A 111,184-nucleotide genomic window follows, 5' to 3' on the forward strand; every position below is an offset into this window, starting at 1 on the left:
GCGCAGCGCCGCCGAGCGACGAGCGCCCGGTGTCTGCTTGTCGCCGTAGCCGTCGACCCGGGCCTTGGCGCCCTTGGTCGCATCCATGTAGGCGGCCAGCGCCTTGACCGCGGACCTGCCGGCTGCCGACAGCTCCGACTTGCCGCTGACGAAGACATCGGCGGGCAAGGTGAAGGCTTCGCTGCCATCGTCGGCGAAAGTGGACTTGGGCAGCTTCTCGCCGGACATCAGCTCGGCCTCCTGCCGGGCTAGGGCCGCGTCCTTCTTGCGGGCTGCGGTGAGCTTGGCCTGCTGGGCACCGGTCGCGTCGGTCAACGCTTGGTCGGCTTCGGCGGCTGCCTCCGCGTCGGCCTGCTGGCGCAGGCGCTCGGCCTCTTCGGCCTGGATCTGCTGCTGAACGCGCAAGCGCTCGGCCTCCTGGCGGGCACGTGCGGTCTCGCGGCGGCTGGCCTCGAGCAGCAGGCTGTTGCGAGTCTGGTCGAGATCGGCGATCTGCTGGGAGGTGCGCCCGGTCTGTGCTGCCAGTTCGGCGATCTCGACGCGGCGCTGGGCAACGTACAGCGCACTATCGCGCTCGCTACGGGACGCATCGGCATAACGCTGGATCGCCTGAACCGCCTGCAGGCGTTCGTAGGCGCCCTGCTCGCGCAGGTCCGGATTGGCGTCCAGCGCGCTCAGCCGCGCATTGAGCTGGGCGATCACCTCATCATCAGCGGCCAGGGCGACGCCCGTGCAACACAGCAACAGGGCGAGCATCAGGAGACGGGACAGGATCACGGCGTGCCCTCCGGGGTGGTGACAGGCAGGGCGGGAAGGGCGTCAGCGGGCGGCAGCGGCGCCGGCGGTGGTGGCGGCGGCTCCGGGGTGGCCAGCGCTCTGCGGAGCCGGTCGACCTCGGCCTGCTCCTGGGCCAGCTTGGCTTGCGTGGTCGCCTGTTCACTGCGCGCCCGGGCCAGATCCGCGTCGGCCTGGGCCGCCATTGCCAGCCCCGGCCCTTCGCGGCGCCCTTTGCGCGTATCCCCCAACGCTTGAGCTTGGGAGACCTTCTGCCGTGCCGACTGGATCAGATCCGGGGCGTACTGGTCGGCATCGGCCTGGGTGGCACGCTGGACAGCGGCCTGCGCAGCGGCGATCTCGGCCTGTTGCGCGGTGGCCGGTGCGGCGAACGAAAAGGCAAGGACGAGCGCACACAGCGCTCCAGGAATTTGTGCGAAGCTACGAATCATGAGGGTACGCGGCGTTCATGGGGAATCCGCGGCCATTGTCGTCAAGCCCGCGTCGAACATGCAACGCGTGGAAGCATCCGCCAGCAGGGGTTTTCACCATGGACATCGGCTATTTCCTCAAGCTGATGACGGAAAAGAACGCGTCGGACATGTTCCTGACCACCGGCGCGCCCGTCTACATCAAGATCGAAGGCAAGCTCTACCCGCTGGGCAATACTGGCCTGCCACCGGGCATGGTCAAGAAGATCGCCTACTCGCTGATGGACGAAGGCCAGGTGCCGCAGTTCGAGCGCGACCTGGAGCTGAACATGGCCGTGGCCCTGGCCGACGCCGGCCGCTTCCGCGTCAACGTGTTCAAGCAGCGCGGCGAGGTCGGCATGGTGATCCGCGCCATCCGCAGCAAGATCCCCTCCATCGAGGAACTGCAGCTGCCGGAGGTGCTCAAGGACATCATCATGACCCCGCGCGGCTTGGTCCTGCTGGTCGGCTCGACCGGTTCGGGCAAGTCGACCTCGCTGGCCTCGATGATCGACTACCGCAACTCCAGCACCACCGGACACATCCTCACCATCGAGGACCCGATCGAATACCTGCACCGGCACAAGCAGTCCATCGTCAACCAGCGTGAGGTCGGCCTGGATACCCACGCCTTTCACAACGCGCTGAAGAACGCCATGCGCGAGGCGCCGGACGTGATCCTGATCGGCGAGATCCTGGATGCGACCACGATGGAGGCGGCCATCGCCTTTGCCGAGACCGGCCATCTGTGCCTGGCCACGCTGCACTCCAACAACGCCGACCAGACCATCGAGCGCATCCTCAACTTCTTCCCGGAAACCGCCCACAAGAACGTCCTGATGAACCTGGCGCTGAACCTGCGCGCCGTGGTGTCCCAGCGCCTGGTGCGCGGCGTGGACGGTCGGCGTTTGCCGGCGGCCGAAGTGCTGATCAACACCCCGGTGATCCGAGACCTGCTGCGCCGTGGCCAGATCCACGAGATCAAGCAAGCCATGGAGGAGTCGCTGGAAGACGGCATGGAGTCCTTCGACCAGTGCCTGTTCCGCATGGTCAAGGAAGGCAAGATCGCCCAGGACGAGGCGCTGCGCGCGGCGGACTCGCGCGACGGACTGGCGCTGAAGTTCCGCCTCTCCGAAGGTGCTGCCGGCGAGCATGATCCCTATGCCGACCTCTACGAGCAGAGCGGCACCTCATCGATCACCCACGGCTTCAGCTGAGACGTCCGTGGGAGCCGCCATGGCGGCGATGGGACCTTACTGGGGAAAGGCCCGTCGCCGCCATGGCGGCTCCCACAGGAGGAGAGACCTCTCTCAAACCTCCAGCGGCGCCAGCCCTGGCGCGTCGGGCTGACACTCGGGACTGGCGTGCTGGAAGGCCGGCAATGCCAGGCAAGCCTGCTCGATCCGGCTCAGGGTCGGGAACGGCGTCATGTCCACACCAAAACGCCGCGCGTTGTAGACCTGCGGGACCAGGCAGCAATCGGCCATTCCCGGCGCCTCGCCATGGCAATAGGTCCCCGTGACCAGGTCGTCGGCCAGCAGGGCCTCCATCGCCTGGAAGCCTTCGACGATCCAGTGGCGCACCCAGGCATCGCGCTCGACCGGCGGCACCCGCCATTCGTGCTCGAAGTAGCGCAGCACCCGCAGATTGCCCAGCGGATGCACATCGGCGGCCACCAACTGGGAGAGGCCGCGCACACGCGCGCGATCGCGCGCGGCCGCCGGCAGCAGGGGCCGTTCCGGCCAGCTTTCGTCCAGGTATTCCAGGATCGCCAGCGACTGGCGCAGCACGCGCCCGCCATGCAGCAGCGTGGGCACCATGTGCTGGGGGTTCAGGCGCACATAGTCCGGGTGATGCTGCTGCCCGCCATCGCGCACCAGATGCACCGGCAGCAGCTCGTACGCCAGGCCCTTGAGGTTCAGGCCGATCCGCACGCGGTAGGCCGCGCTGGAACGCCAGTAGGAATGCAGCCGCAACCGCTCGGACATGCGTCAAGACACCTTCAACGGAAACAAGCGGTACCACCTGCGGCACCGGGCGCACATTGTGGAACCTGCTCCGACTAGGGCAAGGGCTGGCGTTCGATTCGCTGCTCGATCGCACCAAAAATGGGACTTCCGTCGCTTGCCCGCATCTCGATGCGCACCGTGTCGCCAAACTTGAGGAAGGGCGTCGCGGGTTTGCCGTCGCGCAGAGTCTCCACCGTGCGCTGCTCGGCCAGGCAGGACGCGCCCTTGCCCGTGTCGTGGTTGGCGATCGTCCCGGAACCAACCAGCGTCCCGGCCACCAGCGGACGGGTGCGGGCCACATGGGCGATGAGCTGGGCGAAGTCGAACTGCATGTCGACACCCGCCTCCGGCTCACCAAACCAGCCACCGTTGATCTGGGTCAGCATCGGCAGGTGCAGCTTGTTGTCCCGCCAGGCCTGGCCCAACTCGTCGGGGGTGACCAGGACCGGCGAGAGCGCCGAGCGCGGCTTGGACTGCAGGAAGCCGAAACCCTTGGCCAGCTCGCCGGGGATCAGGTGGCGCAGCGAAACATCGTTGACCAGGCCGATCAACTGGATGTGGTCGGCCGCCTGCGCCGCGTCGACGGCCATGGGGACGTCGTCGGTCACGACGAGTACTTCTGCTTCCAGGTCGATGCCGTAGTCCTCGCTGACCACGCGGATCGGTTCGCGCGGGCCCAGGAAACCCGCGCTGGTCGCCTGGTACATCAGCGGATCGGTATAGAAACTCTCCGGCACCTGCGCGCCGCGCGCCTGGCGCACGCGCTCGACATGCGGCAGGTAGGCGCTGCCGTCCACGAATTCATAGGCGCGCGGCAGCGGCGCGGCCAGTGCCGCCATCTCCAGATCGAACGCACCGTCGGCCTGATCCGCATTGAGCGACTCGGACAGCGCGTTCAGGCGAGGCGCCAGGTTGGACCAGTCCTCCAGCGCGCGCTGCAGGGTGGGCGCGATGCCGGTGGCGCGCACCGCGCGGCTGAGGTCGCGCGAGACCACGATCAGCGTGCCATCGCGGCCGCCTTCCTTCAGGGAACCCAGTTTCATCGATGTCCTCCGCGCCCCTCCGGCGCAATCGTTTCGATTGTAACGACTGCGCGCCCGACCGGAAGACCACTCCTCGACGCCCAGCCAGGCCGATGCGGACCGCGTCAGTCCTCGCCCTGGAATGCGCCGGCACGGTAGGTCAGCACGAGGGTATCGCGATGCCCCCCCTGCTCCAGCGGCTGGATCGGGGTGGACTCATGGATCACCCGGGCATCATCGAGCAACAGCGCCGACCAGGGCTGTTCCAGGGTGAAGCGCTGACCCTGCGTGCCCTGCGCCTCGAACACGCGGGTCTCGCCCCCCTTGATGCCCACCCGATCCACCAGCAGCACCACCACGAAATCGACGCCGTCGCGATGCGCACCCTCCGGCGTGGGCCGGCCGATGCCATCGGCCGTATCGATCCGGAACTGGTGCGCCTCCACGAACCAGCGCGGCTGATCACGCATTGCGAAAAAGAGCCGACCGAAACCCTCGATCAAGCCAGGCCATGCCACCTGCGCCAGGGTCTCGGCGGTGACCGGTTCGAACCAGCGGTGCATCCCGCCGTGCAGGGCGTTGTAATCCTCCGACTGCCAGTGCGCACGCGGCGGAGCCTGCAAGAGCCGGTCGCCCTCTTGCACGAAACAGGCATGGCGTCGCCTCCGATAGCGCCCGCCGTCGCGCAGATAGGTGTCCACGGCCAGGTCATCCCAGCCTGGTGTCAGGGCGTCGAAGGCATCGGCGGGACAGCCGGCGATCGCCGAGACCGCCGCGCGGTCGAGCACCGCGTAGCCATCCAGGCGCATGCGATCGACCACATCCGCGGCCGGCGTGAGGGGGGGAAGCGGGGAAACACGCATGACAGACTGTCTCGAGATGATGCGCGCGGCGTGGCCGCGGCGGGACAGCCACCGATTCTACAACCTGACCAAGCCAGACCCTGTTCCACCCATGCAACAGGAGCGGACACGCCGTGAACGCGAGCGCGGCCGTTTGGAGGGGCCAAGAAAAAACCCGCCACGAGGGCGGGCTTTCTTGAAGATGGCAGCCCCGGAAGGATTCGAACCTCCGAATGCCTGAGTCAGAGTCAGGTGCCTTACCGCTTGGCGACGGGGCTGTGGAACAACCAGGCGGCCATTGTAACGCCGCCCGGCGTAAAGCAGAAGATGATCAGCGCTTGGAGAACTGGGTCGCGCGACGGGCCTTGTGCAGACCGACCTTCTTGCGCTCGACTTCGCGCGCGTCACGGGTCATGAAGCCCGCCTTGCGCAGCTCGATCTTCAGGGTTTCGTCGTACTCGACCAGCGCGCGGGCGATGCCCAGGCGGATGGCGCCGGCCTGGCCGGTGGTACCACCGCCAGCAGCGGTCACGAAGATGTCGAAGCTTTCGGTGTTGTTGGTCAGCTCCAGCGGCTGGCGCACGATCATGCGCGCGGTCTCACGGCCGAAGAACTCGTCCAGCGGACGGTCGTTGACGGTGATCTTGCCCGAGCCCTTGCGCAGGAACACGCGGGCGGTGGAGGACTTGCGACGGCCGGTGCCGTAGTTCTGAGTGATAGCCATGATTAGATGTCCAGGACCTGCGGCTGCTGAGCGGCGTGCGGATGGGCGGAACCAGCGTAGACCTTCAGCTTGCGGTACATGGCCCGGCCCAGCGGGCCCTTCGGCAACATGCCCTTCACGGCGGTCTCGATCACGCGTTCCGGGTGACGCTCCAGCGCCTGCTGCAGGGTCTCGGTCTTCAGGTTACCGATGTAACCGGTGAAGCGGTGATACTTCTTGTCGGTGAGCTTCTTGCCGGTCACGGCAATCTTCTCGGCGTTGATGACGACCAGGTAGTCGCCGGTATCAACGTGGGGGGTGTAGACCGGCTTGTGCTTGCCGCGCAGACGGCGGGCCAGCTCGGTGGACAAACGACCCAGGGTCTTGCCCGAGGCGTCGACGAGATACCAGTCGCGCTGGACGGTCTCGGACTTGGCGGTGAAGGTGCTCATGAAAGAAGCTCTTTGTGTTTGGTCGGGCGGATTGCGCGCAGGCCTTGACCCGTGCGGAACTTTGCCACGCGTTGTGAAGGGTGAAACCGAAGGCGCGGAATCTTACGCGTCCTCGCCCGGCTTTGCAACCGCCGGGCCAGCGCGCCCGGCCTGCGCGGCGATCGCGACTTGGCAGCGCTCCCGTGCAGGGCGAACATGGCCGCATCCGCCGCTGCGCGGCGCCACCTCCCTGCCCCGACATGACCGCCGCCATCCGCCTGCATAGCCGCCTGGACCTGCTTCTGGCCGAGGCCCAGCACGCCCTGGAAACCACGCTCGGCAATCCGCCGGCCCAGCGCCCCTACCCGGCCAGCGCCACCCCCGATGTCGCCCTGGACAAGACCGAGCGCCGCCACGCCGCCGGCTTGATGCGCATCAACCACGTCGGCGAAGTCTGTGCCCAGGCGCTCTATTCCGGCCAGGCCGCCGTCGCCCGCGATGCACAGACCCGCGAACACCTGCGCGAGGCCGCCCAGGAGGAAACCGACCACCTGGCCTGGTGCGCCCGGCGGCTGCGCGAGCTGGACAGTCGCCCCAGCCTGTTCAACCCGCTGTGGTACGGGGGCAGTTATGCGATCGGTGTCGCGGCGGGGCTGCGCGGGGACGGCTGGAACCTGGGCTTCGTGGTCGAGACCGAACGCCAGGTCGAAGCCCACCTGGAGGAACACCTGGAGTCGCTGCCCCCCGCGGACCTGCGCAGCCGCGCCATCCTGCGAGTGATGAAGGAGGACGAGGCGCGCCATGCGGACCATGCCGAGCATGCCGGAGCGCGCGTCCTGCCCTTCCCGATCCCGGGCGTGATGCGACTCGCGTCGCGGGCGATGAAGACTGTGGCGTACCGGCTCTAGGCGGGTGCCGCCGGGCGCCAAACGCTCCCCGTCCTCGTCTCGGCACAGCCATTGTTTTTGAGGGAAGAGCTGGCAGCCAACCCGCCTAGCTGCCCCTCGCAGGCAACGAAGCAATTCCGTGGGAGCCGCCACGGCGGCGAGTGGCTTTACTGGTAAAGCCTCATCGCCGCCATGGCGGCTCCCACTCAGCGCTCTGCCTCACAGGCCCGGTTACCCCACCAGCTTCAATCCGATGACGCCGGCCACGATCAAGCCGATGCACGCCAGCCGCGCCGGCGAGGCCGACTCGGAAAACAGGAGCACGCCGACCACGGCCACGCCGGTGGCACCGATACCGGTCCACACCGCGTAGGCCGTCCCGACCGGAATCCCCTTCATCGCCTGGGTCATCAGCCACAGGCTGGCGCCGGCCGCGGCCATCGTGCCTACGCTCGGCCATAGCCGGGTGAAGCCTTCGGTGTACTTCAGCCCGATGGCGAAGCAGATTTCGAGCAGGCCTGCGGCCAGCAGATAAGCCCATGCCATTCCTTTCTCCTTGCAGCGTGCGTCACTTGCGACCCAAACCCGCCGGGGCGAAAAAAGCGAAACGGCCCGGGCGCGAACCCGGACCGTCGTCGGTCATCCAGCAGCGCGGACCTGTCGGGCCGCGGGCGGGTCGTCCCGCCTCAGATCCCAAGAGCATCGGGTAGCGCCATGCAACTTGCGCTGTCCCGTTGACCTTTACTCGGCCAGGTTGCGGCCGTGGAACAGCTCCTCGATCTCCCGCTTGAGCAGGCTCTCGATCTTCATGCGCTCCTTGAAGGACAGGTTGCGCGCCTTTTCCTCGAACAGATACTGATCCAGGTCGAAGTCGGTCAGGTGCATCTTGGTGTGGAAGATGTTTTCCTGATAGACGTTGACGTCGATCATCTCGTAGCGGGACTTGATGTTCTTGGCCATGAAGTCCTGGATCGAGTTGATCTTGTGATCGATGTAGTGCTTCTTGCCCTTGATGTCGCGGGTGAAGCCACGGACGCGGTAGTCCATGATCACGATGTCCGACTCGAAGGACTCGATCAGGTAATTGAGCGCCTTCAGCGGCGAGATGACGCCACAGGTGGCCACATCGATGTCCGCGCGGAAGGTCGCGATGCCCGCCTGGGGATGCGTTTCGGGATAGGTATGGACGGTGATGTGGCTCTTGTCCATGTGCGCGACCACCGCGTCGGAGATCACCTTGTTGCCGGCCTGCTTCTTGTCGATCACCGGCTCTTCGGAGATCAGGATCGTCACCGACGCACCCTGGGGGTCGTAGTCCTGACGCGCGACATTGAGGATATTGGCGCCAATGATCTCGGCCACATCCGTCAGGATCTGGGTCAGGCGATCGGCGTTGTATTCCTCGTCGATGTACTCGATGTACCGCTGGCGCTCGTCTTCGGAGACGGCGTAGCACACGTCGTAGATGTTGAAGCTCAGCGCCTTGGTGAGGTTGTTGAAGCCCTGCAGCCTCAGGCGCGGCAGTGGTTTGACCACGGCGGTGGACCTTCGCAGATGAAAAGGGTGAAGCGGAGAATTATGCGGCAATTGACCTGACCATGAAATGACACCGCGACGCACATTGCCGCCGCCGACCCATTCAGACTAAGCTCGGTCCTGTTCGTTTTACTTCATGAGCTGCCATGAAAGCAGGTCTGCCCCCGAGCTTGACCCGATCCCCGGCCAGTGCGCTGATCCCGGACCTGACGACCATCGAGTCGTTCCTGTCCAACAGCCATCGCCGCCGCTACCCCGCCCGCGCCGATGTTTTCCGACCCGGCGACCCGGCCGGAACCCTGTATTACGTGGTCAGCGGCTCGGTGAGCATCCTGGCCGAGGAAGATGACGATCGCGAGCTGGTGCTGGGTTATTTCGGTCCCGGCGAGTTCGTGGGCGAGATGGGGCTGTTCATCGAATCGGACCGCCGCGAGGTCGTCCTGCGCACCCGGACCCAGTGCGAACTGGCTGAAATCAGCTATGAACGCCTGCATCAGTTGTTCGGCGGGGCCCTGGCTTCTGACTCGGCCAAGCTGCTGTTCGCCATCGGCACCCAGCTCTCGCGGCGCCTGCTGGATACCAGCCGCAAGGCCAGCCGTCTGGCGTTCCTGGATGTGACCGACCGCATCATTCGCACCCTGCACGACCTGGCCCACGAGCCGGAAGCCATGAGCCATCCGCAGGGCACCCAGTTGCGGGTCTCGCGCCAGGAGTTGGCGCGCCTGGTCGGGTGCTCGCGCGAAATGGCCGGACGCGTCCTGAAGAAGCTTCAGGCCGATGGTCTGCTGCACGCACGCGGCAAGACGGTGGTGCTGTACGGAACACGCTGAGCGACGCTTCCGACGACTTCGTCACAAAGTGGCCGGGATTTCCCGGCCATTTTTTGTCTGATTCTACTGACGTCTTCCATGACCGAAGTCTTCCTGCCCGTTTCCAGGCGCATCTCGTCGGGACTTGCATAAAAGTGCGTCTCGAAAGCCGATCAGGTGTATGACCGGCATCCGCCTGTGAGCCTTCAGGTCACCGGACTGCCAGCACGGCTGGTGCATCCCCAGTTCAAGATGGGCGTTCCGGCGGGCAGCAGGCGGCGGAACGCCTCGACCTTGTCGACCTTGGGGTTGACCACGACCGGCCGCGCGGCGGCCAGCAGCAGCGGCAGGTCCGCGCTGCTGTCGCTATAGGCCACGGCGACTTGCCCGTAGCCCTGCTCGCGCAGCATCCGCATCTTTTCTTCGTGGTGGCAGTGCCGGCGGGCGATGACGGCCCCGAACTTTGGCCCGACCACGGTGCCAATCACCGGCACGTCCTGGTGGGCGACGAAGGACAGGATCGCCCGGGCCAGTTCCGGCGGGGCGCCGGTGGCCACCACGACGCGATCCCCGGCCGCGCGGTGGGCCGTGAAGATCTCCAGCGCCGCGTCCAGCAGGCGGCCTTCCATCTGAGGCCGGTTGCGCTCGACATAACGGTCGATCAGGTCGTCCAGGTCCCGGCGCCGGCGCAGGCCGACCGTGGCAATCCAGACATAGCCGGAAATCCCGCGCCGGCGCGTCGGTAGCCAGGCCACCATCGGCCCCAGGAGTGGGGTGACCAGCAAGGCGGCCGCAGTGCGCAGCCAGCTGCGCCGGATCAGCCAGGCGAACAGGTGGCTGCCCGAATCGCCGTCGTAGAGGGTGTGGTCGAAATCGAACACCACCACCGGCGCATCCGCGGCCGGCGTGGGATACGGGCCGGGCACGGTCATGCGAAGAACAGCTCCCGCAGGGCCTCGCCAGGCTCGGGCGCGCGCATGAAGGTCTCACCGACCAGGAAGCCGTGCACGCCTTGACCGCGCATCAAGGCCACGTCCGCCGGGGTCGCGATGCCGCTCTCGGTCACCAGCACGCGGTCGCGCGGCACCGCGTCCTTCATCTCCAGCGTGGTCTGCAGCGAGGTCTGGAAGGTGCGCAGGTTGCGGTTGTTGATGCCCAGCAGCGGCGCCGGCACCTGCAGCGCGCGCTCAAGTTCGTCGATGTCATGCACTTCGACCAGTACGTCCATGCCCAGCTGCATGGCCAGATCGGCCAGGCCGACCAGTTGCACATCGTCCAGCGCCGCCACGATGAGCAGGATGCAGTCGGCGCCCAGGGCGCGTGCCTCATAGACCTGGTAGGGGTCGATGGTGAAGTCCTTGCGCAGCACCGGCAGCGTGCAGGCCTCGCGCGCCTGTTGCAGATAGGCGTCTGCGCCTTGGAAGAAGTCCACGTCGGTGAGCACCGACAAACACGACGCGCCGCCAAACTCGTAGCTCACCGCGATCTCGGCCGGGTGGAAGTCCGGGCGTATGACGCCCTTGGACGGGCTGGCCTTCTTCACTTCGGCGATCACGGCGGCATCGCCGGCGGCGATGCTCCGGCGCAGCGCATCGGCGAAGCCGCGCACGGGCGAGGCTTCGGCCGCGCGGGCGATCAGCTCGGCCAGCGGAACCGCCGCACTGCGCGCGGCGATTTCCTCGCGCTTGCGAGCCAGGATGGTGTCGAGGATGTCGCTCATGGGTTCCGGGGCACTCTGGCGCCAACGCAGGGCCCGCATTGTCGCATTGTCACGCGCAGCGGCGCTGCCCTAGCCGGCATCGCCGCCGTAGGCGCGCTCGACGCGCGCCACCCGCACCTGGAAATGGGTGTACCAATCGCGCCGACCGGTCGCGCGCACCGCGGCGTGTTCGGCATGCGCGCGCCACGCGGCGATGGCGGCCTCACTGTCCCAATAGGAAACTGTGATCCCGAAGCCATCTGCGTCGCGGGCGGATTCGACCCCAAGGAACCCCACCTGCTGGCGGGCGAGCGCGACCATGTGCTCGGCCGCCTCGCCGTAGCCCGCCGCATCGCCGTCGCTGCGGCGCGAGGAGAACATCACCGCCCAGTACGGCGGAGGCGGCAAGGCGGCGAACGCGCCATCATTCACGGCAACGCGCGGGTGAAATCGACGTACTGGCGCAGCTTGGCCGCCGCGCACCCGTCGGCGATGGCCGCGCGCGCCGCGTCGATCCCGGCGGCGATCGAGTCGCTCACGCCCGCCACGTAAAGGGCCGCGCCGGCGTTGTAGGCCACGATGTCCAATGCAGGGCCTGGCTCACCGGCCAGCACGGCGTGCAGGATGGCGATGGACTGCTCCGGGCCGTCGACCTTGAGGTTGCGACTGGCCGACATGGCGATGCCGAAATCCTCCGGATGCAGCTCGTACTCGCGTACCTGGCCATCGCGCAGCTCGCCGACCAGCGTGCCGGCGCCCAGCGAAAGTTCATCCATACCGTCGCGCCCCCAGACCACCAACGCGCGCTCGGCACCCAGTTCCTGCAGCACACGCGCCTGGATGCCGACCAGGTCCGGATGGAACACGCCCATCAGGATGTTCGGCGAACCGGCCGGATTGGTCAGCGGCCCGAGGATGTTGAAGATGGTGCGCACGCCCATCTCCCGCCGCACGGGCGCCACGACCTTCATCGCAGGATGATGGATGGGCGCGAACATGAAGCCGATACCCGTCGCCTCGATGGCGGCGGAAACCTGCGCTGGCTGCAATTCGATCTTCGCGCCCAGCGCCTCGAGCGCATCGGCGCTGCCGGACTTGGAGGACACACTGCGATTACCGTGCTTGGCCACCTTCGCGCCCGCCGCGGCTGCCACGAACATCGAACAGGTCGAGATGTTGAAGGTGTGAGAACCATCGCCGCCGGTGCCGACGATGTCGACCATGTGGGTGTGATCGGCCACCTCCACCGTGCGCGAGAACTCGCGCATCACCGTGGCCGCACCGGCGATCTCGCCGATGGTCTCCTTCTTGACGCGCAGGCCGGTGAGGATGGCCGCGGTCATCATCGGCGAGATCTCGCCGCGCATGACCTGGCGCATCAGGTCGACCATCTCGTCGTGGAAGATCTCACGATGCTCGATGGTGCGCTGCAGGGCTTCCTGCGCAGTGATGGTCATCTTCAGCGCTCCAGGAAGTTCTTCAGCAGCGCATGGCCATGCTGGGTGAGGATGGACTCCGGATGGAACTGCACGCCCTCCACTGGAAACGCGCGATGGCGCAGGCCCATGATCTCTTCGACCGAACCATCGTCATTCTCGGTCCAGGCGGTGACTTCCAGGGCCTCGGGCAGCCGCGCCTTGTCCACCACCAGGGAGTGGTAGCGCGTGGCCTCGTAATGATCCGGCAAACCGGCAAAGACACCCCGGCCTTCGTGGCGGATCGGCGAGACCTTGCCGTGCATGATGCGACCGGCACGAATCACCTCGCCGCCATAGGCCTGGCCGATGCTCTGATGACCCAGGCAGACACCGAGGATGGGCGTGGTCGGTCCCAGCTGCTCGATCACCTTGAGCGATACGCCGGCCTCGTTCGGCGTGCATGGACCGGGCGAAATCACGATGCGCTGCGGTGCGAGCTTGGCGATCTCCTCCACGCTGAGCGCGTCATTGCGCACCACCTCGACCTCGGCACCCAGCGCCTGCAGGTACTGCACAAGGTTGTAGGTGAAGCTGTCGTAGTTGTCGATCATCAGCAGCATGGCGGGAATCTCATGGTGCGATCAGGAAGATCGCATAGACGTTTTCGGAGAGGGTGAGGCTGCCGGCTTCCAAAGCCTCGCCATCGGCCACCTCAACAAACTGGGGCGGCGGCGGAGGCACAGCGGAGGGCGCAGGCGGTACGGCGGTCCTGGCCTGCGGCCAGGTCCCGGCCTGGATGCCGTAGCTGAAAGCCGGCGCGACATCGGAGATGGTGTAAAGCCCGGCCAGCTTGACGCCGTAGGCGTCGGCCAGGCCTTCGGCTGTTTCGCGCGACTGCCTGGCGGCCTCGCCTTTCAGCGTCCTGCGAAGGCCAACTTCGTCGCTGTAGCTCGGCGTAATGCCGGACAGTTGCAGTGACTCGCTTGTCTTGAGCTCTGCCAGAAACGCACGCGTGTCGGCCAGCGTCTTGAAGGTCGCCCCCAAACGGCGTGTCACCTCGCTGCCCTTGAACACTTGGCGCCCGTCGACGTATTCGATTTTTGGCTGGATCGTCAGCGTCGCCGCATCGATCGAGTCGGGCAGCACGTGATGCCTGTGGAAAGCGGCCAACACGATCTTCGCATCGGCCTGTACCTGCGAGCGTGCAAGCTCGGGTGAAACATCGACGCGCTGCAGCGTCACCAGCACACCGAAACGATCCGGCTTCACCTCGCGGTGCGCCTCGCCCTTGACCAGCAGGTGCGGCTGCGAGGGCAGGCTGTTGACCTGCGCCGTGGCGACGACGGGAAGGAACAGCGACATCATGATCAGCAAACGCTTCATCTCAACGCTCCCTGTTGAAGGATCGATCGGAAAATCCCCAGACATCCGCACGCATGGCTATCGCACCAGACCGGCAACCGCGTGGATCAGTGCGTCCACCGATTCAGGGCGTGTCGCCCAGGAGGTGACGAAGCGGATCACGGCTTGGCTGTCGCTGTAGGGCGCCCAGTGTTCGAAGGAGGTCATGCGGGCCAGCGCTTCGATGTGCGCGTGCGCAAACACCGGGAAGATCTGGTTGCTGGGCGAATCGATCAGCATCGGCACGCCGGCGGCCTTGAGCCCGGACTGCAAACGTTGCGCCGTCGCATTGGCGTGCGCGCCGAGTTCGACGAATAGCCCGCCCTCGAACAGGGCCTCGAACTGACAGCCCACGACCATGCCCTTGGCCAGCATCGCGCCGCGCTGCTTGATCAGGTAGCGCAGGTCGGTCTGCAGCGCGGGCTCGACCACCACCAGCGCCTCGCCCAGCAGCGCACCGTTTTTGGTGCCGCCGATGTAGAAGGCGTGGGTGAGCGCGGCGATGTCGACCAGACTGAGGTCATCGCCCGCCGCGGCCAGCGCGCTGCCCAATCGCGCGCCGTCGAGGAAGAACAGCAGACCGTGCGCATCGCACAGCGCGCGCAGCGCCTGCAATTCGGCCCTGGTGTACAGCGTACCCAGCTCGGTGGTGTTGGACACGTACACCAGGCGTGGCTTGACCATGTGCTCGCTGGTGTTCTCGCGCAGCAACGCACGCACGCCATCGGGCGTGAGCTTGCCGTCCACGTGCGGGGCGACCAGCACCTTGTGGCCGGTCGCTTCGATCGCACCGGTCTCGTGCGTGGCCACGTGGCCGGTGTCCACCGCGATCACCGCCTCGTGCGGGCGCAGGAACGCGGAGATCGCCAGCAGGTTGGTCTGTGTGCCGCCTGCGAGGAAGTGCACCTGCGCCTGCGGCTGGCCACAACGCGCGACGATCAACTCGGCCGCGTGCAGACTGTGGCGATCCAGGCCATAGCCGATGTTCTGCTCGCCACTGGCCTGCGCGAGCGCCTCCAGCAGGCGCGGATGCGCGCCCTCGCTGTAGTCGTTGCGGAACGAAGCCAGCTGGGCCATGCCGTTGCCGTCCATCACAGCCCCTTGGCCGCCTGGGCGACGGCGCGGAACAGGGCGCGGCCCTTGTTCATGGTCTCCTTCCACTCCAGGTCCGGATCGGAGTCGTAGACCACCCCGCCGCCGGCCTGCACGTACAAGTGGCCGTCCTGGATGACGGCGGTGCGGATGGCGATGGCGGTGTCGGCATCGCCATGCCAACCGATGTAGCCGACCGCGCCGGAATACACGTTGCGCTTGACCGGTTCGAGTTCGGCGATGACTTCCAACGCGCGGATCTTCGGCGCGCCACTGACGGTGCCGGCCGGGAAGGTCGCGCGCAGCACATCGGCGTAGCTCAGGCCTTGCTTCAGCTTGCCGGTGACCTCGCTGACGATGTGCATGACGTGACTGTAGCGCTCGATCACGAACTGCTCGCCCACTTCCACCGTGCCGGGCTCGGCCACGCGGCCGACATCGTTGCGGCCCAGGTCGATCAGCATGACGTGCTCGGCGCGCTCCTTCGGATCGGCCAGCAGCTCGGCTTCCATGGCCGCGTCTTCTTCGGGCGTGTGGCCGCGCCGACGCGTGCCGGCGATCGGCCGCACGGTGACGGTGTCGCCCTGCAGGCGGGCCAGGATTTCCGGCGAGGAGCCGACCACCTGGGTGCCGCCGACATCGATGAAGTACATGTACGGCGACGGGTTGAGCGCGCGCAGCGCGCGGTACACGTCGACCGGGCGCGCGCGGAACGGCACGCGCAGGCGCTGGCTGGGCACGACCTGGAAGATGTCGCCGGCGCGCACATATTCCTGCGCGGTGCGCACCACGGCGTGGTACTCCTCACGGGTGAAGGAGGAGCGGAAATCGCCCTCGTCGATCGCGTCGGAAAGCTGCGCCTGCGGATAGCCTGCGCCGGCCTGACGCAGGCGATGGGCCAGTTCGTCCAGGCGGCGGTTGGCCTTTGCCCAGGCCTGTGGCTGGGTCGGATCGGCGTGCACGATCAGGTACAGCCGGCCCTTGAGATTGTCGAACACCGCCAGCTCTTCGGAGAGCATCAGCAGGATCTCGGGGGTGTTCAGCTCGTCCGGCTTGTCCACCGCCAGGCGCGGCTCGATGTAGCCGATGCATTCGAAGCCGAACCAGCCCACCAGCCCGCCGGTGAAGCCCGGCAGGCCTTCGAGTCTGGGCACCGAGTGGGCGGCGCGCAGCGCTTCGACCTCGGCCAGCGGATCGGCGACCTGCCGCGATTCGACCACCTCGCCGTAGTCGCGCGTCTCCAGCGTGTGGCCGCGCACCGCGTACACGCGCCGCGCCGGCAGGCCGATGATGGAATAGCGGCCGAAGCGCTCGCCGCCTTCGACCGATTCGAACAGGTAGGTATAGGGGCCGTCGGCGAGCTTCAGGTAGACCGAAAGCGGCGTGTCCAGGTCGGACAGCACTTCACGGACAACGGGGACGCGGGTATGGCCTTCAGCAGCGTGCTGTTGGAACTGCTCTGCGGTGATCAAGACGGCTTTCCTTCCAGGACTCGGTGGCGGGGCGGACGACGGCAACAGGCCACCATCGCCACGCGCGGCGAGCGGAAAGGGAGGAACGCTTGGTCGTCACGGCGGGCACGGGCGGTACTGTACCGCAATGCGGCAATCGTGCAATCAGGCCCGGGCATGACGCTGGGCGAGGGGCCGTCGGCCCGCATCGCGCCATGCGCGGTCCGCCGAAAACTGGCCCGCGCACAGGCGCCGCGCGACCGCTCAGGCAGCCCTTCTCAAGACGCGCTGGCGGCAACTGAAGTCGTTTGGGGCGTGTCGCGCGGGCTTCAGCCCAACAGCGGACAGCTATCTGGCAGATGCAGGCGCAAGCGGCCCGGCACGCAGTCGATGCGAAAGTGGCGCGAGGTTTCCGGCTCACCATCCAGGTTGAGGGTGATCGGCCGTTCGGCGTCAATCTCTACCCAGGCCAGCCGTCGGCGCACGGCCACCTGTTCCAGCGCCGCGCGCTTGCCGCCGGTGATCAGCGTGCCCAGCGTGGCGGCGAACGTGCCGCTCAATTCGGGAATGAGCGTCAGGTCCAGCAGACCGTCATCGATCAGCGCGTCCGGGCATAAGTCCTGTCCGCCGCCTGCCTGGCGGCCGTTGCCCAATCCCAGCGCGATGAAGTCGCCTTCCCAGGCGAAGTCGGGACCGCTGAAGCGCGCATGCAGCGGCTCGATCCTCCCCAGGCGAGCCAGCCCGGTGACCACATAGGCCAGCCCCCCGAGCACCCGCTTCATGGCCTCGTCGGTTTCCACCGTCACCTGGGTCCCAAAGCCGCCGGTGGCCACGTTGGCACACCAGTGCGGATCGCCGTCGGCGGTGACCCGAAGCAGGTCGATGGCCCGCGCCCGGCTGGACTGGACCAGCGCCAGGGCGGCCATCGGTTCAAGCGGCAGCTCGGCAGCGGTGGCGAAATCATTGGCCGTGCCCAAGGGCAACAGGGCCAGGCTGGGCAGCGCATCGGCAGCCTTGGCGTGATGGGCCAGGGTGGCGGCCACCTCGCTGAGCGTGCCGTCGCCGCCGCCGGCGATCACCGTGTCCACGCCATCTGCGAGGGCTTCGGCGACATAGCGCTCGGCGTCGCCGGACTCCCAGGTGACCCGCACATCGAGCCGCACGCCACGCGCCCGCAGGGCGGCGACCGCGCTGCGCACCTCGTCGTTCCCCGCGGACTTGCCGTTGAGGATCAGACACCAGCGGGTTTGCGACATGGTGAAGGCGCAGCAGCGGACAGAGCGCGCAGGCTAGCAGCCGGCCGGCGCGCGCGTTGTCATGCTCCCGTCAGAAATCCCCCGCAACATCGAAGGCCATAGCAGGGATGACGGGCGGAGGCAGGATCAGCCTCCAGTTCTTCCGGGGCCGCGTCGGGGCAACTCGACGCGGTTCTTTTTTGTAGAAACGCCAGCCGACGCCTCAACTCCGTCGAGCCGGCTCAGGGTCGCAGGAACTTCAGGTCCGAGGGTGCGACCACATCGACGGTCTGGAGCATCTTGCCGAGCCGGCCGGTCGCCGCGTCGCGCGCGATCACCACGATGCGGTCGTCGCCCTGCGCGGCGACCAGCAGGTAACGGCCACTGGGATCGATGGAAAATTCGCGAGGCTGGCGACCCTCGGTGGCGCGACGCTGGACCAGCGACAGGCCACCATCCGCCCCCACCGCGAACACGGCGATGTGGTTGTCGGTTCCGCGATTGACCACGTACAGGAACTTCCCATCGGCCGACAGGTGGATCGCGCCGGCGCCGTTGTCGCCCTGGAAGCCTGCGGGAAACAGGTCCAGCGTCGTGTGCAGGGTCAGCGCCCCGTCGGCGTGCACGTCCAGCACCGCCACCTGCCCGGCCATCTCCAGGGTGAGGTAGGCATGGCGGCCGCTGGCGTCGAACACCAGGTGGCGTGGCCCGCTGCCCGGCGGCAACGCCAGGAACGGCACCTTGGCCGCCTGCAGCGGACGCTCGGCGCTGGCCTGCGGTGCGTAACGGTAGGCGTAGAGACGGTCGCCCCCCAGGTCGACGACGTAGGCGGTCTTGCCATCGGGGGCGAAGTTCACCGAATGAATATGCGACGACAGCTGGCGGTCGGTGTCGACCTTGCTGGCCTGGTAGCTGGACAGCTGGGTCACCGGCAGCAGCTTGCCGCTGGCATCGACCGGCAGCACCGCCAGGGTGCCGCCGGGATCGGCGCCGACTGAATAGTTGGCCACCAGCAGATAGCGCCCGTCGGGGGTGAGCGTGGCGTGGGTGGGGTGGTCACCCAGCGTCGAGACCTGATTGACGACCTGCAGGCGATGCGTGCCATCCAGGGTGAGCGCGGTCGCGCGGCCGATCGGGTCGTGCGCGCCCGGGCCGTTTTCATCCACCACGTAGACATGGGACTGGTCCGGGGCGACCACCACCCAGGACGGGTTGTCCAGGCGCAGCGCCTGCCAGGGCGTGGCCGACAGCCTGCCGCTGGCCGTGTCGAACTTGTAGGCATACAGGCCGGGCGCATCGCCCCGGGTGTAGGAGCCGACCAGCAGGTCGACCGAAGCAGCTTGGGCGGCCAGTGGTGCGACGGCCATGGCCAGCGCGGCCAGTTTGAACAACGGGGACATCGGACCTCCCAATCAAAGAACGGCGCGCACGCCGGGACCCGCGGCCTCAGCCGCGTGCAAAATCTGCCAGCGTCTGGCCGTCCATCCGGTAGACGGTCCAGGCGTCCATCGGCCGCGCGCCGGCGGCGCGATAGAAGTCGATCGCTGGCTGGTTCCAGTCCAGCACCGACCACTCGAAGCGGCCGCAGCCCTTGTCCACCGCCAGCCCGGCCAGGTGTCGCAGCAGGGCCAGCCCGGCGCCCTGCCCGCGCGCCTCGGGGCGCACGAACAGGTCTTCCAGATACAGGCCGTTGCGGCCCAGCCAGGTCGAGTAGTTGAAGAAGTACACCGCAAAGCCGACCGCCACGCCGTCCTGCTCGCAGATCACGCAGTGCGCGGTGGCGCCGTCATCGAACAGCGTGCGCGCCAGGTCGGCTTCGCTGGCCTTGACCGCATCGGGCTCGCGCTCGTATTCGGCCAGCGCCTTGACCAGTTCGAAAATCAGCGGCACGTCGCCACGCGTGGCGGCGCGGATCTGCAGGCTCATCGGGCCGACTCCACGGCCGCGCGCATCTGCGCGATGACCTGGCTGTAGTCGGCCGCGCCGAAGATGGCCGAGCCGGCGACGAAGGTGTCGGCGCCGGCGGCGGCGATCTGGCCGATGTTGTCGGCCTTCACTCCGCCGTCGATCTCCAGGCGGATGTCGCGGCCGGAAGCGTCGATGCGCTCGCGCACCGCGCGCAGCTTGTCCAGGGCCGAAGGAATGAAGGCCTGCCCGCCGAAGCCTGGGTTGACCGACATCAGCAGCACCAGGTCGACCTCGTCCAGGACCCAGTCCAGCACGTCCAGCGACGTCCCCGGGTTGAGCACCACGCCGGCGGTGCAGCCGTGCGACTTGATCAGCTGGATCGTGCGGTGCACATGGCGGCTGGCCTCGGGGTGGAAGCTGATGTTGCTGGCCCCGGCCTTGGCGAAATCCGGCACCAGGCGATCCACCGGCTCGACCATCAGATGCACGTCGATCGGCGCGGTCACGCCGTACTTGCGCAGCGCCTCGCACACCATCGGCCCGATGGTCAGGTTGGGGACGTAGTGGTTGTCCATCACGTCGAAATGGACCCAGTCGGCGCCAGCGGCCAGCACGGCGTCGACTTCCGCGCCCAGGCGGGCGAAGTCGGCCGACAGGATGGAAGGGGCGATGATGCAGTTGGACATGGGATTTCCGGAACGAAGAGAAAGGGGTCAGGCCGCGCGCTTGCGGCGCTGGGCCTTGATGCGGTCGTAGGCGGCGTTGAGCTCGCGCGCCCGCGCCTCGGCCCGGGCCTTGGCCTCGGGCGCGGCGTTGTGCATGCGGTCCGGATGGACCTGGCGGATCAGGCGGCGGTAGGCCTGGTCCACCTCGGCGTCGGAGGCATCCTGGGTCAGGTCGAAGGCACGGTAGGGGTTGTGCGGCTTCATCTTGAACCAGCCCCGGTCGAAGGCATGGCCCAGCAGCAGCCCGGCCAGCGCACCGAACACCGGCGTGGGCCGGAACAGCAACGCGCCGACGATGCCGCCCAGCAGTTTTCCGTACCAGCGGGTCATGGGGCCTGGGGGTGCGCAGAAGGGGGTGGGCCGCGCAGTTTACGGCACCTTGGGCCAGCTTCCCCTCAAGCACGCGCAGGCGCGTACACTACGCGGCCCGCCGCCGCCAGACCGGCGTGCCGGTGTGCCATGCGGACGGGGCCTTGTCGCGTTGAAAGCGCCACCCCAGGAGTGCCGTGTGCCCACCACGCTGTTGCAAGCCGATCTACCCGGTCTGACCCTTCGCCACCGCGGCAAGGTCCGCGACGTCTTCGAGATCCCGCGCGAGCGCCTGCCCGCCGACGCCCCTGCCGGCGACTACCTGCTGATCGTGGCCACCGACCGCCTGAGCGCGTTCGACGTGGTGCTGCCCGATCCGATCCCGGGCAAGGGCGAGATGCTGTGCCAGGTGTCCAACTTCTGGTTCGCCAAGACAGAACACCTGATGCCCAACCACCTCACCGGCATCGAGGTGGCCAGCGTGCTGCCCGAGGGCGTGGACCCGGCCCTGTACGCCAAACGCGCGGTGGTCACGCGCAAGCTCAAGCCGGTGCCGGTGGAGGCCATCGCCCGCGGCTACTTGATCGGCAGCGGCTGGAAGGACTACCAGCGCACCGGTGCGGTCAGCGGCATCGCCCTGCCCGACGGCCTGCAGCAGGCCCAGCAGTTGCCCGAACCGATCTTCACCCCCTCCACCAAGGCGGCGGTGGGCGACCACGACGAGAACATCGACTTCGACGCGATGGTCCGCAGCGTCGGCGCCGAGCTGGCCGAGCGCGTGCGCGATGCCACCCTGCGCATCTATGCCTTCGCCGCCGAGTACGCCGCGGCGCACGGCATCCTGCTGGCCGACACCAAGTTCGAGTTCGGCACCGATGCCGACGGCCGCCTGTACATCATGGACGAGATGCTGACCCCGGACTCCTCGCGCTACTGGCCGGCCGACGAATACAGCGTCGGCACCAGCCCGCCCAGCTACGACAAGCAGATCGTGCGCGACTACCTGGAGACGCTGGACTGGGGCAAGACCGCGCCGGGCCCGGTGCTGCCGCCGGAGGTCATCGAGCGCACCCGCGCCCGCTACGCCGAGGTGCTGGAAAAGCTGGCCGACATCCGCCTGGACTGAACGGCGCTGCGCACCCCGCGCGCAACGCGGGGTGCGCTTCACAAACTTGGCCGATGACGCCGGGTATCCTCCGGGCCGATGACGCGCCCGCCGCGGCGCCTTGTATGCGATCAGGAGGATCCAGTGGCCTTTATCCGCACGCTCGTGCCCGCGTCCGCGCTGATCCTGGCGCTCGCCGCCTGCAAGCCGCAGGCGCCTGACGCCGCCGCCGCGCCCGTCCGCACTGCGCAGGCCTCGTCCGCCGCGGCCCCGGCCCAATGTCCCGATGCGGACTTCGAACACTTCGTGCAGCGCTTCAGCGCCGACATCGCCGTCCAGGAAAAGGCCACGGCCGACCCGTTGACGATGATCCAGCTCGATCCGAACGCCCAGCCCGAACCTGCGCCGGTGACGCGTCAGGTCCCGCTGGCCGAGGTCGAATGGCCGGTGATGCCCAACCTTGAAGCGGCCCGCAACGGCGGGCGCGAGGTCGTGGTGTCCAGCGACGCCGGCGGGCGCAAGGTGCTGGTGCGCACGCCGGATACCGGCGACCAGCAGGCTTACTCCTTCGCCCAGCGACCTTGCTGGACCCTGGTGAAGGTGGACGACCAGTCGCTTTGAGTCGATCCATCGCTCGGACGGGCCATGGACGAAGGTACTGCGGCCGCTGAGCTTCGAGGATTTCGATCCAACCGGTCTGGACAAGCTCGAGCCCTCCCAGGATCACGCGCATGCCGAACACCGATGTCCATCTGGCTTGTTTTTCCGTGACTTGCACTGTCAAGGAGCTGACCTGATGCGCCACGCCCGCTTCATCCTGCCCACTTTCGGTCTCACCCTGGTGCTGGCCGCCTGCGGCGGAAAAGCGCCTTCCACGGACCACACAGCCGATACGTCTGTGCCGGCGACCACCTCATCTCCCTCTCCCGCTTCGACCGAGGCGGCCGCACAAGGACAGAACGGCATGATCAAGGAATGCCCAGGCGCACGCCTGCATCTGGCGACGCTGCCTCGCCAGGACGGCGCAGCCTCCACCAAGACCCAGGTCGAACTGGAACGCGACGGGCAACGTCAGGCCCTGGCCGCCCCCCCGGAGATGGCCGATTACACCGCCGTTGGCCTGGGCTGCGCCGAGGACGGCAAGGGCAGCGCCTACTTCGTCGTGCAATACGGCGAGCTGCCTTATGGCTGCGAGTTCTGCGAGTGGTTCTTCCTCTACGACGCCCAGGGGCACCTGCTGAATCACGCGACCCCGCCGCTGCGCGAGGAAGACGGCCAGCAGAGCCCGAACAACGACGAATACCAGCACAAGCTCGAGGCGTTGGGGCTCAAGCACCCGGAGGTGGTGCCCTACCCGTCCTGAGTCAGGAATGCGCTCGCACCGCTACACGGCGGCGCGCGGCCAAAGCAGTACGTAGTACATGGAGCAGTACCCCCTCCCAAGGAAGAATCCGTCTCATAGAAAGGAACGCACGACATGACCGACGACACGATCTACACCGAGATGGTGCAGCCGCGCGGGGCCGCCTATCGAAGCGACAGGATCAAACCCTGGAGCCACTACCGCGAACCCATCGACGCCGGCGATGGCGGTCTGCATGGCGAGTCTCGCCGCTGGGGCGATGCCACCCCGCAGACCCAGTCCAGGGTGATCGATCACTTGATCGACGCATCACGCGACGCCGGGCTCTCATCGCGCGAGACGGCCTATGTGCTGGCCATCGCCCGGATCGAATCGGGCTTCAACCCGGATGCGGCCGCGGGGACCACCTCCGCTTCTGGGCTTGGCCAGTTCATCGATCGCACCGGTGGCCAATACGGCCTCGACAATGCCAACCGCTTCGATGTGCAGGCCCAGTCGCAGGCGCTGGTGCAGCACTTCATCGACAATCGGGATCTGGCGCGCAGCCGTGGTCACGGCGAGGATTACATCTACAAGTACCACCACGACGGTCCGAGCAAGGACTACGGTGGCCTGGGCCTGTCCCAGCGCGAGGTGGCGCCCTACCTGGACCGCTACGAGCGTTTCGTCGAGCAGCGCCTGTCGCAGACCCAGGGGCATGCACCGACGCATGCGACGTCCTCCCCCGCATCCCACGCCGAAGGCCGCGGCGGCTTCCAGCAGACGATGGAACGCATGCTGCCGGGCCAGGGTGGTCACGAGCCCCACATCACAGGCAACTTCGGCGAACACCGCGGCAGCCGCGGAGCGCATGGCGGGACCGACTTCAACTACGAGGGCGGCCAGGCCGCCCGCAACCTGCGGCATCCGACCGTGCATGCGCCGATCGCCGGCACGGTGACCTTCTCCGGCGGCCAGTACGGCACGGTGAAGATTCGCGACGCGCAGGGCAACTCGCACGAGATCCTGCATCTGGATTCGCGTTCGGTCAGGGAAGGCCAGGTCGTGCGCGCCGGCGATCCGATCGGCACGATGGGCGGGCGCGGCCCTGAGGGTGCAGGCCAATATGCCCAGCACGTGCACTACCAGCTACGCGACCCGCAGGGTCATCTGATCAGCCCGCAGACGTTCTGGGATCGCCAGGCGCCGACGCAGACCACGTCCACGCCAACCTTGACCGCCGCACCCCACGGTGGCGCTGACGCCCAGGTTCTTCAGCACGGTGACCACGGCGCGCAGGTGCGCGCCTTGCAGCAGCAGCTCAACGCGCTGGGGCTGCACGACGAACACGGTCGACGGCTGGCCGAGGACGGGAAGTTCGGCGGGCACACGCAGGCGGCGGTGGAGCGGCTGCAGCGCGCGCACGGGATCGCGGTGGATGGCGAGGTCGGGCCGGAGACGCGCCGAGCGATGGCGCGCCACGCGCAGTCTGCGTCCACGCCTGGGGTGACAGCGCCCGTGCCCACCACGCACGCCGCCACGTCTCCGGGGCTGGACCAGGCCTCGCACCCGGACCACGGTCTGTACACGGCCATCCGCGCCCGGCTGCCGGCGCCCTACGCCAATGAACTGGCCGCGCACATCACCGCCCAGGCCAAGCAGCACGGCATCGACACGCCGGAGAAAGTCGGCGGCGTGGCCGTGCAGGACGGCAGGGCGTTCGTGGTGGGCACCACGCCGGGCTTCCGCGCCACGATCGATCTGGCGCAGCCGCCGAGCTTCGAGCACAGCAGCCAGCAGTTGCTCACGCGGCAAAGCGCGGCTCAGGTCATCGAACCGACACCTGCGGTGGCGATGCAGCGATGAGGGTGTGAGACCGGATTGGGCCAGACCTGCAACGGTGCGCCCACCGGAGAGTGAGGTGCACGCCTGAGCTCCCCTCCTTGCTTCGCAAGGAGGGGATAGGCTCGGTGCTTTGGCCGGACGCACGGCCCTGCGAGCGGCGACCGTGCCGCTGCCGCATTGCAGCAGCGATGCGCCCCGGGTACATCGTCGGGCGGCGGGCTATGCTGTCGGCCTTCCTGGGAGGGACCCGATGCAGCACGTCCACGCAGAACGCCCGATCGACCAGTGGTTCGCGCACTACGCGCGCGATCATCGAAACCCGGTCAACCAGGCCATCCACGTGGTGGCCGTGCCGGCCATCCTGTGGTCGGTGATCGCGTTGCTGTGGTGCATCCCGGTGACGGCGGGCTGGTTCAGCGCCGGACTGTGGGCGGGCCTGGCGATGTTCTGCGCCTGGGCGTTCTACAACCGGCTCTCGCGGCGCATCGGCTACGGGATGTTCGTGGTGTTCTTCACCATGGGCTGCCTGTGCCGGCTGATCTGGCTGCGCCTGGGGCTGGACGTGCTGCTGTACAGCGCGATCGCGGTGTTCGTGCTGGCCTGGATCGCGCAGTTCATCGGCCACCGGATCGAAGGGCGCAAGCCCAGCTTCCTCACCGATCTGGTCTACCTGCTGATCGGCCCGATCTGGGTGCTGGCCAAGTTCTACGGGAAGATGGGCTGGCGTTACTGACCCAGCATCGCCGCGGTCGGTGCAAAGCCGCGCGGCGCATAGCCGAAGTCGCGCTGCGCCGGCGTCAGGTCGAACACCAGATCCTGGCGCATGCGCGAGACCGCCGCGCCGGTGAGCGCGCGCGCCACGCCCACTGACTGCGCGGCGCGCACGACCACGCCAAACAGCGGCGGCGGAAGCTCCAGCAGGCGGGCCGGCGGTGACATTGCCGCCAGGGTCCGCGTCACCATCTCCCGATACGTCAGGCGCTCCCCGCCGGGTAGGGCATAGGCCTGGTCGAAGGTGGCCGGCACATCGAGCACGGCCAGGGCGGCTTCGGCCAGGTCGTCCACATGGACGGGCGCGCGCAGCCCGTCGGTGGCGCCGCGCGGCAGCGGGAAACACCGCAGGCGCCGGGCCAGCGCCGCGATCCGGGTCAGCGAGGCATCGCGACCGGCGCCATAGACCAGCGTCGGCCGCAGCAGCGTGGCATGGGCGCCGGTGGCGGCGGCCCGCGCGAACACGGTCTGCTCGGCCTGGCGCAGACGCGCGGCCAGGTCGCGCTCCTGGGCGCTGTCCGAATCCTGCTTGGTCCCCAGGCTGGTCGAACCGAAGGCCACCACGCGCGCCGCGTCGATGCCGCTGCCGGCGTACCAGTGGGCGAAGGCATCCAGCGGACCGGTGCTGAAGATCGCCTCGACCGCCGAGGGCAGCGCCGGCATCTGCTGCAACGAACCGCGCAGCCAGGTCAGTCCGGGACGCGCGTGCTGCGGCTGGCGCGAGAGCGCCAGCACCGACCAGCGGCCGCCTTCGAGCAATCGCGCCAGCAGGGCCGCACCGATCTGCCCGCTTCCGCCCAGCAGCAGCGCGGTCCGCGGTGGGGTGGATCGTTCGGCATAGGCAATGGCGTGCGGGGATGGCATCCGCTCAGGATAGGCCAACGACGCGTGGAGCAGGCCTGACCCCTTGGTCACGGACCGGCCTGGTGCGCGGCTGGTATCCTCCTGCGTTGCCCGCGCAACACCGCAATTCACCGCATGCCCCACGCCCTCGACCTGCTGCTGGCGCTGCCGTTCCTGATGGCCGCTGCCGTGGCCGCCGCGCATCGCCTGCCCCGCACCGCCCTCGCCTGGATCGCCGGGCTGGCGCCGCTGGTGGGCCTGGGCCTGCTCGGTTCGATCGCGCCGGCGGTCTTGCGCGGCGAAGTCCTGCACAGCCGCCACGATTGGCTGCCGCGCATCGGGCTGGAATTCTCGCTGCGCGTGGACGGCTTTGCCTGGATGTTCGCTCTGCTGGTGCTGGCCATCGGCGCGCTGGTGATCATGTACGCGCGCTACTACCTGAGCGCGAAGGACTCGGTGCCACGCTTTCTGGCCTTCCTGCTGCTGTTCATGGGCGCGATGCTGGGCGTGGTGGTGTCGGGCAACCTGCTGCTGCTGTGCGTGTTCTGGGAGTTGACCAGCCTGACCTCGTTCCTGCTGATCGGCTTCTGGTCGCACCGCAAGGACGCGCGCGACGGCGCGCGCATGGCCCTGGTGATCACCGGCGGCGGCGGTCTGGCCCTGCTCGGCGGTGTGCTGCTGATCGGCCGGGTGGTGGGCAGCTTCGACCTGGATGCGGTCCTGGCCGCGGGCGACACCTTGCGCGCCAGCCCGCTGTATCCGTGGGCGCTGTGCCTGGTGCTGGGCGGGATCTTCACCAAGAGCGCGCAGTTCCCGTTCCACTTCTGGCTGCCGCAGGCGATGGCCGCGCCGACCCCGGTCTCGGCCTACCTGCACTCGGCCACAATGGTCAAAGCCGGCGTGTTCCTGCTGGCGCGCCTGCATCCGGCCCTGGCCGGCACGGACCTGTTCTTCTATCTGGTCACCACGATCGGGGCGATCACCCTGCTGGTGGGCGCGTGGAACGCAATCTTCGAACATGACATCAAGGGCCTGCTGGCGTATTCGACCATCTCCCATTTGGGCCTGATCACGATGCTGTTCGGCCTGTCCACGCCGCTGGCGGTGGTGGCCGGCGTGTTCCACATCCTCAACCACGCCATCTTCAAGGCCTCGCTGTTCATGGCTGCCGGCATCATCGACCACGAGTGCGGCAGCCGCGACATCCGTCGCCTCGGTGGCCTACGGCGACTGATGCCCTTCACCAGCGCGCTGGCGATCATCGCCTCGCTGTCGATGGCGGGTATTCCGCTGCTCAACGGGTTTTTGTCCAAGGAAATGTTCTTCGCCGTGGCGCTGGAGACCGAGGCGGCGCTGCCGATGCGCGTGTTCACCGGCATCGCCGCGCTGCTGGCCGGCGTATTGGGCGTGGCCTACAGCCTGCGCTTTGTCTACGAGACCTTCTTCGGCGACGGCCCGCGCGCGCTGGACACCACCCCGCACGAGCCGCCGCGCTGGATGAAGATCCCGGTCGAAGTGCTGGTGCTGCTGTGCGTGGCCGTGGGCATCGTCCCCGCGTTCACCGTCAGCTGGCTGCTGCGCGCCTCGGCCGGGGCGATCCTGGGCGATGCCCTGCCCGACTTCAGCCTGGCGATCTGGCACGGACTGAACTGGCCGCTGGCGATGAGCCTGGCCGGCGTCGTTGGCGGCATCGGCCTGTACCTGGGGTTGGCGCGCCTGCTGGACCTGCATGCCATCGTGACCCGCGCGATCGGCCGGGACATCTTCAAGCGCAACCTGGAATTCCTGTTCTTCGCCGGTAACCGCATCACCCATGCCCTGGCCAACGGCAGCCTGCAGCGCACCTTGATGTGGCTGGTGCTCAGCGCGCTGGTGGCCATGGCCGTGCCGCTGCTGGCCGACCCGGGCACGGCGCTGGCCTGGCGCGGCGGCTGGGACACGCCGATGACCTGGCCCGGCTGGGTGCTGTGGGTGCTGATGCTGGCCCCGGCCCTGGCGACCCTGCGCCTGCACCGCCATCGCCTGCTGGCGGTGGCCTGCATCGGCGGCACCGGCCTGGCGGTGAGCCTGAGCTTCGTGTTCCTGTCCGCGCCGGACCTGGCCCTGACCCAGCTGATGGTGGAGATGGTGACCCTGGTCCTGATGCTGCTGGCGATGAACTACCTGCCCGAACACTCGCCGCGCACCACGCACCTGCCACGGCGCCTGCGCGACGGCGCCATCGCCCTGGCCTGCGGCGCGGTGGTCGGCGCGCTGGCCTGGGCGATGATGCTGCGTCCGCGCGACACGGTGGCCACCGAAATCCTGCAGCGCTCGCTGCCCGAAGCCTGGGGTCACAACGTGGTCAACGTGATCCTGGTGGACTTCCGCGGGTTCGACACCTTCGGTGAGATCACCGTGTTCGCCATCGCCGCCCTGGTGGTCCATGCCCTGCTGCGCCGCGCGCGGCTGGCGCCGGAACGGCACATGTCCGGCGGGCCGGTGGACCTGTCCATCCCGGTCAGCCTGATGCAGGTGATCGCGCCGATGGTGGTGGCGATCTCCTTCTACCTGTACCTGCGCGGCCACAACGCGCCCGGCGGTGGCTTCATCGCCGGCCTGGTCCTGGCCGTGCCGCTGCTGATCCAGTACGTGCTGCAAGGCGCGCGCTCGGTGGAATCGCGCTTCGGCTTCGATTTCGTGCGCACGATCGCCATTGGCGTGGTGATCGCGCTGGCCAGTGGGGCGGCCTCGCTGGTGTTCGGCGTGCCGTTCCTGACCAGCGGACACCTTGAACTGCATCTGCCGCTGATCGGCGAGGTGGAGTTGGCCAGCGCGATGGCCTTCGACACCGGGGTGTACCTGGTGGTATTCGGCGGGGCGATGCTGATGCTCTCGATGATGGGCACGGTCAAGCCCTCGCGCTCGCGCAAGACCCAGCGCGGCATCGTCGATGCGCAAGGCCGCTCGGACTTCACCGGCGAGGAGGCCTCCTGATGGAACTGGCACTGGCCACGGCCATCGGCGTGCTGACCGCGGTGGCGGTCTACCTGATGCTGCGTGGGCGCACCTTCGACGTGATCCTGGGGCTGACCTTCCTGTCCTATGCGACCAACCTGTTGATCTTCGCCGGCGGCCGCCCGGTGGCCGGGCAGGCGCCGATCGTGCAAGGCGATGGCCCGGTCGACCTGGCCCACTACACCGACCCCCTGCCGCAGGCGCTGGTGCTCACCGCGATCGTGATTTCCTTTGCCATGACCGCGGTCAGCATCGTGCTGGCCATGCGCAGCCGCGCGGACAACCACAGCGATCACGTGGACGCGCAGGCGGTCGATCCCGAGCCCGAGGCCCGCACCGATCCACGCGGGAGCGGCCGCCGATGAGTCACCTGCCGATCCTGCCAGTGCTGATCCCCATGGCCGGCGCCGCCGTCTCGCTGATCGTCGAGCACCGCCGCTACGGCATGGGCGTGCGCCGCGCGGTGGCTTGGCTGTCGATGGCCGCCCTGGCGGTGGCCGTGGCGCTGTTGCTGGCCCGCACCGGCAGCGGTGAAGTGCAGGTCTACCTGCTGGGCGACTGGCCGGCGCGGCTGGGCATCGCGCTGATGGCCGACCGGCTCTCGGCCTGGATGCTGGGCACGACCTGGCTGCTGGCCGCGGCCTGCCTGCTGCATGCCTGCGCCGGCTGGGACCGGCGCGCGCCGCACTTCCACGCGCTGTTCCAGTTCCAGCTGGTGGGCTTGAACGGGGCGTTTTTGACCGGCGACATCTTCAACCTGTTCGTGTTCTTCGAGGTGATGCTGATCGCCAGCTACGGCCTGCTGCTGTCCGGCGGGCGCGGGCTGCGGCTGCGCAACGGTTTCCACTACGTGGTGTTCAACATCACCGCCTCCTCGCTGTTCCTGATCGCCCTGGGCCTGATCTACGGCCTGCTGGGCAGCCTGAACATGGCCGAGCTGTCCGCGCGCATCGCCCAGGTGCCGGCGGAGAACCTGCCGCTGGTCAAGGCCGCCTTCGGCCTGCTGCTGGTGGTGTTCTGCGCCAAGGCGGCGCTGCTGCCGCTGTACCTGTGGCTGCCGGAAACCTACGCCCGCGCGCCGGCGGCGATCTCGGCGCTGTTCGCGATCATGACCAAGGTCGGGCTGTACGCGGTGCTGCGCGTGTCCACGCTGCTGCTGGGCACCGGCGCCGGAGCCCTGGCCGGCTACGGGCAGCGCTGGCTGCTGGTGCTGGGCGCGGCCACCCTGGTGGTGGCGGCGCTGGGCGTGCTGGGCTCGGCGCGGCTACGGATGATGATCGGCTACCTGGTGGTGTGGTCGGCCGCCACGCTGTTCGTGTGCTTCTCGCTGGGCCAGGCCGGCACGATTGCCGCTGGCCTGTACTACCTGGCACACAGCTGCTTCACCGCCGCGGCGCTGTTCCTGATCGCCGACCTGATCCGGCGCCGCCGCGGCGCGGCCGATGACGACAAGTCGATCATCGCCCCGCTGCCGGGGCGGACCCTGCCGGGCGTGCTGTTCCTGATCGCGGCGGTGGCGGTGGCCGGCCTGCCGCCGCTGTCGGGCTTCCTGGGCAAGGTCGCACTGCTGGCCGCCACCCCGGCGCGCGACACCGGCCTGGTCTGGGCAACGGTGCTGCTCAGCAGCCTGCTGGTCATCGTCGGCATCAGCCGCGCCGGCGTGCGCCTGTTCTGGCGCATCCCGGCCAACCTGGAAGAGGCCGGCGTGCACACCGAGGCGCCCGCACGCCCGGCCGAGACCGCCGCGGCGGTGTTCCTGCTGGGCTGCGTGCTGGCCATGAGCTTCCTGGCCGAACCGCTGCTGTCCTTTGCCGATGCCGCCGCCGCGCAGCTGCTCGACGCCGGCGCCTACACCGACCAGGTGCGCGCGCACCTGCCGACGATGCGGAGGCCGTGATGTCGCGCTGGCTGCCTTCCTGGACGCTGAGCCTGGGGATCCTGGGGTTCTGGCTGCTGCTCAACAACAGCCTGTCCCTCGGCCACGTGTTGCTGGGCCTGGCGCTGGGGCTGGTGATCCCGCTGGCCTGGAAACGCATGGATGCCGAGGCCTGCCCGACCGGCTCGCTGCGTCCGGTGCCGCTGCTGGCGCTGCGCTTCGGCTGGGACATCCTCAAGTCCAACCTCACCGTCGCCGCGCAGGTGCTGGGGCGCGAGTCGCGCCTGCACCCGGATTTCGTCTGGGTGCCGCTGGACATCACCAACCTGCGCGGCATCTCGGTGCTGGCCAGCATGATCACCCTGACCCCGGGCACGTTATCGGCCTCGCTGACCGACGACCGGCGCTTCCTGCTGGTCCACGCGCTGCACGTGGACGATGCCGACGCGCTGGTGGCCGAGATCAAATCGCGCTACGAGACCCCGCTGAGGGAGGTGTTCCCATGAATCCTGCAGATCTGCTGGACGGCGCGATCCTGCTGTCGATGGGCGTGGTCGGCCTGGCCATGCTGCTGAGCCTGTGGCGGCTGGTGTTCGGCCCCACCGTGCCGGACCGCATCCTGGCCGCCGACACGCTGTCGGTGACGGCCATTGCCGAACTGATGCTGCTGGGCATGCGCCTGGACTCGACCGTGTACTTCGAGGCCGCGCTGGTCATCGCCATGCTTGGCTTCGGCAGCACGGTGGTGCTGAGCAAGTTCGTGCTGCGCCGGGACATCGTCGAATGAGCGCCGTGCTGGAGATCGCCCTGGCCGTGCTGCTGGTGGCCGGCAGCTTCTTCATCCTGGTCGGCGCGCTGGGACTGGTGAAGCTCTCGGACGTGTTCCGCCGCCTGCACGCGCCGACCAAGGCCAGCACCCTGGGCGTGGGCTGCGTGCTGCTGGCCTCGATGGGCGAGCACCTGCTGCGCGGCGAAGGCCTGCAGCCGCGCGAGCTGCTGATCACCGTGTTCCTGTTCATGACCGCGCCGATCAGCGCGCACCTGATCGCCAAGGCCGCGCTGGCGCTGATGCCGCGCTTCGCCCCGCCGCCTCCGCCGGCCGATCAGCCAGACCGTGCGCGGCTCACTGCAGCCAAGCCAGCTCCAGCACCAGCCAGCCGGCAAACGCCAGCAGCAGTACCGCGGCCTCGCCACGACTGACCCGCGCATCGCCGCGCAGCATCGGCACCAGCACGATGGCCAGGGCGATCGCCGCCGGCAGCTCCAGCTTCACGAACGAGGCCGGCAGCGCCAGCGGCGCGATGACGGCCATGCCGCCGACCACCACCAGCAGGTTGAACACGCTCGAGCCGATCACATGGCCCAGCACCATGTCGCCCTGCCCGCGCCGGGCGGCGACGATGGCCGCGGCGACCTCCGGCAGCGCGGTGCCGATGGCCACCGGCAGCAGGCCGGCCATCAGCGGCGTCAGCCCGAGCGAAGGCGCCAGCTGCAGCATCGCGGCGACCACGTCGCGTGCGCCGTAGCCCAGCAGCACCGCGCCGATCAACAGGCGCAGCAGGTTGAGCCAGGTCACCGTGCGAGTCGCCGCATAGGCGTCCACGCCGTCGCGCACGCCGGCGGCCTCGCCACGGCCCATCACCACCACGCGCACGACCACCACGACGAAGCCGACCAGCAGCAGGCCGCCTTCCAGGCGGTTGATGGTCCCGTCCAGGCCGAACACCATCAGCAACAGCGACCCGGCGATCAGGACCAGCAACAGGGGCAGCAACAGCCGCAGGCGCACGACCACCGCCCCGGCCATCGCCGCCAGCGGCAGGGTCAGGCCCAGGTTGACCAGGTTGGAACCGACTGCGTTGCCCAGCGCCAGTTCCGGCTGGCCGTGCAGCAGCGCCGCGGCGTTGACGAACAGTTCCGGCAGCGAGGTGCCGAAGGCCATCAGCAGCAGGCCGGCGGTGAACGGCGTCACGCCCAGCTTCTGCGCCAGGCCGGATACGCCCTTGACCAGCGTGTCCCCGCCCAGCGCCAGCAGCACCAGGCCCAGCACGAACAGTCCCCAGGCATCGAGCATCACACGCATCCCCTCGTCAGGCGTGGGCCGATTCTAGGGCGTGTCATCAATTCCCGGATAGGCCGCGTTGGGTCTGCAAGGCTGTCAGCTAAAGCCGCGTCACGACAGATGGCGGCTTTGCAGGCCCAACCCGAAGGGTCGCTCCTATGTGCAGAGCCTCAGCCGGCGCCGGCCATCGCGCGCAGGCCGATGCCGACCAGATAGGCCAGCAGTGTGCCGGTGGCGTAGCCCATCGTGCCCAGCAGCACGCCCACCGGCGCCAGGGCCGGGTGGAAGGCCGCGGCCACCACCGGTGCCGAGGCCGGGCCGCCGATGTTGGCCTGCGAGCCCAGCGCGAAGTAGAACAGCGGCGCCTTGAGCAGCTTGCCCAGCGCGAACAGCACCACGATGTGCACCGCGATCCAGATCACCGCCAGCACCAGCAGCCACGGCCGGTCCAGCAGCGCGCCGATCTCCATCTGCATGCCGATGCAGGCGATCAGCACGTACAGCAGCAGGGTGCCGATCTTGGATGCACCGACGCCATCGAGCCGGCGCGCCGGGGTGAAGCTCAAGGCCAGCCCGCCCACCGTGCACAGCAACACCACCCACACATAGGGCGAATCCAGGCTGGCCGCGTGCGCCCAGCGATACGGTGCGAACAGTCCGGCCAGCCACGGCGCCACGCCGTGGGCCAGGCCGACCGCGCCGAAGGCCACCCCGACGATCAGCATGTAGTCGGTCAGCGTGGGGATGCGCGCATGCTGGGCGCTGTAGTCGGCCAGGCGCCGCTGCAGGTCGTCGATGGCCGAGGTATCCGCGCCGGAGCGCGCGTCGATCTGCTTGGCGCGCCCGGCGATGAAGATCAGGAACGCCATCCACACATAGCCCACGCCCACGTCGAGCACCGCGAACTGGCCGAACACCGTGGCGTCGACGTCGAACATCTCCTTCATCGCCACCATGTTGGCGCCGCCGCCGATCCAACTGCCGGCCAGCGCGGCCATGCCGCCCCAGGTGTCGCCGGCCACGGTGGCCGCGTGCAACTTGCTCATCAGCCAGAACGAGAAGAACGCGCCGGCCATGATGCTGGCCGAGGCGCCGAAGTACATCGCCAGCATCCGCCAGCCCAGGCGCAGCACCGCCTTCAGGTCGATGGTCATGGTCAGCAGCACCAGCGAGGCCGGCAGCAGCACGCGGCTGGCGACCGGGTTGTAGAGCTGGCTGGACGCACCGTCGATCAGACCGATGGAATTGAAGATGCCGGGGATGAAGTAGCACAGCAGCAGCGGCGGCACGACGGCGTAGAACTTCTTCCACGGGCCCGACGGGCGCGCAGCGGTCCAGAACACGAACGCCAGCGTGGCGGCGATCAGGCCGAACAGGACGATGTCGTTCTGGATCAGGGCGGGGTGGTCGGTGGGCATGGCGGGGTCATGGTACGGAAGAAGGAAACGCACCACCTGTCGCGGTGGACAGGGGGCTCATGCGGCGGCCCGCTCCTGGGCGAAGCGCGACAAGGCGTACGGGGCCAGGTCGATGCCGGTCGGCTGGCCCAGCATCGCCCGGGCCATCAGCTGGCCGCTGATCGGCCCCTGGGTCAGGCCGAGGTGACCGTGGCCGGTGGCGATCCAGATGCGTTCGTCGGGCACGCGATCCAGCACCGGCAGCGAGTCCGGCGTGCACGGCCGGTGGCCGGCCCAGCGCCCCTGCGCGCGTCCGGCCAGGGTCGGGAACAGCTGCCGGGCCTGCGCATCGAGGCGCTCGATCAAGCCGTAGCGCGGCGGTCGGTCCAGGGCGGTCAGCTCCTTGATGCTGGTCATGCGCAGACCGGCCTGCATCGGCGAGATGACCAGGTAGCGCTCGGCCCACAGCGTTGGGCGATAGACGATATCGGGCTGCTGTGGGTACATCAGGTGGTAGCCGCGGGCCGGGATCATCGGCAGGCGCACGCCGAAGGGGCGCAGCAGCGCCGCGCTCCAGGCGCCCGCGGCGACCACCACGTCGGCCGCATGCACGGCGCCGCGCGCGGTCTCCACCCGGTAGTGCGCGCCATCGCGCGCGATGGCCCCGACCTGCGCGATGTGCGCGTGCGCGCCTTGGCTCAGTAGGTGTTGGAACAGGCGACGGCACAGTTCGCCCGGGTCGCGCAGCGCCAGCGCCTCGCGCTGGAACACGCCATGGACGAAGCGTCCTCCCAGCTTGGGTTCCAGCTGGCGCAGCTGGGGGCCGTCGAGTTCATCGAAGACCACCCCGCGCTCGCGCATCAGCGCCCGCGCCCAACGCGCCCCGGCATAGGTTCCCGGGTCGCTGTAGACGTGCAGATAGCCGCTGTGTCCGATCAGGGCCTGCGCCCCGATGGCCTCGGCCAATTCCAGCCAGGGTGCCCGCGCGGCGGCGTTGAGCGCATGCAGCGCGTCGGTCACCTCGCGCATGCGCCGCGCGTTGCCATCGCGCACGAAGCGCAGCAGCCAGCCGGCCCAGCTGGGGCAGGCGGCCCAGTCCAGCTTCAACGGTGCCAGCGGACTGGCGAGCATGCGCAGCGCCTTCCAGGCGATGCCCGGAGTGGACTGCGGCAAGACGTTGCCGACCGAGATCGAGCCGGCATTGCCGAACGAGGCCTGGGCGCCCGGACCGGCCGCATCGATGAGCACGCAGGACACCCCCTGACGCTGAAGCTGCCAGGCGGTGGACAAGCCGACGATGCCGCAGCCGATCACCGCGACATCGGCGGTCCGCAGATGGGCGAGCGGCGGACTCACCGGATCGGCACGTCGTAAGCCGTGCGCGGCGTCGGCTCCGGGCGCAATGTGTAGTGCCACCACTCGCTGGGATAGTTGGCGAATCCTTCGCTGCGCATGGCCTGCAGCAGCAGGCGCCGGTTCGCGCGCTGGTCCGCGTTCAACCCGGGCGCCTCGGTATGCGCGCGGGGATCGAAGAAGTCGAACGGCGTGCCCATGTCCAGCTCGGTGCAGCGCCCTTGCGCGCAACGCACCAGGGTCAGGTCGACGGTCGCGCCGCGGCTGTGGCCGGAGACTTCGGCCACGTAGCCGTCGGGGATGATCCGGGCCTTGTCCAGGCCAGGATAGAACTCGGCCTTCATCGCCTGGTCGTCCGGATCGCCAGCCCAGCGCACGAAGTCCTGCACTGCGCGGACGGGGCGGTAGCAGTCGAACACCTTCAGCCCCAGGCCCTGCCCGCGCAGCCCGGCCTGGACCCGGGCCAGCGCACGCGCCACCGGCGCCAGCAGCAGGCACTTGGGCGCCTGGTAGCCGGCCACCGGGCGTCCGGTGAAGTTGTGCGCGCCCGCATAGCGGATCTCCAGCTGGACATCGGGGGCCACCGTGGTGATGTCCACCAGCTCGGCCTGCGCGGCGGTGGTGGCCGGCGAGACCCGCACCCTATCGGCCGCCATCGCACCCGTGGCCGTCAGCAGCGCCGCCAGCCCCAGGACCGCACGTCCGAGGCGGCGGCCCCAATCCGCTGCCGGCCTGGATGGCCTGGCGGCCGCGCGCATCACATGCCGTCCTCGGGGGCGCCCGCATCCGGCGGTGGCCGGGTCAGGTCGTAGAGGATGCGCAGGTCCTCGGCATCCAGGCTCCTGCCCTCCATGCCGCGGAAGTGGTGGTGGAAGGACTGCACCGTGTCACCGCGATTGGTCAGCGGATAGCCCAGCTCGGCCAGCGCGCGCCATGGGTCGAAGTCGGCCGGCGCCGGCGGCGCATCCGGGTGCGGCCAGCGGCCGAAGCCCGCATCGGCCAATTGCTTCCACGGAAACAGCGGGCCCGGGTCGATCTTGCGGCCCGGCGCCAGGTCTTCGTGCCCGATGATCGCCGTGCGCGGGATGTGGTGGCGCTTGCACAGGTCGTCCAGCAGCACGATCAGGCTGTCGATCTGGGCCTGGGCGAACGGCGACTGACCATCGTTGTCCAGCTCGATGCCGATCGAGGCCGAGTTGACGTCGCTGATGGTGCCCCAGTGCCCGGCGCCCGCGTGCCAGGCACGACGATCGTCGCTGACCAGCTGGTAGCGCTTGCCGTCGCTGCCGATCAGGTAGTGCGCGCTCACCGGCCCCTTGCTGTTGGCGGTCTTGAGCGTCTTGAGGCTCTGCTGGACCGCGTCCTGGCTGGTGAAATGGATGACGATGAGCTGCGCCCCACGCTTGTTCTGGTTGGGAGAGGGCTCCCACTGCGCCAGGGGATTCCTGGCCGGCAGATTGGCGCAAGCACTGAGCATCAGCGTGGCCAACAGGGCGCCGCCCATGGCCAGGGCCCGGCGTGGCGACAGGCCGGTGCGGAGGGTCGAGGGTCTGGAAGTCATCGGCGTTGGGGCTCTTGCGGGACGGGAAAGACGATTCACGGCGCCGGGCATGGCCCGGTGCGGCGCAGGTGCAGGTCCGGGTAGTCGTAGCTGAAGTCGGCATCGGGATTGATCGCGGACATCGCCAGCGCGACGACCTGCCCGTTGCCTTCCACATCCAGCCACGGCTCGGCATCGACGCTGGGGTCGGTCCAGTCCACCATCAGGCGCTGGCCCACGCGCAGCACCGTGCCGTGCATGCGCGGCGACTTGGCCGAGCGCCACTGCACCTGGCCATCGACCGGGCACACGCTGACATCACCGAACCAGGCATCGTGATACAGGCCAAGCACGCGCCCGGCATCGTCCGGCGCCACCGGCTTGCGCGAGGACGTATCGGGCACCGGCGCCGGCGCGGCCGCCTTGGCCTCGGCGCGCGACTGCGCCAGCAGCCCCGCATAGTGGTCCACATCCAGCACCTGGCCCGGCTGGGTGTAGAGCTTGGTCAGGGCCTCGGTCAGCGTGGTGCGCGCCTCGCCGCCCTCGCCGTTGATCAGCACCACGAAGCCGGCATGCAGGTCCGGCAGCAGGGTCAGCGAGGAATACATCCCCATCAGCGTGCCGGTATGGGCCACGCGCCACTGGCCGTCCACGTCGGACAAACGCCAGGCATAGCCGTAGCCGTACAGATGGGTGCCATCCCAGTCGCGCATCTGGCGCGAGATCGGCATGGGCGTGTGCAGCGACCACAGCGCCTGACGCTGGGTGGCCGACACCCACGGATGCGGCGTGTCGGTGTCCAGCCACATGCGCGCCCAGATGGTCATGTCGTGCAGGCTGCAGCGGATGCCGCCGGCCGCCATGGACGGGGTATCGGGGATGGTCGCCGCGTCCTCGCGCACCACCACATTGTGGTTGTCCTGGCGCATATGCGGTTGGGCCACGTTGCCGACCGCGTCGCGGTCGAACGCGCCCACTTGGCAGCGGTCCATACCCAGCGGCCCGAACACCTGCTCGCGCACCAGCTGGTCGTAGGGCTTGCCGCCGGCCGCGGCGGCCACCTGCCCGGCCACCACGTACATCAGGTTGTCGTAGGCGTAATGCGCGCGGAAGCTGTGGGTCGGCTTGAGGTAGGCCAGCCCACGCACGATGTCCTCGCGGGTGAAGGCATTGGGCTCGGGCCAAAGCATCAGGTCGCCGGCGCCTAGGCCCAGGCCGCTGTTATGGATCAGCAGGTCGCGCACCTGGATGTTGCGCGTCACCCACGGGTCGAACATACGGAACTGCGGCAGGTACTTGGTCACCAGGTCGTCCCAGGCCAGCTTGCCTTCATCGACCAGCCGCGCCAGCAGCCCGGTGGTCATGGCCTTGGAGTTGGAGGCGATCTTGAACAGCGTGTCCGCGTCGATCCGTTCGCCACTGCCCGCGCGCGTTTCGCCTGCGGTGCGCTGGTAGATCACCTTGCCGTCCTGGACCACGCCCACCGCCAGTCCCGGCAGTTGGTAGCGCGCCATGGTCTGGTCGAACAAGGCATCCAACCGCGACTGCGCGGGCTGTGGCACCGCGGCGGCGGACGGGCCGGCCACGGCCATCAGGGTCAGCAGCCCTAGTGCGGCCAGGCGCCATCGGCTGGCGCGTGTCGGTACACGATGGCGGCGGTGCTGCGGGTGTGGATGCATGGGACAACCTCGTGGTCCGGCGCGCGGCCCTGTCGATTCACCACGCGCCAACTAAATTATTCCAAGAAGATATCGTTTATGGAATTTTTATTCCAACCCCTGCGCGATGGACATGGCAAGGCCCGCCGAAGCGGGCCTTGCGCGCGGGGGCGATGTTCGCGCCCTTCAGGCCGATCAGCGAGCGCTACAGGAACTTGTAACGCACGTTGAGGGTGTACGCACGGCCACGCGGGTCGGCCACGCGCGGCTCCCAGCCCGCGCCGGCGGCATAGTCGTTCATGTGCGCGGTGAACGGCGGGTCGGTATCGAACAGGTTCTTGATGCCGAAGGTCACATCGATGTTGTGGAAGCCCTTGTAGCTGACGCTGTAGTTGTAGGTGGTGTAGCTGGACACGTCCGGATCCCAGTTCGGCGGGATGTAGGTGCCGTTGCGCACGCTGATCGGCTCTTCGTCCTTGTACCCGTCACGGAAGATCTGGGTCAGCATGTGCGACCAGTCGCCGCGCTGGTAGGCCACGCTCAAGGTGTGCTTCCAGCGGATCGGCAGACTGTAGTAGCGCACGTACTCGCCGACCAGATTGTCGGTGTACGGCAGGGTCTCCAGGTCCTTGGTGCGATAGGTGTCCAGGTAGCTGCCGTTGAGGTGCACGCGCCAGTCACCGCCAAGCACGTCGTCGAAGGTCAGGTTGACGTCGGTCTCGATCCCGCGCATCAGGCTGCCGCCGGAGTTGATGTAGCGCTGATCGATGGCGGTGATGTTGCCGTTGGCGTCGCGGATGAAGTTGTCGGCGAAGGTGTCGTAGTTCTCCACCAGGGTGTCGATGGAGATGCCCGAGCGGATGGTCTTTTCGCGCTTGATCTCCCACCAGTCCACGCTCATGTTGAACCAGTCGACCGGGGCGATGACCACGCCCAGGCTCTTCTGCCGGGACTCTTCCGGATCCAGGTCCTTCTTGCCGCCGGTCAGCAGGTTGGGCTGGATCGCCTCGCAGCCCGGGGTGCTGGTATCGGCCACGCCGCCTGGGCAGGTCGCCGGGTCGGCCAGGTCCAGGCCGGTGTAGGGGCTCTCGGCCTCGCCGTAGAACATCTGGTTGAAGGTCGGCACCTTGAAGCCGGTGCTGTAGGCACCGCGGAAGGCCAGCGCATCGATCGGCTGCCACTTGAAGGAGAACTTGGGATTGGTGGTCCCGCCGAAGCCCTCGTAATGGTCGTAGCGACCGGCCAGGGTCACATCCAGGGTGTCGAGCACCGGCAGATACAGCTCGGCGAACACCGCCTTGGTATCGCGGCTGACCTTCTGCAGGACGTTGCCGTTGTCGAACGGCGCCAGGTAGATGCCTTCGTCCTCGCCGGTCTGGTTACCGCCGAACTCGTACTCCTCGCGGCGCAGATCAATGCCCGTCGCCAGCTGCGCCTCGCCGCCGTACAGGCTGAAACCCAGGCCGCCGGACACGCTGGCGTCCAGGCTGGTCATGGTCGAGGTGCCGCCGTAGAGCTCCACGCCGTTGGCCGAGGCGGCGGCCAGTGCGGCCATCGCCTCCTCGGACTGCGCCTGGCCCGGCATCAGGAACGGATTGAGCAAGCCACTACCCAGCACGTCCTTGAGCTTGCTGGTGTAGTAGTAACCGCCTTCAAGACGCGAGGTCGACTTGCTCGACGCGCGCGACAGGCCAGCGGTGTAGTCCCAGCTGCCCAGCGAACCATCGAAGCCCAGCAGCAGTCGGTAGGACTTGGTATTGGTGGAAATCTCGCGCGGTCCGCAGGCCATGCAGCGCCAGCGATAGGCGATCGGCGCGCCGTAGGACAGCTGGCCAGGCCCGAAATACGAGGCCAGCTGGTCGTAGATCGCGTCGTAGGCCTCGCCGGTGCTCGGGTACCAGGTGGTGGCATCGAAGGTGCTGCCGGGCGAGATCTGGTACGGCTCGAAGCGCTTCTGGGCATCGACTTCCGAGCCGGTGAACTCCACGTACATCTGGTGCTGGTCGCCGAGCTTGAAGGTCGCCCGGCCGATCACATCCTTGCTCTCCACCGGCTGCTGGATCACCGCGGCGGCCGGATAGTCGTAGGCGCAGGCATAGCGCGCCGAGGGCACGCCCCACAGCACGTTGTCGTAGGGCCCCATCAGGTCGCTGCCGGTCTCGCAGCCCGCGCTGCCGGGCAGGTCCAAGGGATTGATGTACTGCTGGGTCGAGCCATCGGCCGGATCGGTCAGGCCGTTGCCAATCAGCGAATCGGCCCGGTTGGCGACCGTCGCGTACGGGGTGCCGCGCGTATCCGGGGATAGACCGCGATCGGGCTGGAACCCGTTGGAGAAATCGCGGTCGGTGCCGCGCAGGAGCTCGTCCTTGCGGTAGCTGAAGCTGGCCCAGGCGTTCCAACCGTCGGTGTCCAGGTCGCCGTGGCCGACCAGCAGGCTGCCGCGGTAGATGTTGCCGCCACCGTCCTCGGTCGCATCGACCATGCCGTTGACTTCCGCCCCCTGGTAATCGGTGCGGGTAATGAAGTTGATCACGCCGCCGATGGCGTCGGTGCCGTAGATGGCCGAAGCGCCGTCGCGCAGCACTTCGACCCGCTCGATCGCGGCGAAGGGAATGGAATTGAGATCCACCACCCGGCCCTTGAGACCGTGGGCGGCCACGCGGCGTCCGTTGAGCAGCACCAGGGTCGCGTCAGCGCCCTGTCCGCGCAGGTTGGCTGCCGACACGCCATTGTTGCCGCGCTGGTCCACGCCCGAGACGATGCCCGCGTTGCTGGCCAGGTTGTCCGAGCCATTGCCGGAGATGTTGAGGTAGCTCATCAGCTGCTCGGCCGAGCTGATGCCCTGCGCGTCGATCTCCTCCTTCTTGATGATCGTCACCGGCAGCGCGGTCTCGATGTCGGTGCGCTTGATGCGCGAACCGGTGACCGTGACCTTGTCCAGGTTCTTGGCGTCGGTGTCCGACGATGCGGCGTCCTGTGCCGAGGCGATGCCCGGGAGAAGCAGGGCGGCGAGCAGGCCCACGGCCAGGCGGCTGGGGGCGGGCAAAACGGTAGGACGACGCATGTGCGGATCTCCTGCAAGGTTTGGATGGATGGCGCAAGCGCTTCCCAGGCGCCGCGCGTGGACGACCGCCGGTCCACTCCCCATGACAGTTCCGCGCTGCGGGCAGCGCCGTGTGCGCATCGGCGCCACGGCCCCTTGGGGCCCCTTACATCGCGTGTCATCACATGGCGCCGACGCCGCCATGTCATCGCTGTGTAGCACGCAAAAAAAACCCGTGTCAATAAATTATTCCTGTTGCACAGACATTGCGGCATAGATATTCCCCGTGATGCCTGTCACGTTGTCGGACGGGATCCGGTTCAGGTTCGATGCCAGGGATGGGCAACCGGGCGCAGGATGCGACTTCGGTATCGTGGCCAGACGCGCCCGGTGGCGGCCTGCTCGGCGCGCGGCAACCGATAATTTATTCTTGCTTTTCGATTTCATCGGAATAAGTATTCCTTTATGTCAGCCCTCCGGAGCCTCCCCGCCATGTCCGGCCGCCCCTGTGCGGGGCGCCGCGTCGCGGCCCTGTCCCGCCATGCCTTCACCCTGTCCCTGCCCCTGTGGTTGCTGCTGGCCGCCGTGCCGGCCGCCGCGCGCGTGCCGGTGCCCCAGGTCCCCATCAACCCGGTCACTGGCGTCGTCGGCGTGGACCCGCCCAAGCTGACCCCGGCCTACTGGATTGCGCAGCAGGCGCACCCGGATCACCCGCTGCTCGATCGCGCCGGCATCGCCGCGCAGAACGCGCGGATGCGTGCCCAGGACCCGGCCATCCAGGACCTGCGGGCCCTGCCGGCGACCCTGCCGCGCGCAACCGTGATCGCCGAGATCGACGCGCTGTCCGCCGTCCCGTCGCGCACACTCTACGACCTGCACGGCCAAGTCCTCGACGCGGCAGCCATCGCAGCCCTGCGCGCGCGCCTGGCCCTGGACGCGATCCCCGACCAGCAGCCGGTGCGCTACGGCTTGGTCACCCGGCGCGCGGACCTGCGCACTTTCCCCACCGAGCAGCGGGTCTTCAGCAGCACGCAGGACCACGATATCGACCGCTTCCAGGAGTCGGCGCTGTTCCCCGGCGACGCGGTGGCGGTGCTGCACGAGAGCCGCGACGGGCAGTGGCTGTTCGTGACCAGCCAGCGCTACAGCGCCTGGATGGAGAAGCGTTTCGTCGGCATCGGCACACCGCAACAGGTATTCGACTACGGCGCCCACGGCCCGTACCGGGTGATCACCGGCGCCACCGCCAGCACGGTGTTCACCCCCGAACAGCCGCAGGTCTCGGACCTGCAGCTGGACATGGGCGTGCGCGTGCCGGTGCTGGCCGACTGGGACCCGACCCAACCGGTGAACGGCCAGATGCCCTACACCGGCTGGGTGATCCAGCTACCCATCCGCGATGCGGACGGTGGCCTGCAGCTGGTGCCCGCGCTGCTGCCGCGCACGGCCGACACCGCGGCCGACTACCTGCCGCTGACCCCGCGCCACCTGATCGAGCAGGCGTTCAAGTTCCTGGGCGAACGCTATGGCTGGGGGCATTCCTACGACACCCGCGACTGCAGCGGCTTCACCTCGGAGATCTATCGCGCCTTCGGCGTGCTGCTGCCGCGCAACACGTCCCAGCAGGCGGTCAGCCCCGCGCTGGACCGCATCGCCTTTACCAAGGACGACCCGGACAGCAAGCGCATCGCCGCTGTGCGGCAGCTGTCGGTGGGCGACATGGTCTACATCCCCGGCCACGTGATGGTGGTGCTGGGCCAGGCCGACGGGTTGACCTATGTCATCCACGACACCGAGGGCGGTGGCTGGGCGGGGCCGGATGGCCAGCGCGTGGCCGGGCACCTCAACGGGGTGTCGGTCACCCCGCTCGAGCCGATGCTGGCCAGCGACACCGCCAGCTACGTTGACCGCATCACCAACATCCAACGCGTGCGCCCGCCGCACGCTTCGACCAAGCAGGCCGAATGAAGATCACCGACATCCAGCTGGGCATGCTCCGCGTGCCGCTGAAGACGCCATTCAAGACCGCGTTGCGCACCGTGGATACGGTGGAGGACGTGGTGGTGCTGATCCGCACCGACACCGGCCACACCGGCTATGGCGAGGCGGCCGCCACCGCGGTCATCACCGGCGACACGCACGGCTCGATCATCGCGGCGATCGACACCTTCATCAAACCGCGCCTGATCGGCCAGGACGTGGCCAACCTCAACCACCTCACCGCCCTGGTGCAGTCGGCCATGGAGCGCAACACCAGCGCCAAGGCCGCCGTGGAAATCGCCTTGTACGACCTGTGGGCGCAGCTCTACGACGCGCCGTTGTACAAGCTGCTGGGCGGTGGCGACCCGGTGATCACCAGCGACATCACTATCTCGGTGGACTACATCGACAAGATGGTGGCCGACTCGCTGGACGCGCTGGAGCGCGGCTTCGAGTCGCTCAAGATCAAGGTCGGCAAGGACCTGGGCCTGGATATCGAACGGGTCAAGGCGATCCATGCCGCGGTCGAAGGCCGCGCCCTGCTGCGCCTGGACGCCAACCAGGGCTGGACCGCCAAGCAGGCGGTCTACGCCATGCAGAAGCTCGAGGACGCCGGCGTGGTCCTGGAGCTGCTGGAGCAGCCGGTCAAGGCGGCCGACATCGACGGGCTCAAATACGTCACCGACCGGGTCAACACGCCGGTGATGGCCGATGAGAGCGTGTTCGGACCCAGCCAGGTCTTCGACCTGATCAAGCTGCGCGCGGCGGACATCATCAACATCAAGCTGATGAAGACCGGCGGCATTTCCAACGCCATCCGCATCGCCGACATCGCCTCGCTCTACGGCGTGGACTGCATGATCGGCTGCATGATCGAGTCCTCCATCAGCGTGGCCGCCGCGGTGCATGTGGCGGTGGCCAAGGCCGGGGCGATCAGCAAGATCGATCTGGACGGTCCTTCGCTGGGCGCGTTCAACCCGGTCGTCGGCGGAGTGCTGTTCAACGAATCGGAGATCAGCATTCCGGATGCGCCGGGGTTGGGGATCCGCGAGATCCAGGGCCTGGAGCTGCTCGCGCCGTGAGGCTGTTACGTCATTTTCGGAGCAACACGATGCTCCACGGCCGTCGTCCCCGCGCATGCGGGAGGACGACGGAAGCCATTGCTGGAGCAGCCTTGGCAGTTGCCTCAGGTTATGCGGTTGCTGTTGCTTTTGCTGCCCCGCTTTTCCCCCTCCCCTCCGCAGCGGCGATGCCGACGGGCCAAACCCCGCAGGGGCGGCGCGCATGGATGCGCGACGTTTTCGGCCGGGGCAGGATGCCCCGTCCGGAAATTCCCGGCGGCAGCGCGGACCCGACGCGCGACGCGCGTTGGGCGCGAGGCCGGGGTGTGCTTTCTTTTGGTTACTTTTCTTTGCACAAGCAAAGAAAAGTGACTCGCGCCCGACAGGGCGTGAAACGCTCGGGTTTCTGCCTTCGCGAGAGACCGACTTCTTCCATGTGCGCAGGTGCCGTTGGCTCAACAGCTCAAGGAAAGGCTTTCACTTCCCTTCGGGGAGCGAGTTACCTTTCTTTGCTCGTGCAAAGAAACGTAACCCAAAGAAAGCACGCCCCAGCCTCCGCGCCCTGCGCGCCTGCGGCGCTCCGGGTCCGCTCCGCCGATGGGAATTTCCGGAAGGGGCATCCTGCCCCTGCCGGAAACGCCGCGCATCCATGCGCGTCGCCCCTGCGGGGTTTTGCCCACCGGCTGCGCCGCTACGGACGGGGACCGGCGACAGCCAAAAGCAGAACCAACAGCAACAGCAACAGCAACGTCGGGCAGCGTCCCTGATGCCACGCGGAGACCACGACCCCTTGCCGCCCCTGGTCAAAATCCGGTCCGAGCGCGACAGCATGTCGGCCATCGAACGCCGCATCGCCGACTACATCCTGGACAACGCCCACCTGCTGCGCGATTACTCGTCCCAGCAGTTGGCCAGCGCGCTGGGCATCAGCCAGTCCAGCGTGGTCAAGTTCAGCCAGAAGCTGGGCTTCAAGGGCTATCCGGACCTGAAGTACTCGGTCGGCCAGGCCGTCGCCCGGGGCGGTGGCCCGGCCCCGGCCTCGCCCGACGAACCGGAAGCCGTGGGCGATGCCTACACCCGCCTGGAGGAAAGCCTGCGTCGCAGCAAGTCCGCCGCCGAGGAGGAGACGCGCCTGCTCAACCCGCGCGACCACATCGAGCGCATCGTCGAGCGCCTGGACCGCGCGCAGAAGGTCTTCGTCTGCGGGTTGGGCGATGACGGCCTGTTCGCGCGCGAATTCGCCATGCGCCTGTCGCTGCTGGGCGTGCTGACCATCCACCATGCCGATCCGATCCTGATGATGACCAACGTGTCCTCGGCGCGGCCGGACGACGTGCTGATCCTGCTGTCCGAGTTCGGCAAGCTGCCCCAGCTCTCGCAGATCTCTCGCCAGTTCCAGGACGCCGGCGGCACCGTGGTCTCCATCACCCGGCACACCGCCAACCCGCTGCGCGCGCATGCCGACGCGGCACTGGTGGTCTCCGCGCACGATGCCGCCCCGCACATCGAGCAGCTGCTGTACCGCTCCTCGCTGCAGTACCTGCTGGACTTCGTGTTCGTCCTGCTGTGCCAGGCCAATCCCGACCGTGACCGCCAGCTGGCGATCAACCTGGAGCGGGTCCAGCACCTGCTTGATTCCTGACCCCTGCCCCCCGGAGCGCCCATGTCCACGAACCGCCCCACGCCGCTGTCCACCCTGCGTTGGCTGACCGTGGCCGCCGCGCTCGCCGCCGTGCCGGCCCTGGCCAAGCGCGCGCCCGCCGGCATCCCGCAAATGCAGCAGGCCCAGCAGCTGGTGGTGGTCACCACCGATGGCTGGGACGACAACCAGGGCACGCTGCGCACCTATGTCCGCAAGGGAGCCAAGTGGACCCTCGCCACCGCGCCCATCGCCGTGGCCATTGGCAAACAGGGCAGTGCCTGGGGCGATGGACTTTCGCCAGCGCAGTCCGACGGTCCGCAAAAGCGTGAGGGCGATGGGCGCAGCCCGGCCGGCGTCTTCGGCATCGGGCAGGCCTTCGGCTATGCGCCCACGGCCGACACCGCGCTGGACTATCACCAGATGCAGGCCAGCAGCTGGTGCGTGGACGTGCCCGACTCGCCGCTCTACAACCAGATCGTCGACGAAAAAGACGTCGGCGCGCAGGCGGTGGCCGGGGCCAGCGAGCACATGCGTCTGGACCTGCACAACGATGGCGATGTGCGTTACCGCCAGGGCTTTGTGATCGAACACAACGCCCAGGCCGTCCCAGGCCACGGTAGCTGCATCTTCGCCCACATGTGGCGCACGCCCGGCGAGCCCACCGCCGGCTGCACGGCGATGGAGCCGGCCAACATGGTCAAGTTGCAGGCCTGGCTGGATCCCAAGCGGCATCCGCTGTTCGTGCTGCTGCCCAAGGCCGAGTACGTGCGCCTGCAGCACGCCTGGTCGCTGCCGACGCTGACCGCGCAGGCCACCCCGTGAACGCCGCGCCTGCGGGCGAAGGCCAACTGGTCCGCGCGGTCAGCCGCTGGCAGATCGTCGGGCTGTCCATCAACGATGTCATCGGCAGCGGCATCTACCTGCTGCCGGCCGCCACCGTGGCGCTGATGGGCCCGCTGAGCCTGTGGGCGGTGCTGCTGGCCGGCATCGCCGTGGCCCTGCTGGTGCTGTGCTACGCGCAGGCCGCCAGTTACTTCGACGAACCAGGCGGCAGCTACCTGTACGCCCGCGAGGCCTTCGGACGCTACGCGGGCTTCCAGGTGGGCTGGATGATCTGGCTGACCCGCATCAGCTCGGCCGCCGCCCTGGGCAATGGCCTGGCCGACGCGGTCTCGCGTTTCTGGGCGCCGGCCGGCACCGGCGCCGGGCGCCTGTCCGTGGTCATCGGTTCACTGGCGCTGCTGACCCTCATCAACGTGGTCGGGGTGCGCTCGGCCGCCCGCACCGGCGTGGCCCTGGTGATCGCCAAGCTCGTGCCGCTGCTGCTGTTCGTGGTGGTCGGCCTGTTCTTCATGGACTGGGGCATGGCCTTCGCCGGCACCGCGCCGGACCTGGGCGACCTGCCCAACCTGGGCCAGGCCGCGCTGCTGCTGCTGTTCGCCTATGCCGGCTTCGAGAACATCCCGGCCGCGGCCGGCGAGTTCCGAAACCCGCGCCGCGACGTGCCCTTCGCGCTGATCACCATGATCACCCTGGTGACCCTGATCTACGCCGCCGTGCAGGTGGTGGCCATGGGCACCCTGCCCGGCTTGGCGAATTCGGCCACGCCACTGGCCGATGCGGCCAGCCGCTTCGGTGGCGAGGGCCTGGCGCTGGTGCTGACCGTGGGCGCGGTGGTGTCGATCCTGGGCACGACCAGCAACACAGTGATGCTGGGGCCACGCTTCCTGTTCGCCCTGGCGGCCGATGGCTTCGGGCCGAAGTTCATCGCACGCGTGCATCCGCGCTTCCGCACCCCGGCCGCGGCGATCATCGTCCAGGGCGTGTTGTCGGTGGCGCTGGCGCTGTCCGGCTCGTTCGAACAGCTGGCGCTGCTGTCGATGGTGACCCGCCTGCTGGCCTACATCGGCACGGCCGCCGCGGTGCTGGTGCTGGCCCGCCGCCATCGCGACAACCCCAATGCGCTGCGCCTGCCTGGCGGTCCGCTGATTCCGATCCTGGCGCTGCTGCTGACCCTGGGCCTGCTGTGCAGCGCCAGCCTGGCCAATTTGCTGGCCGTCGGCGCCGCGGTGGTGGTGGGCACGGCGATCTATCTGTTCCCGCGCAAGGCCTGAGGGGAACCCCACCTGTAGAGCGGAGCTTGCTCCGCTGGAGCTTTCCCGATGACGTCGAGAGGCAGCGGAGCTCGCTCCGCCGGGCTTTCCCGATGATCCGGTCGAAAGGCAGCGGAGCAAGCTCCGCTCTACAAAGTGGGCGCGCCCCGAGCAGGAGAGACAATGGCCTTACAGACACACCCACCCACACTCCGCGCTACGCGCAGCCTTCCACGTAGTCGATCTGCGGTGGCAGGCCCACGCGCCAGCTGGTGACCTTGCCGTCGGCACCGGTCTCGAACACCAGCTTGTCTTTGCCCTGGCTGACGCTGAGGTACTTGCCGCCTTCCACGTACTTGTGCGGCATCGATGACAGCGCGTCGCCGTACAGCGCGCGCAGTTGGCCCTCGTCCATGCCGACCTTGCCGCCGCCGGGCGCGGTTTCCTTGCTGGTGGTGACGTCGTAGCGGACGAAGTGATCGTGTTCGATCATGAAGGCCACATCGGCCTTGTCGGTCGCCCACTTGGGCGTGAGCTGGTAGCAGGAACCACCTTCGGACGGGGTGCTGCTGTTGAGCTCTCCGCCCCAGGCCTGCCTGGCCTCCTCCACGGTGCTGCCCAGCTTGAGATCGCCATACCCCTGCCAGCCCGCCAGCTGGCTGGACGTCGGCTGGCCGCTGGCCTCACCCGGCTCGGGCAATGACGGCGGCAGCGAGGCCGGAGGGACGCTTGCGGCCGGCGCGGGCTCCTTGGAGGCGGCGGTGTCGGCCGGCGATGCATGGTCATCGGCCTTGCACGCGGACAGGGCCAGGACCAGGGCGGCGGTCAGGGGCAGCAGGGCTTTCATCAGGACACAGACTCCACGATCAGCAGAGCGTCCAGCCTAGTCACTGGCGGTGAATCGCGCGCGAACCGGGCCTTGCGCACACCTCGCACACCGCGCTGGTCGAGTGTCATGGCGGTTTCATCGGCACCGGCGAGCCTGCACCGGCCTCGACGCCGTGCCTCCCCATGCAGCCTCGCAAAACCGACCGGGCCCATGCCGCCCTGCAGACCCATCGCGCGGGCCTGGACATGCGCCAGCGCCGGATCCTGATCATGGCCGACGGCCGACGCACGCTGCCCGAGCTGGTGCAGTTGCTTGGGCCGCAGACCGAAGACCACATCGCCACCTTGATCCGGCAGGGCTATCTGGAGATCGCACAGGCGCACGCACCGCAGATCGCCAAGGCACTGGACCCTGCCCCGCGCGTCCATCGACGCTCCCTGATCGCCGCCCGCTTCTACCTGCAAGGCATCCTGGAGCTGCAGCGCGATCCGCGGGCCGAGGCACTCCACCGGCGGCTGCACGATGCGCCGGACGATGCGACGGTTCTGGAGGTGATGCGCGAAGCGGTATTACAGCTGCCAGCGATCACCTCGCCCGGCTACGCGCAGCGGGTACAGGCACGTCTGGCTGAGGCCGTCCCCGAACACTACGGCGACGCCTTGAAGGCTCCGCAGCCACCTGCAATCGCAGCCTCCGGATCGCTCAGCCAGGCGGCTGAAAGCGGCGGCTGAGCCCGGCCCAGCACTGCTGGTAGTCGCGTTGGCGGTGTGCGGCTTGCATCGCCTGGCGCGTCGGGCGCAGCACCGCGCGGGTCTCGAACATGAAGGCCATCGTGTCGCTGATCACGTCGGGCTTGGACAGGTCCGCATGTGAGGCCTTTTCGAACGTGGCCGCATCCGGCCCATGCCCGGTCATGCCGTTGTGCAACGACGCACCGCCCGGGGCGAAGCCCTCGGCCTTGGCGTCGTAGGCGCCGTGCACCAGGCCCATGAACTCGCTGGCCACGTTTCGGTGGAACCACGGCGGGCGGAAGGTGTCCTGCGCCACCAGCCAGCGCGGCGGAAAGATCACGAAGTCCAGGTTGGCCGTGCCCGGCGTGTCGCTGGGCGAGGTCAGCACGGTGAAGATCGACGGGTCGGGATGATCGAAGCTGATCGAGCCGATCGCATTGAAGCGGCGCAGGTCGTAGCGATACGGCGCCCCGTTGCCGTGCCAGGCCACGACATCCAGCGGACTGTGGCCGATGGACGCGCGCCACAGGTGGCCCTGGAACTTGGCGATCAACTCGAACTCGCCCTCGACGTCCTCGTAGGCGGCCACCGGCGTTTCGAAGTCACGCGGGTTGGCCAGGCCGTTGGAGCCGATCGGCCCCAGGTCGGGCAGGCGCAGTGGCGCGCCAAAGTTCTCGCAGACATAGCCGCGTGCCTGGCCGTCGGGCAGGGTCACCGCGAAACGCACGCCGCGCGGAATCACCGCGATCTGCTGCGGCTCGACCTCGATCACGCCGAACTCGGTGGCCAGCCGCAGCCGTCCTTGCTGCGGGACGATCAGCAGCTCGGCGTCGGCGTCGTAGAACCAGCGCCCGCGCATGTCGCGGTTGGCCGCGTACAAGTGAATGCCCACGCCGTGCTGCGCCTCGGCGGCGCCATTGCCGGCCATGGTCAGCAAGCCTTCGATGAAATCGGTGGGCGCCTCGGGCAGCGGCAGCGGCGACCAGCGCAACTGGTCCGGGCTGACCGGCCCCTGGCCGAAGCCGTTGTGGAAGTCCGGCGCTTGCTCGAACAGCGCGAAGCCGCCGTGCATCGCCGCCGGCCGGATCCGGTACAGCCAGCTGCGCCGGTTCTGCCCGCGCGGTGCGGTGAACGCGGTACCCGACAGCTGCTCGGCGTACAGCCCGAACGCCACCTGCTGCGGCGAATTCCGCCCCACCGGCAGCGCCCCGGCAATCGCCTCGCTGGCGAACTCGTTGCCGAAGCCGGTCATGTACTGCGTCGCACTCATGGACTCGCCTACCCTCTCGATCTCTCGCGACTCGCGAAAGCCCCTCTCATGCAGGGAGAGGGGCTCAAGCGCTACAGCACGCCGCGCCGCATCTGGTCGCGCTCGATGCTTTCGAACAGCGCCTTGAAGTTGCCTTCGCCGAAGCCGTCGTTGCCCTTGCGCTGGATGATCTCGAAAAAGATCGGACCGATTGCGTTCTGGGTGAAGATCTGCAGCAGCTTGCGCTTGCCGGTCTCCAGGTCGGCGTCGATCAGGATCTTGTTGCGCGCCAGGCGCTCGACGTCCTCGCCGTGTTCGGGGATGCGCTGGTCGATCACCTCGAAGTAGGTGTCCGGTGTGTCCAGGAAATCCACGCCCGCCGCGCGCATCTTCTCCACCGTGACATAGATGTCGTCGGTGAAGCAGGCGATGTGCTGGATGCCCTCGCCCCGGTAGGCGTCCAGGTATTCGTTGATCTGTGACTTGGGATCAGACGACTCGTTGAGCGGGATGCGCACCATGCCATCCGGCGCGGTCATCGCCTTGGACAGCAGGCCGGTCTTGGCGCCCTTGATGTCGAAGTAGCGGATCTCGCGGAAGTTGAACAGCCGCTCGTAGTAATCGGCCCACTGCGCCATGTTCCCCGGATAGAGGTTGTGGGTCAGGTGGTCGATGAAGGTCAGGCCGAAGCCGGTGGGCATGCGCTCCACCCCGGGCAGGAATTCATAGTCCGGATCATGGATGGTGCCGGTGCTGTCGTAGCGGTCGACGATGTACAGCATGCAGCCGCCGATGCCCTTGATCACCGGCGCGGCCACCGCCTTGGTCAGCTCGCGCGGGCCGATCTGCTCGGCACCGTTCTTCAGCGCCTGCACCCGCGCCCACTCGGCGAGCTTGTTGACCCGGATGGCGAAGCCGCAGGCGCTGGGCCCGTGCTCGGCGGCGAAATCGGCGGCAAACGAATCCGGATCCTCGTTGATCAGGAAGGTGCAGTCGTTCTGCCGGTAGGTGCTGATGGCGCGCGTCTTGTGCCGGGCCACCTGGGTGAACCCGAGCTTGCGGAAGTAATCGTGCAGCTGGCCACCCTGGCCGGCCGGGGCGGCGAACTCGACGAATTCGAAGCCGTCGATCCCCATTGGGTTGTCGAACGTGGCAACCTTCGCTTCCGTTCCGGGCGCGTGCGTGGAGGGCTGAGCGCTCATGGAATCTTCTCCCATCTTGCAAAGGAACTCGCGGCAGCATAGTTTCAATTGAAACAAGGCCGCACGCCGCAGCGCACCATGACCCAGCCAGACGCCTCCCTGCCCCCCGCCCAGCCGCTCACCCTGCAGCTGGAAACCTTCGTCCCCTACCAGCTGAGCGTGTTGTCCAACCGCGTCAGCCAGGCGATTTCCGCCGAGTACTACCGGCGCTTCGGCCTGGTGATGACCGAGTGGCGCACCATGTGCGTGCTGGCCCGCTATCCGGGCCTGTCGGCCGGCGAGGTGGCCGAGCAGACCGCCATGGACAAGGTGGCCGTCAGCCGCGCCGTGGCGCGCCTGCTGGAGCGCGAACTGGTCAGCCGCGACATCCACGGCGACGACCGCCGCCGCTCGGTGTTGGCCCTGTCGACCAAGGGCCAGGAACTGCACGACACCGTCGCTCCGCTGGTGCTGGAGTGCGAGCGTCGGCTGCTCTCGGTGCTCTCGCCCGAAGAGGTCGAGCAACTCCACGCCCTGATGGGACGCCTGGGCGGGGCAGGCATGGAACAGCTGTTGGACGGGCTGAAGGACACCCCGGTCAGCCCGGTGTCTTCGGCCGAGCGTCATCCGCCGCTTGGCTAAAGCCGCAGCGAATCCCACCACAACGCCGCGGTCTCCCGCGGCGTTGTCGTTCAGGGCCTCGCGCCGCCCGTCGTGGCAGGTGCAGGCCCGATCAAGGCGCGCAGCGGGTGTAGTCGAACGCGATGCGCATGGGCTTGCCCTCCTGGTCGGGCCCGGCGATCCAGGCGTGCAGGCGCTCGCCCTTGCTGCGGTACTCGATGGTGTTGGGGAAATCGTGCGCGGCATTGGCAAACCGGACCCAGCCCGGGCCGCTTGCCACCATGGGGAAGACGGTGGCCGCCTCGCCGTTGGGCAACACGTGCATGGCCGTGTGCGCACCGTCGCGCGCGATGCGCATGAACTCGAACGACTGCATCGCCTCGCCGCGGGTCGTGCGCGACATCCCGATCAACGCACCGCCCACCGGCGCCAGCCACGTCTCTTCGATGAGCTGCCCGGCGCGCGCCTCGCACCAGCGTCCGGCCAGCCAGCCCAGGTCGGGGGTGGCGCCCAGCGCCACGCCTGACCACATCGCCATCGCCGCACCCACCACCACCTTGGCCCTTCGCATCGTCGTCGCTCCATGTCAGGAGGCGCGACCATAGCGAGGTAACGGTCGTGGACGCTTGTAAAAACGCGCACGGCCCGGTTCGATGCAGGACCATGGACTACGCCGAATCCGCTCCGCCCCTCGCGCTGCGCCAGTACGTGCAATGCCTGTGGGAGCTCCGCGACGAATCGCCCGATCCGGCGATCCAGGCCGTCTATCCGGACGGGCGCTGCGAACTGCTGGCCGAACTCGGCGTGCCATTGCGCTTCCACGGGATGGACGGGCAGCTGCGCGCGGACCAGCCCTTCTGCTTCGCGGCCCAGCAACGCGGCCCCATCCGCCTGCAGGCGACCGGGCCCGTGCACTGCATCGGCGTGCGCCTGACGGCCTCCGCCAGCGGCCTGGTCGTGGGCAAGCGCCTGGGCGGCCTGCGTGACCAGGCGCCGGACCTGTACACGCTGGACGCCGTCTTCGCCACGCGCTTCGAATCCGCGATCCGCGCCGGCGTGCAGGCCGGTACGCAGCAGCCGCTCTGGGACCTGCTGCAGGTCCACTGCGCGGGCTTCACGGTGGATCCCCTGGCCGAGCGCGCCGCCGCGCTGCTGGATGCGGCCGAGGGCGATCTGCGCATGCGCGCGCTGGCCGATCAGCTGGGCGTGGCCATGCGCACCCTGCAGGGGCGCTTTCTCGCCGCCGTGGGACTGACGCCGAAGGAATACGCACGGGTGCGCCGCCTGCAGGGCCTGCTTCGCACGCTGGATGCCGCCGCCGCGCCCATCGCCGACGCGGCGGCGCGCCACGGCTACAGCGACCAGGCCCACGCCACCCACGATCTGGCGCGCCTGACCGGGATGACCCCGGCGCGGCTGGTCCGTGCGCTGACGGGCGACCGCAACGCGGCAGACGCGGCGCGGCTGGCGGCGGCCTTCGTGCGCGGACATGCCAGCACCTGAGCGCATCGGCCGCACCTGAAAACGCAAAACGGCGGCCGGAGCCGCCGCTGCGTGGACCGGATCCAGGTCCTACTTCACGCCATGCATCAGCTTGCTGACCAGCGGGGCGATCAGGAACAGCACCACGCCAAACGCGGTGAGGATCCAGAAGCCCATGGTGTAGGCGTGCTCGGCCGAGGCCACCGTCATGCCGCCCTCGCCGCTGACCAGGCCGGCGAAGATGCCCGACAGGTTGTTGCCGATGCCGGTGGACAGGAACCAGCCGCCCATGCCGAAGCCGACCAGGCGCACCGGGGCCAGCTTGGTCACCATCGACAGGCCGATCGGCGACAGGCACAGCTCGCCCACCGACTGCAGGACATAGACCATGAACAAGGTCCAGAACGGGATCTTGCCGGCATCGCTGACCAGCGTGGACAAGGCGAACATCAGCAGCAGGAAGGCCGAGCCGTTGAACAGCAGACCAAGGCCGAACTTGCGCGGGATCGAGGGGTTGATGCGCCCCATCTTGACCCACAGCCAGGCCAGCACCGGCGCCAGCACGATGATGGCCACCGAGTTGACCGACTGGAACCACGCCGTGGGGAAGGTCCAGCTGCCGAACTGGCGATTGACGATCTCGTCGGCCAGGAAGGTGAAGCTGCTGCCGGCCTGTTCGAAGAAGCACCAGAACAGCACGTTGAACAGGAAGATGATCAGCATCGCGATCACCCGGTCACGCTGCACCTTGCCCTCGCGGATGCCTTCCACCAGCAGCAGCACCGCCAACGCGATGAACATCACGCCCAGGATCCAGGCCAGAGCCTGCGCGCCGATGGCCAGCAGGAAATAGGCCACCGGGATTGCCACGATCGCGCCCAGGGCCACCAGCACGATGCGCATCGGGTTTTCAGCGCCCGGCGGCGGCGCGCCCACGCCATTGAGCGCCCCACGTCCGATCCAGAACCACGCCATGCTGATCAGCATGCCCACACCCGAGGCGATGAAGACCACCTTGTAAGCCGGGATCTCAGGGGTGCCGAAGACCTTGTCGGCCAGCCACCCGGTCAGCAGCGGGGCGACCATCGCGCCCAGGTTGATGCCCATATAGAAGATGGTGAAACCCGAGTCGCGACGTTCGTCGCGCTGGGTGTAGACCTTGCCCACCAGGGTGGAAATGATCGGCTTGAACAGGCCGTTGCCGATGATCACCGTGGCCAGGCCGATCTCGAACACGGTGTGATTGGGCACCGCCACCAGAAACAGGCCGGCGGCCATGACGGCCGCGCCCACCAGCACCGAGCGCTGGTAGCCCAGCAGCCGGTCGGCCACGTAGCCGCCAAAGATCGCCGCGGCGTACACCAGCGCCAGATAGGCACCGTAGGTGCGGCTGGCATCGCCCTGGCCCGAGGCTTCACCGCCGTAGAACTGGGCCACGATGTACAGGACCAGCGCCCAGCGCATGCCGTAAAAGGCAAAACGCTCCCAGAACTCGGTCATGAACAGCATCCACAGCGGACGCGGATGCCCCATCAGATCGCCGAAGGCGGGCGGATCGCCATTCATCGGTGGAACGGGTTCAAGCGTGGGCGACTTGGACTCGGCGGTCATGCGTCAGATTCCCCTTTGCAGCGTGCGTGGACAAAAAAACGTCCCGCCAAGGGGACGCGGCAGGATCACCGCTGCGGCCCCTTGGCGTCAAATGAAACCATTCCCGGCCGTGTTCAGCGCGCCGGTGGCGCCAGCCCCACCACCGTGCGCACTTGGAACAGCTCGGGGAAGAACTCCAGTTCCAGCGCCTGCTTGAGGAAGCCCACGCCCGACGAGCCGCCGGTGCCACGCTTGAAGCCGATCACCCGCATCACCGTGCGCATGTGGCGGAAGCGCCACAGCTGGAACTGGGTCTCCAGGTCCACCAGGTCCTCGCACAGCTGGTATTCGCGCCAGTAGCGGTCGGTGTCGGCATAGATGCGTTCGAACATCGGCAGCAGCGCTTCGTCGCGCACGTGCGCATGGCTGAAGTCGCGCTCCAGGTGCTCGCGCGGCACCGCATGGCCGAAGCGCGCCAGGTAGCGCAGGAATTCCTCGTACAGGCTGGGGGCCTCCAGCGCCCCGCGCAGGGCCTGCTGGCCGAACGGATCGTGGGCGAAGACCTTGAGCATGGCCGCGTTCTTGTTGCCCAGCATGAATTCGATCTGCCGGTACTGCAGCGACTGGAAGCCCGAGGACGGCCCCAGCACCTCGCGGAAGCCCATGTACTCCGACGGGGTCAGCGTCTCCAGCACCGACCACTGTTCGGTGAGCTGGCGCAGCACCTGCTTGGTCCGCGCCAGCACCTTTCGGGTCTGCCAGACCTCGTCGCGCTGCAGGTGGCCGATGGCGGCGCTGAGCTCGTGGATCATCAGCTTCATCCACAGCTCGGAGACCTGGTGCTGGACGATGAACAGCATCTCGTCGTGGTGCGCCGGTGAGGTCAGCGGCTGCTGCGCGGCCAGCAGCAGGTCCAGCCGCAGGTAGCCGCCATAGGTGGTGCGGCCGGCCAGGTCGGTGTGAATGCCGTCTTCCAGCGGCCGCTCGTTGTCTTGGATCTGCATCGAAACCGCCAGCTGCGGAGGGGTCCGGCATGGTAGCCGGTCGCGCGCGGACCCACGCCGCGGGATGGCGCACACGCCATCTGTGACCTGTCATGCAATTTACTCAGGATTCGTTCATAGTCGAAAATCGCGCTGCGGACAGTGGCGCATCCCCCGGAAAACGCGATGGAGAAGCTTCGATGACGTCACGGTTGGCGCGCCTGGCGGCGCTAGCGGTATTGGGAATGGCCGGCGCGAGCGGCGCGCAGGCACAGGTGGTGATCAGTCAGGTCTACGGCGGCGGCGGCAACAGCGGCGCGAGCTGGACCAACGACTTCATCGAACTGCACAACACCGGCACCGACCCGGTGGACCTTTCCAGCTACAGCGTCCAGTACGCCAGCTCCAGCGGCAGCAGCTGGCAGGTGACCCCGCTGAGCGGCAGCATCGCGCCGGGTGGCTACTACCTGGTGCAGGAAAGCGCCGGCTCCGGCGGCACCACCGCCCTGCCCGCTCCGGATGCAACCGGCTCGATCTCCATGTCCGGCAGCAACGGCAAGGTGCTGCTGGCGTCCAGCCAGTCGGCGTTCTCCGGCGCCTGCCCGACCGGCTACGTGGACCTGGTCGGCTACGGCTCGGCCGGCTGCTACGAGGGCAGCGGCGCCACGCCCGCACTGAGCAACACCACCGCGGCCCTGCGCGCGGGCGAAGGCTGCACCGATACCAACGACAACGCGGCCGACTTCTCCACCGGTGCGCCGGCACCGCGCAACGGCGCCACGGCCGGCGCCGTGTGCGGCGCCAGCGGCACGCCGCTGCTGTCCATCGCCGATGCCTCGGGCGACGAGGGCGCAGGTCCGCTGAGCTTCACCCTCACCCTCACCCAGCCCGCACCGGCGGGCGGCATCAGCGTGAGCTGGAGCACCGCCGATGGCACCGCCACGGCCGGTAGCGACTACGTGGCCGCCGCCGGCACGGTGAGCCTGGCCGAGGGCCAGACCAGCGCCACGGTCACCGTGGACCTCGTCGACGACAGCGTCACCGAATCGGACGAGACCTTCACCGTCACCCTGTCCGATCTGGTCGGCGCGGCATTGCTGGGCAACGCGACCGCCACCGGCACCATCGTCAACGACGACATCTCCCTGACCGCCATCCACGACATCCAGGGCAGTGGGATCCAGTCGCCCATCGCCGGCTCGCTGGTCTACACCACCGGCGTGGTCACTGGGGTCAAGGGCGCGGGCTTCTGGATGCAGACCCCGGACGCCGAGGCCGACAGCAACCCGGCCACCTCGGAGGGTGTCTACGTCTATACCGGCTCGACCCCGCCGGCCGCCGTGGCGGTGGGCAACCTGGTGCGCGTTTCGGGCACCGTGCAGGAATACGTGCCCAGCGCCGATCCCTACCAGCGTCCGCTGACCGAGATCAGCGGTAGCCCCTCGGTCACCCTGCTGTCCAGCGGCCAGCCGCTGCCCGCCCCGGTGGTGCTGACCGCCGACATGCTCACCCCCACCGGCGGCCTGGACCAGCTCGAGCGCTATGAAGGCATGCGCGTCACCGCCGCCAGCCTGCGCGTGGTCGGCCCCACCGGCGGCTACACCAACGAGAGCAGCGCCACCGGCACCAGCGACGGCCTGTTCTACGCCGTGCTGGGCGACACGCCACGCCCGTTCCGCGAACCGGGGATCGAGGCCCCCACCCCGGTGTCCGGCGAGATCCCGCAGTGGGACGGCAACCCGGAAATCCTCACCGTCGACAGCGACACCCTGGGCGGCGCGAGCACCGCGCTGGACCTGTCCACCGGCGCGATCGTCACCGGCATGACCGGCCCGCTGGACTACAGCTACCGCCACTACGTGCTGGTGCGCGACCCGGCCGTGGCCATCGAGACCACACCGGGCGTGACCCCGCAGCCGGCGCGCGCGCCGAGCGCCGACGAGTTCACCGTCGCCGGCTACAACATGGAGCGCTTCTTCGACACCACCGCCGATGGCAACAGCGCGCCGACCCTGACTGCCGCGGCCTTCGCCATGCGCCTGTCCAAGGCCTCGGTGGCGATCCGCGACTACCTCAACCTGCCCGACATCCTGGCCGTGGTGGAGATGGAGAACCTCTCCACCCTGCAGCAGGTCGCCGACAAGGTGAATGCCGATGCGGTGGCCGAAGGCCTGGCCGACCCGCAATACGTGCCCTACCTGCAGGAGGGCAATGACGTGGGTGGCATCGACGTGGGCTTCCTGGTCAAGACCGCCACGGTCGGCGCCAGTGTCGCCCGCGTGGAGGTCACCGGCGTGACCCAGTACGGCAAGGACACCACCTGGACCGAGCCGTCGGGCAATACCAGCCTGCTCAACGATCGTCCGCCGCTGGCCCTGGACGCGGTGGTGCACTGGGGTGACGGGCGCACCTTCCCCATCACGGTGATCGCCGTGCACCAGCGCTCGCTCAATGGCGCCGACACGCTCGACGCCGCCGGCGACCGCGTGCGTGCCAAGCGCCAGGCGCAGGCCGAGTTCCTGGCCAACCTGATCCAGGGCATGCAGACCGACGACCCGGACCGCCGCATCACCGTGCTGGGCGACTTCAACGCCTTCCAGTTCAACGATGGCTATGTCGATGCGATCAACACTATCCTGGGCACGCCGACGCCGGACGCACAGACCCTGATCGCCGGCGATGGCGCCGACCTGGTCAACCCGGACCTGACCAACCTGGGTGAACTGCTGCCGGAGGGCCAGAACTATTCGTTCACCTACGACGGCAGCGCCCAGACCCTGGACCACGTGCTGGTCAACGACGCCCTGGTGCTGGCCACCACGGCCTTCGGCATGGACCACGCCCGCATCAACGCCGACTTCCCCGAAGTGGCACGCAACGATGCGACCTCGCCGGCCCGCCTGTCCGACCATGATCCGGTGGTGGCCTACTTCGCCCTGGCGCCCAAGGCCGACCTGGCGGTGACCGCCAGCGCCAGCCCGGCCAGCGTGGTCGCCGGCCAGGTCCTGGGCTACACCGCCACGGTCAGCAACAACGGGCCGGAGGCGGCCGATGCCCCGGGCGTGGGCTTCTCCCTTGCCGGCGAACTGCCGGACATGGCGGTGACCCCGGCCGGTGGCTGGACCTGTGACACGGCCCAGGTGGCCGACGGCATGACCTCGGTGGCCTGCAACAGTGCCTCGCTGGCCAATGGCGACAGCGCCAGCTTCAGCGTCAGCGCCACCTCGCTGGCAACGCAGGCCGGCGGGACGGCGACCCTGGCCGTGGCGGCGACCTCGCAGACCTTCGACCCGGTCGTGGACAACAACCAGGCGGTCGCCACCACCGAGGTGACGGTTCCGAACACCGCCGACCTGGCGGTCTCCATCGCTGGCCCGTCCTCGATCAAGGCCATCCAGCTCTACGCCCGCTACGTGGTGACCCTGAGCAACGTCGGCCAGTCCGCGCGCAAGCCGGAGGTGCTGATCGACGGCAACACCATGACCGCGCTGTCGCTGCTCGACACGCCGTCTGGCTGGAACTGCATGCGCCAGGGCAGCCTGCGCGAGAGTCGCTTCCGCTGCAAAGGCTCCAAGACCCTGGCGACCGGCGCCTCGGTGAAGTTCCCGATCTGGGTAACCACCGGGACGGCACGCCGCGGCAGCACGGTGCAGGTCGGCGCCGAAGCGTCCACCGCCTCGCCCGAAGCCAACACGGCCAACAACACGGCCACCTTCTCCACCGCCGTGCGGTAATTACCGACAAAACGTCCGTTGCACCCGCGCGGCCCCGCAAAGGGGCCGCGCTTTTTTTGTCAATCACGACACATTAAAAAACGCTTGCTGCTGCGTTGCGGGAAGGCAAAGCGCTCCTGGGTCATTAACATGGCGGGGCTATGATGAAGTCCTCTTTGCGCAACACCGACGATGCCATGACCCTGGCAGCCAGTTTCCAGATCGAATACCTGCAATACCTCAACCCGGACGGCACCTCCAACGGGCGGCCCCTGCCCGAACTGGCCAAGGACACCGGCCGGCTGGTTGAACTGTTCAAGCAGATGCTGTTCGTCCGCGTCTTCGACACCAAGTCCATCGCCCTGCAGCGCACTGGCAAGCTGGGCACTTATGCCTCGTGCCTGGGCCACGAGGCCACGCACGTGGGCATCGGCGCGGCGATGCGGCCGGAAGATGTCTTCGCGCCCAGCTATCGCGAGTACGGCGCGCAGTTCATGCGTGGGGTGAAGCCGCGCGAGGTGCTGCTGTACTGGGGCGGTGACGAGCGCGGCAACGACTTCGAGGTGCCGCGCAACGATTTCTCCTGGTCGGTGCCGATCTCCACCCAGTGCCTGCATGCGGCCGGCGCGGCCCTGGCGTTCAAGCTGCGCGGCGAAGACCGGGTGGCGGTGAGCACCTGCGGCGACGGGGGCTCGTCCAAGACCGATTTCTATGCCGCGCTCAACTCGGCCGGCGCCTACCAGTTGCCGCTGATCCTGGGCGTGGTCAACAACGGCTGGGCCATCTCGGTGCCGCGTTCGGCGCAGACCGGCGCGCAGACCCTGGCCCAGAAGGGCCTGGCCGGCGGCCTGTTCTGCCTGCAGGTGGACGGCAACGACCTGATCGCCGTGCTCGACGCGATGGATCAGGCCATGCAGCGCGCGCGTAGCGGCCAGGGCGGCACGGTACTGGAATTCGTCACCTATCGCCTGTCCGACCACACCACCGCCGACGATGCGCGCCGCTACCGCGACGATGCCGAAGTGAAGGCCGCCTGGGAGCGAGACCCCATCCCGCGCATGCGCACGTGGCTGACCGCGCAGGGCCTGTGGAGCGAGGAACAGGAAGCCGCCTGGAAGACCGAATGCGGCCAGCGCATCGACGAGGAGGTCAACGCCTACCTGGCCACGCCGGTGCAACCGGTCGAAGCGATGTTCGACTACCTCTACGCCGATCCGCCACCGGAGCTGCTCCGGCAGCGCGACGAGGCCATTGCCCGGGAGCAGCGCCATGGATGACCACAAGCCCGCGCCGGCACACGAGGCCGTCGGCGAAGCGCACGCCATGCCCGCGACCGAAACCCCGACCGCCGCGCCGATCACCCTGATCGAAGCCATCACCCAGGCGCTGGCCTGGGAGATCTCGCACGATCCGACCGTGGTCGTGCTGGGCGAGGATGTGGGCGTCAACGGCGGCGTGTTCCGCGCCACCGCCGGCCTGCAGAAGCGCTTCGGCCCCCAGCGCGTGCTGGATACGCCGCTGGACGAGACCACCATCGCCGGCCTGACCGTCGGCATGGCCGCGCAAGGCATGAAGCCCATCGCCGAGGCCCAGTTCGACGGCTTCGTCTATCCGATGGTCGACCACCTGGTCTGCCACGCCGCGCGCCTGCGCTATCGCACGCGTGGCCGCCTGACCTGCCCGATGGTGCTGCGCGTGCCGTGGGGCGGTGGCATCCGCGCGCCGGAGCATCACTCCGAGGCCAACGAATCGATCTTCACCAACGTGCCCGGCCTGCGCGTGGTGATGCCGTCTTCGCCGCAGCGCGCCTATGGCCTACTTTTGGCGGCGATCCGCGAGCCGGATCCGGTGATTTACATGGAGCCCAAGCGCATCTATCGCCAGTACAAGGAACGGGTGCCCGATGACGGCGAGGCGCTGCCGCTGGACGTGTGCTTCGTCTTGCGTGACGGCAGCGACGTGACCCTGGTGAGCTGGGGCGCGCAGGTCAAGGAAGCCCTGGAAGCCGCCGACGCGCTGGCCGCCGAGGGCATCAGCGCCGAGGTCATCGACGTGGCCACGCTGACCCCGCTGGACTTCAACACCATCGCCGAATCGGTGGCAAAGACCGGGCGCTGCGTGATCGTGCACGAGGCCCCGCGTACGGCGGGTTTCGGCGCGGAGATCGCCGCGCGCCTGGCCGAGGAATGCATGTACGACCTGCTGGCGCCGGTCGAACGCGTCACCGGCCCGGACACGCACATGCCGCTGTTCCGGTTGGAAATGAAGTACATGCCCAGCGCGCAGCGCGTGGTCGACGCGGCCAAGCGCACGCTTGCACGGGGCTGAGATGCCACGTGCGCGCGTGATCGCCCGGCATCGCGCACCCGACCGCGAGGCGGTGCGCGTGGCCCAGGGCGAAACCGTGATCCTGGGCGACCACGACCACGAATGGCCCGACTTCGTCTGGGCCACGCTGGCCCAGGGCCTGGGCGGCTGGATGCCGGCCAACGTGTTTCGCATCGACGATGCCGGCATCGCCACCGCGCAGCAGGCGTACGACACGCGCGAACTGGAGGCCGACCCGGGCGATGTGATCACGCTGGAGCGCGAACACGCCGGCTGGTGGTGGGCGCACGATGCACAGGGACGCAGCGGCTGGATTCCCGCGCGTTCGATCGAACTCATTCAAGAGAATGGGTCCTGCTGATGCGATGGGGACCTGCCACGCCGCACTTGAGTGCGCGTGGAGCAAGGAAGAACGAAGGAATTTATGCCGATCAATGACCGAGTGATGACGCCGCACCGCGCGCACTCAAGCGCGGCCCTCCGGGTTGCCGTGTCCGGCCGCCAGCCGGCCGCGCGCGGCTTGGACAGGCAACCAGCCTCGGGCGAACCGTGGTTCGCCCACTACGCTTCGCACAACCACCTGGCGGCCGGACACGACAACGTGGCTGGTCCCCGTCACATCAGCAGGACCCAACCATGAGCGAAAGCAAGACCTTCCACCTCCCCGACCTGGGCGAGGGCCTGCCCGATGCCACCATCGTGGAGTGGTTCGTGAAAGAAGGCGACGTGGTGCGCCTGGACGAACCGCTGGTGTCGATGGAGACGGCCAAGGCCGTGGTCGAAGTGCCTTCGCCGGTCTCGGGCAAGGTGCTCAAGCTGGCCGGCGCCGCTGGCGAGGTGGTGGTGACCGGCGCGATGCTGGCCCAGTTCGCGCCCGACCCCAGCCTGCCGCAGCGCGCGGAAGGCCAGGACACCGGCCATCACCACGGTCAGCCGAAGGCGGCCGCGCCGGCCAAGCCCGCGCCCGCGCCGACGCCCGCCGTGGAGAGCTTCGACCACGAGCGCGACGACGCCGGTACGGTGGTTGGCGCGATGCAGTCCTCCGATGCGGTGCAGAGCGAGTCCGCCGTCGCCGTGGGCGGGGTCAAGGCGATGCCGGCGGTGCGCGCGATGGCGCGCAAGCTGGGTGTGGACCTGACCCGCGTGCGCGCCACCGGCGCCGAGGGCGTGGTGACCATGGCCGACGTGAAGCAGGCCGCGGCCGACGGCTCGGCCAAAGTCGGTCGCGGCCCGGCCGCACCCGCCGCCAGGCCCGCGTCCTCCCCGGCCCCCGTTTCGGCACCCGACCGCGCGCGCACCGCCGTGTCGGCCAGCGGCAAGCCGATGCGCACCTCGCCTCCGGGCAGCAGCGCCAGCGGCCAGCCCGAGCCGCTCAAGGGCGTGCGTCGCAACATGGCCCGGGTCATGGCCGATGCCCACGCGCAGGTGGTGGCGACCACGCTCAACGACGATGCCGACATCCAGGCCTGGTCGCCAGGCAATGACCTCACCGCGCGCCTGGTGCGCGGCATCGTCGCCGCCTGTCGTGCGGTGCCGGCGATGAACGCCTGGTTCGACGGCCAGGCGCTGACCCGCACCCTGCACCCGCACGTGGACGTGGGCATCGCGGTGGACACCGACGATGGCCTGTTCGTGCCCGCCCTGCGCAATGCCGACATCCTGGATGCACGCGGCGTGCGCGAGGGCGTCAACCGCCTGCGCACCCAGGTGCAGGAGCGCTCGATCCCGGCCAGCGAGCTGACCGGCTACACCATCTCGCTGTCCAACTTCGGCATGTTCGCCGGTCGCTATGCCACGCCGATCGTGGTGCCGCCGTGCGTGACCATCGTCGCCGCCGGGCGCGCGCGCTTCCAGATGACGCCGGTGATGGGCGGCTTCGAATCGCACAAGGTCATCCCGCTGTCGGTGACCTTCGACCATCGCGCCTGCACCGGCGGCGAGGCCGCACGCTTCCTGCGCGTACTGATCGACGACCTGGCGCTGGCCGACTGACGCGGCCCGCCCACTTAGCCGGCCGCACGACGACGCCGGCCACAAGGCCGGCGTCGTCGCTTCAGGCGGGGCCGCGCTGCGCGGCCGCTCAGTCGGCGTCGTCGAACTCCATTTCGCCCGAGGCCGTCCGCGGCGCCGCGGGTGCGGGCGGCGCATGGCGCATGTCCGCGCGGCGCACGACCTCGACGTAGAACTGGGTGCCGCCCTGCGCGACCCACGTATCGATCGCGCGAATCAGTTCACCGGAGGAGACGTCCCGGGCGCTGGCTTCGTCGGCACCGAAGCGCGCATCGAAGCGCCACACTTCCATTCCCGCGGGCAACGGCTTGCGCTGCTCGCGCGCGATGTACTTGCGGATCTCGTGCTTGCTGGCCTCCAGCAGGCGATCCGGATGCTTGCCTTCGAGATTGAGCTGGTAGGTCTTGCGCATGACGTTGGCCTGGAACACGGCCGTGCATTGTGAGGCCGTCCGCCGCTGGGCGCGACTGTGGGGGACTTGGTGGGAGCTGCCATGGCAGCGAAGGGCGCTCCCGGGAAAGCGTCATCGCCGCCGTGGCAGCTCCCACGGAAGGCTTGGCCGATAATTGGGGCCTTCCCCCCTTGGAGCAACCAGATGCCCGAATCCCGCCTGCACGACCTGCGCATCCTGGTAGCCGGAGGCAGCCGCGGCATTGGCCTGGCCATGGCCGATGCCTTCGCCCGCGAGGGGGCGCACGTGTCGATCTGTGCCCGCAGCGAAGGGCCGCTGCGCGAGGCCGTGGCCCGCCTCAGCGGCCACGGCCGCGCCGTCCACGCCCTGCCCTGCGACCTGTCCGATCCGGACCAGATCCACGCCTGGGTGGAGGCAGCCGCCACGGCGCTGGGCGGCATCGACGTGGTGGTCAACAACGCCTCCGGCTATGGCAACGGCAGCGACGATGCCAGCTGGGCCGCCGGCTTCGACGTGGACCTGATGGCCGCCGTGCGCACCAACCGCGCCGCCCTGCCGCACCTGCGCCGCAGTGCCGCGCCGGCCATTCTCAACATCTCCTCGATCAACGGCACGGTGCCCACCCCGCGTGCGGCCGCCTACTCCACCGCCAAGGCCGCGCTGAACTACTACACCGTGACCCTGGCCACCGAGCTGGCGCGCGAAAAGATCCGGGTCAACGCCCTCGCGCCGGGCTCCATCGAGTTTCCCGACGGTCTATGGGACCAGCGCAGGAGCACCGAGCCGGCGTTGTACGCGCGCATCCGAGACAGCATCCCGTTCGGTGCGTTCGGCACGGTGGAAGACGTGGCCGAGGCCGCGGTGTTCCTGGTCTCGCCCGCGGCGCGTTGGATCACCGGCCAGGTCCTGGCGGTGGATGGCGGGCAGTCGCTGGGCGCCTGAGGCCGCCACCACCCGCGCCCCTCAGCTGGCCATGTCCAGCACGATCCGGCCCTCGATCTGGCCGGCGTGCATCCTGGCGAACACCTGGTTGATGTTCTCCAGCCGATCGGTGGCCACGGTGGCCTTGACCTTGCCATCCGCGGCGAAGGCCAGCGACTCCTGCAGGTCCAGTCGGGTCCCCACGATGGAGCCGCGCACGGTGATGCCTTCCAGCACCATGTCGAAGATCGACAGCGAAAACTCGCCCGGCGGCAGGCCATTGAGCGCCACGGTGCCCCCGCGCCGGACCATGCCCAGCGCCTGGCGGAACGCCACCGGCGAGACCGCGGTGACCAGCGCACCGTGGGCGCCGCCGATCTCCTTCCTCAGGTAGGCCACCGGGTCGATGGTCTTGGCGTTGACCGTCACCGTGGCACCCAGTTCGGCGGCCAGGGCGAGCTTGGCATCGTCGATATCCACCGCCGCCACGTTCAGGCCCATGGCGCGGGCGTACTGCACGGCCATGTGACCCAGGCCGCCGACGCCGGAGATCACCACCCAGTCGCCCGGGCGGGTGTCGGTCATCTTCAGTCCCTTGTAGACGGTCACCCCCGCGCACAGCACCGGGGCGATCTCGACGAAGCCGATATTGGCCGGCAGATGGCCCACGTAGTTGGCGTCGGCCAGCGCGTACTCGGCAAAGCCGCCATTGACCGAGTAGCCGGTATTGCGCTGCGACTCGCACAGCGTTTCCCAGCCACCCAGGCAGTGCTCGCAATAGCCGCAGGCCGAATACAGCCACGGGATGCCGACCCGGTCGCCTTCCCTGACGTGGGTGACGCCCGCGCCGACAGCCACGACGTGGCCCACGCCCTCGTGACCGGGAATGAACGGCGGCTTGGGCTTGACCGGCCAGTCGCCTTCGGCGGCGTGCAGGTCGGTGTGGCACACCCCGCAGGCCTCGATCTTGACCAGCAGTTCGCCGGCGGCCGGCCTGGGCACGGGGACTTCCTGGATCTGCAGCGGCTGGCCGAAGTCGGTGACGACGGCGGCCTTCATGGTCGGGTTCATGGGTAGGACTCCTGGGCTCGGGGGGACGGCAGCCCCCGCACACCAGTCACCGGGGCCTGCGGCGATCCTCCGCCCGGCAACCCGGCGCGGCATTGATTCGGATCAAGCCACGCGCCACGCACCGGCCTTGCCCCCGACATGCCTCAGCTGTGGAAGGTGACCCACACATTGACCAGCGCCAGGCCGCAGCCCAGCACCCCCAGCACGCTTGAAGCCCGCGAACGCGCCGGCACCTCCCCCCGCGCGAAGGCCTGCTGGATCTCGCCCAATCGCTGATGCACCAGGAACCCCCTCGCGCTGAGTCGGCTGGCGCTCCAGAGGCACAGCAGTGTCACCAACAGCAGGCACCCATGGGTCCATGAAGTCGGCGCGGCATAGGCGAATACCAGCAGGGCGACCACGCCCAGCATTGCGACCACGAAAACCGCGAGTTGGGCGGGCCGTTCCAACCCCAGCCAGGCCCGCCAGCCGAGCACGCGCTCCTGCTCTCTCATCCATCCGCCTCCCTTTCATGAGTGATCCAGAGGATGCCGCGCGCAGGCTTGCCCGGTGTGTCGGCCGCCGACACATTCACTCCTGCTCGGACACCTCCGCGCGCCGCCCGGCGAACTCCGAGTCCGCCTCCCGCTGCGGCCACGCGTCGCTGTCGGCGATGCGCCTTCCCAGGTGGTAGACCACCGCAACGTCCTGCGCCTGGCCGGCCGCATCCCAGCCCTCGGTCACCTTGTCGCCGGGTGGGTGGTAGCAGCGGGAGAAGTAGGCCTCGCGCAGCGCCTTGCCGCACTCACCCCGACCATGTCGAGCCCGGGCCCCACGGTGATCGCCGGCACGCCCTGCTGGGCGAGGGCGAAATGGCGTCAGCGGCGAGCGCGATCCAGCCAGCAGGCCAGGCCCTGCGCGTTGAGTTCGATGTCCATGGCCAGCGCCTCGTGCACCTGCGCCTCATCCAGCGGCACCTGCGCCTCGCGGGCACGCTGCTGGTAGAGCGCGGTCAGGCCTTCGAGCAGTTTGCCGTGGCGGTCCGGGTGGCTCTCGAAATCCTGGCCGAGCTTGGCCATCGCATTGATCTGTTCGTACAGCGCCTGGGCGAGTTGCTCGACCTGCGCGTAGGTCTCGCCGACACGCCCGTAATGGGTCAGGTACATGCCCTGCGGCTGGTAAGCCAGCAGGCGCGCAATGGACTGCTTCAGCGCGTCCGGTTCGAACTGCACCGGCGAGCTGGTCGGCAGGATGAAGGCGCCCTGCGGGCCATCGAGTTCGCGATAGGACAGGCCGAAGGTGTCGCCGGTGAACCAGCAGACGCTGCGTGCATCCCACACGCAATAGTGGTGCCTGGCATGGCCCGGTGTATCCAGACACAGCAGCGGGCGCCCGTTGTGGTCGACCACGTGTCCGTCGGCGGCCACGACCACACGCTCGGCCGCCACCGGCTGCACCTGGCCATAGCTGCGCGCGATCTCCGCCTCGCCATAGACCGCCGTGGCACCGGCCACGATGCGGCTGGGGTCGATCAGATGGGGCGCGGCGCGCGGATGCGCGACCGCTCTGGCATTGGGCAGGTGCTGCAGCAGCAGTCCCGCGCCGCCGGCATGGTCCAGGTGGATATGGGTGACCAGCAGCCAGTCGATGTCCGCTGGCGTCAGTCCGGCGCGCGCGATGGCCTCCAGCAGCAGCGGCACCGAATGATTGGTGCCGCAGTCGACGAACGCCCCGCGCCCGTTCTCGACGATCAGATAACAGGCGTCGAAGTGATCGCGCTGGAAGGCGGTGTCGACGGTATGGATGCCGTGCTGGCTCATGGCGGGCCGAAAGACGCGTTGACGAAGCTCCAGTCTAGGCAGCGCGCCGTGAGCGCGCGATGCAGCGCGCGCCGGGCCCTACGACGCGGCGGCGGCTTCGCGCAGCGCCGCCAGCGCCGCCAGCACTACCTCGGCCGGGACCAACAGGCTGATCTGCGGCGTCTCCATCTGGTCGGCAGTCTCGGCATTCTTCAGCGCGGCGACCAGCTGCCCGGCGTCACGCGGCGAATCGAAGCCCTGGCTCTGCACCAGCACAGTGCCCTGCGCATCGGAGAGCTTGAAGTAGAAGCGCCCGTCGGCCTCTCGATACTGCTTGAACACCGGCAGCGCGGCCTTGGCCACGGCCTTGGGCGCGGTGGCGGCGGCGGCCGACAGATCGCGCAGGCCCACCGCCTCGCGCAGTTCGCGCAGGAACGGCGTGGCGTACTTGGCGCGCAGCCGCGCTGCGCCATCGCGCAGGATCTCCTCGATCCGGTCCGGTCTGGCGACCAGCGTTTCGTAGCGCTCGCGCAGCGGCGCGATGTCGCGCTCGACACGGTCGAACAGCTGCTGTTTGGCATCGCCCCAACCGATGCCATCGGCATAGGCCTGGGCGAACGCGGCAGTCTCTTCCGGCGTGGCGAAGGCCTGGTAGAGCTGGAACAGCGGCGAGCCTTCGGTGTCCTTGGGCTCGCCCGGCGCGCGCGAGTCGGTGAGGATGGAGAAGATCAGCTTCTTCAACTCGGCAGGCTTGGCGAACAGCGGGATCGTGTTGCCGTAGCTCTTGCTCATCTTGCGGCCGTCCAGGCCCGGCAGTGTGGCCACGTGGTCGTCGATCAGCGCCTCGGGCAGGGTGAAGTAATCGCGACCGTAGACATGATTGAAGCGCTGGCCGAAGTCGCGCGCCATCTCGATGTGCTGGATCTGATCGCGACCCACCGGCACTTGGTGCGCGTTGAAGAGCAGGATGTCGGCGGCCATCAGCACCGGGTACATGAACAACCCGGCAGTGATGCCGGCATCGGCGTCCTCGCCCTCGGCGGTGTTCTTGTCCACCGCGGCCTTGTAGGCGTGCGCGCGATTGAGGATGCCCTTGCCGGCCACGCAGGTCAGGAACCAGGTCAGTTCGGAGATCTCGGGGACGTCGCTCTGCCGATAGAACCACACCTTGTCCGGCTCCAACCCCGCAGCCAACCAAGTCGCGGCGATCTCCAGCGTCGAGCGCTGGGTGCGCGCCGGATCCTGCGCCTTGATCAGGCTGTGCAGGTCGGCCAGGAAGTAGAAGCTTTCGGCATCGGCCGCGTGGCTGGCGGCGATGGCCGGACGCACGGCGCCCACGTAGTTGCCCAGGTGGGGCGTGCCGGAAGTGGTGATGCCGGTCAGGACTCGGGTGGTCATGCGCTAGTGTCGCGTGGAAATCGGGCCGTGCAGTTTACCCGCCCAACTGCGGTTCACCTTGTTGGGACTACGCACGCGTAGGAACTAGGTCGCTGCAGTGTGGAATCGTCCATCTTCGGGCTTGCCTCGGCCGAGCAGCCGATCGACCCCTTTCCCTATTTCCGTACCCACGCGTGAGTACGGACGACCGTCAGCAAGAGCGCACATGGAATGTTGGGTCGCATACGACGACGGGCCCGAAGGCCCGTCGTCAGTGCGTCACCGCAGAATCAAATCAGTGACGGTGATCCAAGTCGCGCTCGAACGCCGATACCTCACGGTTGGCGCGGTCGCGATCCCAGCCATAGCGTTCCTGCAGCTTGCCGGCCAGATATTCGGAGTTGCCTTCGGCCACATCGAACACGTCGTCTGTCAGATCGCCCCACTTGGCCTGGGCCTTGCCCTTCAGCTGCTTCCAGTTGCCGGCGATGATGTCCTTGTTCATACGTCACCTCTTGTCGTTTGGTTTGGTGTTGCCGAATCGCGTGACCAGCATCGCCATCGAGGCGTTGTGTGCGCATGAGCGAGCCGTGGAGGCGCCGTTATCTGTTCAGGCAAACCATCGTGCATTCCATGCGACAAAGAAAAGCCGGCTTTCGCCGGCTTTTCTCGACAACCGCGGCGCGTGCCCCGGTCATGTCGGCACGCTTACTTGGTGCCGGTGCCGCCGGTGTTGTCGGCAGCGTCTTCCATCTTGCCTCCCACCTTCTGGACGTCCTGGCCAGCACCCTTGACGGTGTTGCAGGCAGCCAGCGAGCCAGCGAAAAAAGCAGACAGCATCAGCATGCAGATCATGCGCTTCATGGGAGTTCTCCAGTCGTGTGGTTTCCCGGTTTTCCCCATCGGAAAACCTTGGCGCAGAGGCTGACGAGGACGCCGTGGAAGCTGCGTGAACCCTGCACGTGCCGGTCAGCCGCGGTTGCGGCGGCGTTGAGTGATGGGCTTCAGGAAGATGGTGCCGCTTGTCCGAATCGAACGGACGACCTACCGCTTACAAGGCGGTTGCTCTACCAGCTGAGCTAAAGCGGCGCGGGGCCCGGGCCCGCATTCTAGCCGCTGATGCGCCCGCAGTCGCGCGTGGCGGCCCGGGAAGCCTGGGCCTGGACGCGTACCGCGGCACTGTCGCCCGCATCTGACGGCAGGGCGACATCCAGCCACCATTGTGAGGCGCCTTCCTCCCCGACCGGTTGCAACTGCGCGCTGAAGCCCGCCTTGCGCAGATCGGCCTGGCGGCGCAGCGCGGCCTCGCGGCTGCCGTAACGCCCCAGGGCCACGCCGTTGGCCGTCTCGCCGGTGTTGATGATCATGTAGTCGGTGAAACCCGCCTGGGCGATGCGCTCGACCATGGCCTGCGCGGCGCTGCGATCGGCCAGTGGCGGCAGGATGACGCTGTAGGCGCGCGCTGGCGCGGGCTCGGAGCGGACCTGCGCGCGCCGCGGGGCCTGCTGCAGGCGGCCGCGCGCGGCCCGCGCGGCCTCGGCGCTGTCGAACGGTCCCAGCGCAAGGCAGATCTCGGCCGCTGTCGGACTGGGCGGCGGCACTGATGCCTGGGCCGGGCTCGGCGGCGCCGCCGCTGGCGGCGCTGCCACGGATTCGGACGATGTGGTCGGCGCCGGGGATGGCATCGAAGGTGCCGGGACGGGCTCCTGCGTCTCGGTCGCCGACGGCGTGGGCGGCGCGATGGCCGGCTCCGGCAAGGGCAATGCCGCGGAGGGCGCCACCAGTTCCAGCTGGGCGACTGCCTGTGGCGGTTTCGTCGGCGGCTCGGTCTGCGCAGGGCGGCTCAGCCACCAGCCGGCCACACCCAGATTGAGAAAGACCAGCAGGACGATCAGGGCGCGGATCAGCATGGGGCCGGATTCTATCGGGCCACCGGCGTCAGCGTGGACGCCTGCCCGCGCGCCCACACCGCCAGCCCATCGAGCACCAGGCTGTCGGCGCGGCGCGCCTCCGGCAACAACGCGAGCAGCGAGGCGATGCCGCCGCCGTGCAGCAGCAGTCCCGGACGCGCACCCAGCATCCGCTCGGCCTGGGCCAGGCTGCGCTCGATCAGGGCCGCGGCGGCCCCGTCGCAGCCAGAGGCCAGCGCATCCTGGGTGTCACGCGCGAACTCGTCGAAGTCTCCCCCTTCCGCCGGCAGCTGCCTGGCGGCGCCGTGCAGGGCCTGGCGCATCAGCTGTGGCGACGGCGCGATGCGCCCGCCCAGGTGCCGTCCCCGCGCATCGAGCAGATCGATCGTCAGCGCCGTCCCGACCCCGGCCACCAGCCAGGGCCCCGGCCCCTGGCCAAGCGCTCCCAGCAGCGCCAGAAAGCGATCCACGCCCAGGCGCGACGGATCCGGATAGGCGACCTGCAGATCGCCCAACCGCGCTTGGCTGCGCGCGAAGGACACCAGCCGGAAGCGCGCCTGCAGCAGATCCAGTAGGCGGGCGGTCAGCGCCGGCGAGGCCACGCTGGCGATGCTGGCCGACAGCCCCTGCGCAGGCAGCGCGGCGGCCAGCGCCTCGAAGCCGGCGTCATCGGCGTGACCCAGGGCCAGGACCGGACCACGGCGGCCATCGGCCTGGAGCGGCGCGCACTTGAGCCGCGTATTGCCCAGATCGAACACCCAGCGCGCGCGATCGGTGCTCATGCGCGCGCCGGCCGCACACTGACCTCCCCGGCATGGACCGCACGCAGCTCGCGCCCGACCCGCAGGCGCAGCGCACCGTCCTCGCCGATGCCCTCCGCGGTGCCGGTGATGTCGCCCTGTGCCTGGTACACCACCACGCGCCGCCCGCGCAGGGCATCGAGCGCGGCATAACGCGGCAGGAACGGTGCCAGGCCCTGCGCGTCGAACAGCGCCAAGGCCGGCAGCAGCGCCTCCAGCACCTGAGCCACCACCCGGTCGCGTGGCGGACGCGCGGGCAGCGCTTGCGCCAGGTCGATCCATGGCTGGTCGATCGCCGTCCCCTGGACGACGGGCATGTTGACGTTCAATCCGATCCCGACGACCGCCCGGACCGGGCCACCGGCCTCGCCACCGCCCTCCACCAGCAGGCCGCCGAGCTTGCGCTCGGCCACAAGCAGGTCATTGGGCCACTTCAGCCCGATGCCCTCCACGCCCAGCCCGCGCAATGCCTCGGCGACGGCCACACCGGCGACCAGGCTCAGCCCGCCCAGGCGGGCCAGCCCGCCACCGAAGCTGCGCGCCACCGACAGATAGACATGGGCGGCCAGTGGCGAGGTCCAGGTCCTCCCGCGACGCCCCCGCCCGCCGGTCTGGCGCTCGGCCAGCAGCACCAGGCAGCCCTGGCTCGGCGCGGGCCGTCGCAATAGCTCGCTGTTGGTGGAATCCAGCGACCAGGCCACTTCCAGCGACGCGATCTCGGCACGCACGGGCGACGGAAGCGACGCGGTGATTCGCGCGGGCTCCAGCAGGTCCAGGGGCTGCTCCAGCACATAGCCCTGGCCGGCACTTCCGGCGATGGCCACGCCGGCTTCGCGCAGGGACTGGACCCGCTTCCAGATCGCCGCGCGGGTCAATCCGGTCTCCTGCGCCAGCAGGTCGCCAGACACCGGCCCGACTGCCAGCCGCAACAGCAGTTGTCGCTCACGTTCGGCGGGGCTGGTTGGCTGAACAGGACGCGCGGTCATCCCTGGCATTATGCGGCACCTTCACGGCGCGCCGAAGCGCGCTATGATTGGGGCTTGCCGCTGTGTGCCCGCCCCGGAGTCTTCCGATGCTTCGCGCCTGCCTTGCCATCGTGCTGTTGAGCTGTGCCGCCTCGCCCGTGCTCGCGCAGAACGGACGCGCCGAACCGTCGGGCGCCGCCAGCGCGGCCGGCTCGGTGCATGGCGCTGACGCTGGCGCTTCCCCGGCCTCGCCGGACAAGACCAGCGCATCGACCAACTACGTGCGTGGCAGCAGTACGCCGGCCTCGGGCCAGGGCAGCGGCGGAGACGACGACAGTATGCTGCGCGTCCGCGTGCCCAAGTGGAACAGCTTTCTGCCAGGCATGTTCCGCTGATCCAGCGGCTGTGGCGCTGGCTGCGCGGCCAGCCTGCTTCAATCGATGACGCCCGTTGGGAGCATGCCGTTTCGGCATTGCCCTGGGCGCGTGGTCTGACTGCCGACCAGCGCGAGACACTGCGGCCACTGGTCGCCCGCTTCCTCCAGCAGAAGACCATCAGCCCGGTGGCTGGACTGCAGCTGGACGATGCCGCTTGCCTGCAGCTGGCCGTCCTGTGCTGCCTGCCGCTGCTCGGCATCGGCCCCGGCGGCCTGCACGGGTGGTCGCAGGTGATTGTCTACCCGGAAGCCTTTCGGGTGCAGCGTAGTCATGTCGATGCCGCTGGGGTCCTGCATGAGTGGGAAGACGAACTCGCCGGCGAGGCCTGGGATGCCGGCCCGCTGATCCTCTCCTGGGCCGACATGCAGGCCGACATCGCCGATCCGGCGGCGGGCTATTGCCTCGCCGTCCATGAGATGGCCCACAAGCTCGATGCCCTGGACGGCGCGATGGACGGCACGCCGCCTCTGCCCGCAGCCTGGCGGCGCACCTGGGCGCGAGACTTCCAGTGTCATTACGACGCCCTGTGCCAGCGCGTGGATGCCGGCAAGCGCACGGCCATCGACGCGTATGCCGCCGAGTCGCCGGAGGAGTTCTTCGCGGTGGCGAGCGAATATCACTTCACCGATCCGGCCACCCTGCGCCAGGCGATGCCGGAGATCGCGGATCATCTGGCGCGGCTGTACGGCGCCCCGCCCGTCCTGTAGGCCAGGCGCTACAGGCCAGGCGGCAACTGGACCTCGAAGCGCGCCCCGCCCAATTCCTTGGAGCGGCTGACGGTGAGTTCGCCCCGATACCCGCGCACCAGATCCTGCACGATCGCCAGGCCGATGCCGTGGCCCTGGACGCGCTCGTCACCGCGCACGCCGCGCTGCAGGACCTTGGCCACGTCGTCCTCGGCGATGCCCGGGCCGTCATCGTCGACGGCCAGCAGCAGTCCGGCGCGACGATTGGCGGTCCCGCCCAAGGGCGCCACGGTCAGCAGTACGCGTGAGCGCGCCCACTTGAAGGCGTTTTCCAGCAGATTGCCCATCAGCTCCTGCAGGTCACCGGGCTCGCCATGGAAGCGCGCGGTCTCGTCGATCTCGAATTCGCAGATGACGCCCTTGGCCGCATAGACCTTTTCCAGCCCGCGCACGATGGATTCGGCGTAGGGCTCGATCGCGACCGGCGCGGAAAACAAGGCGTGGCCGCTGGAAGCCGCACGCGCCAGCTGGTAGGACACCAGGTCGTTCATGCGCTTGAGCTGGATGTCCAGTTCCTCGCGCAGGGCCACGGCATGCACGCCATCGTCCAGCTGGGCGCGCAGCACCGCCAGCGGGGTCTTCAGGCTGTGGGCGAGGTCGGCCAGCGTGTTGCGCTGACGCTCCAGGTTCTCGCGCTCGGAATCGATGAAGGCGTTGATGCTTTCGGTCAGCGGTTCCAGCTCGCGCGGGTGGTTGCCCGTCATGCCCTGCGCCTGGCCACGCTGGACGCGCTTGAGCTCGGCGATCACGCGCTGCAGCGGCCGCAGGCTCCAGTTGAGGATCAGGCCCTGCAGCAGCAGCAGCACCACGCCGGCGCTGCCCAGATACACCCACAGCGCATGACGGAAGGTCTGCAACTGCGAGGTCAGCACCTGGGTGTCTTCCAGCACATAGATCGAATACTGGAATTCGCTCTGCGGCCCGCGCGCGCCCCACACCGTGCCCAGGCCGAAGCGGTACACCGTGCCGGCGCTGCCATCGAGCTGGGTCATGTCCAGCGGCCCTTCGAAATCGCGACCGCCGGGCTTGAGCAGCTCGCCGGAGGGCAGGGACGGGCCCAGCGAGGAATCCGAGCTCCAGCGCCCGTTGGGCAACACGATCTCGGCGTAGAGCCCACTGCCGGGCTGGCCGAAGCGCGGGTCGATGGCGCTGTCCGACGGCGGGATCAGCGACCCGTCACGCCCGAAATCCACCTTATTGGCGTAGGACAGCGCATAGCCCTCCAGGCGCCGCTCCAGATTGTCCTCGGCGGTGGTGACGAAGGCCCGGTCCAGGGCCACGCCGGCCAGCGCCAGGAACGCCAGCAGGCCGACACTGGCCGCCAGCAGCTGGCGCGCCCGCAGCGAGCGTGGACGCCACTTGACGATCGGCTCGCGTGGGCCGCCCGCAGGCGGCGCAGGGGACTGCGCCTCGGGCATCAGCCCTCGTTGCGCGGAATCGCGAAACGATAGCCGCGACCGCGCACGGTCTCGATGGGCTTGAGCGCCCCGTCAGAGTCAAGCTTCTTGCGCAGGCGGCCGATGAAGACCTCCAGCACGTTGGAATCGCGATCGAAATCCTGCTGGTAGATGTGCTCGGTCAAATCGGCCTTGGAGACTAGTTCACCGGCATGCATCATCAGGTACTCGAGCACCTTGTACTCGTAGCTGGTCAGATCGACATTGCTGCCGTTGACGCTGACCGTCTGCGCCGCGAGGTCCAGGGCGACCGGACCGCATTCCAGCGTCGGCTTGGACCAGCCGGCCGCGCGGCGCAGCAGCGCATTGACGCGCGCGAGCAGTTCCTCGACGTGGAACGGCTTGACCAGATAATCGTCCGCACCGTGCTTGAGGCCCTCGACCTTGTCCTGCCAACTCGAGCGGGCCGTGAGGATGAGCACCGGGAACTTCTTGCCCTCGTCCCGCAGCGCCTTGATCAGCTCCATGCCCGACATCTTGGGCAGGCCCAGATCGATGATGCCCACGTCGAACGGGACTTCCCGCCCCATGTACAGGCCTTCCTCGCCGTCTTGCGCGGCATCGACGGCAAAGCCCTCGCGCTTGAGGCGCGCAGCAAGGGTTTCACGCAGGGGGGCTTCGTCTTCGACCAGCAGAATGCGCATGGACTCTCCCTAGAAATCAGTGTCGGTATTGAACGGGCGGCACCTGAATGAACCACCATTTCGTTCAGATTACGGTTGTGGGGGGTTAGCCCCGCGTGGACGCTCGGCGGGAGCGTCGTTCCGGGCCGAGCCGCCGCCGCGGCGTTGACGATTGCGCGAGGCCATGTCGTCGTCCATGTAGCGGACCCGGCCCTGATCGTCCATCACCTTGACCCGCATGATGTCGCGGCCATCGAACTGAACCCGCTCTGCACCCAGCACACGGCCGCCGCTCCTGGCCTGGGCGCGGCGCACGGCTTCGGCCGCCTCCGCACGGGAGCGCGCACCGCCGTCATCGAATCGACCGCGACCGTCCTGGGGAATATTCTCGCGACCGCCGCCGGGCGGCCATGCGCCCCGATGCTGCGCCCAGGCCGGTGCGACCGCGCACAAGGCAGTCGTTCCGGCGAGCAATAGGCAGTAAGCGCGTGAGCAGGTCATAACGGAATCGTAACGGAGCATTCCCCGATAGGGATGAACCGCTGCCGATCCTCCGATCAGGATGGACGACCAGTCTTGAAAGCACGCGGTGAATTGGCTCTGAACTTCCTGAACGGGGATCGGTGGGGATTCAGCGCGGTGAAGCCTCAAAAGATTTCCGCCACGCAGCACCGCAGCGAGCCTCCCGCCGCCTCGATCGCCTCCAGCGGCACGCTGCGCACCGCAAGGCCGAGCGCCTGCAGTCGGCCCAGTTGCGAAGGGACCAGCGCCTCCCGTGCGGTTTGGCTCATCCAGACCGCGCCGGGATCCAGGCTGATCGCGTTGGCCGCGAAGGCGCGCTTCTGCGCCGCCGTCAGGGTCAGCACGCCGTCGCCATACAGCTGTTCGAGCACCCTGAGCAGGGAATCAGGCGCGGCCACCCCATCCGGGCACACCAGCGCCGCGCGGCCCGCCAGCAGCGCCAGCACGACATTGGTGTGGTACTCGCCCGGCGCCAGATCGAACACGAACGTGGCGCGCAGCCCGAAGGCCGCGTGCATGAGCGCGGCACCCTGCGCATCGCAGCGTTCGGACAGCCCGCAGAATCCCAAGCCGCGGGCGCGGTCCATGACCAGCGCGCCGGTCAGTTCGCAGGGATGCGCCTGGGTGGACAGGTCGGTTTCGGCATAGCCCAGCACGTCGGTGAAGAACCGCCTGATGTCGGGACGATCCGCCTCGTGCTGACGCACCGGATGCCGCATGCGCCCCACGATCAACCGTCCGGATGTCGTGGCGAAGACGTTATTGGGAAACAGCGCGTCGGGCGTGCGGGCGTCCCCTGCGAACGTGATCACCGGCACCGAGGCGACCAGCGCGCAATGCAGGGCGCGGTGCTCGGCTGCAGCCGCACCGGGATCGAATCCCCCCTTGGCCATGTACACGTTGTCCTGTGCCGACTCGGCGGCGCGGGCAAACCCATCAGGCGAGACGAGAAAGGCCGCGCGGGCCGTCGCCGGACCGGCGTCGGGCGCACAGGCCAGCGCGCGTTGCAAAAAGACCGCCGGATCGCGCGTCAGCATCGAGGACTCAGGCCGCGGCCGTCAGGCCCGTGTCGGTGCCTTCCATCGCCTCCTCCACCAGGCGCCAGTCCGCGCCGGGACGATGGGCACCCTCGCTCAGGACCTGGCGAAAGCGCCGCCCCCCCGACTGCCCTGCAAACAGTCCCAGGACGTGGCGGGTGATGTGCTTGAGCGGCGTACCTTGCGCCAGCGCGGCTTCGGCGTAGGGACGAAACGCCTCCAACAGCACACGACGCGAACGCGGCAGGGCCCCGGCCAGATGCGCATCGGCGCGATGCAGCAGATAAGGGTCGTGATAGGCCGCGCGTCCGAGCATGACCGCATCGACCTGCTGCAGGTGTTCATCGATGGCCGGCAGCGAGGCGATGCCGCCATTGAGCGAAATCGTCAGTCCAGGCCGCTCCTGTTTGAGCCGGTAAGCCCATTCGTAGCGCAACGGCGGGATCTCGCGATTTTCCTTTGGCGAGAGCCCATCCAGCCAAGCCTTGCGCGCATGCACGATGAAGGTATCGCAGCCGGTCTGGGCCACCTGGTCGATGAAGCCGGCGAAGTGCGCGTAATCCTCCAGCTCATCCACGCCCAAGCGGCACTTCACCGTCACCGGGACCTGCACGGCCGCGCGCATGGCGGCAATGCACTCGGCCACCAGCGCCGGTTCCTTCATCAGGCACGCGCCGAAGCGGCCGGCCTGCACCCGGTCCGACGGACACCCGACATTGAGGTTGATCTCGTCGTAGCCATAGTCCTGGCTCACACGCGCCGCCGCGGCCAGGCGCGCCGGCTCGCTGCCCCCTAGTTGCAGCGCCACGGGATGTTCCGACGGGTCATATCCCAGCAGGCGCTCACGATCGCCCTGCAGCACCGCGTTGGCATGCACCATCTCGGTGTAGAGCAAGGCGCCTGGCGCAAGCACACGATGAAACGCCCGGCAATGCCGGTCGGTCCAATCCATCATGGGGGCGACTTGAAGCCTGGGCAGCGTCATCGGCAGTCGGGGCGGCGCGGTCGGGGCGCCCGCGGGTCACTAGGGGAAATGTGGATTATGCCAGCCCTGCCAGGTAGGCCCGCTCAGTCCAACGGGCGGGCCCAGTGCGCGTAGCTGGTGCGCAACAGGCTGCGCAGCGCCTGTACCGGCATGCGCTGCTCCGGTGCGAGGCGCTCGGCCACGCCGCGCCAGCCGTCTTCGTCGTCGCGGGCCCTGGCGCGGACCACCTCCCGACATGGGCGCGCCAGCGCCTTGGCCAGCGCGCAGGCGAAATACACATCGCCCGGCGCCCAGCCCGGCTGCTGCCCGAGCGCCACGACATAGCCACGCGGCACGTCGAGATAACGCGCGATCTCGTCGACGAAGGCGTCGGGATAGCGCGGCGCGTAGGCATTGAGGTCCTTGAGCCGGGCATCGAGCCATGCGTCGCCGGTCTGCGCGGCATAGGGGGGCGGCGCAACGGCTGTCTGGGAAGAGACCGCGCCGCGATCTACGGTCTGGGCCCAGGCACCACAACTGACTGCAAGGCAGGCGATCAACAGGCTCCAACGCACCCAGCTGCGTTTCATCCCACCACGTCCCCGGCTTCGATGCGCGCCAGTGCCCCGGGCAGCTCCCGGGCATCCTGGACCTGCAGCAGTTGCGGCGTGTGCTCGGCCAGGTCGTGCTCGGCCTCATGCGCCCAGGTCACGTGATACGGCATATGGATGCCCCAGCCGCCCAGCCCGACGACCGGCGCGATGTCCGAGCGCAGGGAATTGCCGATCATCGTGAAATGCTCGGGGGCGACCTCCAGTTCGCCCAGCACGCGCTGGTAGGTCGGGGTGTCCTTTTCCGAGACCACCTCGATGCGATGGAACAGATCGGACAGGCCGGACTGCACGATCTTGGCTTCCTGGTGGAACAGGTCGCCCTTGGTGATCAGCACAATGCGGTGATCGGCGGCGATGGCTTCCACCGCTGCCCGGATGCCATCGATCAGCTCGACCGGATGGTCCAGCGTGGCTCGCCCGATGGCGATGATGTCCTGCACGTGGCGGGCGCTGATGCGCTCCTCGGTCAGCTCGATGGCCGCTTCGATCATCGACAGCATCATGCCCTTGGCGCCGTAGCCGAAGATGCGCAGGTTGCGGCGCTCGACCGCCAGCAGGTGTGCCTGGGTGCGTCGATCGCTCAGGTCGATGTACTGCCCCACGATCTGCTCGAAGGCGGCTTCAGCGGCGCGATAGTAGTCCTCGCTCTTCCAGAGCGTGTCGTCACCATCGAAACCAACCCACTCGATACGGGGCATGCGGACTCCTGAAGCGGCACGGGAGGCCTTGAGGATACCGGTTCGCGCAAGCCACCACGCGCCCGCGCCCCGCTGCCCGAACCAAACGAAACGGGCGGCCCATGGGCCGCCCGTTTGACGCTTGCAGCATACGTTGGAGACCCACCGCGATGCTGCAGCCAGCGCTGTTGCTTCGCGTTAGTGCGCCGGCGGGGTGCTCTCAGCCGGTGTGGTCTCAGGCGGGGTTTCCATGGACGGCGGGGTGCTCTCAGCCGGCATGGTCTCGGCCGGGGTCGACTCCGGCGGCATCGTTTCAGCCGGCGCGGACTCGGCGGGCATGGTCTCGGCCGGAGCGGAATCGGCCGGCGGCGCGGTGTCTTCGGCCTTCGGACCGCAGGCGGACAGCACCAGCGAACCGGTCAGAACGGCGGCCAGCACCAGAGTGTTGCGAATCTTCATCGGATCCTCCTTGTTGCGTATGGGATCTCCGCGGTCAGGCGAAGACGGACGTGGGCGGAATCGGAATACGGGTGGAACGTAGCGCAAGACTCCGTGAACGCATGAACGGGAGTCCCGCACGCATGAAACGCTGTCCTACCGTTGCGGTCAAGTGAAGCTTTGTCCCGCGCTGCAAGACATTCGGACCCGGGGGACTACTGCCCGGCCCCTCCGCCATAGTGGCTGACGATGAAGGCCTTGTACTCCTCAGGGGTGAGCTTGCCATCCGTGTCGCTGTCTGCCTCGCCGAAGATCTGGGTCAGGCCGGGGCTGCTGTTGGCTTCTTGCTTGCTGATGGCACCGTCACGGTCGGCATCCAAACTCTCCCAGCTCTGCTGGTTTTGACCGGACACGGCCGGCTGCGCCGGTGTCGCCGCATCGGATTGGATCTGCTGGTGGTCACGCATTGCCGCGTCCTGCAGATCCTGCTGGGTCTGCTGCTGGGCGAAGGCCGTCACTGACAGCGCCAGCGATGTCCCGAGCGCGAGCGCGGCGGCCAGTGGGGAACGGATCGTGGGATTCATGGTTGGCTCCTTTCCTGTCCTGTGGGCGGGACGCCGCCGCGTCAGGCACGTGGCATCCGTGGCGAACCATGAGACCGATCGCCTGAACGTAAAAACTCATGCGCGGGCGCGACCAACGCCGCGTTAACCCGCTCAATCACAAGCCACGCTAGGCCTGTCGTTAGCGGGACGTCGGCGGTCTGCAAAGCCGTCGTTTCGCGCGTGATGCAGCCGACGGTTTCACGCGGGTGGATCGGAGTCCTGCGGTACCTGCGCGGAAGAACGCGCACTGAATGCAAGTCGCGAAAGCACCACGCCGACCACTGCGCCGATGGCTTCGCATGCGACGCGCATGCCGAGGGCATCGGGATCGTGGATCCGTTGCAGCGCCATCCGCGCGTACAACGGCGACTCCAGCTTGACCGTCCCGATGTAGAACAGGTGCCAGGTGTCGATGCCAGCGCCGATCAGCAGGGCGATCCCTAGACTCCAGCCGATGGCGTGGGCCTGATGCAGGCCCGTGCGGGCGGCGATCCAGTGCCACACCGCGTAGACCAGCAGGCCGATCAACAACGCGATGGCGCCGGCCTCGAGCGCGCCGAGCAGGCCAAAGTGCAGGGGAAGATTCATGAAAGACCGGCTTGCGCCGCGACAGGAAGCGCGGCTCGAGGAGCTCACTACTCTAAAGCAAGGTCAGCCGAACGCCGTCAGGCGTCATTCTCGGCCCGGGCGATGACCTGCGCCTGGCCGGCGTCGTCCAGGATCAGCTGGATGCTGATCGGGCGGCAGCAGACCTGGCAGTCCTCGATGTAGGCCTGATCCCCGGCCGAGGCGTCCACCGCGATCTCCAGCGGCTCTCCGCAGTACGGGCAATGGATATCGAGAAAATCGAGCATGGGGGTGAGGATCGGCGCGTCGGCGTGAGGACGGGGTCAGACCGCAGCGCAGGGGCGGCAGGTCTCACGATCACCCCAGCGCGGCCGGCGGCGCGTCGCGGCCGAGCGGCGGACGCAGATGGCGCATCCGCCACCACAGCCCGCCCACATGCACCAGCGAATACACCACCAGCGCCGCGGCGATGCCCATGGTCAGTGGACTGGCCTGCTGACCGCTGGCCGCCATGCCGCCGGTCAGCGCGCCCTGGCTCCAACGCCATGCCAGCCGCCCCAGCAGCACCACGCTGAGCGCACCGCCGATCCAGGGATTGGGCGTATACCAGCCACAGCCATCGACCCATTCGGTGTGGGTATGACGCAGCGAGAACAGACCCAACGCGGTGCCCAGTCCCGCGCCAACGGCCACGCCGAGCGCGACATGCGGCAGCAGGCATGCCGCCAGCGCCAGCATGGCCGTGACGAATGCCAACAGGCACAAGCGCACCATCGTGCGCCGTGGCTTCCATTGCTGGCGTCCGAAGCTGCGCCGGATCCGGCGGTAGTAGAGGAAGGCCAACCCCGCGATCGACAGATACGGGGTCAGCGGGGCAAGGGCGTGGGCAGGCATGGACAGATCCTCGCGGCGGGCACCTGCGCAGACTGGGCCGGCCCGCGGATCGATACAAGGTGCCAAGTGTCACCTCCTGCCCAGGGCAAGGCCGCACGCGGCCCGGTGACGATGTGGTCAGCACTGACGCGGACTGAACAAGCCGCCCCGCGAGCCCGGGTACAACCAAGGACACCCACGGCCGATGACCGAAAGGCGTCCTTCCATGTCCACGTCCCGCACCGCGCTTTCCCTGTCCTGCCTGCCCGCGTTGCTGGCCCTGGCAGCCTGTGGGGGTGCCACCTCCACGCCGGCGGCCACCGATACACGCACCGGGGCCGACACGGTGCCGTTCCAGGTCACCGCCCTGCAGAGCTTCGACGCGCCCTGGGCGATGACCTTCCTCCCGGACGGGCGCCTGCTGGTCACCGAAAAGCGTGGCCAGTTGCGCCTCTTCGACCCCGACACCCGACGCACCGGCACGATCGAGGGCGTCCCGGCGGTGGAAGACGGCGGTCAGGGCGGACTGGGCGACGTGGTCCTGCACCCGGACTTTTCCAGCAACCGGCAGGTCTACCTCAGCTATGCCGAGGCCGGCGCGGATGGCACCCGCGGCGGCGCGGTCGCCCGCGCCACCCTGGTGCTGACCGGAGAAGGCGATGGCCGCCTGGAGGCGCTGCGGGTGATCTGGCGCCAGACCCCGAAGGTCACCGGACAGGGCCACTACGGCCACCGCCTGGCCTTCGGACCCGATGGGCTGCTGTGGATCAGCTCAAGCGAGCGGCAGAAGTTCGACCCGGCCCAGGACATGTCCGGCAACCTGGGCAAGATCGTCCGGCTCCACGACGATGGGCGCGTGCCAGCCGACAATCCTTTCGCCGGACAAGGCGGCGCAGCGGCGCAGGTCTGGTCGCTGGGCCATCGCAACGTGCTGGGCCTAGCCTTCGATGCCCAGGGCCGGCTGTGGGCGCACGAGATGGGGCCGCGCGGCGGCGACGAGTTCAACCTGATCGAACGCGGCGCCAACTACGGCTATCCGCATGTCTCCAACGGCATTCATTACGACGGCCGCCCCATCCCAGACCACGACACGCGCCCCGAATTCAACGCCCCAAAGGTGAGCTGGACGCCGGTGATCTCGCCGGCCGGACTGGTGATCTACTCCGGCAGCCAGTTCCCCGACTGGCAGGGCGACGCCTTCATCGGCGGGCTGTCCTCCCAGGCGCTGGTGCGCGTGGAGATCGACGGGACGCAGGCGCGCGAAGCGGCCCGCTACGACATGGGCCAACGGATCCGCGAGGTGGAACAGGGCCCGGATGGCGCCCTGTGGCTGCTGGAGGATGGCAAGGAGCGCGGCGGCGGCCGGCTCCTGCGACTGACACCACCGGCCTGATCCTGCAGGCCGCGACGCGGGTTATTCCCGGGTGATCTTGTGTCCGCCGAACCCGTTGCGCATGGCCGCCAGCAGCTTGTCGGCATACGAGTCCTTCTCGCGCGAACGCAGGCGTTCGAGCAGGGACAAGGTGATCACCGGCGCGGCGACGTCCAGGTCGATGGCCTCGGCCGCGGTCCAGCGCCCCTCGCCCGAATCCTCCACATAAGGTGCAATGCCGGCCATGGTGGGATTGTCCTTCAGCGCCTCGGCGGTCAGGTCCAGCAGCCAGGAACGCACCACGCTGCCGGTGCGCCACACTTCGGCGATCTGGTGCAGGTCCAGCTTGAAGTCCTGCTTGCCCTGGAGGATGGCGAACCCTTCCGCATAGGCCTGCATCAGGCCGTACTCCACGCCGTTGTGGACCATCTTGGTGAAATGCCCTGACCCCACCGGTCCGACGTGGCCCCAACCCGTGGTCGGCGATGGCGCCAGCGCCTCGAAGATCGGCTTGAGCGTGGCCAGGGCCTGGTCCGGGCCTCCGACCATCATGCTGTAGCCCTCGGTCAGCCCCCAGACGCCTCCACTGGTGCCGCAGTCGACATAGGCGATGCCCTTGTCCTGCAGCGCCCCGGCACGGCGCAGGGTGTCCTTGTAGTAGGAGTTGCCGCCATCGATGACGATGTCGCCGGGCTGCAGCAGCGGCACCAGCGTGTCCAGGGTGCTGTCGACGATCTTCCCCGCCGGCACCATCAGCCAGACGATGCGTGGCGAAGGCAGGCCAGCGACCAGCGCCTCCAGGGTGTCGGCGGGGCCGATGCCATGTCCGGCGGCACGTGCACGCGCTTCGGGCATGGGGTCGAATCCAGCGACTTTATGCCCGGCCTGCACCAACCGCTGGGCCATGTTGGCGCCCATGCGCCCCAGCCCGACCATGCCCAGTTCCATACCATCGTCTCCGAAGACTCGCGCACCATCGCGCGGCCGCCATGATGCCCCCGCCTGCGTGAGTCGGGGGTATGCAAACGATGACCCGAGATGGCCGCGTCCAGCGGGCTAGTCGCGGACCAGGGTTACATAGGCACCGCTGCCGAGGATCTGGAAGGTGTCGTTGTCCACGCGGCGCACCGGACTGCCATCGTCCAACGCATAGCGATCGCGGGGATGGCCGGAAGCGGCCTGCTCGACGTCGGCAGGCAGGATGCGCACGCGGCGACGCTCGCCGGTGCTGTCCTGCGCGAGGAAATAGCGAGATTCCATCGAAGTGTCCCTCCCAGGAGCACGTGGTCCGGGGAGCTTGGAACCGCAGGCGTTAAGACCATCTGCAGACGGTGCGATGCCCATGCGGCCACGCGCGGTCAACAAAAAGCCGACCTGCGAGGTCGGCTCTGGCGCATGTCCGGTGGATGCGGATCAGGGCTCGGATGCGGGCTCGCTGGTCGACTTGGACGGTGCGGGCGCGTCCACGGGCGTGGCGGGCGCGGTGCTGGTCGGCGCCGGGACGATGGTCCCGGCAGACGGGGTTTCGGCCGGCATCGGGATAGTTTCGCCCACCGGCTGCGGCTGCAGCGGCTGCGGCGCGGGCGGAGGCGGCTGGACCGGCTTGGGCGCGGCCGGCGCCGGCTTCTTGACCTGCGGCGGCAGATAGCGGTCGACCAGCTTGAAGAACGAGCGGTAGAAATTGGGATCCTGCACGGTCAGGCTGGCCACGCGCACCAGCGAGTCATCGGTACTACCGAACGGCAGCGACAGCGAGCCCAGCGCGGTGCCCACGCTGGCAGAGGTATTGGACTTGCGCAGGTTGTAGCGATCCTGCGTGGCACTGGCGAAGACCCAGGATTCGCCCGAGGCCTGGCCCACGCAGGACACGCGGATGGCGACCTGTTCGTGGACTTCCGGCTCGGGCTGGAAATTCTTGTTGGCTTCCACCGTGGAGGCATCCGAGCGGCTGACCACGTAGCCCTGGCTGAGCAGCGCCCGGCGCGAGGCCTCGCAGACCTGGTCGGGAGAGCGGTCGAAGGTGCGCGAATAGGTCCCGTCCGAATCGAAGGTCTCGGTCGCCAGCATCTCGCCGCGATTGGAAAAGGGCATATGACCGCAGGCGGTCAGCAGCAGAGCGGCAGTCAAGGGTGCAAGGCGCAGCACGATTCGTCGCATGGGTGGCTGGCAGGACAGGTGCGGAAAACCCCCGAAGCATACCCTTGTCCGACGTAAACGGTTTCACCTCGGCGCACACTTCGCTCAGTCGGCGTTGGGACTGGCCCTGCGCGGGCACCGAACGCCGCACAGGCCCATCACGGCAGCGGGCCTAGGCTCGATGCCTTCCTGAGCAACCCGCGAGGCAAGCACATGCAGGCTTTGATCACCGGCGGCAGCGGCTTCATCGGCCAGGCGCTGTGCCCTGCCCTGTTGGCCGCCGGCTGGCAGGTCTCGGTGGTCAGCCGCGACACGCGCGAGGCGGCGCGGCGCCTGCCCGGGGCGGTGCGCCTGCTGGCCGACATCGAAGGCGCCGGCGGCGCCGATGCCGTCATCAACCTGGCCGGCGCGCCGCTGGCCGGTCGGCGCTGGACCGAGGACTACAAGCACACCCTGCGCGAATCCCGCCTGCGCACCACCGAGTCGGTCCTGGCCTGGATGGAGGGCCTCACCGTGCGCCCCGGCGTGTTGATCTCCGGCTCGGCCATCGGCTACTACGGCCCGCGCGATGACACGCCCCTGCCCGAGACCGCAGCGGCGGGCGAGGACTTCGGGGCCCATCTGGCCGCCGACTGGGAGGCGGCGGCGCTGCCCGCCCAGGAACTGGGCGTGCGTACCATCCTGCTGCGCACGGGCGTGGTGCTGGGCGATGGCGGCGGCGCGCTGCAGCAGTTGCTCACGCCGTATCGCATGGGGCTGGGCGGGCCCATCGGCGATGGCCAGCAGTGGTTCAGCTGGATCCATCGCGACGACCTGGTGCGCATGATCCTGTGGCTGCTGACCCAGGACACCGTGGACGGGCCGGTCAACGGCACCGCCCCCGAACCGGTGCGGCAGAAGGATTTCGCCGGTGCGCTCGGTCGAGCCTTGCACCGTCCGGCGGTGTTGCCCACACCAGGGTTCGCGCTCAAGGCGGCCTTCGGCGAGATGGGGCAGATGCTCATCGACGGCCAGCGGGTCATCCCGGCACGGGCGCAGGGCCAGGGGTTCCAGTTCCTGTATCCGGATATCGAAACAGCCCTGGCGCAGATCCTGGAGACGCAGGCCTAGGCCGTCAGCCAGCGGCCGGCACGGCCAAACGCGCGCGCAATTGCTGCGCGCGCGCGGTGATCGCGGCGCGGCGGGTGTCGTCCAGCCGCTCCAGGCTGCGCCACTGCAGCGCCGCGCGCGGGTGGCGCGCGAAACGCGCCTCATGGCGCAACAGGAAATCCCAATACAGCGTGGTGAACGGACAGGCCGTCTCGCCCACCGCCTCGCCCGGATCGTAGCGACAGCCGGCGCAGTAGTTGGACATGCGCTGGATGTAGCGCCCGGAAGCCGCGTACGGCTTGGACACCATCACCCCACCGTCGGCGAACTGGCTCATGCCCAGGGTGTTGGGCAACTCGACCCATTCGACCGCATCGACATACACGGCCAGGTACCACGCATGGACCTGCGCCGGCTCCACCCCCAGCATCAGGGCGAAGCTGCCGGTCACCATCAGCCGCTGGATGTGGTGGGCATAGCCCAGCTGCAGGGTCTGTCCCAGCGCCTGGCGCAGGCAGGCCATGTGGGTGCGCCCGTCCCAGTAGAACGCCGGCAGCGGCTGCCGCGCCTGCAGCACGTTGTCGGCGGCAAACCCCGGCATCCGCAGCCAGTACACGCCACGCACGAATTCGCGCCAACCGATGACCTGGCGCACGAAGCCCTCTACCGCCTCGATCGGCGCACGCCCTTCGCGCCAGGCCTGCACGGCGGCGCTCACGACCATGCGCGGCGAGAGCAACTTGAGGTTCATCGCGGCCGAGAGCAGCGCGTGATACAGCCACGGCTGGTCGGTCCACATCGCGTCCTGGTAACGGCCAAAGGACGGCAGGCGCAGGGCGATGAAATCCTCCAGCGCCGCGCGTGCCTGGGCCGGGGTCAGGGCCCAGTCGAACCGCGTCAGGTCGCCTGGCCGATCGGCAAAGCGGTCCTGGACCAGGGCAATCACCTCGCGGGTCAGCGCATCGGGCGGGAACGCCGCCGGTAGCGGCACTTCCTGCGGACCGTCCTTGCCGAAATGGCCGCGATTGTCGGCATCGAAGTTCCAGCGCCCGGCCACCGGCTGCTCGCCGTCCATCAGCACGCCTTCGCGGCGGCGGATCCAGCGGTAGAAATGCTCCATGCGCAATTCGCGACGGCCGCGCGCCCAATCGGCGAATTCCCCCGGTGCGCAGTAGAAATGCAGATCGGGCCGCTCCACCCAGCGGCTGCCGGCGGCATTCACCACCTTGGGCAGGGACTGCGCCAGGCGCCACTCGCCGGGACGTACCGCGATCACCTTTTCCGGCCGCAATTCGGGCAGGTCATGGGCGAGCGCGTCTTCCAGCGTGGCGTGCGCATGCCGGTCCAGCGCGCGGTATTGCACCGTCCAGCCACGCACGCGCAGGGCATCGCGAAAGTGGCGCATCGCCGCCAGGAACAGGGCGATGCGCGGCTGCGTGCTCCACACGTGCGAGGCCTCGTGCGCGACCTCGGCCATCCACACCACGTCGTGCGCCGGATCGAAGCCCTCGAACGCTGCCGAATCCACGTCGAGCTGGTCGCCCAGCACGACAATCAGGTTGCGCACCGCCATCGCTGGCCCGTTGCTCAGTCGCCGGCGGGAGCGGTGGGATGCACCACCGCAGCGTCCTGTTCGACGGCCATCAGCGCCAACGAGCGCCCCACGGCTGTCCATTGCGCGCCGGCCGGGACCGCGCGCTCGGCGTGGCGTTCGGCGGTATCGATCTGCACGCGCCAGTGCTCACCCTCCACGACGGGCAGTTGGAACACCACCTCGTCCGGGCTGGCGTTGAGCAGCATGAGCAGGGTGACGTTGGCGCCGACCTCGCGCAGGCCGCTGGCCGGGGTGCGGCCGTCCACGCGCATCATCAGCGCGCGGGCGATCGGGTTGTGCCAGTCCTCCTCGGTCATTTCCTCGCCGGTGGGCGAAAGCCAGGTCACGTCCTTGATGCCCAGTTCCTCGTCGAAGATGCCGTCGAAGAACCGCGAGCGATGCAGCAGCGGATAGCGCCGGCGCAGCGCGGTCAGGCGCTGCACGAACCGGGTCAGCGCCTGGCCGTCGGGCTGGGCCGCCAGCTCCCAGTCCAGCCAGCTCAGCTCGTTGTCCTGGCAGTAGGCGTTGTTGTTGCCGTGCTGGGTGCGGCCGAACTCGTCGCCGGCCTGCAGCATCGGCGTGCCCTGCGACAGCAGCAGCGTGGCCAGCAGGTTGCGCTGCTGGCGTGCGCGCAGGGCCACGATGCCGGGATCCTCGGTGGGCCCCTCGGCACCATGGTTGTAGGAGATGTTGTTGTCGGTGCCGTCGCGGTTGTCCTCGCCGTTGGCCTCGTTGTGCTTGTGGTTGTAGCTGACCAGGTCGGCCAGGGTGAAGCCATCGTGGGCGGTGATGAAGTTCACCGACGACGCCGGGCGGCGACCGCCGCGGTTGAACAGGTCGGCACTGCCGGTGATGCGCGTGGCCAGCTCGGAGAGCTTGCCTTCGTCGCCGCGCCAGAACGCGCGCACGTTGTCGCGGAACTTGTCGTTCCACTCGCTCCAGCCCGGCGGGAAGCCGCCTACCTGATAGCCACCAGGGCCCACGTCCCAGGGCTCGGCGATCAGCTTGACCTGGCTGAGCAGCGGGTCCTGCCGGCAGGCATCCAGGAAACTGCCGGAGGGATCGAAGCCATGACGCTCGCGCCCCAGGATGGTGGCCAGGTCGAAGCGAAACCCGTCCACGTGCATCTCCGAGACCCAGTAGCGCAGCGAGTCCATCACCATGCGCAGGGCGCCGGCATTGGTCAGGTCGAAGGTGTTCCCGGTGCCGGTGTCGTTGATGTAGTAACGGCGGTCATCGGCCAGGCGGTAATAGCTGGCGTTGTCGATACCCTTGAACGACAGCGTCGGGCCCAGCTCGTTGCCCTCGGCGGTGTGGTTGTAGACCACGTCCAGGATCACCTCCAGGCCGCCATGGTGCAGGCGCGCCACCATCTGCTTGAACTCGGAGATCGACGAGGTGGCCATGTAGCGCGCGTGCGGGGCGAAGAAGCCCAGCGTGTTGTAGCCCCAGTAGTTGGACAGCTCCTGCTCGAGCAGGTGCTGGTCGTCGATGAAGGCGTGAATCGGCAGCAGTTCCACCGCGCTCACGCCCAGCCCGCGGATGTGATCCACCAGCGCGTCGGTCTTCAGCCCGGAGAACGTCCCGCGCACGCTCTTGGGCACCTCCGGGTGGTTCATGCTCAGCCCGCGCACGTGGGCCTCGTAGATCATCGAGCGGTACCACGGGGTCTGCAGGCGCTTGTCCGCGCCCCAGGTGAAGGCCGGGTCGATCACCGCGCACTTGGGCATGTAGGCGGCGCTGTCGCGGCGATCGAATGACAGATCGCCGTCCTTGTGCCCGATGGTGTAGCCGAACAGATGCGGCGCCCATTTGAGCTCGCCGACGATCTGCTTGGCGTAGGGGTCCAACAGCAGCTTGTTGGGGTTGAAGCGATGCCCTGCCTCGGGCGCGTAGGGGCCGTGCACGCGATAGCCATAGAGCTGGCCGGGGCGTGCGTCGGGCAGGTAGCCGTGGAAGATCTCGTTGGTGTACTCCGGCAGCGCGATGCGCTCGATCTCGCGGCCGCGTTCGTCGAACAGGCACAGCTCCACCCTGGTGGCATTGGCCGAATACAGCGCGAAGTTGACCCCTAGCCCGTCCCAGGTAGCGCCGAGCGGGAACGGCCGCCCCTCGCGGATGCGGGAGCGACGCTGCAGGCGACGCGGCGTCGGTGTGGGACGAGGGGGACGGCGACCAGAAGCACTCAAGGGGCAGGATCCTTGGAATTGGGACGAAACGGATGGACCTCACCGCCCTGTTCGGCGGCACGCAGTTCGGCGTCGACCAGACGCTCGGCCATCGCCCAGTGGCGGGCCGATTGCCCATCGGGCCGACCCTCGGCCTCCCAGATCTCGTGGGCCAGCTGTTCGATGCGTTGCCTGCGCGTATTGGGATCCATGGCCAGGTCAGTGATAGGTGGCCAGCACGGCCACGGGGGAATGGGCAAACAACTCGGTCAATGCCACCTGCCCGCCGCTGACCGTCAGCACGCGGTCATCGGGCAGGTGCCGGTAGCGGCCGTCGGGCAGCGCCAGCGAGCCGCCCTGCCAGCAGCTTGCCGGCAGCAGGGGGAGCGCAGCGTCGAGACAGGAGGCAGCCAGGCCGCGCGGCACGGCGACCACCAGCGTGGCCTCACCGTACTGGCGGCGGAAGGCCAGCACCTGGCCGGCCGGCAGGCCTTCGACCAGGACCGGACGGTAATCACCGCGGGCGAACAGCTCGGGCAATTCCGCGCGAAGCTGCAGCAGCCGCGCGATCAGACGCGCCTTGACCTGGCCACTGCGCCAGCCGGTGAGCAGCGCCGACCACGGCGTGGTGTCGTCGAGCCAGCGCTGGCGCAGGGCGAAATCCACCGGCCGGCGGTTGTCCGGGTCCACCAGCGACAGGTCCCAGTCTTCGGTGCCCTGGTACAGGTCGGGCACGCCAGGGGTGGTCAGTCGCAGGGTGGCCTGGGCCAGGCCGTTGATCGCACCGGCCGCGCCCAGCGCCTCGGCGGCGGCATGCAGGGCCGCGCGCAGCGGCGCCCCCTTGTCTTCGCACAGCGCGGTCTCCAGCAGCGCGCGCGCGGCGGCTTCGTAGCCCGCGTCCGGCTCGGTCCAGGTACTGCGCAGCTTGGCCTCGCGCAGGGCCTTGGTCTGCCAGGCGGCCAGGCGCTCGGCGTAGGCCGTCAGGCCCGGCTGATCGTCGGGAGCCAGGGCCAGCGGCCAGGCCGCCACCACCATCTGCCACAGCATGAGCGCATCGCCGGCGCTGGGGCCGCCCGCCTGCGGGGCCCGTCCCAGGTCCGCGGCCAGGCCGGTCAGCCGCGCCACCTGATCGCCCCACCACTGGGGCAGGCTGGACAGCACGGCCAGACGCATGCGCACGTCCTCGCCTCGCTTGTGGTCATGGGTCGCGGTGGCCAGCAGCATGCGCTGGCCGGCGGCCACGCGCGCCAGGCAGGCCTGGTGGAACGCATGCGGATCCACGGCCAGATGGGTGGGATGCGAGCCCACCTCGTTGCGCGAGAGCAGCACGCCATGCCGGTAAAAGGCAGTGTCCTCCACCGACTTGGCGTTGAGCGGGGCGGACAACTGCTCGATGCGTCGGCGCAGCACCCGGCGCAGGCTGCGCTGCACTGTCGGGGTCTCCGGCATGTCGCGCATCCACTCGCACAGGGCGTCGATCGCGGCCTGCACCTGCGGCTTGGCCGTGGCCCGGGCCTGGGCGGCGGCCTGGGCGAACAGCGCCCGGTCCGGCGCATCCAGGCCATCGTGCCCGGCGTAGGTGCGGTAGACCGGGAAGCGGCGCATCACCGCGCTCAGCGCCCCGCCGAGCATCTGCGGACTGAAGGCGCGGCAGGCCAGGTCCAGATGCGCAGCCGCCACCGCCGCCTGCAGGGCGCGGGTGAACTCGGCCTGCAGCGGTCCATCGAGGATCTCGCCGCGCGCCTGGAATTCCTCCTGCGCGAAATCGCCGCTGCGGCCACTGCCCGTGCGCCACAGCGCGCGCAGCGGCGCCTCGCCGTCGGCGTCGTGCAGCACGCCCGACACCTGGTCCATGAAGTCGTAGCCGGTGGTGCCCTGCACCGGCCAGTCGCGCGGTAGGCGCTCGCCCGGGGCGAGGATCTTCTCGACCAGCAGCACGATCTTGCCCGGCCGCAGGCCGCGCTTGCGCCCGGCCTTGTCCACGTGGCTGCGCAGGCGCCGCAGGTAGCCGCGCGGGTCGGCCAGGCCATCGACGTGATCCAGGCGCAGGCCGTCGATCACGCCATCGGCGATCAGCCGCAGCGGCAAGGCGTGGACCGCGGCGAACACCTCGGGCCGCTCCACCCGGATGGCCGCCAGCGAGGTGATATCGAAGAACCGCCGGTAGTTGACCATGTCGTTGCCGACCCGCCACCAGACCAGGCGGTAGGGCTGGCGTTCGAGCAGGCGATGCAGGGTCTGTTCGCCGCGGGCGCTGCCCTGACTGATGCGCCAGGCCCAGTCGCGGCGCTGGTCCGGGTCGGCCGGCACCGGCATGCCGTCCACACGCACCGGGAAGCGGCTGTCGTGGTGCTCCAGGCGCAACTCGCCGGCCGCGTCGACCTCGAGCTTCAAGGCCCCGTCGGTCAGCGCCTGGGCATAGGGGCGATCTAGCACCGGCAACCACAGCTTGCCGTCGTGCCCGGGACTGCGCCAGTCGATATCGAACCAGTCCGCATGGCGGCTCCGGCGCCCGTGGCGCAGCACGTCCCACCACCACGGATTGGAGGCATGGGCCGCCATGTGGTTGGGCACGATGTCCAGCAGCAGACTCATCTGGTGTGCCTGGACGGCCGCGTGGAGCGCCATCAGGGCGTCCTCGCCGCCCAGTTCGGGATTGACCGTGCCCGGATCGGTGACGTCGTAGCCGTGGGTGGAGCCCTGCACCGCCGTGCCGATCGGCGACAGATACAGGTGACTGATCCCCAGGCGTGCGTAGTAAGGCACCTGCGCGGCGGCATCGCGCAGAGTGAAGCCGGCATGCAGCTGCAGGCGGGCGGTGGCACGCAGGTCGGTCATGGCGCGGCGTCCCGTGCCGCAGCGAAATTCTCCAGCGCGGTTTTCAACGCCGTTGCCGGCAAGGGTTCGGGCAGGCGACGGCGCCAGTTGGGATGGCCCTCGACGATACCCGGCAGGTTGGGCTGCTCCTCCAGGCCCAGGGCATCCTCAGCCGGGAGCAAGGCCAGCGGCGCAGGCGCATGAGCCACAAAGGCGCGCCAGCCGCCCAGGTCCGTCCCGTCGCCGCCGTCGGCCTGCACCTGGGTGGACAGCGCGGCGACCTCGGCCTCGCGCTGTGCGCCTTCGGCCACACGATCGACCTGTCCGCCCGCGCCCAGGCGCTGGCGCCAGTCCAGGTCACGGCCGATCCGCCAGCCGGCCAGGGTCGGCAGGTCGTGGGTGGTGGTGGTGGCCACCGCCGAATTGCGCCAGCGCGACGGTGGCAGGAACGCGCCGTCGCGGTCACGGGTGAACATCAGTACGTCGATGCCCAGCACGCCGCGCTTGGCCAGTTCCTCGCGCAGGCCGTCGGGCACCACGCCCAGGTCCTCGCCGATGACGATGCAGCGATGACGCCAGGACTCCAGCGCCAGCAGCCGCAGCATGTCCTGGAAGGGATAGCCCAGGTACACGCCGTCGCCAGCGCTGCCCCCTTCGGGCAGCACCCACAGCCGCAGCAAGCCCAGGATGTGGTCGATGCGCACGCCACCGCGCCCCCGCATCACTGCCCGCAGCAAGGCAATGAACGGCGCGAACCCGCTGGCACGCAGCCCGGTCGGCGAGTAGCTGCCGATGCCCCAGGCCTGGCCGTCGGCGTTGAAGGCGTCCGGCGGCGCGCCGAGGACCAACCCGGGCAGCACCGCCTCGGGCCAGGCGGCCGCCTCGGCGCCGTGCGGGTCGAAGCCCACCGCCAGGTCGCTGATCAGGCCGATGCGCATGCCCGCTGAGCGCGCGGCCTGCTGCACGCCGGTCCAGCTGCGCGCGGCCAGCCACTGGGCGAACAGCTGCAGCCCGGGATCCGCGTCGCCAGCCTCGCGCGCGGCAAAGCCGGCATGCTGGGCCAACGCCGGTCCACCATCCTCGATAAAGGCCTGCAGGTCGCGCCACTGCGCGGCGTCCGGTCCGAAGCCGGCATGCAGTGCGCGCAGCCAGGCCCACTTGGCCTGCGCCCCGGCCTCCCAATCGACCCACGGCCCGGCATGCAGCTCCGCAAATCGCGTCTCCAGTCCGGCCTGGCGCAGGGCGGCGGCCGCCGCGTCCTGGCCCAGCACCATCGCCGGCGCGGCATGCAGGGGATCGAAGAAGCGCCGGTCGCTTGGCGAATAAGGACTGTAGTAACGCCCCACCGGACGGGCGGCATGCACCGGGCTCAGGGCCAGGGCATCGCCGCCGGCCGCAGCCACCGCCGCGGCCCAGTCGGCCGCGCCTTGCGCATCGCCGATGGAGGCATCCCACACGCTGGAAGCCGAATACACCTGCAGGCCCACCCCACACGCACGCGGATGGGACACCTTGCAGGCATCGGCCACCGACCAGCAGCGCGCCGGCGCCACGGCGACCTGCAATGCATTGGCCTCATCGCCGCCGATCTCCAGCCGGTAGTAACCGGGTAGGCGCACCTGCGCGGTCTGGCCTTGCGCGTCCAGGCGCCCTTCCTGCGCGTGGCCCTCGGCATCGACCAGCCGATAGCGGGTGCCGGCGGTGGCGCCGACCTGGATGGGCATTCCCGCCAAGGCCGTCACCAGCACTGGCGCCTGGGCCAGCGCGGCCAGGCGGTGCTGGCTGTCCTCGCGCTGGGCCGGCGTCGCGCAGGGATAGCCCATGGCCTCCAGCGCCGCGCGCAGCGTGTCCGGCGCGACCGTGCGGGGACGACTCGCCACATCGACCCAGTCCGGCTGCAGGCCGGCCGCGCGCGCCAGGGTGTCCAGGGAGGGCGGACTCATGACGCCGCATCCCGTAGCCAGGCGCGCAGGCTGTCGGGGGCCAGCATCGTCGCGTGCGCGGTGCTGTTCTGCGCATGCAGCAGCTCGCCGCCCGGCGGCGGCGCCGAAACGGCAACGCGGCCGAAGTTCATCTCGACCTGCAGCACCTGCGCCCCGAGTTGCCAGCTGGCGCGGATCGCGCCCGGCGCGAGCACCTCGGCTCCCAGCGCACGGGCAGCGTCCAGGTGCGGGACCAGCCGTTCGGCGCGCACCCGCAGCAGGGCGGTAAACCAGGCCGCGAACTCCGCACCCTCGCCCTGATCGGCGGCTGCGATATCGCAGCGCGATGCGGCAAAGGTGGACGCTGCATTCGGATCCGGGATTGCCGCGCGCGCCTCAGGGTCGGCGAAGGCGGCGAAGTGCGCGAACTCGCGGCGCCGTCCTTCGCGCACCGCCTCGTCCAGCGGCGGCGCGTAATCGGTGAAGAACAGGAACGGCTCCCGCGCCCCCCATGGCTCCCCCATGAAGAACAGCGGGATCATCGGCGTCAGCGTGGTCAGCGCCAGCGCCGCACGCAGCGCCGATGACGAGAGCAGCGTGGACAGACGATCGCCCTTGGCGCGGTTGCCGATCTGGTCGTGGTTCTGCGCGAACACCACGAACTTCGTCGGCGGCAGGTGCCCGGACGGCTCGCCGCGCCGGTGCCCGCGATGGTCGGCCTGGCCTTGGTAAGCAAAGCCTTCGGCCAGCACTCGCGCCAGGTGCGCGCTGGGATCGTCGGCAAAGCCGGCGTAGTAGCCCTCCTCCTCGCCGGTGAGTAGCACGTGCAGGGCGTTGTGGAAGTCATCGTCCCATTGCGCGGTGAAGCCATCGGCCAAGCGGAAGGCCTGGTTGAACTCGTTTTCCAGGACCAGATGCACGTGGCGATGCGGCGGCAGGCTGGCCACCACCGTCTGGCGCAAGGTCTCCAGGAAGTCGTTGGGCACGATGGCGTGCACCGCATCCAGGCGCAGGCCGTCGAAGCGGTACTCGTGCAGCCACATCAGCGCGTTGTCCAGGTAGTAGCGCTGCACGGCGGGCTGGTTGAAGTCGATCGCCGGCCCCCATGGCGTGGGCGCCTGCGCGTTGAAGAAGCCTTCGGCGTATTGGTGCAGATAGTTCCCGTCCGGGCCGAAGTGGTTGTAGACCGCATCGAGGAACACCATCAAGCCGTGTCCGTGCGCCGCATCGATCAAGGCCTTGAGTTCGTCCGGGGTGCCATAGGCCGCGACCGGCGCATAGGGGAGCACACCGTCATAGCCCCAGTTGCGCTGCCCGGGGAAGGCGTTGAGCGGCATCAGTTCGATCGCGGTGATGCCTAGCGCGGCCAGCTTCGGCAGCTGCGCCTGCACCCCGGCATAGCCGCCACAAGCGCCGACGTGCAATTCATAGAGCACCGCTTCGCGCCAGGGCCGCCCACACCAATCGGTGTGCTGCCAGGCATAGGCCTCTGGATCGACCACCACGCTATGACCATGGACACCGTCGGGCTGCCAGCGCGAGGCCGGATCGGGCACGGGCTCGCGCCCGTCGATGCGATAGCGATAGCGCGTGCCCGGCGGTGCGTCGAGCGTGGCGTCGAAGCTGCCATCGTCGCGGCGCTGCAGCCGGTGCCGCCGTGCGTCATCCAGCTCCAGCACCACCTCGGTGGCATCCGGCGCCCACAGGCGGAAACGGGTGCGCCCATCCCGGCCCGGCGCCGCGCCCCACCACGGCTCGCCGGCCTGTCCCCCGGGCGCGGCCATCAATCCGCCTTCAGCCAGATGGTGGCCAAGGGCGGCAGGGTCAACGCCAGGGACTGCGCGTGCCCATGCATGGGCACCGCCTGGCTGGTCACCGCGCCGGCATTGCCGACGTTGGAACCGCCGTAGTGGCCGCTGTCGGTGTTGAGGATCTCGCGCCACTGGCCTGCCCGCGGCACGCCCACGCGATAGCCGTAGCGCGGCATCGGGGTGAAGTTGCTGACCGCCAGCACTGGCGCCGCGCCAGTGTCGCGATCGTGGCGCACGAAGGCGAACACGCTGTTGGCGTGGTCATCGCCCACCGACCACTCGAAACCTTCGGGCATGTGGTCGTTGCGGTAGAGCGCCGGTTGCTCCTTGAGCCGGGCATTGAGGTCGGAAACCAGCTGGGCCAAGCCGTGATGCTCATGCACCCGCATCAGCGGCCAGTCCAGGTGGGCATCGTGGTTCCACTCGTCCCACTGGCCGAACTCACCGCCCATGAACAGCAGCTTGCGTCCCGGGTGCGCCCACATGAAGCCGAAGTACGCGCGCAGGTTGGCCAGTTTCTGCCAGGTGTCGCCCGGCATCTTGGTCAACAGCGAGCCCTTGCCGTGGACGACCTCGTCATGCGACAGCGGCAGCATGAAGCGCTCCGAGAACGCATAGACCATGCCGAAGGTCATCTCGCTATGGTGGTGCTTGCGATGCACCGGATCACGCTTCATGTACTCCAGCGTGTCGTGCATCCAACCCATGTTCCACTTGTGGGTGAAACCCAGCCCTCCTAACTCCGGCGGCAGGGTGACCCCGCCCCAGGCGGTGGATTCCTCGGCGATCATCATCACCCCGGGAAAGCGCCGGCCGACCTCGCTGTTGAGGCGCTTGATGAATTCCACCGCCTCCAGGTTCTCGCGCCCGCCATGCCGGTTGGGCACCCACTCGCCCTCGGCGCGGCTGTAGTCGCGGTAGAGCATCGAGGCCACCGCATCCACGCGCAGCCCATCGATGTGGTAGCGCTCGATCCACTCCAGCGCGCTGCCCACCAGATAGGCCGAGACCTCATGGCGGCCGTAGTTGTAGATCAGCGTGTTCCAGTCCTTGTGGAAGCCTTCCCTGGGGTCGGCATGCTCGTAGAGCGAGGTGCCGTCGAAGCGCTCCAGGCCATGCTCGTCGTTGGGGAAATGCGCGCTGACCCAATCCAGCACCACGCCGATGCCGGCGTTGTGGCAGGCATCGACGAAGCGGGCGAAGCCTTCCGGCGAACCGTAACGCGCAGTCGGGGCGTACATGCCCAGCGGCTGGTAGCCCCACGAGCCGCCGAAGGGATACTCGGTGATCGGCAACAGCTCGATGTGGGTGAAGCCCAGCCACTGCACGTAGGGGATGAGCTCGCGCGCCAGGCCGTCCCAGTCCAGTGGCTGGCCATCGCCGCCCCAACGCCAGGAGCCGGCGTGCACCTCGTAGACGGCCATCGGCTCGGGCGTGGTCGCGCGCGCCGCACGCTGCGCCATCCACTCCACGTCGGTCCAGGCGAAGGCCTCGGCCTGCGGCACCACCGAGGCGGTGGCCGGCGGCAGCTCGCATTGACGCGCCATCGGATCGGCCTTGTGCGGCAGGCGGGTGCCATCGCCGGCGGTGATTTCATATTTGTAGCGGGCTCCGGCGCCCAGGCCGGGAATGAACAACTCCCACACGCCCCCGGCATGGCGCAGGCGCATGGGATTGCGCCGCCCGTCCCAGCCGTTGAACTCGCCCACCAGCGAGACCCGCTGTGCATTGGGCGCCCACACCGCAAACCGCACGCCCTCCACGCCTTCATGCACCATGCGGTGCGCGCCCAGCGCCTGTCGCGCGCACTCGCCGTCGCCATTGACCAGCCCATGCAGCCAGGCCTCTTCGAGCACCGGACCGAAGGCGTACGGGTCATCCATTTCCTGCATGGCCGAAGGCCACGCGATGCGCAGCCGGTAGCGCATTGCGGTGCCCAGTTCGGCTTCGAACAGCCCGGCCGGGTCCAGACAGCGCGTCAAGGCCACGACCTTGCCGTGCTCGTTGAGCAGCGCCATGGCCTCGGCGCCCTGGGCCATCGCACGCACCCGGATCTTTCCTTCGGGGGTCGCATGCGGCCCCAACAGCGCGAACGGATCACCACCGTGACCATGCAGCAGCGCTTCAAGCCGGGGATCCAGGCCCGTTTCCACGCGCTCCTCGCCCGTCTCGCTCTCTCCGTCGCTCTTGCGCATTGCCTGCTTGGCCGACATCCGTTCGCTCATGCCAATGCCGTGGTCCGATCGTAGAGCGCCAGGTACTTGCTGCCGGCCAGGTCCCAGCCGCTGGGGCGCAGCATGGCCGCGCGCCGCATCGCATGCATCAAGCCCGGCAGCCGGAAGGTGCGGAAGGCGCGCGCCAGGCACCGGCGCAGCGCATCGGCGGACGGATCCTGGAACAGGAATCCGGTAACGCCATCATCCACCGTGTCGATGAGGCCACCGGTCGCATGGGCGATGGGCAGGCTGCCAAAGCGCTGGGCGTACATCTGGCTCAGGCCGCAGGGCTCGAAGCGCGAGGGCATCAGCAGGAAGTCCGATCCGGCGAACATGCGCCGGGCCAACTGCTCCTCGAAGCCGATGTAGGCCCCGATGTGGCCCGGGTAGCGCCGGGTCAACATCCCCACCGCCTGCTCGATCTGCGGCTCGCCGCCGCCGATGATCACGATCTGCCCGCCGGCCGCCACGATCTGCGGCGCCACCTCGCAGATCAGGTCCAGGCCCTTTTGGTGGACCAGGCGCGAGACCACCGCAAACAGTGGCCCATTGCGCTCCGGCAGGCCGAAGTCACGTCGGACCTGGCGCGCATTGGCATTGCGTCCGGCCCAGTCGTTGACGCTGAAATGCGCCTGCAGATGGCGATCGGTCCGCGGATCCCAGCTGGCGTCGATCCCGTTGAGGATTCCGGTCAGGCCACCGGTCGCCGCGCGCCGCGCGAGCAACCGGTCCAGGCCGCAGCCCATCGCCGGCAGGGTGATCTGCGCCGCGTAGCTGACGCTCACCGTATTCACATGCACGGCATGGACGATGCCGCCACGCAGGAAGGACATCTGTCCATAGAACTCCAGGTCGCCACGGCCTTCCTCTGGAATCCCCAGCAGCGGGGCCACCGCGTGCGGGAACAGGCCCTGGTAGGCCAGGTTGTGAATGGTCAGCAGGCACGGCGTCTTGCCGCCGGACCACTTCACATACGCCGAGGCCATCGCACAGGGCCAGTCGTTGAGATGCAGCAGGTCCGGGGTCCAGTCCATGCTGGCGCGTCCGCCGGCGATCTCCGCCGCCGCCCGCGACAGGGTGGCGAACCGGATCGCGTTGTCTTCCCATTCCGCGCCCAGGCTGGTGACGTAGGGCGAACCCTCACGCTCGAACAGCTCCGGGCACAGCAGCACATAGACCGGCAGACCATCGGCCTGGCGGGTATAGCCCACCTTGCAGGCCGGCAGCGCGGCGTGCGCGCCGATGTGCCCGACGATCTCCAGCTTGCCGGCCCTGGCCAGCACCGCGCGATAGCCGGGGATCAACACCCGCGCGTCGTAGCGGCTGCGCAACGCGCGCGGCAGCGCGGCGGCGACATCACCCAGACCGCCCGCCTTGATGAAGTCGGCCATCTCCGAGGTGACGAACAACGCGGTGCGCCGGGCCACCGTGCCGACCCGCAGCGTGTCCGGATCGTTCGCCGCCCCGGGAATGAAGCGCCCACGCGCATCGCGATGCCGGGAGCGGTGACCGCGCGCAGGTACGGCCGGCACGCTGTCCGGCAGCGGGCTAGAAACGGGAGACATCGCAGACGCGACCATGGGGGAAAATCCGTCGAAATCTGAAGGGGGAAGGACGGAACAGCACGAACCAAAACAGCGCGGAGCACAAACCGCCGCCATGGCGCGAAACCAGGCGACGTGACGCGAAGAGAATTGGACGGCGCGGCCATGAGGGGCCGGAGGACGTCCGCGATTAAATCTACGAACGCCCCAATAAAAGGGATGTGAAACGTCTACCTCAATCTCATGACATCACGCAAGCCTTGTCCGCCTGGGTGTTGCAGGAAAACGCCGAACGGTACCCAGCCCCCTGTCGGCGCTGTCAGACATCCGCCCCGATGGGTCGTCTTCCCAGTGACCAGTGACGTCACCGTGCGGTGCCGCGCTTGGCCTTGAACGCAAAACGCCGCCATCGCACGAAGCCATGACGGCGCCTGGCAGGCCTTGGAGCGTGGCGGACTAGAAGGTCGTCCCGATGGCCATCACCACGTTGTCGTGGTCGGCCAGCACATCGTAGGGGGGGTCGCCCAGGTAATGGGCATAGGCCACCGAGGCGAAGGCGTGGCGCGCAAATTTGGCGGCCAGCCCCAGCGAGACCGTCTTGCGATCCTGGACCAGGCTGCTGTCCACCGCATAGCCGTGCACGTCCTGGCCCCAGGTCAGGCTGGGCGACAGGGTCGTGCCGCCCACCGTGTAATTGAGCTGGCCTTTGACCCGGTAACCCCAGGCCATCTTGGTGAAATACCCCCTATTCACGCAGCCATCTGGGTTCTGCACCGCCGAGCAACTGCCATCGAAGCCCTCCGGCGAATAGCCCCAGGCGAAGCCGCGCCCGTAACGCGCCGTGTCCAGGCCTGGCAGGTTCACGTACTGCCAGGCGGCCTCGCCGGCCAGCAGGCCGCTGCTGGCGCCGAGCATCGGTCCCAGGGTGCGCACCGCCGACAGCTGCCCCTGCCACTTGTCGAAGCGGTCATAGCCGCGCAGCAGGAAGCCTTCGGGCCGGCCCAACGTCCGCCCGCCAATCGGCCCGCCATTGCGGGTCAGCGCGGCAAACATGTCGGCGGTGTTGATCTGAACCGGCAGGTTGTCCGAATAGCTCACCTCGCCGGCGAACTTCCACGATCCTCCCTTGTGCGAGGCCGACACACCCATCAGGTGGATGCCGTTGGGATATTCCCAGGCCTCGGTGATGCCGCTCAGGCGCTGGGACAGCGCGGCATAGGCGGCCGGCACGCCATCGGCTTCCAGCGCCGCAGCCAGCGCGGTGTTGGTGATGGCGCTGTTGGGCGTGGTGGCATTGAGAATCGGCAGGCGCGCGTTGTAGCGCATCCAGTACACGCCGATCTCGGTCGCGATCGGCTTGAGCAGGTAATGCGCCGCCACCCCATACTGGCCGCCGTCCTTGCCGTCGATGTCGGGGCCGCGCGGCAGGATGCCGCCAGCCGCGTTCATATAACCGTCGCTGAGCCACTGGCCGGCACCGGCCGCGGTGCCGTTGATCGGATAGTAGGCGTTGGACTGCAGGCCGGCGCAGCCGTTGTCGATGCCGATGTCCGTGCCCGACCAATAGGTGCCGCAGGGATCCAGTTCGGTGCGGCGCCAGTTCCACTGCCAGAATCCTTCGATGGACAGGCCGTTGTCGAAGCTCAGCCTGTTCCACAGCATCTCGACCGGCAGCTGCGCCTCGGTGGCCGCATCGGTGCCTGGGCGGCGCAGGGAGGTGTAGTCGAACGGGTTGACCTGGTTGAGGCCGACAAAGAACAGCCCCTCGCCCCACTTCACCCGCTGCTTGCCGACCCGCGCATCCCAGTGGGCATGCTCGCCCACGTCCCAGCCTCCATACAGATAGGCATCCAGCAGCATCGCGCCGGAAAACTTGTTGGATTGCGAGAACCCGTCGTCGCTGAGTGGCGCGTTGGCCTCAAAGCCGCTGGGCTGATTGCCCTGCGGGACATCGTTGTCCTGTTGCGCGGTGTCGTACCAAGCCCGCCCGCTGACGGCCAGGCCGAGGTTGCGGTACTTCAGGTCCACCCCGGTACTGATCTTGAACAGTGCCGAATACACATCGCCGGCGCCGTAGTTGAGGTTGCCGTCATCGGAGGTGTCGCTGCCGTCGCCGCCCTTGGCCCGACCGTCGGAGCGGAAGCCCTTGCCCACCAAGTGCGACGAGGCACCCGTGGTGCGCACGCCCATACCGAAGGTGGCGCGCGTGGTCCAGGCCCCGGTGAGCTCGCCATCGGCAAGGCTGAAGTCGGCGGCGTGCAGGGGCGCGGCGATGGCCAGCGCCAGCGCACACAGCGGCAGGCGTGCGCGCGGGGTGAAACGGACAGCGTGGAGCATCAAACCTGACCGGCATGCCGAAAACGGCGTGCTTTATACCACCGCGCCAACCCGCTGCCGACTTTGGTTGCAGGCGTTACCGGATCAGCTGAAAACAAGCAGTTTTCGAGCACGCGCGCGCAGTGCTCACCTGGCTTACGCCGCGAGTCGTTCGCTGGATACCACATGCCGCCCAGGGCGCGCCTGCAACGCGGCATCGACCAGGGCAGTGGCGATGCATTCGGCCGGGTTGATCCGCAAGCGAGCCGGCAGCAGCGGGCCGAGCATGCGCAAGGTCATTCCCGCAGCGCGTTCGACCAGACGCGACGCATGACGCTCGCCATCGATCAGTCCGGGGCGCACCAGGGTCAGGGAGACATAGCCCAGGGCGGTCAGGTCACGCTCCAGGTTGCCCTTGACCCGGTTGTAGAAGAAGCGCGACCCGGGGTCGGCGCCGGCCGCCGAGGTCAGCGCGTAGGACAGCGCCCCCCGGCCCAGCGCCTGTTGCGCCACCTGGAGCGGATAGTCGTGGTCGACGCGCGCAAAGGCGTCGCGCGAACCGGCCTGCTTCATCGTCGTGCCCAGCGTGCAGACCACGCTGTCGACCTTCCACCACTCGGCATCGCGCGGCAGGGCTTCGAAATCCACCACCGGGTTGATCAGCTTGGCATGGGCGGTGGCCAGCGGCCGGCGCGTCGGCGCGACCACGCGCTCGACCGTCTCCTCGACCAGCAGTTGGGACAGCACAAGGCTCCCCACCAATCCGGTCGCACCGACCACCATGACCTGCATCATCGCTGCGGATACCCACGCGCACCTGTCTCGTTGCTCCCCAGCCTAGCGCAGGCGTGCGCGCCGGTGCACGCGCGCGCACCGTTCAGGCGTTCACGTCGACCACCACGCGTCCGCGCACCTTGCCGGCGAACAGGTCATCGACCACGCGCGGCACCTCGGCCAGACCGACTTCCGTGGTGACCGACGCGAGCAGCACGGGATCCAAGTCGCGTGCCAGACGCTGCCACGCGGTTTCGCGCACGGCCTGCGGGGCGTTGACCGAGTCGATGCCCGCCAGAGTGACATTGCGCAGGATGAAGGGCGCCACCGTGGTCGGCAGGTCCATGCCCTGGGCCAGGCCACAGGCGGTGACCGTGCCGCGATAGCGCGTCTGCGCCAGCACATTGGCCAGGGTGTGGCTGCCGACACTGTCGACCGCGCCGGCCCAGCGTTCGCCCTGCAGCGGCTTTCCGGCTTCGCCCAGCGGACGACGGTCGATCACTTCGGCGGCGCCCAACGCCTTGAGGTGGTCGGCTTCTTCCATGCGTCCGGTGGAGGCCACCACGTGGTAGCCCAGCTTGCCCAGGATGGCGATGGCCACCGAGCCGACACCGCCATTGGCGCCGGTCACCAGGACCTCGCCGTCGCCCGGCCTGACGCCGTTGTGCTCCAGCGCCAGCACGCTCAGCATGGCTGTATAGCCGGCCGTACCGATGGCCATGGCCTGGCGCGCGTCGAAGGCCGACGGGCGATGCACCAGCCACTCACCCTTCACCCGCGCGCGTTGCGCATACCCACCGTGGTGGGTCTGGCTCAGCGCCCAGCCGTTGAGTACCACCGGATCGCCCGGCTTGAAATTCGGGTTGGACGAATCGACCACGCTGCCGGCCAGGTCGATGCCGCCAATCAGTGGAAAATTCCGCACGATCCCACCCTTGCCGCTCAGCGCCAGCGCATCCTTGTAGTTGACCGTGGAGTACTCCACCGCGACGGTGACATCGCCTTCCATCAAGTCGCTGTCTTCCAGCGTCACCAGCTGCGGCTGCACGCCACCGTCCACTTTGTTCACCTGCAATGCCTTGAATGCCATGGTCCTGGTTCCGTCGTGTCGATGGCGGCCATGCTAGCCGCCATGAAGTGAGCGCTACAGAACGTACACTCGTGTGCCTCGGTATCACCGGTGATCCTGTGCCATGCGCAAGCAACCCGAGTTCAAGAGCGGCTGTACGGTCGAACTGACCCTGCACGTGATCGGTGGGGTATGGAAGCCCCTGATCCTGTTCCACCTGCTGGGCGGCAAGAAGCGCTTCATGCAGCTGCAGCGTCGCGTCCCCAACGCCACCCAGCGCATGCTGACGCGACAGCTGCGCGAGCTGGAGGCCGACGGGGTGATCCGCCGCGAGGTGTTCCCTGAAGTGCCGCCACGCGTGGAGTACGAACTGACCACTTTCGGCCGCACGCTCGAACCGGTGCTACTGCTGCTGCGCGACTGGGGCGAGCAACATCGCCGGACCCTGTTGCCGGGCGACACGCCTACCGAGGACCGGACCCTGGAGCGCGGTGGCGCGATCCGCGCGCGGGCCCGCGTACAAGAGAGTGACCCCTCGGTTGCGTCGAAGGTTGATCGGGCCTGACTGGCAGCTTCGTCAACGCGCCTGGTGCTGGTTGAGAATCGATGGCTCGTGAACAGCCCACCGCCTGGCTCCGGGGCGCCGTAGGTTTGGGTCACACGCGACCGGGAGACCTCACATAACGACGACGACCGATTGCGCAGCCTTCTTCCGCTGAACAGGCCCCTCGCAGCGCGTGCATCGCATCGTCCCCATAGGGCGACTAGAATCGGACGCCTGCACGATGCAGCAGAACAGACCCATGCCAGGAACGGCAACCCGTACCGAGACCGTCATCGCCGCCACGCCCGCCCATCAGGACGTGCGCCCCCAAGCAACGTGGCCGCGCCTGGCGCTGTCCAGCCTGGGCGCCTTCGTCCTCATTACCGTGATCGTGCACTTGCTGCGTCCGGACCTGGACGTGGTGGACGATCAGATGAGCCTGTACCTGATCGGCCCATGGGGCCATCTGCTGCAGACCGCTTACTGCGTGCTCAGCGTGGGCATGCTGGCGCTGGTGCATGGACTTCAGCGCGACCTGGCCCCGACGGCGCGCAGCCGTGCCTGCCGGGGATTGTTCGTCACCGCAGCGGTGGCGTTGTGCATCACCGCCTTCGCCTGGATGGACATGCCCGAGGCCACGGTCACCCTGCAGGGCGACATCCACCACATCGCCGCGACCACCGCGTTCCTGTGCGCGACGATGGGGATCATCTGGCAGGCGCACATCTTCGGCCGCGATGCGCGTTGGCGCCAGCATCGTCGCTGGGCATTGCCGTGGGGCATGTTGTGCTTTGCCTCGCTGTGGGCGATGGGGGCGTGCCCGGACACCTTGAACGGCCTCGGACAGAAAGCCGTGATCGTGCTGATGCTGGGCTGGCTGGCTGCGGTGAGCCTGGTCCTGCTGGGCCACGCGCGCCGCGCGTGAACTGAGCCTCAGTCCGCGGCCGTGTTGCCGCGGGCCTTCCCCACCAGTTGGACCACGCCGAGCACGATCGCACCGGCCAGGATGCCGACCACGGCATTGGCCACGATCGACACCACGCTGCCCAGCGTGCCTTGGGGCAGGATGCCTTCGATGAAGTGATGCAGCGGGCCGATGTTGTGGACCAGGATGCCGCCGCCGACCAGGAACATGGCGATCGTCCCGGCGATGGAGAGGAACTTCATCAGCAGCGGCGCAGCCACCAACAGTCCACGTCCGATCGCGGCCAGCCCGGCGCCCTTCTTCGACAGCCACAGGCCCAGGTCGTCCAGCTTCACGATGGCGCCGACCAGGCCGTACACGCCCACCGTCATCGCCAGCGCGATCAGCGTCAGCACGATCACCTGCTGCAGGAACGGCGGCGTCGGCGAAGTCGCCGTCAGCACACCCAACGACAGCACGATGATCTCCGCCGAAAGGATGAAGTCGGTGCGGATGGCGCCCTTGATCTTGTCCCGCTCGTAGGCGACCACATCCACGCTTTCATCGGCCAGCGCACGGACCTGTTCGGCATGGCGCGCAGCCTCCTCTTCCTTCGAATGCAGGAACTTGTGCGCGACCTTCTCCACGCCTTCGAAGCACAGGTAGGCGCCGCCGATCATCATCAGATAGGGGATCGCCACCGGAAGCCAGGCGCTGATCGCCAGCGCGGCCGGCACCAGGATCGCCTTGTTGACCAGCGAGCCCTTGGCCACGCCCCACACCACCGGCAGTTCGCGATCGGCCGTGACCCCGGTCACCTGCTGCGCGTTGAGCGCCAGATCGTCACCCAGCACGCCGGCGGTCTTCTTCGCGGCGACCTTGGTCATCACCGCCACGTCGTCGAGCAGGGTGGCGATGTCGTCAAGCAGGGTGAGCAGGCTGGCTCCGGCCATGGGCGCAACTTCCAGTAGAGGGGCAGGCATTGTGCATGCGTGCGCGCCGCGCGGGGCGACCAGGCCTGCGCGTTCGGCTCACATCGCGTCCATTAAGCTCGGACGCCCGTGACAGATCAGACAGGTTGCCTGTATGCAGCAGTTCCTCGGGGCGCCCCGCGCCATCGTCGACGACATCCTCACCGGCACCGCGCAGCTGATGCCCCTGCTACAGAGCACGCCAGAATCCGGCGTGCGCATCGTCCTGCGCGCGCAGCGCGATCCGGCGCAGGTGGCGGTGTTGTCCGGCGGCGGATCCGGGCATGAGCCTTCGCACGCCGGCTTTGTGGGCAAGGGCATGCTCAGCGGCGCCATTGCCGGGGAGTTGTTCGCCTCGCCTGGCGTGGAAGCCGTGCTGGCCGCCATCCGCGCCTGCGCCGATGCGCCCGGCGTGCTGCTGGTGATCAAGAATTACACCGGCGACCGGCTCAATTTTGGTCTGGCGGCCGAGCGCGCCCGCGCCGAGGGGATCGACGTGGCCACGGTGCTTGTGGCCGACGACATCGCCCTGCCCGAGGCCAAGCAGCCGCGCGGCCTGGCCGGCACGGTGCTGGTGCACAAGTTCGTCGGTGATCTGGCCGCGCAAGGTCTGCCACTGGCCGAGATCGCCCAGCGTGGCCAGGCCTTCGCCGACCGCCTGCTGTCCCTGGGGATGGCCCTGTCCAGCTGCACCGTGCCCGGCCAGACCCAGGGCAAGCGCTCGCCCGAATTGGGCTTGGGCATCCACAACGAGCCCGGCGCGCGCAAGGTCGACCCGCAAGGTGTCGAAGACGCCTTGGAGCTGGTACTCGCCCCGCTGCTGGATGCAGCCGATGCGAAATACGGCGCGGGCGCGCGCCTGGTCGTGATGCTCAACGACCTGGGCGGCTGTTCTACCCAGGAACTGGGCACGCTGACCCGCGGCATGCTCACCCGTATCGGGGTGGAGCGGATCGCCCTGATGCCGCGCCCGGCCGCGCTGATGACCTCGATGGACATGCATGGCTTTTCGGTGACGCTGGCACCGGCCGATGACGACGTGCTGGCCGCGCTGCGCACGCCGGTCGAGACCCTGGGCTGGCCCGGCGTGGTCGAAC

Annotated in this window: 107 protein-coding genes, 2 tRNA genes and 2 pseudogenes (2 of these 111 only partly in view); 35 read left to right on the forward strand and 76 right to left on the reverse strand. The window is 68.5% G+C overall.

Annotated features, from left to right (window positions below; genetic code table 11):
• Together PJ250_RS04265 and PJ250_RS04270 are read right to left on the reverse strand one after the other, a co-directional pair.
• A protein-coding gene (locus PJ250_RS04265; RefSeq protein ID WP_271647307.1) for a hypothetical protein crosses the window boundary here: on the reverse strand, positions 1-777 show its 5' portion. The gene continues 105 nt to the left of window position 1, outside the view; only the first 777 of its 882 coding nucleotides appear in the window; it begins with the start codon at positions 775-777; its stop codon lies off the left edge, out of view.
• Entirely contained in the window at positions 774-1,226 is a 453-nt protein-coding gene (locus PJ250_RS04270) for a DUF4398 domain-containing protein (protein WP_271647308.1), read from the reverse strand. The genes PJ250_RS04265 and PJ250_RS04270 overlap by 4 nt, the downstream gene beginning before the upstream one ends.
• Before the next feature lie 98 nt (positions 1,227-1,324).
• On the opposite strand from PJ250_RS04270, the gene PJ250_RS04275 reads away from it, so the two are divergent.
• Positions 1,325-2,461: a PilT/PilU family type 4a pilus ATPase gene (locus PJ250_RS04275; protein ID WP_271647309.1), complete on the forward strand. Its 1,137-nt coding sequence runs from the start codon at positions 1,325-1,327 to the stop codon at positions 2,459-2,461.
• A gap of 93 nt (positions 2,462-2,554) precedes the next feature.
• Here the strand turns inward: PJ250_RS04275 and maiA are convergent, their stop codons facing one another.
• From maiA to rplM, 6 genes are all read right to left on the reverse strand, one after another.
• The gene (gene maiA / locus PJ250_RS04280) at positions 2,555-3,232 is read right to left on the reverse strand and encodes a maleylacetoacetate isomerase (protein ID WP_271647310.1); all 678 of its coding nucleotides are present in this window, start codon (positions 3,230-3,232) and stop codon (positions 2,555-2,557) included.
• Between the two features lie 74 nt (positions 3,233-3,306).
• Positions 3,307-4,296, reverse strand: coding sequence for a fumarylacetoacetate hydrolase family protein (locus PJ250_RS04285; protein ID WP_271647311.1), 990 nt, complete (start codon positions 4,294-4,296; stop codon positions 3,307-3,309).
• A gap of 104 nt (positions 4,297-4,400) precedes the next feature.
• Positions 4,401-5,138, reverse strand: coding sequence for a 2OG-Fe dioxygenase family protein (locus PJ250_RS04290; protein ID WP_271647312.1), 738 nt, complete (start codon positions 5,136-5,138; stop codon positions 4,401-4,403).
• A gap of 182 nt (positions 5,139-5,320) precedes the next feature.
• Positions 5,321-5,395: transfer RNA gene (locus PJ250_RS04295), tRNA-Gln, on the reverse strand.
• A gap of 53 nt (positions 5,396-5,448) precedes the next feature.
• The gene (gene rpsI, locus PJ250_RS04300; RefSeq protein ID WP_271647313.1) at positions 5,449-5,841 is read right to left on the reverse strand and encodes a 30S ribosomal protein S9; all 393 of its coding nucleotides are present in this window, start codon (positions 5,839-5,841) and stop codon (positions 5,449-5,451) included.
• 2 nt (positions 5,842-5,843) lie between these two features.
• Entirely contained in the window at positions 5,844-6,272 is a 429-nt protein-coding gene (rplM, locus tag PJ250_RS04305) for a 50S ribosomal protein L13 (RefSeq protein ID WP_271647314.1), read from the reverse strand.
• Positions 6,273-6,511: 239 nt separating this feature from the next.
• Between rplM and coq7 the strand changes: the two genes are divergently transcribed.
• Positions 6,512-7,159: a 2-polyprenyl-3-methyl-6-methoxy-1,4-benzoquinone monooxygenase gene (gene coq7 / locus PJ250_RS04310; RefSeq protein WP_271647315.1), complete on the forward strand. Its 648-nt coding sequence runs from the start codon at positions 6,512-6,514 to the stop codon at positions 7,157-7,159.
• 210 nt (positions 7,160-7,369) lie between these two features.
• Here coq7 and sugE read toward each other — a convergent pair whose 3' ends face one another.
• Together sugE and speD are read right to left on the reverse strand one after the other, a co-directional pair.
• Positions 7,370-7,684, reverse strand: coding sequence for a quaternary ammonium compound efflux SMR transporter SugE (gene sugE / locus PJ250_RS04315; RefSeq protein WP_271647316.1), 315 nt, complete (start codon positions 7,682-7,684; stop codon positions 7,370-7,372).
• 195 nt (positions 7,685-7,879) lie between these two features.
• Positions 7,880-8,674, reverse strand: a complete 795-nt coding sequence (gene speD, locus PJ250_RS04320) for an adenosylmethionine decarboxylase (protein ID WP_271647317.1) — start codon at positions 8,672-8,674, stop codon at positions 7,880-7,882.
• 146 nt (positions 8,675-8,820) lie between these two features.
• Between speD and crp the strand changes: the two genes are divergently transcribed.
• Entirely contained in the window at positions 8,821-9,504 is a 684-nt protein-coding gene (gene crp, locus PJ250_RS04325; RefSeq protein WP_271647318.1) for a cAMP-activated global transcriptional regulator CRP, read from the forward strand.
• Between the two features lie 185 nt (positions 9,505-9,689).
• On the opposite strand, the gene PJ250_RS04330 is transcribed toward crp, so the two are convergent.
• The 13 genes from PJ250_RS04330 to PJ250_RS04390 form a co-directional block, all read right to left on the reverse strand.
• Entirely contained in the window at positions 9,690-10,409 is a 720-nt protein-coding gene (locus tag PJ250_RS04330; protein ID WP_271648521.1) for a haloacid dehalogenase-like hydrolase, read from the reverse strand.
• Between the two features lie 2 nt (positions 10,410-10,411).
• Positions 10,412-11,203: an indole-3-glycerol phosphate synthase TrpC gene (gene trpC / locus PJ250_RS04335; protein ID WP_271647319.1), complete on the reverse strand. Its 792-nt coding sequence runs from the start codon at positions 11,201-11,203 to the stop codon at positions 10,412-10,414.
• 69 nt (positions 11,204-11,272) lie between these two features.
• Entirely contained in the window at positions 11,273-11,614 is a 342-nt protein-coding gene (locus tag PJ250_RS04340) for an antibiotic biosynthesis monooxygenase family protein (RefSeq protein ID WP_271647320.1), read from the reverse strand.
• The gene (gene trpD, locus PJ250_RS04345) at positions 11,611-12,639 is read right to left on the reverse strand and encodes an anthranilate phosphoribosyltransferase (protein ID WP_271647321.1); all 1,029 of its coding nucleotides are present in this window, start codon (positions 12,637-12,639) and stop codon (positions 11,611-11,613) included. The genes PJ250_RS04340 and trpD overlap by 4 nt, the downstream gene beginning before the upstream one ends.
• Before the next feature lie 2 nt (positions 12,640-12,641).
• Complete coding sequence (locus tag PJ250_RS04350; protein ID WP_271647322.1) at positions 12,642-13,220, reverse strand: anthranilate synthase component II; 579 nt, start codon at positions 13,218-13,220, stop codon at positions 12,642-12,644.
• Between the two features lie 10 nt (positions 13,221-13,230).
• Positions 13,231-13,983, reverse strand: a complete 753-nt coding sequence (locus PJ250_RS04355; protein WP_271647323.1) for an SIMPL domain-containing protein — start codon at positions 13,981-13,983, stop codon at positions 13,231-13,233.
• Positions 13,984-14,040: 57 nt separating this feature from the next.
• Positions 14,041-15,093, reverse strand: a complete 1,053-nt coding sequence (locus PJ250_RS04360) for a threonine aldolase family protein (RefSeq protein ID WP_271647324.1) — start codon at positions 15,091-15,093, stop codon at positions 14,041-14,043.
• Complete coding sequence (gene trpE, locus PJ250_RS04365; protein ID WP_271647325.1) at positions 15,093-16,565, reverse strand: anthranilate synthase component I; 1,473 nt, start codon at positions 16,563-16,565, stop codon at positions 15,093-15,095. Before trpE ends, PJ250_RS04360 begins: the two co-directional genes overlap by 1 nt.
• 308 nt (positions 16,566-16,873) lie before the next feature.
• Positions 16,874-17,800 (reverse strand): lipid kinase YegS, encoded by a 927-nt coding sequence (gene yegS, locus PJ250_RS04370; protein WP_271647326.1) that lies wholly within the window; start codon positions 17,798-17,800, stop codon positions 16,874-16,876.
• Between the two features lie 221 nt (positions 17,801-18,021).
• Positions 18,022-19,179 carry a lactonase family protein gene (locus PJ250_RS04375; RefSeq protein ID WP_271647327.1) on the reverse strand — a complete coding sequence of 386 codons (1,158 nt, stop codon included), beginning with the start codon at positions 19,177-19,179 and terminating at the stop codon, positions 18,022-18,024.
• 46 nt (positions 19,180-19,225) lie between these two features.
• Entirely contained in the window at positions 19,226-19,705 is a 480-nt protein-coding gene (locus PJ250_RS04380) for a GNAT family N-acetyltransferase (RefSeq protein WP_271647328.1), read from the reverse strand.
• Positions 19,702-20,373: a ribulose-phosphate 3-epimerase gene (gene rpe, locus PJ250_RS04385; protein WP_271647329.1), complete on the reverse strand. Its 672-nt coding sequence runs from the start codon at positions 20,371-20,373 to the stop codon at positions 19,702-19,704. The genes PJ250_RS04380 and rpe overlap by 4 nt, the downstream gene beginning before the upstream one ends.
• Positions 20,374-20,400: 27 nt before the next feature.
• Positions 20,401-20,742, reverse strand: coding sequence for a J domain-containing protein (locus PJ250_RS04390; RefSeq protein ID WP_271647330.1), 342 nt, complete (start codon positions 20,740-20,742; stop codon positions 20,401-20,403).
• Positions 20,743-20,920: 178 nt separating this feature from the next.
• Between PJ250_RS04390 and PJ250_RS04395 the strand changes: the two genes are divergently transcribed.
• The 5 genes from PJ250_RS04395 (at position 20,921) to PJ250_RS04415 (ending at position 25,746) form a co-directional block, all read left to right on the forward strand.
• Complete coding sequence (locus tag PJ250_RS04395; RefSeq protein WP_271647331.1) at positions 20,921-21,847, forward strand: phosphoribosylaminoimidazolesuccinocarboxamide synthase; 927 nt, start codon at positions 20,921-20,923, stop codon at positions 21,845-21,847.
• A gap of 123 nt (positions 21,848-21,970) precedes the next feature.
• Positions 21,971-22,447 carry a hypothetical protein gene (locus tag PJ250_RS04400; RefSeq protein ID WP_271647332.1) on the forward strand — a complete coding sequence of 159 codons (477 nt, stop codon included), beginning with the start codon at positions 21,971-21,973 and terminating at the stop codon, positions 22,445-22,447.
• Between the two features lie 175 nt (positions 22,448-22,622).
• A complete protein-coding gene (locus PJ250_RS04405; protein WP_271647333.1) occupies positions 22,623-23,189 on the forward strand; it encodes a hypothetical protein in 567 nt (188 codons plus the stop codon).
• A gap of 114 nt (positions 23,190-23,303) precedes the next feature.
• Positions 23,304-25,034: a peptidoglycan-binding protein gene (locus PJ250_RS04410; RefSeq protein ID WP_271647334.1), complete on the forward strand. Its 1,731-nt coding sequence runs from the start codon at positions 23,304-23,306 to the stop codon at positions 25,032-25,034.
• A 229-nt stretch (positions 25,035-25,263) separates the two neighbouring features.
• The gene (locus tag PJ250_RS04415; protein WP_271647335.1) at positions 25,264-25,746 is read left to right on the forward strand and encodes an Mpo1 family 2-hydroxy fatty acid dioxygenase; all 483 of its coding nucleotides are present in this window, start codon (positions 25,264-25,266) and stop codon (positions 25,744-25,746) included.
• On the opposite strand, the gene PJ250_RS04420 is transcribed toward PJ250_RS04415, so the two are convergent.
• On the reverse strand, positions 25,740-26,648 hold the full coding sequence (locus PJ250_RS04420) for an NAD-dependent epimerase/dehydratase family protein (RefSeq protein WP_271647336.1): 909 nt from the start codon (positions 26,646-26,648) through the stop codon (positions 25,740-25,742). The genes PJ250_RS04415 and PJ250_RS04420 overlap by 7 nt on opposite strands.
• Positions 26,649-26,762: 114 nt before the next feature.
• On the opposite strand from PJ250_RS04420, the gene PJ250_RS04425 reads away from it, so the two are divergent.
• The 6 genes from PJ250_RS04425 to PJ250_RS04450 are packed head-to-tail and all read left to right on the forward strand — an operon-like array spanning position 26,763 to position 32,700.
• Positions 26,763-29,603 carry a monovalent cation/H+ antiporter subunit A gene (locus tag PJ250_RS04425; protein WP_271647337.1) on the forward strand — a complete coding sequence of 947 codons (2,841 nt, stop codon included), beginning with the start codon at positions 26,763-26,765 and terminating at the stop codon, positions 29,601-29,603.
• Positions 29,603-29,989: a Na+/H+ antiporter subunit C gene (locus tag PJ250_RS04430; RefSeq protein ID WP_271647338.1), complete on the forward strand. Its 387-nt coding sequence runs from the start codon at positions 29,603-29,605 to the stop codon at positions 29,987-29,989. Before PJ250_RS04425 ends, PJ250_RS04430 begins: the two co-directional genes overlap by 1 nt.
• Positions 29,986-31,521, forward strand: coding sequence for a monovalent cation/H+ antiporter subunit D (locus PJ250_RS04435; protein ID WP_271647339.1), 1,536 nt, complete (start codon positions 29,986-29,988; stop codon positions 31,519-31,521). Before PJ250_RS04430 ends, PJ250_RS04435 begins: the two co-directional genes overlap by 4 nt.
• The gene (locus PJ250_RS04440) at positions 31,521-32,006 is read left to right on the forward strand and encodes a Na+/H+ antiporter subunit E (RefSeq protein ID WP_271647340.1); all 486 of its coding nucleotides are present in this window, start codon (positions 31,521-31,523) and stop codon (positions 32,004-32,006) included. Before PJ250_RS04435 ends, PJ250_RS04440 begins: the two co-directional genes overlap by 1 nt.
• The gene (locus tag PJ250_RS04445) at positions 32,003-32,287 is read left to right on the forward strand and encodes a K+/H+ antiporter subunit F (protein WP_271647341.1); all 285 of its coding nucleotides are present in this window, start codon (positions 32,003-32,005) and stop codon (positions 32,285-32,287) included. Before PJ250_RS04440 ends, PJ250_RS04445 begins: the two co-directional genes overlap by 4 nt.
• Entirely contained in the window at positions 32,284-32,700 is a 417-nt protein-coding gene (locus tag PJ250_RS04450; RefSeq protein WP_271647342.1) for a Na+/H+ antiporter subunit G, read from the forward strand. The genes PJ250_RS04445 and PJ250_RS04450 overlap by 4 nt, the downstream gene beginning before the upstream one ends.
• Here the strand turns inward: PJ250_RS04450 and PJ250_RS04455 are convergent.
• From PJ250_RS04455 to PJ250_RS04485, 7 genes are all read right to left on the reverse strand, one after another.
• The gene (locus tag PJ250_RS04455) at positions 32,624-33,574 is read right to left on the reverse strand and encodes a sodium:calcium antiporter (RefSeq protein ID WP_271647343.1); all 951 of its coding nucleotides are present in this window, start codon (positions 33,572-33,574) and stop codon (positions 32,624-32,626) included. The genes PJ250_RS04450 and PJ250_RS04455 overlap by 77 nt on opposite strands.
• Before the next feature lie 158 nt (positions 33,575-33,732).
• Complete coding sequence (locus PJ250_RS04460; protein WP_271647344.1) at positions 33,733-34,980, reverse strand: DUF819 family protein; 1,248 nt, start codon at positions 34,978-34,980, stop codon at positions 33,733-33,735.
• Positions 34,981-35,037: 57 nt separating this feature from the next.
• On the reverse strand, positions 35,038-36,315 hold the full coding sequence (locus PJ250_RS04465) for an NAD(P)/FAD-dependent oxidoreductase (protein WP_271647345.1): 1,278 nt from the start codon (positions 36,313-36,315) through the stop codon (positions 35,038-35,040).
• The gene (locus PJ250_RS04470) at positions 36,312-36,968 is read right to left on the reverse strand and encodes a M15 family metallopeptidase (RefSeq protein ID WP_271648522.1); all 657 of its coding nucleotides are present in this window, start codon (positions 36,966-36,968) and stop codon (positions 36,312-36,314) included. Before PJ250_RS04470 ends, PJ250_RS04465 begins: the two co-directional genes overlap by 4 nt.
• Before the next feature lie 101 nt (positions 36,969-37,069).
• On the reverse strand, positions 37,070-37,816 hold the full coding sequence (locus PJ250_RS04475) for an N-acetylmuramoyl-L-alanine amidase (RefSeq protein ID WP_271648524.1): 747 nt from the start codon (positions 37,814-37,816) through the stop codon (positions 37,070-37,072).
• Between the two features lie 92 nt (positions 37,817-37,908).
• Complete coding sequence (locus PJ250_RS04480) at positions 37,909-39,531, reverse strand: serine hydrolase domain-containing protein (RefSeq protein WP_271647346.1); 1,623 nt, start codon at positions 39,529-39,531, stop codon at positions 37,909-37,911.
• Positions 39,532-39,715: 184 nt separating this feature from the next.
• Positions 39,716-42,574: a TonB-dependent receptor gene (locus PJ250_RS04485; RefSeq protein ID WP_271647347.1), complete on the reverse strand. Its 2,859-nt coding sequence runs from the start codon at positions 42,572-42,574 to the stop codon at positions 39,716-39,718.
• Positions 42,575-43,045: 471 nt separating this feature from the next.
• On the opposite strand from PJ250_RS04485, the gene PJ250_RS04490 reads away from it, so the two are divergent.
• The 5 genes from PJ250_RS04490 (at position 43,046) to PJ250_RS04510 (ending at position 49,350) form a co-directional block, all read left to right on the forward strand.
• Positions 43,046-44,521: a C40 family peptidase gene (locus PJ250_RS04490; RefSeq protein WP_271647348.1), complete on the forward strand. Its 1,476-nt coding sequence runs from the start codon at positions 43,046-43,048 to the stop codon at positions 44,519-44,521.
• Positions 44,518-45,615: a dipeptide epimerase gene (locus PJ250_RS04495; RefSeq protein ID WP_271647349.1), complete on the forward strand. Its 1,098-nt coding sequence runs from the start codon at positions 44,518-44,520 to the stop codon at positions 45,613-45,615. Before PJ250_RS04490 ends, PJ250_RS04495 begins: the two co-directional genes overlap by 4 nt.
• Positions 45,616-46,384: 769 nt before the next feature.
• On the forward strand, positions 46,385-47,236 hold the full coding sequence (locus PJ250_RS04500; RefSeq protein WP_271647350.1) for a MurR/RpiR family transcriptional regulator: 852 nt from the start codon (positions 46,385-46,387) through the stop codon (positions 47,234-47,236).
• Between the two features lie 21 nt (positions 47,237-47,257).
• Positions 47,258-48,058 (forward strand): L,D-transpeptidase family protein, encoded by an 801-nt coding sequence (locus tag PJ250_RS04505; protein ID WP_271647351.1) that lies wholly within the window; start codon positions 47,258-47,260, stop codon positions 48,056-48,058.
• Entirely contained in the window at positions 48,055-49,350 is a 1,296-nt protein-coding gene (locus PJ250_RS04510; RefSeq protein ID WP_271647352.1) for an APC family permease, read from the forward strand. The genes PJ250_RS04505 and PJ250_RS04510 overlap by 4 nt, the downstream gene beginning before the upstream one ends.
• A 196-nt stretch (positions 49,351-49,546) precedes the next feature.
• Here the strand turns inward: PJ250_RS04510 and PJ250_RS04515 are convergent, their stop codons facing one another.
• Positions 49,547-50,176, reverse strand: a complete 630-nt coding sequence (locus PJ250_RS04515; protein WP_271647353.1) for a lectin — start codon at positions 50,174-50,176, stop codon at positions 49,547-49,549.
• 164 nt (positions 50,177-50,340) lie between these two features.
• Between PJ250_RS04515 and PJ250_RS04520 the strand changes: the two genes are divergently transcribed.
• A complete protein-coding gene (locus PJ250_RS04520) occupies positions 50,341-50,889 on the forward strand; it encodes a hypothetical protein (RefSeq protein WP_271647354.1) in 549 nt (182 codons plus the stop codon).
• On the opposite strand, the gene hmgA is transcribed toward PJ250_RS04520, so the two are convergent.
• Positions 50,861-52,159, reverse strand: a complete 1,299-nt coding sequence (hmgA, locus tag PJ250_RS04525) for a homogentisate 1,2-dioxygenase (protein ID WP_271647355.1) — start codon at positions 52,157-52,159, stop codon at positions 50,861-50,863. The two genes, PJ250_RS04520 and hmgA, sit on opposite strands and share 29 nt — an antisense overlap.
• A gap of 71 nt (positions 52,160-52,230) precedes the next feature.
• Positions 52,231-53,340, reverse strand: a complete 1,110-nt coding sequence (gene hppD / locus PJ250_RS04530; RefSeq protein WP_271647356.1) for a 4-hydroxyphenylpyruvate dioxygenase — start codon at positions 53,338-53,340, stop codon at positions 52,231-52,233.
• 78 nt (positions 53,341-53,418) lie between these two features.
• On the opposite strand from hppD, the gene PJ250_RS04535 reads away from it, so the two are divergent.
• Entirely contained in the window at positions 53,419-53,961 is a 543-nt protein-coding gene (locus PJ250_RS04535) for a MarR family winged helix-turn-helix transcriptional regulator (protein ID WP_271647357.1), read from the forward strand.
• Positions 53,962-54,052: 91 nt separating this feature from the next.
• On the opposite strand, the gene PJ250_RS04540 is transcribed toward PJ250_RS04535, so the two are convergent.
• Positions 54,053-54,511: a DUF6265 family protein gene (locus PJ250_RS04540; protein WP_271647358.1), complete on the reverse strand. Its 459-nt coding sequence runs from the start codon at positions 54,509-54,511 to the stop codon at positions 54,053-54,055.
• Positions 54,512-54,603: 92 nt separating this feature from the next.
• Here PJ250_RS04540 and PJ250_RS04545 point away from each other — a divergent pair, with 92 nt between their 5' ends.
• Positions 54,604-55,443: a helix-turn-helix domain-containing protein gene (locus PJ250_RS04545; protein ID WP_271647359.1), complete on the forward strand. Its 840-nt coding sequence runs from the start codon at positions 54,604-54,606 to the stop codon at positions 55,441-55,443.
• A 69-nt stretch (positions 55,444-55,512) separates the two neighbouring features.
• Here PJ250_RS04545 and PJ250_RS04550 read toward each other — a convergent pair whose 3' ends face one another.
• On the reverse strand, positions 55,513-57,033 hold the full coding sequence (locus tag PJ250_RS04550) for a peptide MFS transporter (RefSeq protein WP_271647360.1): 1,521 nt from the start codon (positions 57,031-57,033) through the stop codon (positions 55,513-55,515).
• Between the two features lie 113 nt (positions 57,034-57,146).
• Positions 57,147-58,016 (reverse strand): tryptophan 2,3-dioxygenase, encoded by an 870-nt coding sequence (locus tag PJ250_RS04555; RefSeq protein ID WP_271647361.1) that lies wholly within the window; start codon positions 58,014-58,016, stop codon positions 57,147-57,149.
• 179 nt (positions 58,017-58,195) lie between these two features.
• Here PJ250_RS04555 and PJ250_RS04560 point away from each other — a divergent pair, with 179 nt between their 5' ends.
• The 5 genes from PJ250_RS04560 to PJ250_RS04580 all read left to right on the forward strand — a co-directional run bounded on the left by PJ250_RS04560 (position 58,196) and on the right by PJ250_RS04580 (position 66,028).
• Positions 58,196-61,729, forward strand: a complete 3,534-nt coding sequence (locus PJ250_RS04560; RefSeq protein ID WP_271647362.1) for a Calx-beta domain-containing protein — start codon at positions 58,196-58,198, stop codon at positions 61,727-61,729.
• A gap of 176 nt (positions 61,730-61,905) precedes the next feature.
• On the forward strand, positions 61,906-62,985 hold the full coding sequence (gene pdhA / locus PJ250_RS04565; RefSeq protein WP_271648526.1) for a pyruvate dehydrogenase (acetyl-transferring) E1 component subunit alpha: 1,080 nt from the start codon (positions 61,906-61,908) through the stop codon (positions 62,983-62,985).
• Between the two features lie 46 nt (positions 62,986-63,031).
• Positions 63,032-64,036, forward strand: coding sequence for an alpha-ketoacid dehydrogenase subunit beta (locus PJ250_RS04570; RefSeq protein ID WP_271648528.1), 1,005 nt, complete (start codon positions 63,032-63,034; stop codon positions 64,034-64,036).
• A gap of 1 nt (position 64,037) precedes the next feature.
• Positions 64,038-64,397, forward strand: coding sequence for an SH3 domain-containing protein (locus PJ250_RS04575; protein WP_271647363.1), 360 nt, complete (start codon positions 64,038-64,040; stop codon positions 64,395-64,397).
• Positions 64,398-64,672: 275 nt separating this feature from the next.
• On the forward strand, positions 64,673-66,028 hold the full coding sequence (locus tag PJ250_RS04580) for a dihydrolipoamide acetyltransferase family protein (protein ID WP_271647364.1): 1,356 nt from the start codon (positions 64,673-64,675) through the stop codon (positions 66,026-66,028).
• 88 nt (positions 66,029-66,116) lie between these two features.
• Here the strand turns inward: PJ250_RS04580 and PJ250_RS04585 are convergent, their stop codons facing one another.
• Positions 66,117-66,458: a DUF6172 family protein gene (locus tag PJ250_RS04585; protein ID WP_271647365.1), complete on the reverse strand. Its 342-nt coding sequence runs from the start codon at positions 66,456-66,458 to the stop codon at positions 66,117-66,119.
• Between the two features lie 183 nt (positions 66,459-66,641).
• Between PJ250_RS04585 and PJ250_RS04590 the strand changes: the two genes are divergently transcribed.
• Positions 66,642-67,400, forward strand: coding sequence for an SDR family NAD(P)-dependent oxidoreductase (locus tag PJ250_RS04590; RefSeq protein WP_271647366.1), 759 nt, complete (start codon positions 66,642-66,644; stop codon positions 67,398-67,400).
• 21 nt (positions 67,401-67,421) lie between these two features.
• Here the strand turns inward: PJ250_RS04590 and adhP are convergent, their stop codons facing one another.
• The 11 genes from adhP to birA form a co-directional block, all read right to left on the reverse strand.
• Entirely contained in the window at positions 67,422-68,450 is a 1,029-nt protein-coding gene (adhP, locus tag PJ250_RS04595) for an alcohol dehydrogenase AdhP (RefSeq protein WP_271647367.1), read from the reverse strand.
• Positions 68,451-68,593: 143 nt separating this feature from the next.
• Positions 68,594-68,944, reverse strand: coding sequence for a hypothetical protein (locus tag PJ250_RS04600; RefSeq protein WP_271647368.1), 351 nt, complete (start codon positions 68,942-68,944; stop codon positions 68,594-68,596).
• A 76-nt stretch (positions 68,945-69,020) separates the two neighbouring features.
• Entirely contained in the window at positions 69,021-69,173 is a 153-nt protein-coding gene (locus PJ250_RS04605; protein ID WP_271647369.1) for a hypothetical protein, read from the reverse strand.
• Between the two features lie 134 nt (positions 69,174-69,307).
• Complete coding sequence (locus PJ250_RS04610) at positions 69,308-70,249, reverse strand: MBL fold metallo-hydrolase (RefSeq protein ID WP_271647370.1); 942 nt, start codon at positions 70,247-70,249, stop codon at positions 69,308-69,310.
• 78 nt (positions 70,250-70,327) lie between these two features.
• Entirely contained in the window at positions 70,328-71,626 is a 1,299-nt protein-coding gene (locus tag PJ250_RS04615; RefSeq protein ID WP_271647371.1) for a tryptophan--tRNA ligase, read from the reverse strand.
• Positions 71,627-71,900: 274 nt separating this feature from the next.
• A complete protein-coding gene (locus PJ250_RS04620; protein ID WP_271647372.1) occupies positions 71,901-72,110 on the reverse strand; it encodes a CsbD family protein in 210 nt (69 codons plus the stop codon).
• A gap of 203 nt (positions 72,111-72,313) precedes the next feature.
• The gene (locus tag PJ250_RS04625) at positions 72,314-72,469 is read right to left on the reverse strand and encodes an entericidin A/B family lipoprotein (RefSeq protein WP_271647373.1); all 156 of its coding nucleotides are present in this window, start codon (positions 72,467-72,469) and stop codon (positions 72,314-72,316) included.
• 149 nt (positions 72,470-72,618) lie between these two features.
• Positions 72,619-72,694: transfer RNA gene (locus tag PJ250_RS04630), tRNA-Thr, on the reverse strand.
• Positions 72,695-72,714: 20 nt separating this feature from the next.
• On the reverse strand, positions 72,715-73,515 hold the full coding sequence (locus tag PJ250_RS04635; protein ID WP_271647374.1) for an SPOR domain-containing protein: 801 nt from the start codon (positions 73,513-73,515) through the stop codon (positions 72,715-72,717).
• Between the two features lie 11 nt (positions 73,516-73,526).
• Positions 73,527-74,297, reverse strand: coding sequence for a type III pantothenate kinase (locus PJ250_RS04640; protein ID WP_271647375.1), 771 nt, complete (start codon positions 74,295-74,297; stop codon positions 73,527-73,529).
• Positions 74,294-75,301, reverse strand: coding sequence for a bifunctional biotin--[acetyl-CoA-carboxylase] ligase/biotin operon repressor BirA (gene birA / locus PJ250_RS04645; RefSeq protein ID WP_271647376.1), 1,008 nt, complete (start codon positions 75,299-75,301; stop codon positions 74,294-74,296). Before birA ends, PJ250_RS04640 begins: the two co-directional genes overlap by 4 nt.
• Before the next feature lie 86 nt (positions 75,302-75,387).
• Here birA and PJ250_RS04650 point away from each other — a divergent pair, with 86 nt between their 5' ends.
• Complete coding sequence (locus tag PJ250_RS04650) at positions 75,388-75,675, forward strand: hypothetical protein (protein ID WP_271647377.1); 288 nt, start codon at positions 75,388-75,390, stop codon at positions 75,673-75,675.
• Positions 75,642-76,424 carry a M90 family metallopeptidase gene (locus PJ250_RS04655; protein WP_271647378.1) on the forward strand — a complete coding sequence of 261 codons (783 nt, stop codon included), beginning with the start codon at positions 75,642-75,644 and terminating at the stop codon, positions 76,422-76,424. The genes PJ250_RS04650 and PJ250_RS04655 overlap by 34 nt, the downstream gene beginning before the upstream one ends.
• 8 nt (positions 76,425-76,432) lie before the next feature.
• Here the strand turns inward: PJ250_RS04655 and PJ250_RS04660 are convergent, their stop codons facing one another.
• From PJ250_RS04660 to PJ250_RS04715, 12 genes are all read right to left on the reverse strand, one after another.
• Positions 76,433-77,881 (reverse strand): ATP-binding protein, encoded by a 1,449-nt coding sequence (locus PJ250_RS04660; RefSeq protein WP_271647379.1) that lies wholly within the window; start codon positions 77,879-77,881, stop codon positions 76,433-76,435.
• The gene (locus tag PJ250_RS04665; protein WP_271647380.1) at positions 77,881-78,564 is read right to left on the reverse strand and encodes a response regulator transcription factor; all 684 of its coding nucleotides are present in this window, start codon (positions 78,562-78,564) and stop codon (positions 77,881-77,883) included. The genes PJ250_RS04660 and PJ250_RS04665 overlap by 1 nt, the downstream gene beginning before the upstream one ends.
• A gap of 69 nt (positions 78,565-78,633) precedes the next feature.
• Positions 78,634-79,044 carry a hypothetical protein gene (locus PJ250_RS04670; protein ID WP_271647381.1) on the reverse strand — a complete coding sequence of 137 codons (411 nt, stop codon included), beginning with the start codon at positions 79,042-79,044 and terminating at the stop codon, positions 78,634-78,636.
• A gap of 146 nt (positions 79,045-79,190) precedes the next feature.
• On the reverse strand, positions 79,191-80,102 hold the full coding sequence (locus tag PJ250_RS04675) for an arginine deiminase-related protein (protein WP_271647382.1): 912 nt from the start codon (positions 80,100-80,102) through the stop codon (positions 79,191-79,193).
• Between the two features lie 7 nt (positions 80,103-80,109).
• Positions 80,110-81,087, reverse strand: coding sequence for a tRNA dihydrouridine(20/20a) synthase DusA (gene dusA, locus PJ250_RS04680; RefSeq protein ID WP_271647383.1), 978 nt, complete (start codon positions 81,085-81,087; stop codon positions 80,110-80,112).
• An 83-nt stretch (positions 81,088-81,170) separates the two neighbouring features.
• Positions 81,171-81,656, reverse strand: coding sequence for a hypothetical protein (locus tag PJ250_RS04685; RefSeq protein ID WP_271647384.1), 486 nt, complete (start codon positions 81,654-81,656; stop codon positions 81,171-81,173).
• The gene (locus PJ250_RS04690) at positions 81,653-82,378 is read right to left on the reverse strand and encodes an HAD family hydrolase (RefSeq protein WP_271647385.1); all 726 of its coding nucleotides are present in this window, start codon (positions 82,376-82,378) and stop codon (positions 81,653-81,655) included. The genes PJ250_RS04685 and PJ250_RS04690 overlap by 4 nt, the downstream gene beginning before the upstream one ends.
• A gap of 177 nt (positions 82,379-82,555) precedes the next feature.
• Positions 82,556-82,816 (reverse strand): hypothetical protein, encoded by a 261-nt coding sequence (locus tag PJ250_RS04695; protein ID WP_271647387.1) that lies wholly within the window; start codon positions 82,814-82,816, stop codon positions 82,556-82,558.
• 194 nt (positions 82,817-83,010) lie between these two features.
• Positions 83,011-83,379, reverse strand: a complete 369-nt coding sequence (locus PJ250_RS04700; RefSeq protein ID WP_271647388.1) for an EF-hand domain-containing protein — start codon at positions 83,377-83,379, stop codon at positions 83,011-83,013.
• A gap of 219 nt (positions 83,380-83,598) precedes the next feature.
• Positions 83,599-83,988 carry a hypothetical protein gene (locus PJ250_RS04705; protein WP_271647389.1) on the reverse strand — a complete coding sequence of 130 codons (390 nt, stop codon included), beginning with the start codon at positions 83,986-83,988 and terminating at the stop codon, positions 83,599-83,601.
• Positions 83,989-84,065: 77 nt separating this feature from the next.
• Positions 84,066-84,254, reverse strand: coding sequence for a CPXCG motif-containing cysteine-rich protein (locus tag PJ250_RS04710; protein WP_271647390.1), 189 nt, complete (start codon positions 84,252-84,254; stop codon positions 84,066-84,068).
• 70 nt (positions 84,255-84,324) lie between these two features.
• Positions 84,325-84,861 (reverse strand): CcdC protein domain-containing protein, encoded by a 537-nt coding sequence (locus tag PJ250_RS04715; protein WP_271647392.1) that lies wholly within the window; start codon positions 84,859-84,861, stop codon positions 84,325-84,327.
• A 205-nt stretch (positions 84,862-85,066) separates the two neighbouring features.
• Between PJ250_RS04715 and PJ250_RS04720 the strand changes: the two genes are divergently transcribed.
• Positions 85,067-86,233, forward strand: coding sequence for a PQQ-dependent sugar dehydrogenase (locus PJ250_RS04720; protein WP_271647393.1), 1,167 nt, complete (start codon positions 85,067-85,069; stop codon positions 86,231-86,233).
• Positions 86,234-86,254: 21 nt separating this feature from the next.
• Here PJ250_RS04720 and gnd read toward each other — a convergent pair.
• The 3 genes and pseudogenes from gnd to PJ250_RS04735 form a co-directional block, all read right to left on the reverse strand.
• A pseudogene (gene gnd, locus PJ250_RS04725) lies at positions 86,255-87,190 on the reverse strand (phosphogluconate dehydrogenase (NAD(+)-dependent, decarboxylating)); the annotation flags it as partial.
• A 78-nt stretch (positions 87,191-87,268) separates the two neighbouring features.
• Positions 87,269-87,472, reverse strand: coding sequence for a hypothetical protein (locus PJ250_RS04730; RefSeq protein WP_271647395.1), 204 nt, complete (start codon positions 87,470-87,472; stop codon positions 87,269-87,271).
• A gap of 153 nt (positions 87,473-87,625) precedes the next feature.
• The gene (locus PJ250_RS04735) at positions 87,626-88,303 is read right to left on the reverse strand and encodes a DUF2242 domain-containing protein (protein ID WP_271647396.1); all 678 of its coding nucleotides are present in this window, start codon (positions 88,301-88,303) and stop codon (positions 87,626-87,628) included.
• Positions 88,304-88,561: 258 nt separating this feature from the next.
• On the opposite strand from PJ250_RS04735, the gene PJ250_RS04740 reads away from it, so the two are divergent.
• On the forward strand, positions 88,562-89,458 hold the full coding sequence (locus PJ250_RS04740) for a TIGR01777 family oxidoreductase (RefSeq protein ID WP_271647397.1): 897 nt from the start codon (positions 88,562-88,564) through the stop codon (positions 89,456-89,458).
• A gap of 4 nt (positions 89,459-89,462) precedes the next feature.
• On the opposite strand, the gene PJ250_RS04745 is transcribed toward PJ250_RS04740, so the two are convergent.
• The 11 genes from PJ250_RS04745 to PJ250_RS04795 form a co-directional block, all read right to left on the reverse strand.
• On the reverse strand, positions 89,463-91,010 hold the full coding sequence (locus PJ250_RS04745) for a cryptochrome/photolyase family protein (protein ID WP_271647398.1): 1,548 nt from the start codon (positions 91,008-91,010) through the stop codon (positions 89,463-89,465).
• A gap of 14 nt (positions 91,011-91,024) precedes the next feature.
• A complete protein-coding gene (glgX, locus tag PJ250_RS04750; protein WP_271648529.1) occupies positions 91,025-93,169 on the reverse strand; it encodes a glycogen debranching protein GlgX in 2,145 nt (714 codons plus the stop codon).
• 47 nt (positions 93,170-93,216) lie between these two features.
• Positions 93,217-93,411 carry a DUF2934 domain-containing protein gene (locus PJ250_RS04755; protein ID WP_271647399.1) on the reverse strand — a complete coding sequence of 65 codons (195 nt, stop codon included), beginning with the start codon at positions 93,409-93,411 and terminating at the stop codon, positions 93,217-93,219.
• Positions 93,412-93,418: 7 nt separating this feature from the next.
• Positions 93,419-96,037, reverse strand: coding sequence for a malto-oligosyltrehalose synthase (gene treY / locus PJ250_RS04760; protein ID WP_271647400.1), 2,619 nt, complete (start codon positions 96,035-96,037; stop codon positions 93,419-93,421).
• The gene (locus PJ250_RS04765; protein WP_271647401.1) at positions 96,034-97,959 is read right to left on the reverse strand and encodes a 4-alpha-glucanotransferase; all 1,926 of its coding nucleotides are present in this window, start codon (positions 97,957-97,959) and stop codon (positions 96,034-96,036) included. Before PJ250_RS04765 ends, treY begins: the two co-directional genes overlap by 4 nt.
• Positions 97,956-99,722, reverse strand: coding sequence for a malto-oligosyltrehalose trehalohydrolase (gene treZ / locus PJ250_RS04770; RefSeq protein ID WP_271647403.1), 1,767 nt, complete (start codon positions 99,720-99,722; stop codon positions 97,956-97,958). The genes PJ250_RS04765 and treZ overlap by 4 nt, the downstream gene beginning before the upstream one ends.
• A complete protein-coding gene (glgB, locus tag PJ250_RS04775) occupies positions 99,722-101,974 on the reverse strand; it encodes a 1,4-alpha-glucan branching protein GlgB (protein WP_271647404.1) in 2,253 nt (750 codons plus the stop codon). Before glgB ends, treZ begins: the two co-directional genes overlap by 1 nt.
• The gene (glgA, locus tag PJ250_RS04780; protein ID WP_271647405.1) at positions 101,971-103,530 is read right to left on the reverse strand and encodes a glycogen synthase GlgA; all 1,560 of its coding nucleotides are present in this window, start codon (positions 103,528-103,530) and stop codon (positions 101,971-101,973) included. The genes glgB and glgA overlap by 4 nt, the downstream gene beginning before the upstream one ends.
• Positions 103,531-103,965: 435 nt before the next feature.
• Positions 103,966-105,846 (reverse strand): DUF1302 domain-containing protein, encoded by a 1,881-nt coding sequence (locus PJ250_RS04785; protein WP_271647406.1) that lies wholly within the window; start codon positions 105,844-105,846, stop codon positions 103,966-103,968.
• 135 nt (positions 105,847-105,981) lie between these two features.
• Positions 105,982-106,617, reverse strand: a complete 636-nt coding sequence (locus PJ250_RS04790; RefSeq protein WP_271648530.1) for a Rossmann-fold NAD(P)-binding domain-containing protein — start codon at positions 106,615-106,617, stop codon at positions 105,982-105,984.
• A gap of 85 nt (positions 106,618-106,702) precedes the next feature.
• Complete coding sequence (locus PJ250_RS04795) at positions 106,703-107,689, reverse strand: acrylyl-CoA reductase (NADPH) (protein ID WP_271647407.1); 987 nt, start codon at positions 107,687-107,689, stop codon at positions 106,703-106,705.
• A 103-nt stretch (positions 107,690-107,792) separates the two neighbouring features.
• Here PJ250_RS04795 and PJ250_RS04800 point away from each other — a divergent pair.
• Positions 107,793-108,107 (forward strand): annotated as a pseudogene (locus tag PJ250_RS04800) (helix-turn-helix domain-containing protein); the annotation flags it as partial.
• Positions 108,108-108,471: 364 nt separating this feature from the next.
• Positions 108,472-109,137, forward strand: a complete 666-nt coding sequence (locus tag PJ250_RS04805) for a DUF998 domain-containing protein (protein ID WP_271647408.1) — start codon at positions 108,472-108,474, stop codon at positions 109,135-109,137.
• Between the two features lie 8 nt (positions 109,138-109,145).
• On the opposite strand, the gene PJ250_RS04810 is transcribed toward PJ250_RS04805, so the two are convergent.
• Entirely contained in the window at positions 109,146-110,069 is a 924-nt protein-coding gene (locus PJ250_RS04810) for a DUF808 domain-containing protein (RefSeq protein ID WP_271647410.1), read from the reverse strand.
• 133 nt (positions 110,070-110,202) lie between these two features.
• On the opposite strand from PJ250_RS04810, the gene PJ250_RS04815 reads away from it, so the two are divergent.
• Positions 110,203-111,184 carry the 5' portion of a dihydroxyacetone kinase subunit DhaK gene (locus PJ250_RS04815; RefSeq protein ID WP_271647412.1) on the forward strand. The gene runs 647 nt beyond the window's last position, so the window shows 982 of its 1,629 coding nt (coding positions 1-982); the start codon lies at positions 110,203-110,205; its stop codon lies beyond the right edge, outside the window.

The sequence above is a fragment of the Pseudoxanthomonas sp. JBR18 genome (assembly GCF_028198165.1).
Classification (GTDB): domain Bacteria; phylum Pseudomonadota; class Gammaproteobacteria; order Xanthomonadales; family Xanthomonadaceae; genus Pseudoxanthomonas_A.

What these genes read in the sequence shown, in the direction of transcription:
- PJ250_RS04650 (WP_271647377.1), top strand. Translation starts at nt 75,388, where the DNA reads ATGCTTCGCGCCTGCCTTGCCATCGTGCTGTTGAGCTGTGCCGCCTCG.
- PJ250_RS04555 (WP_271647361.1), bottom strand. Translation starts at nt 58,016, where the DNA reads ATGCAGATCCAAGACAACGAGCGGCCGCTGGAAGACGGCATTCACACC.
- PJ250_RS04520 (WP_271647354.1), top strand. Translation starts at nt 50,341, where the DNA reads ATGCAGCCTCGCAAAACCGACCGGGCCCATGCCGCCCTGCAGACCCAT.
- PJ250_RS04450 (WP_271647342.1), top strand. Translation starts at nt 32,284, where the DNA reads ATGAGCGCCGTGCTGGAGATCGCCCTGGCCGTGCTGCTGGTGGCCGGC.
- PJ250_RS04745 (WP_271647398.1), bottom strand. Translation starts at nt 91,010, where the DNA reads ATGGCGGTGCGCAACCTGATTGTCGTGCTGGGCGACCAGCTCGACGTG.
- PJ250_RS04475 (WP_271648524.1), bottom strand. Translation starts at nt 37,816, where the DNA reads ATGGGCGGCGCCCTGTTGGCCACGCTGATGCTCAGTGCTTGCGCCAAT.
- glgA (WP_271647405.1), bottom strand. Translation starts at nt 103,530, where the DNA reads ATGTCTCCCGTTTCTAGCCCGCTGCCGGACAGCGTGCCGGCCGTACCT.
- PJ250_RS04490 (WP_271647348.1), top strand. Translation starts at nt 43,046, where the DNA reads ATGTCCGGCCGCCCCTGTGCGGGGCGCCGCGTCGCGGCCCTGTCCCGC.
- hppD (WP_271647356.1), bottom strand. Translation starts at nt 53,340, where the DNA reads ATGAGCGCTCAGCCCTCCACGCACGCGCCCGGAACGGAAGCGAAGGTT.
- PJ250_RS04790 (WP_271648530.1), bottom strand. Translation starts at nt 106,617, where the DNA reads ATGCAGGTCATGGTGGTCGGTGCGACCGGATTGGTGGGGAGCCTTGTG.
- PJ250_RS04720 (WP_271647393.1), top strand. Translation starts at nt 85,067, where the DNA reads ATGTCCACGTCCCGCACCGCGCTTTCCCTGTCCTGCCTGCCCGCGTTG.
- PJ250_RS04570 (WP_271648528.1), top strand. Translation starts at nt 63,032, where the DNA reads ATGCCCGCGACCGAAACCCCGACCGCCGCGCCGATCACCCTGATCGAA.
- treY (WP_271647400.1), bottom strand. Translation starts at nt 96,037, where the DNA reads ATGACCGACCTGCGTGCCACCGCCCGCCTGCAGCTGCATGCCGGCTTC.
- PJ250_RS04515 (WP_271647353.1), bottom strand. Translation starts at nt 50,176, where the DNA reads ATGAAAGCCCTGCTGCCCCTGACCGCCGCCCTGGTCCTGGCCCTGTCC.
- PJ250_RS04495 (WP_271647349.1), top strand. Translation starts at nt 44,518, where the DNA reads ATGAAGATCACCGACATCCAGCTGGGCATGCTCCGCGTGCCGCTGAAG.
- PJ250_RS04715 (WP_271647392.1), bottom strand. Translation starts at nt 84,861, where the DNA reads ATGCCTGCCCACGCCCTTGCCCCGCTGACCCCGTATCTGTCGATCGCG.
- PJ250_RS04430 (WP_271647338.1), top strand. Translation starts at nt 29,603, where the DNA reads ATGGAACTGGCACTGGCCACGGCCATCGGCGTGCTGACCGCGGTGGCG.
- PJ250_RS04795 (WP_271647407.1), bottom strand. Translation starts at nt 107,689, where the DNA reads ATGGCATTCAAGGCATTGCAGGTGAACAAAGTGGACGGTGGCGTGCAG.
- PJ250_RS04585 (WP_271647365.1), bottom strand. Translation starts at nt 66,458, where the DNA reads ATGCGCAAGACCTACCAGCTCAATCTCGAAGGCAAGCATCCGGATCGC.
- maiA (WP_271647310.1), bottom strand. Translation starts at nt 3,232, where the DNA reads ATGTCCGAGCGGTTGCGGCTGCATTCCTACTGGCGTTCCAGCGCGGCC.
- yegS (WP_271647326.1), bottom strand. Translation starts at nt 17,800, where the DNA reads ATGTCGCAAACCCGCTGGTGTCTGATCCTCAACGGCAAGTCCGCGGGG.
- PJ250_RS04415 (WP_271647335.1), top strand. Translation starts at nt 25,264, where the DNA reads ATGCAGCACGTCCACGCAGAACGCCCGATCGACCAGTGGTTCGCGCAC.
- PJ250_RS04540 (WP_271647358.1), bottom strand. Translation starts at nt 54,511, where the DNA reads ATGCGAAGGGCCAAGGTGGTGGTGGGTGCGGCGATGGCGATGTGGTCA.
- glgB (WP_271647404.1), bottom strand. Translation starts at nt 101,974, where the DNA reads ATGAGCGAACGGATGTCGGCCAAGCAGGCAATGCGCAAGAGCGACGGA.
- PJ250_RS04405 (WP_271647333.1), top strand. Translation starts at nt 22,623, where the DNA reads ATGCGCCACGCCCGCTTCATCCTGCCCACTTTCGGTCTCACCCTGGTG.
- PJ250_RS04755 (WP_271647399.1), bottom strand. Translation starts at nt 93,411, where the DNA reads ATGGATCCCAATACGCGCAGGCAACGCATCGAACAGCTGGCCCACGAG.
- PJ250_RS04270 (WP_271647308.1), bottom strand. Translation starts at nt 1,226, where the DNA reads ATGATTCGTAGCTTCGCACAAATTCCTGGAGCGCTGTGTGCGCTCGTC.
- PJ250_RS04735 (WP_271647396.1), bottom strand. Translation starts at nt 88,303, where the DNA reads ATGCCCTTTTCCAATCGCGGCGAGATGCTGGCGACCGAGACCTTCGAT.
- PJ250_RS04590 (WP_271647366.1), top strand. Translation starts at nt 66,642, where the DNA reads ATGCCCGAATCCCGCCTGCACGACCTGCGCATCCTGGTAGCCGGAGGC.
- PJ250_RS04560 (WP_271647362.1), top strand. Translation starts at nt 58,196, where the DNA reads ATGACGTCACGGTTGGCGCGCCTGGCGGCGCTAGCGGTATTGGGAATG.
- PJ250_RS04390 (WP_271647330.1), bottom strand. Translation starts at nt 20,742, where the DNA reads ATGACCCGCTGGTACGGAAAACTGCTGGGCGGCATCGTCGGCGCGTTG.
- PJ250_RS04435 (WP_271647339.1), top strand. Translation starts at nt 29,986, where the DNA reads ATGAGTCACCTGCCGATCCTGCCAGTGCTGATCCCCATGGCCGGCGCC.
- PJ250_RS04665 (WP_271647380.1), bottom strand. Translation starts at nt 78,564, where the DNA reads ATGCGCATTCTGCTGGTCGAAGACGAAGCCCCCCTGCGTGAAACCCTT.
- PJ250_RS04805 (WP_271647408.1), top strand. Translation starts at nt 108,472, where the DNA reads ATGCCAGGAACGGCAACCCGTACCGAGACCGTCATCGCCGCCACGCCC.
- PJ250_RS04615 (WP_271647371.1), bottom strand. Translation starts at nt 71,626, where the DNA reads ATGACCACCCGAGTCCTGACCGGCATCACCACTTCCGGCACGCCCCAC.
- PJ250_RS04290 (WP_271647312.1), bottom strand. Translation starts at nt 5,138, where the DNA reads ATGCGTGTTTCCCCGCTTCCCCCCCTCACGCCGGCCGCGGATGTGGTC.
- PJ250_RS04485 (WP_271647347.1), bottom strand. Translation starts at nt 42,574, where the DNA reads ATGCGTCGTCCTACCGTTTTGCCCGCCCCCAGCCGCCTGGCCGTGGGC.
- rplM (WP_271647314.1), bottom strand. Translation starts at nt 6,272, where the DNA reads ATGAGCACCTTCACCGCCAAGTCCGAGACCGTCCAGCGCGACTGGTAT.
- PJ250_RS04620 (WP_271647372.1), bottom strand. Translation starts at nt 72,110, where the DNA reads ATGAACAAGGACATCATCGCCGGCAACTGGAAGCAGCTGAAGGGCAAG.
- PJ250_RS04580 (WP_271647364.1), top strand. Translation starts at nt 64,673, where the DNA reads ATGAGCGAAAGCAAGACCTTCCACCTCCCCGACCTGGGCGAGGGCCTG.
- PJ250_RS04535 (WP_271647357.1), top strand. Translation starts at nt 53,419, where the DNA reads ATGACCCAGCCAGACGCCTCCCTGCCCCCCGCCCAGCCGCTCACCCTG.
- PJ250_RS04710 (WP_271647390.1), bottom strand. Translation starts at nt 84,254, where the DNA reads ATGCTCGATTTTCTCGATATCCATTGCCCGTACTGCGGAGAGCCGCTG.
- PJ250_RS04460 (WP_271647344.1), bottom strand. Translation starts at nt 34,980, where the DNA reads ATGCCCACCGACCACCCCGCCCTGATCCAGAACGACATCGTCCTGTTC.
- PJ250_RS04440 (WP_271647340.1), top strand. Translation starts at nt 31,521, where the DNA reads ATGTCGCGCTGGCTGCCTTCCTGGACGCTGAGCCTGGGGATCCTGGGG.
- PJ250_RS04550 (WP_271647360.1), bottom strand. Translation starts at nt 57,033, where the DNA reads ATGACCGCCGAGTCCAAGTCGCCCACGCTTGAACCCGTTCCACCGATG.
- PJ250_RS04420 (WP_271647336.1), bottom strand. Translation starts at nt 26,648, where the DNA reads ATGCCATCCCCGCACGCCATTGCCTATGCCGAACGATCCACCCCACCG.
- PJ250_RS04380 (WP_271647328.1), bottom strand. Translation starts at nt 19,705, where the DNA reads ATGAGCCTGCAGATCCGCGCCGCCACGCGTGGCGACGTGCCGCTGATT.
- PJ250_RS04730 (WP_271647395.1), bottom strand. Translation starts at nt 87,472, where the DNA reads ATGGAATCTCGCTATTTCCTCGCGCAGGACAGCACCGGCGAGCGTCGC.
- PJ250_RS04505 (WP_271647351.1), top strand. Translation starts at nt 47,258, where the DNA reads ATGTCCACGAACCGCCCCACGCCGCTGTCCACCCTGCGTTGGCTGACC.
- PJ250_RS04685 (WP_271647384.1), bottom strand. Translation starts at nt 81,656, where the DNA reads ATGAAACGCAGCTGGGTGCGTTGGAGCCTGTTGATCGCCTGCCTTGCA.
- coq7 (WP_271647315.1), top strand. Translation starts at nt 6,512, where the DNA reads ATGACCGCCGCCATCCGCCTGCATAGCCGCCTGGACCTGCTTCTGGCC.
- hmgA (WP_271647355.1), bottom strand. Translation starts at nt 52,159, where the DNA reads ATGAGTGCGACGCAGTACATGACCGGCTTCGGCAACGAGTTCGCCAGC.
- PJ250_RS04480 (WP_271647346.1), bottom strand. Translation starts at nt 39,531, where the DNA reads ATGCATCCACACCCGCAGCACCGCCGCCATCGTGTACCGACACGCGCC.
- crp (WP_271647318.1), top strand. Translation starts at nt 8,821, where the DNA reads ATGAAAGCAGGTCTGCCCCCGAGCTTGACCCGATCCCCGGCCAGTGCG.
- rpsI (WP_271647313.1), bottom strand. Translation starts at nt 5,841, where the DNA reads ATGGCTATCACTCAGAACTACGGCACCGGCCGTCGCAAGTCCTCCACC.
- PJ250_RS04425 (WP_271647337.1), top strand. Translation starts at nt 26,763, where the DNA reads ATGCCCCACGCCCTCGACCTGCTGCTGGCGCTGCCGTTCCTGATGGCC.
- PJ250_RS04355 (WP_271647323.1), bottom strand. Translation starts at nt 13,983, where the DNA reads ATGAAGCGTTTGCTGATCATGATGTCGCTGTTCCTTCCCGTCGTCGCC.
- sugE (WP_271647316.1), bottom strand. Translation starts at nt 7,684, where the DNA reads ATGGCATGGGCTTATCTGCTGGCCGCAGGCCTGCTCGAAATCTGCTTC.
- PJ250_RS04610 (WP_271647370.1), bottom strand. Translation starts at nt 70,249, where the DNA reads ATGAGCCAGCACGGCATCCATACCGTCGACACCGCCTTCCAGCGCGAT.
- PJ250_RS04445 (WP_271647341.1), top strand. Translation starts at nt 32,003, where the DNA reads ATGAATCCTGCAGATCTGCTGGACGGCGCGATCCTGCTGTCGATGGGC.
- PJ250_RS04675 (WP_271647382.1), bottom strand. Translation starts at nt 80,102, where the DNA reads ATGCTGACGCGCGATCCGGCGGTCTTTTTGCAACGCGCGCTGGCCTGT.
- trpC (WP_271647319.1), bottom strand. Translation starts at nt 11,203, where the DNA reads ATGAGCGACATCCTCGACACCATCCTGGCTCGCAAGCGCGAGGAAATC.
- PJ250_RS04690 (WP_271647385.1), bottom strand. Translation starts at nt 82,378, where the DNA reads ATGCCCCGTATCGAGTGGGTTGGTTTCGATGGTGACGACACGCTCTGG.
- PJ250_RS04600 (WP_271647368.1), bottom strand. Translation starts at nt 68,944, where the DNA reads ATGAGAGAGCAGGAGCGCGTGCTCGGCTGGCGGGCCTGGCTGGGGTTG.
- PJ250_RS04700 (WP_271647388.1), bottom strand. Translation starts at nt 83,379, where the DNA reads ATGAATCCCACGATCCGTTCCCCACTGGCCGCCGCGCTCGCGCTCGGG.
- pdhA (WP_271648526.1), top strand. Translation starts at nt 61,906, where the DNA reads ATGACCCTGGCAGCCAGTTTCCAGATCGAATACCTGCAATACCTCAAC.
- PJ250_RS04375 (WP_271647327.1), bottom strand. Translation starts at nt 19,179, where the DNA reads ATGTCCCCGTTGTTCAAACTGGCCGCGCTGGCCATGGCCGTCGCACCA.
- rpe (WP_271647329.1), bottom strand. Translation starts at nt 20,373, where the DNA reads ATGTCCAACTGCATCATCGCCCCTTCCATCCTGTCGGCCGACTTCGCC.
- dusA (WP_271647383.1), bottom strand. Translation starts at nt 81,087, where the DNA reads ATGACGCTGCCCAGGCTTCAAGTCGCCCCCATGATGGATTGGACCGAC.
- PJ250_RS04705 (WP_271647389.1), bottom strand. Translation starts at nt 83,988, where the DNA reads ATGAATCTTCCCCTGCACTTTGGCCTGCTCGGCGCGCTCGAGGCCGGC.
- PJ250_RS04545 (WP_271647359.1), top strand. Translation starts at nt 54,604, where the DNA reads ATGGACTACGCCGAATCCGCTCCGCCCCTCGCGCTGCGCCAGTACGTG.
- PJ250_RS04455 (WP_271647343.1), bottom strand. Translation starts at nt 33,574, where the DNA reads ATGCTCGATGCCTGGGGACTGTTCGTGCTGGGCCTGGTGCTGCTGGCG.
- PJ250_RS04640 (WP_271647375.1), bottom strand. Translation starts at nt 74,297, where the DNA reads ATGAGCACCGATCGCGCGCGCTGGGTGTTCGATCTGGGCAATACGCGG.
- PJ250_RS04470 (WP_271648522.1), bottom strand. Translation starts at nt 36,968, where the DNA reads ATGGCGGCCGATAGGGTGCGGGTCTCGCCGGCCACCACCGCCGCGCAG.
- PJ250_RS04635 (WP_271647374.1), bottom strand. Translation starts at nt 73,515, where the DNA reads ATGCTGATCCGCGCCCTGATCGTCCTGCTGGTCTTTCTCAATCTGGGT.
- PJ250_RS04410 (WP_271647334.1), top strand. Translation starts at nt 23,304, where the DNA reads ATGACCGACGACACGATCTACACCGAGATGGTGCAGCCGCGCGGGGCC.
- adhP (WP_271647367.1), bottom strand. Translation starts at nt 68,450, where the DNA reads ATGAACCCGACCATGAAGGCCGCCGTCGTCACCGACTTCGGCCAGCCG.
- PJ250_RS04670 (WP_271647381.1), bottom strand. Translation starts at nt 79,044, where the DNA reads ATGACCTGCTCACGCGCTTACTGCCTATTGCTCGCCGGAACGACTGCC.
- PJ250_RS04785 (WP_271647406.1), bottom strand. Translation starts at nt 105,846, where the DNA reads ATGCTCCACGCTGTCCGTTTCACCCCGCGCGCACGCCTGCCGCTGTGT.
- PJ250_RS04350 (WP_271647322.1), bottom strand. Translation starts at nt 13,220, where the DNA reads ATGCTGCTGATGATCGACAACTACGACAGCTTCACCTACAACCTTGTG.
- PJ250_RS04625 (WP_271647373.1), bottom strand. Translation starts at nt 72,469, where the DNA reads ATGAAGCGCATGATCTGCATGCTGATGCTGTCTGCTTTTTTCGCTGGC.
- PJ250_RS04740 (WP_271647397.1), top strand. Translation starts at nt 88,562, where the DNA reads ATGCAGGCTTTGATCACCGGCGGCAGCGGCTTCATCGGCCAGGCGCTG.
- PJ250_RS04765 (WP_271647401.1), bottom strand. Translation starts at nt 97,959, where the DNA reads ATGAGTCCGCCCTCCCTGGACACCCTGGCGCGCGCGGCCGGCCTGCAG.
- treZ (WP_271647403.1), bottom strand. Translation starts at nt 99,722, where the DNA reads ATGGCCGCGCCCGGGGGACAGGCCGGCGAGCCGTGGTGGGGCGCGGCG.
- PJ250_RS04360 (WP_271647324.1), bottom strand. Translation starts at nt 15,093, where the DNA reads ATGGACGGCAACGGCATGGCCCAGCTGGCTTCGTTCCGCAACGACTAC.
- PJ250_RS04285 (WP_271647311.1), bottom strand. Translation starts at nt 4,296, where the DNA reads ATGAAACTGGGTTCCCTGAAGGAAGGCGGCCGCGATGGCACGCTGATC.
- PJ250_RS04810 (WP_271647410.1), bottom strand. Translation starts at nt 110,069, where the DNA reads ATGGCCGGAGCCAGCCTGCTCACCCTGCTTGACGACATCGCCACCCTG.
- PJ250_RS04660 (WP_271647379.1), bottom strand. Translation starts at nt 77,881, where the DNA reads ATGCCCGAGGCGCAGTCCCCTGCGCCGCCTGCGGGCGGCCCACGCGAG.
- trpD (WP_271647321.1), bottom strand. Translation starts at nt 12,639, where the DNA reads ATGACCATCACTGCGCAGGAAGCCCTGCAGCGCACCATCGAGCATCGT.
- PJ250_RS04695 (WP_271647387.1), bottom strand. Translation starts at nt 82,816, where the DNA reads ATGAAGATTCGCAACACTCTGGTGCTGGCCGCCGTTCTGACCGGTTCG.
- PJ250_RS04575 (WP_271647363.1), top strand. Translation starts at nt 64,038, where the DNA reads ATGCCACGTGCGCGCGTGATCGCCCGGCATCGCGCACCCGACCGCGAG.
- birA (WP_271647376.1), bottom strand. Translation starts at nt 75,301, where the DNA reads ATGACCGCGCGTCCTGTTCAGCCAACCAGCCCCGCCGAACGTGAGCGA.
- PJ250_RS04275 (WP_271647309.1), top strand. Translation starts at nt 1,325, where the DNA reads ATGGACATCGGCTATTTCCTCAAGCTGATGACGGAAAAGAACGCGTCG.